This window comes from Streptomyces coeruleorubidus, from assembly GCF_008705135.1.
GTDB lineage: Bacteria > Actinomycetota > Actinomycetes > Streptomycetales > Streptomycetaceae > Streptomyces > Streptomyces coeruleofuscus.
This window is the reverse complement of sequence record NZ_CP023694.1, coordinates 338,034-453,376: the sequence shown is the minus strand read 5'-3', so window position 1 is coordinate 453,376 and position 115,343 is coordinate 338,034. Positions and strand designations below refer to the sequence as shown.

The window sequence follows — 115,343 nt, the reverse complement described above, 5'->3', positions numbered from 1 at the left end:
TGGTGTGTAGTTGCACATGCCGTAGCGGCATGTGGTGTCGTCGAGGGCACCACAGCACGAAAGGCCCTGTCTGCGATGTACCCCTCCGCCACGCCTCCCCGCGAGGTCAAGATCGGCGATGCCGCCGCCTTCGCCGGAACCACCCCGCGCGCCATTCGTCACTACCACCAGATCGGTCTGCTGCCGGAGCCCGAGCGAGGCGGAGACGGACGCCGCCGCTACGGCTACGACGACATGATCCGCCTGCTGTGGATCCGCAAGATGTCCGAGGCCGGCATCAGCCTGGACGACATGCGGGCCGCCTTCGACGAAGCCCGGGACGTTGAGGACGTCCTGGGCCGGCTGGAGGAGACCCTGGCCGCCCAGGAGGCCGACATCAAGCGTCAGCGCGCAGCAGTCCAGCGCCTGCGAGCCGTGGGCAGCCCACTGGGCCTGCTCTCCCCGTTGGTCACGGACCGGCTCAGCCACCTGCCTCCTGGCGCACTGCGCCCCTCCGACCTGGACGCCCTGCTGGTCACGGAACGGATCTTCGGGCCGCTGGGAGCCGCAATTCAGGCCAGTGTGTTCATCACCCTGGCGACCCATCCCGGCCTACGGGCCGAGGCAGACCGCCTCGACGCGGCCGACGCCGCCCTCGATGACACCGTCGACCCCCACGACCCGCAGGTCGAGGAACTCGCCGCGCAGCACTGCGCCCACCACAAGGCCCTGCTCCAGGCCATTGAAGCGGCCGGACTGGACGTGGCCGAGGAGAAGCTCTTCGAGATCTACGACGCCGACCTGACGGGCGACGAGGAGGACACCCAGATGAGCGCCTTCGAAGCGGTCACCAAAATGCCCTATGGCTTCTCCGCGGCCCGGACGCGGTGCATAGAACTCACGGCACGGCTCCTTCACGGGGACCTCTCCGAAGGCAGCTGATCGCTGGTGTGGCCGTGCGTGAGGATCCCGGATTGGCCACCGACACGAAGCCGGCGTCTCGACGTCTCGACACGGCCAACGCCGCGGCGGGAGTAGGGCCCTTCGGTCGTCTGCGGGGAGGTGCCCGTGGTGGGCTCGCGGCCCGCGTCGGCGTCGGCGAGGACATCCGTTGCCGGTCGGCCGTGGGCCGCCAGGATGGACTGCGGCGCAGCCACCTGCGCGTCGCCGGTCACGCGATTGCCTCCTTGACCTGCTGGCAGCGGGCGCAGTAGCGGGCCTGCGGCACGATCATCAGCCGTTGCCGGGCGACGGGGCGCCGGCACAGGTGGCAGATGCCGTAAGAGCCCTCGTTCATGCGGCTCAGGGCAGCTTCGACGTCGGCGAGGACCATGCGGGCGGAGGCGGCCAGCTTGATGCGGACCTCCATCTGCGCGGCGGTCTGGCGCTGGAGCCGGTCCTCGGAACGGGAGGTGGTGGGTCCGGCGAGCTGGCGCAGTTGCTCTCGGCGGAACAAGCGCTGCTCGTGCAGGTTCTCGCGCAGCGCGGCGAGGTCTTCGGCCGACAGGTGGGTCGTGCTCTCGCCGATGGTCTGGTCGGTCACCGCTTCACCCCTTTTGAGGCAGGGCGTAGGAGGTCGGTACGGGCGTCGGTCAGGCTGCGCGGCGCTGGCAGGCGACGCAGTAGCGGGTGTAGGGGAGGATCTCCAGGCGTTCAGGGGGGACGGGTTTGGCGCAGCCCAGGCAGGTCCCGTAGGTGCCGTCCTCGATGCGGGCGAAAGCTGCCTCGATCTCCTTGATGACCCGCTCCATCGCGGTCTTCTGGACGGCCGACAGGTGGTCGTCCGTACTGGGCCCGGACTCGTCGAGGGCCTGCAACTGAGCCAGCCGTGAGGTGCGGGCGTGCTCCAGGCGCTGACGCGCCTCGTGGAGACGGGCCTCGTGAAGGTGGGGCTCGGCCCGGGTGACATCGAGCGACATGGTCGGTCCCTTTCTCGGTCAGGGTGATCGGGTTTCTTCCACCCTGGCCGGGCAGGTGGCGGATACCTATCGGGCGCGGGGCCCATTTACGCCGGGGCGGGGGATCCATGCGGCCGTGCCGTGGGTGGTGCCCGCCCGGGGAAATGGGGGCTGGGCCCCATCGACGGGGTGCTCGGGACGGGGCAGGCTGGCCGCAGGGCTCAGTCGAGCACGCCCGGATCCTGACCGCGGTGGGGCTGCGCACGGCCGATGATGGAGGTGAACCGAGGTTTTCCAGAAGAGAGGCGGAGGGCCGGTGTCCCTGTTCTGGCGGATCTTCGCCCTCAACGCCGTGGTGCTGGGCACGGCCACGGCCCTGTTGCTGTGGGCGCCCGTGACCGTCTCCGTGCCGGTTCTGCTCACCGAGGCGATCATCCTCGTCGGGGGCCTGGTCGTCATGCTGGTCGCCAACGCCGCGCTGCTGCGGCTCGGCCTGGCCCCGCTGGGCCGGCTCACGAAGCTGATGACCACGGTGGACCTGCTGCGTCCCGGCCAGCGCCTGCCCGCTTCCGGCGGCGGCGAGATCACCGAAGTGATCCGTACGTTCAACGCCATGCTGGAGCGCCTGGAACACGAGAGGGCCACCAGCAGTGCCCGGGCTCTGCTGGCCCAGGAGGCCGAACGTCGCCGCATCGCGCAGGAGCTCCACGACGAGGTCGGCCAGAGCATGACCGCGATCCTGCTGGAACTCAAGCGCGCCTCGGACGAGGCACCGCCGGCGCTGCGCGAGCAGTTGCACGAGGTGCAGGAGATCACCCGGGAGAGCCTGGACGAGGTGCGTCGCCTGGCGCGCAGGCTGCGGCCCGGAGTGCTGGACGACCTGGGTCTGGTCAGCGCGCTGACCTCGCTCACCGAGGACTTCGCCACCCACACCGGATTGCAGGTCACCCGCCGTTTCGATGCCGACCTGCCGGTCCTGGAGCCGGAGACGGAACTGGTCCTCTACCGCGTAGCCCAGGAGTCGATGACCAACGTCGCCCGGCACGCGGACGCCACACAGGTCACCGTCGCCCTGCGTCACACCGACGACCAGGTGGTGCTGGCCGTCACCGACGACGGCTGCGGCGTCGAGGCCCCCAGGGAAGGCGCCGGCATCCGCGGCATGCGCGAGCGGGCCCTGCTCATCGGCGGCAGCCTCGACATCACCCCGGCACCCGACACCGGCACCCGGGTCCAGCTCACCGCGCCCGTATCCAGGAAGCAGCCCTGACCATGCCCGAAGCGACCACGACCGCCACGACGGGGACCAACACGATCCGCATCCTGCTCGCCGACGACCATGCGCTGGTGCGCCGCGGGGTGCGGCTCATCCTCGACCGGGAACCGGACCTGGAAGTGGTCGCCGAGGCCGGGGACGGCGCCGAGGCCATCGAGATGGCCCGCGCCCGCGAAGTCGACCTGGCCGTGCTGGACATCGCCATGCCGCGCCTGACCGGCCTTCAGGCCGCCCGTGAACTGGCCGCCCTCAAGCCGGGCCTGCGGATCATGATGCTCACGATGCACGACAACGAGCAGTACTTCTTCCAGGCCCTGAAGGCAGGCGCGAACGGGTACGTGCTGAAGTCCGTCGCCGACCGGGACCTGATCGCCGCCTGCCGGGCCGCGATGCGGGACGAGCCCTTCCTGTATCCGGGCGCGGTCACCGCCCTGATCCGCAATTACCTGGACCGGGCCCGCCACGGCGAGGAGACGCCCGACCAGATCCTCACCCCCCGCGAGGAGGAGGTCCTCAAGCTGGTGGCGGAGGGGCACTCGTCCAAGGAGATCGCCGACCTGCTGTTCATCAGCGTCAAGACCGTCCAGCGGCACCGCGCCAACCTGTTGCAGAAACTCGGCCTGCGTGACCGCCTGGAACTGACCCGGTACGCCATCCGCGCCGGCCTGATCGAAGCCTGAGCCGCCTTGAAGCCTGAGCCGCCTCGAGGCCTGAGGCGCCTCGAGGCCTGAGGCGCCTAGAAGCCCGGGGCGCCGGCCCGCATCGCGCACCACGATGAGCTGAGTCGCGCACCACGATGAGATGAGAGGGGGGACGGTGCATGCACCGCACTGCGCGCACCGTCCCCTGTACCGGCAGCGCCCGGTCCCGCGTCGCGGTGCTGGCGGCCGTCGTGCTGGTGTTGCTGGCCGCGCTCGGCATCGCCGGCCCGCCCCCCGGTGCGACGGTCGGAACGACGGGCTGGCCGGTGGCCGGCGTGGTGGCAGGGGCCGACCGGCACGGGGACACCCGGCCACGCGCCGCCGACGACGGGTGCGACACCGTCTGCGCCGTCCGCGCGGCAACCAGCCAGGAGTCGCACAGCGAGCATCCTGCCCCGCGCGGGCACCTCGCCACCTGTGTTCCCGGCACGCGCGTCACCCCGCCCGGCGCCGCGCGGCCGCTTCCGGCGCCGGCCGCGCACACCCCCTCCTCGTGTTCTCACGCACCCCATGACCGTGGGCGAGCGCCCCCGGCGACCTCCGGCATCTGACATCCCCTTTCCTTCTCCTCGACAGCACCCCGGCCGCGCCCGCGTGGCCGCCGTGCGCCTGCCGGAGGCCCCCCGTTGAACCGTTCCGTGCGCGTGAGGGCGCTGTTCGCCCTCGCCGTGATCGCCCTCTCCCTGTACATCGCCGTCACCGTGCCGGTCCGCCTCGGACTCGACCTGCGCGGCGGTACGCAACTCGTGCTGCAGACCCGCTCCACCCCGACCACCGACGCCGACAGTGAGGCCACCGACCGCGCCCTGGAGGTGCTGCGCGGCCGTATCGACGGGCTCGGCGTCGCCGAACCCACCCTCGTCCGCTCCGGCGAGAACCGGATCATCGTCGAACTGCCGGGTGTGCAGGACCCGAAGCGGGCGGCCGACGTCCTGGGCCGTACCGCGCAGCTCACCTTCCACCAGGTGCTCGGCACCGCCGACAGCTCCGGCGACGCCTCCCGGCCGCTGCCGAAGCGCCCCCGGGAACACGTCCTGCCCGACGAGTCCGGCACGCCGCTGCGCCTCGGGGCCGCGGCTCTGACCGGCGAGGACGTCAAGGAGGCCGCCGCCCGGTTCGACCAGCAGGGCGGCGCCGGATGGCACGTCACCGTCGGCTTCGAGGGTGACGGCCGGACCGGCTGGGCCCGGCTCACCGGCGAGGCCGCCTGTCACCCGGCGGGCGACCCGGCGCGGCGGGTGGCCATCGTCCTGGACGACAAGGTCATCTCCTCACCGCAGGTCGACCCGTCCGTGGCCTGCCGGACCGGCATCCGCGACGGCGCCACACAGATCACGGGCTCCTTCGGCCCGGAGGAGGCCCGCGAACTCTCCCTGCTCGTCAACGGCGGGGCCCTGCCCGTCCCCGTCGAGACCGTGGAACAGCGCACCGTCGGCCCGACCCTCGGCGCGCAGGCCATCACCGCCAGCGCCTGGGCGGCGGCAATCGGCACCGCGCTGACCTCGCTGTTCATCATCGGCGTCTACCGGCTGGTGGGTGTGCTGGCCGCTGTCGGCCTGGTTTGCTACGGCCTCGTCTCGTACGCCGCGCTGGCCGCGCTCGGCGCCACCCTGACCCTGCCGGGCCTGGCCGGTTTCGTCCTGGCGATCGGCATGGCCGTGGACGCCAACGTGCTGGTGTTCGAACGGGCCCGCGAGGAGTACACGGCCCGCCGCCGGCCCAGCACCCGCTCGGCGTTGACAGCCGGGTTCCGCAACGCCTTCAGCGCGATCGCCGACTCCAACATCACCACGCTGATCGCGGCCGCCCTGCTGTTCTTCCTCGCCTCCGGGCCGGTGCGGGGCTTCGGCGTCACGCTGGGCATCGGTGTGCTCGCCTCCATGTTCAGCGCCCTGGTGATCACCCGCGTGCTCGCCGAGGTCGCCGTGAGCCGTCCCGGGGTACGCCGCCGCCCCCGCCTCACCGGCATCGCCACCACGGGCGCGGTCCGCGCCCGCCTCACCCGCCGCAACCCCCGGCTGATGCGCAGGCCACGCCGCTGGCTGGCCGTGTCGGCCGCCGCGCTGGTCCTGGCGGGCTTGGGCATCGCGGTACGCGGTATCGACCTCGGTGTGGAGTTCACCGGTGGCCGGCTGATCGAGTACGCCACCACCAGCCCCCTCGATCCCGACCGGGTCCGCACCGCCCTCGCCGGCGCCGGATTCCCCCGGGCGGTCGTGCAGTCCTCCGGCGATACCGGCCTGACGGTGCGCACCGATCCGCTGACCAACGCCGAGGAGACCGAGGTCACCGGTACCGTGCGCGAACTCGCGGGGCGGGCGGACAAGGTACGCGACGAACTGATCGGACCCAGCCTGGGCGAGGGACTGCGCCGGGGCGCCCTGATCGCGCTCGCCGTGGCGCTCGGCGCCCAGTTCGTCTACCTCGCGGCACGCTTCCGGTGGGTGTTCGGCACGGCGGCGGTCGTCGCCCTCGCCCACGACGTGGTGATCCTCGTCGGCGTCTTCGCCTGGCTCGGCAGGCCCGTCGACGGGGTGTTCCTGGCGGCCCTGCTCACCGTCATCGGCTACTCGGTCAACGACTCCGTGGTCCTCTTCGACCGCGTCAGGGAAATCTCCCGCAAGTCGCCGGGGTCACCGCTGCCCGACATCACCGACCAGGCCATCGTCCAGACCCTGCCCCGGACCGTGAACACGGGCATGGGCGCCGCGTTCATCCTCACCGCCCTCGCCGTGCTCGGCGGGTCCTCGCTCACCGACTTCGCCCTGGCCCTGCTCATCGGCCTCGTGGTCGGTACGTACTCCTCCGTCCTCACCGCCGCCCCCGTGGCGATCCGGCTCCACCACCGCACGCCACACCGGCAGCCGTCCGGGCGTACCTGACCCGGCCGGGGACCGGGCGCGGGTGAGGCGGGTGAGCCCTCGTCCGGCTCACCCGCCTTCCCCCGCGCGCGCCGCCGTGTCAGTGCGGCCGGCGTTCGCCGTGGTAGCGCTGGGCGAGCCGGGCGAGGGCGACCGCGCCGAGCAGGAGGCCGAAGTCGCGCAGCGCGACGTCGTAGTACCCCGGCATGGTCAGCAGGTTGACGATGATGCCGGCCAGCCATCCGGCCACCAGCCAGCCCCCGAAGCGCGGGGCGAGAGCGACGGCGAGGCCGGCGACGATCTCGACGACACCCACGGCGTACATGGCCGCCTGGGCGCTGCCGGGCACCACGTCGTCGATCCACGGCGCGAGGTAGGTGGGCCAGTCCACGAGCAGGTTGGCGAACTTGTCCAGCCCGAACAGGATCGGCGCCACGGTGAACCCGACGCGCAGGATGGCGAACGCCTGATAGCCGGGGTCGCTGAGCACGGCCCGCCGGGGCGCGACGGACGGGGTGGTTTTGGTTGCGGACGTCATGACGCACCGTTCCTTCTATCGACAACTCTCACTATCGATAGAAGCTCGGAAGGGTTCTTAAGTCAATGGCTGTGGGTTTTACACTGGTGTTCGTGGACCACCCGAAAGAAGCACCCCGCCCCGATGTCTCCGCGGTCGCCGCCCTGGACGAGCCGACCCGCAGGCGGCTGTACGAGCACGTCGTGCGTCAGCCAGGACCGGTCAGCCGCGACGAAGCCGCCGCCGCTCTCGGTCTCGCGCGGCAGACCGCGGCCTTCCACCTGGACCGGCTGGCCGGCGAATCACTCCTCGACGTCGTCTACGAACGGCGCAGCGGCCGCACCGGCCCGGGAGCGGGCAGGCCGGCCAAGCTCTACAAGCGCTCCGCCAGGGAGGTCACCGTCAGCCTGCCCGAGCGGCACTACGAGCTGGCAGGACGGCTCCTCGCCCAGGCCATGGAGGAATCCGAGGCCACGGGCGAACCGGTCCGCGCCGTCCTGCACCGAAAGGCGCACCACCTCGGCGCCCAGCTCGCCGACCAGGGCGGCACAGGCGTGTTCGGCCTTCTGGAGCGGTACGGGTTCGAGCCCCGCCATGACGGTGACGCGATCGTGCTGGGCAACTGCCCCTTCCACGCTCTCGCCCGCGAACACACCCAGACGGTGTGCGGGATGAACCTCCACCTGCTCAGGGGCGTCCTCGAAGGGCTTCAGGACAGCAGTCGTCACGCCTGCCTGGCGCCCAGCCCCGGCCACTGCTGTGTCCGTCTGGAGCCGGCTTCCGCCCCGCCGGCGACCGCGAGTTCCTGACGCACCACTCGCCCGCCCGCCCAGCCTCTCTTCCACCTACTCGGCCTTGATGGCGTTCAGCATGTTGAGCTTCGCGGCACTGCGCGCCGGCCACATCGCGGCCAGGACGCCCACCAGCGCAGCCAGAACCAGGAAGACCCCGATCCGGTCCCACGGAACGACCAGCGCGTACAGCGGCAGCTCGTCCTTGATGGTCTGGCCGATCGCCCAGCCCAGGAACGAGCCGAGGGCGACGCCGACGACCGCGCCGAAGACGGAGATGACCACGGCCTCCAGACGGACCATCCGCTTGACCCGGGGGCGGTCCAGGCCGATCGCGCGCAGCATGCCGATCTCCTGCTGCCGCTCGAAGACCGACATGGCCAGGGTGTTGACCACCCCGAGCACCGCGATCAGCAGCGCCATCGCCAGCAGGCCGTACATGATGTTCAGCATCATGTTGATCTCGCCGCCGAACTCGTCGCGGATGTCCTTCTGGTCCATGACACTGATCGCCGGGTTCTTGCCGAGGGCGTTGATCAGTGCCTTCTCGTGCGCGTCGCTCGGGCCGCCGTCCGTCTTCACGTAGATCCGGGAGATGTACGGCCTCGCCTCGTGCGGGGTGATGACCTTCGTGTCCACCAGCACCGAGGAGAGGACCGCCCCTTCCTTGTAGACGGCGCCGACCTTCAGTGAGCCCTTCTTGCCGTCGTCGAACGTGACGGGCACGGTGACACCGACCTTCCAGCCCTGCTCGGTGGCCGTCTTCTCGTCGACCACCATCTGCCCCTTGCCGAGCGAGCTCAGCGAACCGTTCACCACATCGATGTCGAGGACCCGCTCGACATCGCCCGGAGTGACGCCTGTCGCCGACACATAGTCGTCCTTGACGCGGAAGTACGCGGACTGGTCCGGCGAGAGGGCCGAGACACCCGGGGCCCTGTCCAGCGCCGCCAGCGCGGACCGGTCCACGCCGCCGCCGGCGGCCGTCTCGATCATGTAGTCGGCCTTGATCTGGTCGGTGGTCGCCTTGTCCAGCGCCGCGCCCATCGAGACGCCCAGTACCGACAGGCCGGTGACCAGCGTCAGGCCGATGGCCAGCGCGGAGGCGGTGGCACCGGTACGGCGCGGGTTGCGGACCGCGTTCTGCCCGGCCAGCTTGCCGGCCACCCCGAAGGCACGGACCAGGAGCGGCCGTACGAGCGCGATGACCGGGCGCGACAACAGCGGGATCAGGATGATCACGCCGACCAGCGCGAAGAACGCACCGCCGCCGATGATCTCCCGCCCGCTCTCGCCGATCGCGGCACCCGCCGTGATCAGCGCGACGCCGAGCGCGGTGACAGCGGCCCCGATGGAGTTGCGCACGACCAGCGACTTGGTGGTCGGCACCGCGTGGACGCTGTTCATCGCCGCCACCGGCGGGATCCTCCCGGCGCGGCGGCCGGGCAGCCACGCCGCGAACATGGTGACGAGGATGCCGACGGCGAGCGCCGTGATCAGGGGTGTCGTACCGATGACGAGGGGGCCGGCCGGCACCTTCATGTCGAACGCGGCCATCCCCGAGCGCAACCCGGCGGCCAGGGCCACACCGAGTCCGAAACCGACCACGGAAGCGACCAGACCGACCAGAGCGGCCTCGGCCAGCACCGAGCGGGTGATCTGCTTGCGAGAGGCACCCACCGCGCGCATCAGCGCCAGATCCCTCGTGCGCTGGGCGACCAGCATGGTAAAGGTGTTGGCGATCAGGAACACGCCCACGAAGAGCGCGATGCCCGCGAAGCTCAGCAGCATCTGGTTGAGGCTGCTCATGTCCTGCTCGATCGTCCAGGCCTGGTCCTCGGCGAGCGCGGCGCCCGTCTTCGCCTCGGAGTTCTCGGGGATCAGCGGCTTGACCGCGTCGAGGATCCTCTCGTCGTCGGCGCCGGGCGCAGACGTGACGGTCGCGTCGTGGAAGTGGCCCGGCTTCAGGTAGAGGCGCTGGGCGAGGGAGGTGTCGAAGAGGACCAGGCTGCCGCCGGCACCGACGGCACCGTCGTCGGTGGTGAAGACACCGGTGAGCGTGAACTCCTCGACCGGGCCGTTCGTGGCGACGCGTACCTTGTCGCCGACCTCGTACCCGCCCTTGGCGGCGGTGTCCTCGTCGAGCGCGATCTGCCCGTCCCGCACCGGGCCGGAGCCGTCGGTGAAGTCGTAGGCGGGGTCCTCGCCGTCCTTGCCGGGGGCGAAGTTGGAGCCCGTGTTGGACCACTCGGCGCCGATGAGCCTGCCGTCGGGGTCGCCGACACCGGCGAAGCCGTTCACCCGCCCGGTGACGGAGGCGACCCCGTCCAGCTCGCCGATCCTGTCGAGCGTCCGCTGGGACAGGCCCGTCTCCTCTCCGTCGTCGATGTCGACGTACGAGGTGATGCCGACGGCGACGCCCTCGTAGCTCTTGGCCGACTGCTTGCGGAAGGCGTGGGAGAGGGTGTCGGTGAAGATCAGGGTGCCGGAGACGAAGGCCACGCCGAGCATCACGGCGAGCACGGTCATCAGCAGTCTGGCCTTGTGCGCGAGCACATTGCGCAGGGCGGTACGGAACATGGGATGCGGTCCTGGGGTGGGTGTCCGGTGATGGGCGGGAGCGGGGCGCTGCGCCCCGGGGAGGCTCAGCTGGTGCGGCCCCTGCCGTCGAACTCCTTCATGCGGTCGAGCACGCCGTCCGCCGTGGGACGCAGCATCTCGTCGACGATCCGGCCGTCCGCCAGGAAGATCACCCGGTCCGCGTAGGAGGCGGCCACCGGATCGTGGGTCACCATCACCACGGTCTGCCCCAACTCCCGTACCGAGTTGCGCAGGAAGCCCAGCACCTGGGCGCCGGAGCGCGAGTCGAGGTTTCCGGTCGGTTCGTCACCGAAGATGATCTCGGGGCGGGAGGCCAGCGCGCGGGCCACGGCGACGCGCTGCTGCTGGCCGCCGGAGAGCTGCGCGGGCCGGTGACCCAGCCGATCGGACAGGCCCACCATGTCGATGACCTTGCCCAGCCACTCCTTGTCGGGCTTGCGGCCCGCGATGTCCATCGGGAGGGTGATGTTCTCCAGGGCCGTCAGGGTCGGCAGCAGATTGAACGCCTGGAAGATGAAGCCGATCTTGTCCCGCCGCAGCCGCGTGAGCTGCTTGTCCTTGAGCGGGCCCAACTCGGTGTCACCGATGCGGACCGAGCCGCCGCTGAAGGTGTCGAGCCCGGCCACGCAGTGCATCAGCGTCGACTTGCCCGAGCCCGAGGGCCCCATGATCGCGGTGTACTCGCCCCGGTGGAAGTTCACGGTGACGTGGTCCAGGGCGATCACCCGGGTCTCGCCCTGTCCGTACACCTTGGACAGATCCTCGGCGCGTGCGGCCACCGCGGTGGCACGGTGAACGGTGGGTGTGGTGATCACGAGGGGGCTCCTGACGGGAACTGTGCTTCGGGGACCCGTCCATCGTCTGCGCCCGTGATCCGCCGGGCGTCCCTCCACATGCCCGTTTCCGGGGACGGCCGAAAGTGCGAGCGGGGGCCGGCCCGTCCCCCGGAAGTATGACGAGGCCCCTCCTCAAGAAGGGGCCTCGTCCTACGACGTTCTCCGGACGCTACTCGTCGGAGAGCGTGAGGTCGGGAACCCGCCAGGCCGCCAGCGCGAACGCGGCCAGGGACACCGCCGCGCCGGTGAGGAAGACGATGCGCATCGAGGTGACGTAGCCCTCCAGGAACGGCAGGGCCGCGCTCGGGTCGAGGGTGCGCAGGAAGGCGGAGTCCTCCAGGTTGACCCCGCCGCCGGGGCGGAGGACGCCCGTCAGGGCGTGCGCGTTGTCGGGCTGGGCCAGAAGACGGCGGTAGGCCGGGTCGTGGCGGGCCTCGGCCAGTCGCTCGGCGATGCTGCCGGCCGCCGTCGTGAACAGGATCGACAGGAACGCCGCGGTACCGACCGTGCCGCCGTTGGAGCGGAAGAAGTTGACGGACGCCGTCGCCGCGCCCATGTCCGTACGGGGCACTTCGCACTGCGCGAGCGTGGTGAGCGTCTGCATCGACGCACCGAGTCCCGCGCCCATCAGGGCCATGCCGAGCGCCGCGTGCCACAGCGGGCTGTCCACGCGCAGCGTGGCGAACACGAGCATCGCGGCGGTGAACGAGCCGACACCGGCGACGAGATGGACCTTGAACCGGCCGGTCCGGGCGATCATCCGGCCCGTCAGCAGCGTCACCGCGAGGTTCGCGGCGACCGTGGGCAAGGTGGCCAGTCCGGCCGCGATGGGACTCATGCCACGGACGAGCTGGAGATAGAGCGGCAGCGTCGTCATCGCGCCGAACATGCCGATACCGACGACGAAGTGCAGCCCGACCCCCAGCCGGAAGGTCCGGATGCGGAACAGGTCTGGCGGCAGCAGCGCGGCATCACCCGACCGCCGCTCCACCACGAGGAACACGGCCAGCCCCACCACGCCGATCGCGTACATCAACAGGGCCCGGGACGAGCCCCACCCCCAGACGCGGCCCTGCTCGGCGACCGTCAGCAGCGGCACCAGCCCCACGGCCAGGGCGAGCGCCCCGGCGTAGTCGATCCGGTGCCGCACCCGCCGGTGCGGGAAGCGCAGCACGCGCATGATCGCCACCGCGGCCGCGGCGGCGAGCGGCACGTTGATCAGGAAGATCCACCGCCAGCCCGCTATGCCGAGCAGGTCGGCCCGGTCCGCGAAGGCGCCGCCCACCAGCGGGCCGACGATGCTGGCGCCGCCGAACACGGCCATGAAGTAGCCCTGGTAACGGCCCCTTTCGCGCGGAGTGGTGATGTCGGCGACGATCGTCATCGACAGCGACATCAGCCCCCCGCCGCCGAGACCCTGCACGGCGCGGAACACCGCGAGTTCGTAGATCGACGTGGCGCATCCGCACAGCAGCGAGCCGACGGTGAACAGGGCGATCGCGGCGAGGTAGACGGGCCTGCGGCCGTGGATGTCGGAGAGCTTGCCGTACAGCGGCGTCGCGATGGTGGCGGTGATGAGATACGCGGTGGTCACCCATGCCTGGGCGGTCAGCCCGTGCAGGTCGTCGGCGATGGTCCGCAGCGCGGACGAGACCACCGTCTGGTCCAGCGCCCCCAGGAACATGCCGAGCACCAGCCCGGACATGACGGTGGTGATCTGCCGGTGACTGAGCCGCGGGGGCATGTCCCCGGCCGCGCCCTGTTCTTGGGTGTCGGAGAAGGTCACGTGTCGTCCTCGGGGGTGGGGGCGGGTACGGCGCGCGGGCGCGGGCCGCCCCGGGGCTCCGGAACGGCCCGCGCCGGGGGCAGGGGGCCCGCGCCGGGGGCAGGGGCGGCTAGCCGGCGATACCGGCCAGGTCGCCGACCGCCTGGCCGATCTCCGGCAGCGTCAGCATCGCCAGCCGGGCCGACCGGGCCCGCGCCCGGGGCCCGGGATCGGCGAGGAGTCTGCGGCACACGTCGGCGATGCCGGCCGCGCTGCGGTCCGCGATGTGACGGCCCAGGCCCAGCTTCTCCACCCGCTCCGCGTTGGCCGGCTGGTCCCCGAAGTGCGGCAGGACCGCCATCGGCGTGCCGGTGCGCATGGCCTCGCGGATGCTGTTGAAGCCGCCGTGGGTGACGAACAGGTCGACGGACTCCAGCAGCAGCGGCTGGGGCACCCGCTCGGTGACATGGACGTGCCCGGGCAGGCCCTCGGTGTCCACCGGCACCCCGGACGTCGACACGACCACCGTGCAGTCGTCCAGCTCGGCCGCCGCCCCCACGATCGCGCGCAGACTCTCGGTGCTGTCCGGCAGCTTCACCGGCAGAGGCGTGTGCCCGTCCGCCACGCGCTCACGCATCTGCGGCAGGGCGGTACCGATCGCGGCGTACACCAGCGGCCGGTCCGTGGGCAGTCCGGCGGCCCACTCCGGCAGCACCCCGCCGCGCTCGACGTCCACCGTCTGCCGGTAGGCCCACGTCCTGGGCAGGTGCCGGGCGAAGGAGAAGGCCGGCGGCACGTAGTCGACGCGGCCGTACGGTACGACGGACAGCGGGTCGTCCCCCACGGGCAGTCCCAGTTCCGTGCGCCGCTCGTTCAGCTGTGGCAGCACCTCGACGGGGTCCAGGACGTTGCTGAACCCGGAAGGCGTCGGCAATTGCGGCACGCCGAGCAGTTCGGCGGTGAGCACCGCGCCCATGTCCATACCGTCCCGCAGGATCAGATCGGGCCGGAAGCCCCGGGCGAGAGGAAGCAGGACGTCCAGGTGCGGCTTGACTCCCGGCCCGGCCACGTTGCGCATCAGCAGCCGGGTCAGCGCGTTCGTCGGCTCCGTCAGGTCGGGGGTGTCCTGGAGCTCCGCGAGATACGGGCCCATCGCGGCGAGCGGATCGAACTCCGGTAAAACGGGCCTCACTTGTACGTCGTCGTCACGGAAGACGGGGACGAGCGCCTCGGTGGTGACCACCAGCACCTGATGCCCGGCCTCGGCGAGGGCGCGCAGCAGGGGCAGCTGGGCACGCCCGTGGGAGGGACTGCCGAGCGTGGTGCACAGAACCCGCATGGGGTGAGCCTTTCTCTTGGATTCTTCTCCGGAGGGAGGAAGGGAGAGGGAGGAGCCGGGGACGGACCGGACCCGATGTCACGCCACCCGCGCCGGTGACTCCGCGCGCCCGATGCCCTGCCAGCTCAGCCCGGCCCGGGCGAGCCGGTCCGAGTCCAGCAGGTTGCGGAAGTCGTGGACCTCCCGGCCGGCCATGCGCGCGGCGATCGCCGCCCAGTCGAGGTCGCGCAGCTCCGGCCACTCGGTGAGGACGAGACAGGCGGCCGCACCCTCCGCCGCCCGCACCGGATCGTCGGCGAGGTCGACCAGATCACTCAGGTCGGGCCGCTGCTCACGCAACGCCGGGTCGTACGCGGTGAGTTCGGCGCCGCGCTCGCGCAGCAACCGGGCGACGGAGAGGGCGGGGGAGTCGCGCAGATCGGAGGTGCCGGCCTTGAAGGTCAGTCCGTACAGGCCGAGTCGTACGCCGTGCAGCGAGCCGTCCGCGCCGCGGCCGCAGGACGCGGCGACCCGATCGACGAGCTGCTGCTGGTGGGTGACGTTGGTCTCGATGGTGGCGCGCAGCAGGGGGAAGTCGACCCCGGCCAGTTCGCAGACGGTCAGCAGGGCGTGAGTGTCCTTGGGCAGACAGGAGCCGCCCCAGCCGGGTCCGGGCCGCAGGAACGCGGAGCCGACGCGCGGGTCCCGGCCGATGCCCTCGGTGACATCGTTGATGTCGGCGCCGAAGCGTTCGCAGACGGTGGCGAGGTTGTTGGCGAAGGACAGCTTCATCGCGAGGAAGAAGTTCGCCGCGTACTTGGTCAGTTCGGCGCTGGCGGGGTCCGTGAGCACCAGCGGCGCGTCCAGTCCGGCGTACAGGTCGGCCACGCGCCGGGAGGCGTCCCGGTCGGCGGCGCCGATGACGATCCGGTCGGGGTGCAGGAAGTCGTGGACGGCGTGGCCCTCGCGCAGGAACTCCGGGTTGCTCACCACGACCACGTCGTCCCGGCCGAGCAGCGCGGCGACGCGCTCGCACGTCCCGACGGGCACGGTCGACTTGTTGACGACGACACAGCCGGGCGGCAGTACCTCCCGGATCTGCGCGGCCACCGCCTCCACGGCGGCGAGGTCGGCCGCACCGCCCGCCCCCATGGGCGTGGGCAGGCACAGGAACACGACGTCGGCCTCGGCGACGGCGGCCCCGGTGTCGCCGGTGAAGTCGAGCCGGGCCGCGTCCAGGGCGTCCCGGACGGTCTCCTGCAAACCAGGCTCCAGGATGTCCACCCGGGCCTCGCGCAGCCGCTCGACCTTGTGCGGGTCGGCGTCCGCGCACACCACGGAGTGCCCAAGAGAGGCCAGGCAGGCGCCGGTTGTGAGTCCGACGTAGCCGGTTCCGATCACGGCGACGCGTCGAGCAGGCACAGAAGATCACCTTTTCCCGTCGGTGGGGGTGCCCGCGTCCGACGGTCGAGAGGCGCGCGAGGGCGCGCTCGATCACGTCGTGCGGGCGGACCTGGAAGGGCCGACTCCGTCGTACGGCCCGGGCGGAGCGAGGACTCAAGTCACCAATCGTTGACCTGAGTCAGGTATCGCATGCGGCGAGAACGCAAGTCAACGGTTGATGACATGGGTCGGTGACTTTGAGACAGTCACCGCACACTGGAACATGGGCGGATGGCGGAAGCGCCGTGGACCACGGAGGTGCGGTACGTGACCGGAGTACAGAACGGCGAGACGGCGAAGGCGGTGGCCGGCAGGCCCGCCCACAAACGCTCGGCCTCGGCGACGCGTACGGCGCTGCGGGCCGCCGCGGCCTTCCGCTTCGGCAAGTACGGATACGAAGGCACGAGCGTGCGCGACATCGCGGGCGACGTGGGCGTGGACGCTGCCCTCGTCTACCGCTACTTCGGCTCGAAAGAAGCGCTGTTCAACGACGTTTCGGGCAGCCGCAAGATATTCGAGCCGCTGCTGGACGAGCCGGTCGAGGCGATCCCCGACTGGTTCTGCGCGCTGCTCATGGGGCAGCCGAGGGAGGGCGGCTTCCCGCACCCGGTGCTCTCCGTGCTGCGGTCCTCCGGCCGGGACGAGGCGGTGGCGCGACTGCGAGCGGACTTCACGGAGGTGTTCTCCCACCGCCTGGCCGCCCGCATCGGCGGCCCTGACGCCGACCTGCGGGCGGAACTCCTCGCCGCCTGGATGCTCGGCACGAGCCTGATGCGCACCGAGATCCGCCCACCCGCCCTGGTCTCGACGCCCGACGCCACGCTGGAGCGGTACCTGCGCGCGGGCATCGAGGTCCTGCTGGGCCCGGGGCCGGCAGAGGACGACGGGACGGCCGGGGGCGGGGACGGGGAGCGCCCCGCCGGGGACGGCTGACGTTGCCGCGACCTGTCAGGCGGAGGGGCGGGCGACGACGTTGATGTTGAACGTATGAGAACCCAGTCCGCCCGCGATGCCCATGAACAGCAGGGCGAAATGCTCCTGTCCGCGTGCTGTGGTGATGCCGCCGATGTCGAGCTGGGACGACGGGGGCCAGCCGAGATCGGTGAGCAGCCGGCCGGTGGTCCGTTTGGCTTCGGCGTCGTCGCCGGAGAGGAAGACGGTGCTCGGGCCGTCCAGATCGCCCGGGGCGACCATCACCGTGGAGTCCATGGTGCACAGCGTCTTCACGACGGGGGTCAGGGGGAAGGCTTCCTGGATCTGTTCCCCCAGGCTGCTGTTGGGGTGCGAGAGCTCGGAGAAGTCGTCGGAGAGGCCGACCCCGACATCGATCAGCAGGGTGCCGGCCAGTGCGGCTGCCCCGATGGAGTGCAGGAGTTCCACGGAGACGGTTCCCGGGGTGGCGTTGACGAGGACCTCCGCGTGAGCGGCTGTGTCCTTCAGGCTCGCCACGGGGAGACCGAGGTCCGCCCGTTCCTCGGGTCGGCGTGAGCCGAGGAGCACGTCGTGCCCTGCGGCGCTCCAGCCGTGGGCCAGTGCTCGGGCGACGTTGCCGGTGCCAAGTAGTCCTAAGCGCATGAGTGGGACGCTAGTTGTTGTCATGGAGCGGCGGATCGGACCTCGGGCCGAGTGGACCGGGCACAAAAGACCTAGTCCGGTGGTCGCCGACCCTCGTGGGGTCGCACTGTCAGCCCCGGAAGATCCGCTCGGCCTTGTCGCGGTGTGTGGTGTGCAGGTCCCAGTAGAGGGGCGAGATCTGGTCTGCCGTGGCCGTCGGCCGACCGTAGAAGGAGGGCAGGTCGAGTACGTCCGCGGGGAACGCGGCGGCGGTGATCTCCTCGGTGGTGAGTTCGCCGACGAGGTCGTGGAGCTTGTCGCGGCTGCGGGAGATCAGGGCGACGTCGAAGCCGTGGGAGCCGAAGGTGCGGGCGACGGCCAGGCCCAGCCGGGGGCCGGCTCCGACGATGGCGATGCTGGGCACGGCGATCCTTTCGTAAGACCTTGGTCCGGAAGGCGGGCAGGGACCAGTTCGCAATGCGGATAGCCCTATCCGGTTGACGGGTCTACCGTAACACGCAACTGGATAAGGCAATCCGATTCACCTGCGCGGCCCGGAGCGTGCCGGGCCTCTTGACCTCGCTCAGGCCACTCTCTAGCGTCTGGCCGCACCCTTTGGGAAACGTTACCCAAAGGCGATTCCTGAATCGATGGGAAGCAGGCGTGAGGCATGAAGAGGGCAGTCCTCCCCGCGCGCACAGCACGTCGGTGCGTCGTCGGACCGTGCTCGCCGCGACGGCCGGTGCCGTGCCGGTAGGCGCCGGCGCCACGGGAGGCGGTACGAGCGCCGCGGCGGAGTCGTCCCGCGCTCCGGAAGGCGTTTCGCGTGCTCCGGAAGGCGGCGCGGTGTGGGGACTGACCGTCGAACACCGCACCGACCCGCTCGGCATGGACGCGAACAGGCCGCGCTTCGGGTGGCGCATGCGGTCGGCGACCCGCGGCCGGAGCCAGGGGTCGTACCGGATCCTCGTGGCCACCTCGTCCGACAAGCTCTCCACTACCCGCGCGGACGTCTGGGACAGCGGGCGGGTCCGGTCCTCCGATTCCGTCGCCGTCCGCTACGAGGGCGAGCCGCTCAGCGCCTCGACCCGCTACCACTGGACCGTCACCGTCTGGGACACCGAGGACCGCCCGGTCGGGGTCGCGTTCCCGTCCACCTTCGAGACCGGCCTGATGAGCACCGACGGCGTGTCCGGATGGGACGGCGCGCAATGGATCGGCATGAGGGGGAAAGCCCCCGGCTCGGCCGGCGCACCCATGCTGCGGAACGAGACACCCCTCAGGACCGGCGGCCGGCGACAGGTGCGCGAGGCGCGGCTGTACGTGTCGGCCCTCGGCGTCTACGACGCCCACGTCAACGGCCGGCACGTCACCGTTGCCCAGGACGACGGCGCCACGGTCGAACTGCTGCCCCCGGGCTGGACGAACTACGACGCGCGAGTCAACTACCTGACGTACGACGTCACGGGCCTCGTCACAGGACAGCGGACGGTCACCCTCGCCTTCGTCCTGGGCAACGGCTGGTACAACGGCCGGGTCTCCGAGGGCAGCACGTACTACTCGGAGGACGGCAACGCGCTGGCGGTGAAGGCGAAGCTGCTGATCCGGTACACCGACGGCACGTCACAGACCGTCGTCACCGAGCCGGACGGGAGCTGGAAGGCCACGGACACCGGCCCCTGCCGCGCCGACGACATCTACGACGGCCAGACCTACGACGCCCGCAGGGAGCTGCCCGGCTGGACGGCACCCGGATTCGACGACAGCGCGTGGACGGGCGTGGAACGCGTCCCCTTCGACGACAAGTACCCGGACGCGCGGCTCCTCGCCTACCCGGCCGAGACCGCACGCCTGATGCCGCGGTGGGACCGCCGGCCGCGGTCGGTCATCGTCGCCACCGGAGTGGCCGCCAGGACGGCAGCCCCAACGGCAGGGGACGCGTCGCCGTGGACCCCGCCCGGACGGTGACCGACCCGGAGCGGGCGGCCTCCGCCTCCGTCACGATCGGCAGCGGCGAGACGGCGATCTTCGACCTCGGCCAGAACATGGTCGGCGTCGCCCGCTACGGCCTGCGCGGACCGGCCGGAACCCGGGTCGAGTTCAGGTTCGGCGAGATGCTCAACGACGACAGCGCCGGGGCGGACGGCCCCGAGGGCTCCGTCTACCGGGCCAACCTCCGCAGTGCCAAGGCGACCAGCACATACATCCTCAAGGGCGACCGGCACGGCGAGACCCACCAGGACACCCTGACCTTCTACGGGTTCCGGTATGTGTCCGTCACCGCGACGGACACGGTCACGATCACCGGCCTGACCGGCAGGGTCGCCACATCCGCGATCCGCGAGACCGGCACCCTCACCACCGACGATCCCGACATCAACCGGCTGGTGAGCAATATCAGGTGGGGCCAGCGCGGCAACTACCTCTGGGTGCCGACCGACTGCCCGCAGCGCGACGAACGCCTCGGCTGGACCGGCGACACCCAGGTCTTCGCCACGACCGGCCTGTTCAACGCAGACGCCGGTACCTTCCTCGGCCACTTCCAGGACACCGTCGTCGACTCCCAGGCCATCTACGGCATGGACGGCGCACAGTTCACCGGAGTGGCTCCCGGCGGCCGGTACAACTTCCCCGGAGGCGGCAGCGGCTGGGCGGACTGCGGTGTCATCGTCCCGTGGACCGTGTGGCAGATGACGGGCGACGCGACCATCGTCGAGGACAACTGGCCCGCGATGACCCGCTATCTGGACTGGATCCGCGAGCAGACCGACGACACCTACGCCGGACAGGGCTCCCTCACCGGCGACTGGCTGGCACCGCAGAAGACCAGCGCCCAGCTCATGAGCGACGTCTACTACGCCTACTCCGCGCGGCTGATGGCGCGGATGGCCCGGGCGATCGGGCGGACGGCGGACGCGGAGGAGTACCAGCGCCTCTTCGGGCGCATCAGGCAGGCGTTCGTCACCAAGTACCTGAGCACCGAGAACGGCCGGGTCACGGTGAAGTCCAGCCTGGGCGAGGCCTCCCCGATCGAGCCGGGCGCCGACCCCGACGAGAAGACGGAGGACAACAGCCAGACAGCGCTGCTGTGGGTCCTCAAGCTCGGGTTCTACGAGACGGAGGCACAACGCCGCGCCCTGCTCGGGCACTTGACCGACAACATCGGCAACGACGCGGCCTACAAGGCGGCGCACCCGGACAGCAGCCGGGTCCGGTACGCCGAGAAGACACTGTCCGTCGGCTTCCTCGGCGTCAACGTCCTCGCCCCGGTCCTCACCGACGAGGGCCGCGCCGACCTGGCGTACGAACTGCTGCACCAGGACGCCCTGCCGTCCTGGCTGTACTCGGTGCGCAACGGCGCCACCACCGTCTGGGAGCGCTGGAACTCCTACTCCGACGACGCCGGCTTCGGCCCGGTCAGCATGAACTCCTTCAACCACTACGCCTACGGGGCGATCATGGAGTGGATGTACACGCACATGGCCGGCATCAGCCCCGATCCGGAAAGCCCCGGCTTCCGGCACTTCCTGCTCCGGCCCCACCTCGACCCCACGGGCGGGATCACGCGGGTGTCGGGCTCGTACGAGTCGCCGTACGGCGAGATCAGAAGTGGGTGGGAGGTCGTGGAGGAGGGCCGGACCCTGGTGTACGAGGCCGCCGTGCCGGCCAACAGCGAGGCGACCCTGAGCCTCCCGGCGACCTCCGCCGACACCGTCCGCGAGGGACGCACCCCGCTGGCCCGTGTGCCCGGGGTGCGATTCCTGGGACACGCCGACGGGGTCTGCACATACCGTCTGCCGTCCGGACGGTACCGGCTGACCGCCGCGTTGCGCTGATGTCCCCGGCGGGGCTGCTCACGCACCACGTGCCCCCGCCGACCGTCGTCACCGGGCGACGTAGCCTCCGTCGACGGGAAGGGCGACGCCGACGACGAAGCCCGCCCCGGGGCTGCACAGCCACAGGACGGCCTGGGCGATCTCGTCGGCGGTGCCGATGCGGTTGATGGGCTGGTTGGCTTCGGCCTCGGCGCGGTCGAGTTCACCCTTGGCGATCATGTCGCTGACCATGGGGGTGTCGATGGTGCCGGGGCAGACGGCGTTGACGCGGATGCCGCGTGGGGCGTATTCGAGGGCGGCGCTGGTGGTCAGGCCGATGACGCCGTGCTTGGAGGCGTGGTAGGAGGCGCGGCCGGGCAGGCCCACCAGGCCGCCCAGGGAGGAGCAGTTGACGATGGCGCCGCTGCCCTGGGCGCGCATGTGCCGCAGTTCGTGCTTCATACAGGCCCATATGCCGCGGAGGTTGATGGCGTTGACGCGGTCGAAGCGTTCGGCCGGTTCGTCGGCGGCGTCGCTGGGCGGGATCTGGATGCCGGCGTTGTTGTAGGCCATGTCCAGGCGGCCGAAGGTTTCCACGGTGCGGTCGACCGCAGCGGCGACCTGGTCCTCGTCGGTGACGTCGCAGGTGAGAGCCAGGACTTGGTGGCGGGCGTCGGTGAGTTCCTTCGCGGCCGCGTTCAGCGCTGCTTCGTCGACGTCGGTGAGGGCGACGGCGGCTCCCGACTCGGCGAAGGCGCGGGCGGTGGCAAGGCCCATTCCCGAGCCGGCACCCGTGACGAGGGCGACCTGGCCGCTGAAGTCGTAGGTGGGGTTCATGCGGTGTTCTCCCTAGGAGACGGCTTCGATCGTGACGTGGTCGGCGGTGGCGAAGCGTTCGGCGGCGCCGTCGGCGAGATGGCCGAGCACGACCAGGCCGGGGTCGCGGGAGCCGCCGTCCCGGTAGTAGACGGCCAGGTTGCCCCAGGGCGCGTAGTACGCCAGGTCCCCCGCCTTGCCTTCGGCCGCGTCCGGCGCCCCTGAGGTGTCCAGCCTGCGGGGCAGGTCGGCGACCCGTTTCCGTCCCGTGGAAGTCACTGAGGTCCAGGGTGAGGGGGAGCAGGGCGGCGAAGTCGCGGGCGGCGGCGCTGTCGTTCAGGGTGGCGTCGACGGCGTGGCCGTCGACGGTGAGCCGGATGGTCATGGCGGTGTTCCTGTAGGACGGTGCGGCGGGTGCCTGGGCCGTCGGCGTCTGCCGGGCCCCGGCGGCGGGGGAGGACGGCGAGGACGTGGAAGAGGGGGTGGCCGCAGGCGGGTCGTCAGTGCACGCGGTCACCGTCAGCAGCACCACGGCGACCGCTACCGTGCGGGCGCGGAGACGGAGGGCGGACGGAACCACGACGCCTGCCCGGAGTCACTCGGGCAGCGGCTCGGCGAAGTGCCGGAAGCCGTCGCGCGCGACGTGGATGTCGTACAGGCGCCGGGCCAGCACCACGGGGCTGCTGTGCTCGGCGTCGGGGCGGATGGCGCCCGGGATGATCAACTGGGCGGCGTGGATGTTCTCCGGGGCGAGCGCGTCGTGCAGCATGCGGGCGTAGGCGCTCTCGGCGGCGAAGGCGATCGAGGTGCCGGCCCGGTCGGGGTGGGGGCGTACGGCGGTGCCGCCGTTGACGAACAGCAGGGTGCCGCGGCCGAGGTCGCGCATCCCGGGCAGGACGGCGTTCACGCAGGTGACAGGACCCTTGACGGAGAAGGACAGCGGGGCGTCGAGGTCGTCGGCGCCGGTGTCGAGGACAGGCCTCATGAAGTCGGCGCGGGGCACGGGGCTGTACTGGAGGATCTCGACGGGCCCGAGGGCGTCGGCCGCCGTGCCCAGGGCCGTGGTGAGGGACGCGGGATCCAGGACGTCGGCCGTGAACCCGCGCGCCCGGATGCCGTCACCGGCGAGCTCGGCTGTCAGTTCCTCCAGGTGCCGGGCGTTGCGGGAGACGAGGGCGACGCTGTGGCCGGCGGTTCCGAAGCGGCGGGCGGTGGCGAGCCCGAGGCCCGGACCGGCGCCGACGAGGGCAAAGGTGGTCATGAGAGGTCCTTCGTGGGGCGTCCGGGGCCGGGCGGCGGAGGCCCGGCCCCGCGGTGGGGTGTCTGGGTCGGGGCGGCAGAGCCCGGCGAGGGGCTGTACGGGGCAGGCCGGCAGAGGCCCGGCCCGGCGACGGCTGTACGGGGTCAGGGCTTGAGCAGGGCCTTGATCGCCCGGCGCTCGTCCATCGCCTGGTAGCCCTCGGCGACCTTCTCCAGCGGCAGGGTGAGGTCGAAGACCTTGCCCGGGTTGATCCGCCCCGACAGTACGCGTTCGATCAGGTCGGGCAGGTAGCGGCGCACCGGGGCGGGGCCGCCGCGCAGGCCGACGTGGGAGAAGAACAGCTCCTCGCCGTCGAGGGCCACCTCGTGCGGGACACCGACGAAGCCGACGTTGCCGCCGGGCCGGGCGGAGTGCAGGGCCTGCCGCATGGCCTCGGCGGTGCCGACGCACTCCAGTACCGAATCCGCGCCGATGCCGTTCGTCAGCTCCTTGACGCGGGCGATGCCTTCTTCGCCGCGCTCGCTGATGACCTCCGTGGCGCCGAACTCCACGGCCAGCTCCTGCCGGGACGCATGACGGCTCATGGCGATGATCCGCTCGGCGCCGAGCTCCTTCGCGGCGATGACACCGCACAGGCCGACCGCGCCGTCACCGACGACGACGACCGTGGAGCCCGGCTCGACCTCGGCGGCGAGGGCGGCGTACCAGCCGGTGCCCATCACGTCGGAGACGGCGAGCAGGCTGGGCACGAACTCGCCGTCCGGGTGACCGTCGGTGGCGACGAGGGTGCCGTGGGCGTTGGGGATGCGGACGTACTCGGCCTGGCACGTGCTCATGAACTCGCGGCGCAGGCAACTGGACTGCCAGCCGGCCCGGCAGTTCGCACAGGTGTTGTCGGAGGTGGCGAAGGAACCGACCACGAACTGGCCCGGCTCGACCGAGGTGACTTCGCTGCCGACCTCCTCGACGACGCCGACGTACTCGTGTCCCATCGGGTGCGGGTCGCCTATGGGCTCCAGACCGCGGTAGGGCCACAGATCCGAGCCGCACACACAGGTGGCGACCGTGCGGATGACCGCGTCCGTCGGGTGGAGAATCCTCGGGTGGTCGAGTTCCTCGAGACGCACGTCGCCGGGGGCATGGATGACTGCTCCGCGCATGGGTGGGCCTTCCTTCACTGCGAGGATCTACGTACCGCAGCCGGGCTGGGGGCACGGCTGCTCCCGGTCGAGGCTCGCACTCGGGTCCAGGCGCGAAAAGCGGAGGAATCCATCCTGGGAAGGGAACATCCTGGGAGTAAATTCTCCCCCCTTCCCCAGGCGCGATCGATGTCATTCTGGGAAGCATGACCGGCAACGTTCCCCTCAATGAGCTGGGAGAATTCCTCAAGAAGCGCCGCTCGGAGCTGAGCCCGCGCACAGTCGGACTGCCCGACAGCGGCAGGCCCCGCCGCGTGGCCGGCCTGCGCCGCGAGGAAGTCGCCCACCTCGCCAGCATCAGCACCGACTACTACACCCGACTCGAGCAGGGCCGCATGCAGGCGTCGGCGCCGGTCCTGGACGTCCTCGCCCGGGTCCTCCACCTGGACGACGACGAGCGGGGCTACCTCTTCCAGCTCGCGGGCAAAACCACCACGCGCACCCGGCGCCGCGGCCGTCAGAAGGTCCAGCCTCAGCTCCAGCGGGTCCTGGACGACCTGACCGCCACCCCGGCCGTCGTGCAGGGCCGGCGCGGGGACATCCTGGCCTGGAACGCGCTGGCCGCGGCCCTGGTCACGGACTTCTCCCGCGTCCCGGAGAAGCACCGCAACTACCCGCGGATCATCTTCACGGACCCGGCCATGCGCACCCTGTACGCCGACTGGGAGTCCTCCGCCCGGATCTCCGTGGCCCAGCTGCGGATGGAGGCCGCGAAATACCCCGAGGATCCTCGTCTGATCGAGCTGGTCGGTGAACTGTCCACCCGCGACCAGCAGTTCGCCCGGTGGTGGGGCGACCACCACGTCGCCGCCCGCACCGTGGGCACCAAGACCCTCGCTCACCCGGTCGTCGGCGAACTCGTCCTGGACTGGGACACCCTCACGGCCAACACCGATCCCGACCAGCACCTGACCGTCTGGACGGCGGCGCCGGGATCGCCCACCCACGAGCGGCTGCGCATCCTGGCCTCCTGGGCCGCCGACCAGCACCTGTCCCCGTCACCGCCGCCCGGCTGAGAGCTCTGCCCCGGTCGCCGGTCAGCCGCCGGTGATCCGGGCGTTCACCCGCCGCATCCAGTCCCCGTCCGTGTGCCACATGGGGTGGTGCGGGGCCGCGTTGGATGTCAGGACGACACCGTGGAAACCCGCCGCGAGGCAGCGGTCGACGACGAACTCCGCGATGTCCTTGCCGACGGCGTCCTCCTCGAAGCGCGTCAGGAGCGGGGTGTAGCCCACCACGCCTTCGCCGAGGACGGCGGGGATGCCGCGGCGACGGGCGAAGCCGGCGACGGAGTCGACCCACCGGGTCAGTGTCTCCCGCATGGCCTGCCGGTGCTCGGCGTAGTTCTCGTAGAGCCACAGGTCCCAGCGGTCGGGGTCGACCCAGTCGTGCGCGTAGAAGAGTTCGCGCGGGATTCCGGTGGCCGCGAGTCGCCAGGGCTCGTCCGGCTGGTGGTCGGCGAAGGCGGGCGCGTCGGGGCGCAGCATGCCGGCCAGTTCGGGAGTGGGCCAGGTGGCCGTCCGGGGTGCCGGCTCGGTGCCGTGGCCGAGTCCCACCGCCTCGTAGAGCGCTCCGAGCACGCCGTAGACGTAGAAGTGAAAGTGCGCGATCTGCGCCTGATCCGGCAGGTCGTCGAGTTCGTCCGGCCAGGGTTCGCCGAGCGAGTAGGTGACGGGGACGGCGGGGTGGCGCGACCGCAGCAGCTTCACGGCACGGTCCAGGGGGCCGCGCAACCTGGCGTAGTGGGTGGCGCCGTTGTCCGGTACCAGGGAGCAGTTGTCGACCTCGTTGTGCACTTCGACGTAGGCGACGCGGTCGGCCAGCCCGCGCTCCGTGAGGAAGTCCAGCAGCCCGGCGAGGGCTTCGGCCACGGCCTCGGCCCGGTCGGGTCCGGGGACCGCGGCCAGGGCGCTGTGCCAGGCGTCGGTGTCGGCGAAGCTGGGGGACTGCTGGTACTCCCATGAGGAGACGATCACCCGGCAGTCGTGCCGGGCGGCCGCCTCGAACAGCTCGACGAGCCGTCGGCGGCCGTCCAGCGGATAACCGCCGCGCACGTTGTACCAGCGGGTGCGCTGTCCGAACTCGCCACCCAGTCCCTGGACTTGCAGCGACTCCGGGGCTTCGACACGTCCGGAGAACAGCAGGAAGGGCATGGCGCAGACGCGCACGGTGTTGAAGCCCCGCTCCACGGCCTCGGCGAAGGCGCGGTCGAGGTCGGCGAAGGGCTCGCCGGGTCCCGCCTGGGTGTACCAGCTGAAGTCCCACAGGGTGATGGCGAGTCGGCCCGTGGTCCCGCTCACGGCGGCCTGTTGCAGTGAGGTCATGAGGCCACGCTAGCTCAATTCATTATTTATGAATAATCCTTGACAGGGTTCGGGCGGCTCCCCAGGCTTCTGCCATGACCGAATCCCTCCCCTTGTCCCGGCGCACCGTCGTCACGGCACTCGGCGCGGCCGGCTTCGTAGCCCTTCCGGCCTGGCCGGAGAAGGCAAGAGCGGCGGACGGCCCGGCCTCAGCCGCGGACGGCCCGGTGCTCGACACCCACCCGGCCACCGAACCCTCCGGCACCCATGTGCGCGAGGTCGGTGGCACCCATGTCGTCTTCCAGTACGGCGCCGTGCTCCCCGCCTTCGACGGCTGGCGCACCCGGGAGCCCACCCGTGAGTACCTGTCCCTGGACAGGAAGTGGCGTTTCCGCTTCGACCCCGGCCGGCACGGCCTCGGCGAGGGCTGGCAGTCCCCGGACCTCGACGACCGGGCGTGGGACCTCATCGACGTGCCGTCGGCCTGGGACCTGCTGGACACGCCCGGATTCGGCTCGGAGACCACCCCCTTCGGCAAGGGCACGGCGTTCGCCGACGGCTACGCCTGGTACCGGACCGTCGTCGACGTCCCCGGATCCTGGCGGGCCCGGCATGTGCGCATCGCCTTCCTGGCCGCCGGCTACAGCGCCGAGGTCTGGCTCGACGGCGTGCACCTCGGCAAGCACGAAGGGGCCAACTCGCCCTTCGCGCTTCCGGTGGCGGGCGCGCTCCGGCCGGGCACGCGCCAGACGATCGCCGTGCGGGTCTTCCGCCGGGCGAGCTACACCGACTACACGGCCCCGGCTCCGCAGCCGGTCACCGACGACCACGAGATCCCGTACAAGCCCGTCGACTACTGGCCCTACGCGGGCCTGACCCGGTCGGTCTGGATCGAGGCGGTCCCGCGGGTCACCATCGCCAAACTGCTCGTGGCCGGCGCGAACGGGCGCCTCGAGGCACGAGCGGTCATCGAGAACCACGGTGCCTCCGACTTCGACGGCCGGCTCACACTGGATCCCGGCCGGGACAGCGGCGCCCGGCCCACCGTGGTCGAGGCCCGGATCGCGGCCCGATCCGCCGGCGTCGTGCGCGTCTCGGTTCCCGTGCCCCGCGCCCCGCGATGGAGCCCGGCCTCACCGCACACGCTCACCGCCCGCGCCACCCTGACCGCCGGGAAGCCCTCTGGCCCGCGAGTGGACACGCTGTCCACCGTCTACGGTGTGCGCGAACTGACCGTCGGCGACGCACGGTTGCGGTTGAACGACAAGCCCCTCTTCCTCAAGGGCCTCAACTGGCACGAGGAGACGGCCGCGCGCGGCAGGGCGATGACGCCCGCCGAGTACGACCGCGAACTGGGCCACATCACGGCACTGGGCGGCAACTTCATCCGCAACTGCGTCTACAACCGCCACCCGTACGTCTACGACTGGGCGGACGAGCACGGCGTGCTGGTGATGGACGACATCGACACCATGTGGCTCAACACCGCCCAGGAGGAGCTCCAGACCGAGCGCTACGGTCTGGCCCGGGCGCAGGCCCTGACCATGGCGTGGAACCAGCACAACCACCCGTCGGTGATCCTCTGGGGGCTCCAGAACGAGTCGGAGATCGACGCCGGCGGTGCTCCGGTCTACCGGGCCTGGCTCGCCGATCTCAAGGCGGCCGTGAAGGCGGTCGACCTCACCGCCCGCCCCGTGACCTGGGCCTCCAGCACCAGTAACGACCCCGCGTTCGACCTTGCCGACGTGATCGGGTTCAACGAGTACTTCGGCTACTTCTACGGCGAGGACTCCGACCTCGGCCCCACGCTGGACGCGGTGCACGCGAAGTATCCCGGCAAGCCGATCCTCATCACCGAGAACGGCACCTGGTCCCTCGCGGGCAACCACGGTCCCGACACCACGGAGGGCACGGAGGAGTGGCAGGCGGCCCGCTTCACCGCCCACTGGGCGCAGGTCGTCGATCGCAGCGAGTTCGTCGCCGGATTCACCTACTGGGTCCTCAAGGACTACAAGCAGCGGGCCGGGTACAACCAGGCCTACAACGGAATCTCCGTCATGGGCCTGCTCACCTGCGGCGAGGAGCGGCCCAAGCTCGTCTACGAGGCGTTCCGGAAGGCGGCCGGTCCGGGGGCCGGGTGACCTTCAGGAGAGGTCCTGGCCGGTTCGTGTGAGGCGGACCATGGCGCGGTAGAGGGCGGTGGACGCCGGCGCGTCGGGCAGCGGGGGGATCGGCGCGCCGGGGGCGGCGTAGGAGCGGAGCATGTGGCCGACGAGGCGGCGCCAGGTGTCGGGGGCGGCGTCGCCGGTGGCGGTGACGACGCCGGCGTTGGCGATGAGCAGGATGACGACGTCCTGGTGGGTGAAGTCGTCACGCAGGTGCCCGGTGTCCTTGGCGCGGACGATGAGTTCGAGCAGCCGGTCGTACGCCTCGGCGCGGCGGGCCTCCAGAGCCTTGGCGGCCGGAAAGGTCATGGTCAGGACGTCGGCGAAGCCGCGGTCGGCGGCCTGCATGCCGCAGATGGCGTGCACGTAGCCGATTAAGCCGTGCCAGGGGTCGGGGTCGTCCAGGGCGACGCTGACGGCGGTGGCGTAGGCGTCCATGCGCTCGGCGAAGACGGCGGCGACCAGCTCCTCCTTGGTGGCGAACCGGCGGGAGAGAGTGGCTTTGCCGACGCCGGCCTCGCGTGCGATGGAGGCCATGGACACGCCGAGGCCCTCGCGGGCGTAGAGGCGGCGGGCGGCGGCCAGGATGCGGCAGCGGTTGCGCTCGGCGTCGGCCCGCAGTCCCGTGCCGGGCTGCTGGTCCGGGGTGTCTCCGGGAGCTGCGGAAGAAGTCATGCCCTCACCCTACCTAACTGGAACATGTGGACCAGTTAGGTGCGGGGAGTCATGGCGGGGCCGGCGCCGACGACGCCGGGCCGGTCACCGGGGGAGGGGCGGCAGCCCCTCCCCTCAGCCCTTGACGCTGCCCTGGGTCAGGCCGGACCGCCAGTAGCGCTGGAGGACGAGCATCGCGGCGGCCAGCGGGAGGATCGAGAGGAACGCGCCGCCCACCGTGAGCTGGTTGAGCTCGGGAATGCGGTTGGCCGCCGCCTGCCAGGTCGTCAGGCCCAGGGTGATCGGGTACTTGCGTTCGTCCGAGAGCATCACCAGCGGCAGGAAGTAGTTGTTCCAGATGCCGACGAACTGGAAGAGGAAGACGGTCACCAGCGCGGGTGTCATGGTGCGCAGCACCAGGGTGCCGAAGATCCGCCACTCGCCCGCGCCGTCCACGCGGGCCGCCTCCAGCATCTCGGCCGGTACCGCGGCCTCCGCGTAGATCCGGCACAGATACACCCCGAACGGGCTGACGATGCTCGGAATCAGCACCGCCCAGTAGGTGTTGGCCAGGCCCACCTTGCTGAACAGCAGGTACAGCGGCAGCGCGAGCGCGGTACTCGGGAGCAGCACACCGGCGAGCACGACCTTGAAGACCGCCTCCCGGCCACGGAAGCGGTACACGGCGAGGGCGTAGCCGGCGGCGCCCGCGAGCAGGGTGGCCAGCGCACCGCCCACCCCCGCGTACAGGACGCTGTTGAAGGTCCAGCTCCAGAAGATGCCGTCGCCGTAGGAGAAGACCTTCGACGTGTTGTCCAGCCACCGCGGGTCGGAGAACCACAGTCCGAAGGTGCCGAAGAGGTCGGCGCTGCTCTTGGTGGAGGCCACCACCAGCCAGTAGACGGGCAGCAGGAAATAGAGCGCCGCGACGGTCAGCAGGGCGACCAGCAGGATCCGCGAGGGCTTCACGCGACGGCGCGGACCGCTGTCAGGGCCTCGCCCGGCCCCCTGTGGAACGTGAGCGGAGGCGGTTGTCGGTTCCTCGGTGTGGGGTGCGGACACGCTCACCGTGCATCCCTTCCTTCCCTGCGGTTCACCAGGCTGAGGAAGCCGAAGGACAGCACGCTCGCCACCAGGGCGAGGATCACCGACTCGGCCGCGGCGAGGTAGATGTTGTTGTTGGCGAACGCCTCGTTGTACGCGCTCAGGTTCGGTGTGTACGAGTTGGTGACCGCCGGGGTCAGTGGCTTGATGACCAGCGGTTCGGCGAACAACTGGAGTGTTCCGATGATGGAGAACACGCCGGTGAGCACCAGGGCCGGCCGGGCGAGCGGCAGCTTGATCCGCATCGCCGTCTGCCACGCACCGGCCCCGTCGATGCGGGCGGCCTCGTAGAGCTCCTGGGGGATCGCCTTGAGCTGGGCGACGATCACCAGCATGTTGTAGCCGGCGAACTCCCAGATCACGATGTTGGCGATGGACCACAGCGCGGTGTCGTAGCCGAGGAAGTCGGGCGCGAGCCCGATCCTGCCGAGCAGGTCGGTGATCGGGCTGACGCCCGGCACGTACAGGAAGCCCCACAGGATCGAGGCGATGACGCCGGGGACGCCGTACGGCAGGAAGTAGGCGGCACGCAGGATGCCCGCCCAGCGGTGGGAGAGCGTGTCGAGTGCCAGGGCCAGCGCGGTGGCCAGCAGCAGCATCACCGGGATCTGCACCAGGCCGAAGAGCAGTACCCGCGCGAAGCTCTCCAGGAAGGCCGACTGCTGAAGGGCGAGGGCGTAGTTGTCCAGTCCGGCGAAGCCGAGGGTGGCCGGGCCCAGGCCCAGAGCGCCGGAGCGCTGCGGTGTGAGCAGGCTCTGGTAGACCGCGTAGCCGAGCGGAAGGACGAAGGTGAACAGGAAGAGAGCGACGAAGGGGAGCAGGAACCCCCAGGCCGCCCGGTCGGGGCGAGCCGAACGCCGGCTGCCCGGCGGGGACTTCTTCGTCCGGCTGATCGTGGTACTCATCGCGCGCTCCTTGCCGTCAGGCCCTTCGCCTTCAGGTTGTCCACGGTGCTTTTCTGGGCGTCGGCCAGCGCACCGGTGAGGCTGCCTTCTCCGTCGATGGCCGCGCCGAAGGCGTCCTGGAGCTGGGCGAAGTCGGCGTCCGTGGTGGGCGACCACTTCCAGGAGGTGTCGATCGCCCGGTCGGACGCCGTGAACACGTCGTTGTAGCGCTGCCCGCCGAAGAACGGGTCGGGCTTGTCGAGCGCCGATCCGCGGAAGATGCCGGCGGCCGCGGGCCAGCCGTAGCCGACGGAGACGTTCAGGTCGACGGCCCGGCGGTCGGTGTTGATCCAGTGCGCGAACCGCAGGGCCTCGCGCGGGTGCCGGGTGCCCTGAAGGATCGCGGTGGACGATCCGCCCCAGTTGGCGGAGGCCTTCTGTCCTTCCTCCCACTGGGGCAGCAGGGCGACCCGCCACTCTCCCGCGGTGCCCGGCGCGTTGCCGCGCAGCAGGGCGTCGCCCCACTGCGGACCGATCCAGGCGGAGATCTGGCCGGTCTGGACATGCTTGTACCAGGCGTTGGACATGTCGGGTTCGACGAAGACGAGGTCGTCGCGGACCATCCTCTCCCAGTACTCCGCGACCTCGCGGGAGAGATCGTCGTCCATGTCGACGACCCAGGTGTCGCCCTCCGTGCGCACCCACCGTGCGCCGCGCTGCCAGCACATCGCGGCGAACCAGCTGGGCTGGTTGGGTGCGAACGCGCACAGCCTGGCCCCGTTGCCGCGGGCCTTGACCACGCGGGCGGCCGCCTCGAACTCGGCCCAGGTGGTGGGCGTTGCGATGCCCCACTTCGCGAAGAGGTCCCGGCGGTAGAAGAGGCCCATGGGGCCGGAGGCCTGAGGGACGGTGTAGACCTCGCCGTCGAAGACGCCCTGCTGCCACTGCCACGGCACATAGCTGTCGCGCAGTTCGTCGGCACCGTACTCGCTCAGGTTCGTCAGGCCGTTGACCAGCATGAAGCTGGGAAGCTCGTGGTACTCGACCTGGGCCAGGTCGGGAGGATTCCCGGCCGTCAGCGAGGCGTGCATCTTCTGGTAGCCGCCCGTCACGTTCTGCGGGATGGTCTGCATCTCGACTTGGATGTCCGGGTGCGTCCGGTTCCACAGGTCGACGGTCTTCTGCATCGGCACCCAGGTCCAGAAGACGAGCTTGACCTTCTGGCCGCGCCGCGTGGGTGCCTGTCTGGTGGCGCGGGCGGCTCCGACCGTCTGGCCGCACGCGGTGAGGGCCGGGAGTGCGGCCAGTGACCCGGCCGCCCCGGCACCCCACCGGAGCACAGACCTCCGCGAGGGTGGTGAGCTGTTCATGTACGTCCCTTTTTCTGGAGCTCGGTTCGTCTAGGGCTCGACCAGTACGGCCACTCCGGCCGCGGGCAGCGTGAGCCGGTCCGCGGGAGCCGCCCCCTGGGTCAAGGCATCGGTCATTGGCTCGGGCAACTGGATCTCGGCTTCCTCCCGACCGTGGTTCAGCAGGAAGACGAACCGTCCGCCGTCGCCCTCGCGCACGGTCGCCTGGACGTGCTCGGGAAGCCCGGGCAGCACCGGCCGGACGGACGCCGCACGGCACACGTCCTCCGTCAGTGCTCGCATGGCCCCCGGTGCGAGACGCGTCGCGACGTACCACGCGTCTCCCTCGCCGAAGGAGTGCCGGGTGACGGCCGGCCGCCCGGCCAGCGGCCCGGAACCGAAGTCCGCCACCGCCTGGGCGCCTTCGGGTACGACGACCTCCGACCACAGGTCGGCGCGGCCGGCCGTGCCGTCCGCGCGCCGGACGTCCACTGTCTCGTTCTCCGCGAGCGGCCAGAACTCCTCGACGCGCAGGCCCAGTACCTCGCGCAGGGGCGCCGGGTATCCGCCCAGGTGCACCCGGTCGCAGTCGTCGACGATGCCGGAGAAGAACGACACCAGCAGATGTCCGCCGCCGCGCACGAACTCGGTGAGGCGCTCGGAGTCCTGCTCCTTCAGCAGGTACAGGCTGGGTACGACGACGAGGCGGTAGCCGGACAGGTCGCGGTCGGGGGGTACGACGTCGCAGGCGATGCCGGCGTCGAAGAGCGGCCGGTAGTGGGCGAGCGCGATCTCCATCTGGTTCAGGGCGGTCGACGGGTGGGAGTCCAGCTCCAGCGCCCACCAGCTGTTCCAGTCCAGGACCAGGGCGGCATCGGCGGTGGACCGGGTGCCGGCGATCCGCGGCACAGCGGCCAACTCACGTCCCAGCTCGCTCACTTCGCGGAAGGTGCGGGTGTCGGTGCCGCCGTGCGGGAGCATCGCCGAGTGGTACTTCTCGGCGCCGCCCCGGGACTGCCGCCACTGGAAGTACAGCACCGCGTCCGCGCCCTGGGCGACCGCCTGCCAGCTCCACAGCCGCATCCGCCCGGGCGGCTTGGGCCCGTTGCGGTCACGCCAGTTGACCGCGCTCGGGGCCTGCTCCATCAGCATCCACGGCTGTCCGGCGCGGGCGGAGCGGGTGACGTCGAAGATGAACCCCGCCGAGACATGTGTGTTCTCGTCGTGCGGGTCCTGGTAGACGTCGACCGACACGACGTCCTCCTCGGCGGCCCAGCGGAAGGCGTCGACGGGCTTGTGCACGCCGATGAAGTTCGTCGTGACCGGCACGTCCGGGGTGATCCGCCGCAGGACCTCCTTCTCCGCCAGATAGCACTGGAGCAGCGCGTCGTCGGAGAACCGGGCGAAGTCGAGCTGCTGGGCGGGGTTCGGGAAGGTCGGCGCGAGCCGCGGTGGAAGCACCTCGTCGAAACTGTCGTAGCGCTGGGCCCAGAAGGCCGTCGACCAGGCGTCGTTGAGCGCCTCGACGTCGCCGTAGCGCTCGGCCAGCCAGCGCCGGAAGTCGGCGGCCGACTCGTCGCACCAGCACATCGGGGTGTGGCAGCCGTACTCGTTGCCGATGTGCCACATCTCCAGCGCGGGGTGGTCGGCGTACCGGGTGGCCAGCCGTTCGACCAGGCGCACGGCGTGCTCGCGGTAGACGGGGCTGGAGGGGCAGTAGTGCTGGCGCCCGCCGGGCCACATGCGCCGGCCGTCGGCGGTCTCGGGGAGGATCTCGGGGTGCAGCCGGGACAGCCACGGGGGCGGTGACGCCGTCATGGTGGCCAGGCACACGGCCACACCCGCCCCGGCGAGGTTGTCCATGACCCGGTCGAACCAGCCGAAGTCGTACTCGCCGGGCCTCGGCTCCACCTTCGCCCAGGAGAAGATGCCGGCCGTCACCAGGGAGACGCCCGCCTCCTTCATCAGCGTCACGTCCTCGGCCCACACCGCCTCGGGCCACTGCTCGGGGTTGTAGTCGCCGCCGAAGGCGATCCCGGCCGGGCGCAGGCGCCGCCGGGCGTCGATCGCTACTGAGTCTGCCTGTCGCATGGCCGTCAGTCTCGGAGCGACATCGCCACCCCGTCAAGATATATTCATTATTAATTGAAAGAGCTAGGATGGGTGCGGCAGCTTGAGTGCAGGCAGCGGAGGGGAGAGACGCGGGATGACGGAATGCCGCAGGATGGCGGGGCGCGTGGCGGTGATCACCGGCGCCGCGCACGGGATCGGCGCGGCCACGGCCCGCAGACTCGCGGACGAGGGCGCGACGGTCGTGGTCACGGACGTGGACGACGCGGCCGGCAAGACGGTCGCGGCGGACATCGAGGCCGGGGGAGGGCGCGCGGAGTACGTGCGCTGCGACGTGACCTCGGCCGCCGACTGGGAGAATCTGGCCCGCCATGTCGAGGAACGGCACGGCCGGCTGGACGTGCTGCACAGCAACGCCTTCGCCCAGCTCAACAAGCCCGCCCACGAAATGGGCGAGGCCGAGTGGGACGGCCAGATGGCCGTGCTGCTCAAGCCGGCCTGGCGGGCGATGAAGACCTTCGCGGCCATGCTGCGCGAGGCGCGGGGCTCCGTGGTCCTCACCTCCTCGGTGCACGCGGTCATCGGCCTGCCCGGCCATGCCGCCTACGCCGCGGCGAAGGGCGCGCTGTGCTCGCTGGGGCGGCAGCTGGCCGTCGAGTACGGGCCGGACATCCGGGTCAACACGGTGCTGCCCGGCCCCGTCCTCACCGCCGCGTGGGACGGGATCCCGGAGGCCGACCGGGCGCGCAGTGTGGCGGCCACGGCGGCCAAGCGGTTCGGACAGCCGGAGGAGGTCGCCGCCGCCGTCGCCTTCCTGGCATCGGAGGACGCCTCGTTCGTGACCGGAGCGAGCCTCGTGGTCGATGGAGGATGGAGCGTCATGAAGGAGTCCTCGTGAGCGGCACGCGGCGTGCGCGCCGGCAGCGAACGGGACCGGAGCGGAAACGGAGAACGTGGTGACCCATCCCGGTAAGGGGCTGCACGGCCAGGCCGTGGAGGAGCTGGGCCGGCGCATCATCCGCGGCGACTACCCCCCGGGGTCCGTGGTGGACCCGGTCAAGTTCGAGGCAGAACTCGGCGTCAGCAAGACCGTCGTCCGCGAGGCGATGCGCGTGCTGGCGTCCAAGGGCCTGCTCGAGTCGAAGCAGAAGCGCGGTACGACCATCCGGCCCCGGGCCGACTGGAACCTGCTCGACAGCGACCTGCTGCGCTGGCAGGGCAGCAGTGCTCCGACCGACGCCTTCCTGGAGGACCTCGCCGAGGTCCGCGCGATAGTCGAGCCCGCCGGAGCCCGGCTCGCCGCGGCCCGCCGCACCCCGTCCGACCTGGAGGCGATGCGGCAGGCGCTCGACGCCATGGCGGCGGCGGGCGCGGACGCGGAGGCCATGGTCGAGGCGGACCTGGCCTTCCACCGCGCCCTGCTGGACGCCGCCCACAACGAACTGCTCAGCCGCATGGAGGTCGTCATCGAGGCCGGTCTGCGCGTCCGCGACCGGATCGTGCACGGCGCCCAGCACCACTCCGACTCCATCCCCGTGCACCAGGAACTGCTGGACGCGGTCGAAGCGGGCGACCCGGACGCCGCCGTGGCCGCCGTCGAGTCCCTGCTGGCCCAGGCCTCCGACGACCTGGCGGCCGTCCGGGCGCGGGACGGCCAGGACGAAGCACACGACACGCAGCCGAAGGAAGCTCCTTGAAGATAACCGGACTTGAGACGTTCCTGGTGGCTCCGCGCTGGCTGTTCCTGCGCGTCGCCACCGACGAGGGCATCACCGGCTGGGGCGAACCCGTGATCGAGGGCCGTGCCGAGACCGTGCGCACCGCGGTCCACGAACTGGCCGACCACCTCGTCGGCCGGGACCCGCTGCGCATCGAGGACCACTGGCAGGTGCTCACCAAGGGCGGCTTCTACCGCGGCGGCCCCATCCTCTCCAGTGCCGTCGCCGGTATCGACCAGGCCCTGTGGGACATCGCCGGCAAGACCTACGGCGTCCCGGTGCACCGCCTCCTCGGCGGCCCGGTACGGGACCGCGTCCGGATGTACGCCTGGATCGGCGGCGACCGCCCGAGCGACGTGGCGGAGCTGGCCCGGGAGCAGGTGAAGGCGGGCTTCACCGCCGTGAAGATGAACGCCTCGGCCGAGCTCGCCCCGATCGACACCCCGGCCCGCACCGCCGAGGTCGTCGAACGCGTCGCGGCCGTCCGCGACGTGCTCGGCGACGAGCGGGACATCGCCGTCGACTTCCACGGCCGCGTCTCCACCGCCATGGCACGCCGCCTGCTGCCCCTGCTGGAACCACTGCACCCGCTGTTCGTCGAAGAACCCGTTCTGCCGGAACACTCGGGCAACCTGCGCAGCCTGGTGGAGTCCACGAGCATCCCGCTCGCCACCGGCGAACGCCTCTACTCCCGCTGGGACTTCCGCGAGGTCATGACCAGCGGCATCGCCGTCGCCCAGCCCGACCTGTCGCACGCGGGCGGCATCTCCGAGGTCCGCCGCATCGCGGCCATGGCCGAGACGTACGACGTCACCATGGCACCCCACTGCCCGCTCGGCCCGATCGCGCTGGCCGCCAGCCTCCAGATCGCCTTCTCCGTGCCGAACTTCCTCATCCAGGAACAGAGCATGGGCATCCACTACAACCAGCAGTGCGACCTGCTGGAGTACGTGATGGATCCCGAACCCTTCCGCTTCGACGGCGGGTACGCCGTCCGCGGGTCCCGTCCCGGCCTCGGTGTCGACATCGACGAGAAGGCCGTACGCCGCGCCGCCGAGACCGGACACCGCTGGCGCAACCCCGTATGGCGAGGAGCCGACGGGGCGTTCACCGAATGGTGAGCAGCGCCCGGCCCCCGCACCAGCCCACGCCCAAGGAGAGCCCGCTTCCCATGAACCTGGTGGAATCGCTCCGAGCCCACCGCCTGCTGGCGATCGTGCGCGGCAAGGATCCCGCCGCCGCACTGCGCACCGTACGCACCCTCGCCGAGGAGGGCATCACGGCCGTCGAGGTCTCACTGACCACCGCCGACGCCCTGACCGTCATCCGGCAGGCCCGCACCGAACTGGGCCCCGACGCGTTCCTCGGCGCCGGAACCGTCCGCTCCGCCGCGGACGCCGAGCGAGCCGTGGACGCCGGTGCCTCGTACCTCGTCACCCCGGCACTGGTCGACGGACTGGAGCCCTACGGCACACCCGTGCTGATGGGCGCCCTGACGCCCACCGAGATCGAACTCGCCCTCGCCCGGGGCGCCGCAGCGATCAAACTCTTCCCCGGTTCCCTCGGCGGCCCCGGCTATCTGGGCGCCCTGCGCGACCCGTTCCCCGAGGTGCCGTTCGTGCCCGTCGGGGGAGTGGACGCGCAGGCCGCCCGCGACTATCTGGACCGGGGCGCCATCGCCGTCGGCGTCGGCTCACCGCTCGTCGGGGACGCGGCCAACGGCGGCGACCTCGAGCAACTCCGCGCCCGCGCGGCAGCGTTCCGCAGGGTGGCCGTGGGGGAGACGCCGTGACGGCACCGGACCGCCAGGCCCCGCCCGACGTGGTGACCTTCGGCGAGACGATGGCGGCGCTCCGCGCCCGGGGCGCACTGCGGTTGGGCTGCAGTCTCGGCCTGTCCGTGGCGGGAGCCGAGTCCAACGTCGCCATCGGCCTGGCCCGGCTCGGACACCGGGTGCGCTGGGCCGGCCGCGTCGGGGCCGACGAACTCGGCGCGTTGGTACTGCGAACGCTCCGCGCCGAGGACATCGACACCGGCCACGCGGTAACCGACGGCACCGGCCGCCCCACGGGCCTGCTCCTGACCGAACCCCGCCTGGGCACGCTGACCCGCGTCAGCTACTACCGCGCGGGATCCGCCGGTTCGGCCGTCTCACCGGCCGACGTACTGCCCGCGCTGTCCCCCGGAACCCGCGTCCTGCATCTCACCGGCATCACCCCGGCGCTCGGTCCGTCGGCGGCCGAGGCCGCCCTGACCGCCGCCGCGACGGCTCACGAGTCCGGCATCACGGTATGCCTCGACGTCAACTACCGGTCCCGGCTGTGGTCCGCCGACCAGGCGCGCACGGCCCTGCGGCCGATGCTGGCCCATGTCGACCTGCTCATCGCCTCCGAGGACGAACTGCCGCTGGTGCTGGAACGGCCGGCGGCGGACGAGCCGGAGGCCGTGGACGGCATCGTGTCCGCAGGCGTGCGCGAGGTGGTCGTCAAGAGGGGCGCACGCGGCGCGACGAGCTTCACCGCCGACGGGGCGAGCGACTGCGCCGCCCGACAGGTCGACGCGGTGGATCTGGTCGGCGCGGGCGACGCGTTCGTCGCCGGATACCTGTCCGGACTCCTCGACGGCGCGGACATCCCCGCCCGTCTGCACCGAGCCGTCACCACCGCCGCCTTCGCCGTCGCCACCCGCGGCGACTGGGAGGGCCTCCCGACCCGGGACGAACTCGGCCTGTTCGACCAGCCGGACGGCACGACCATCCGCTGAGCCAGGAGACTGAACATGACATCAACGGCAGTGCCCGCGACGGTCGTCGTGGAGGGCGGGTACGAACTCGCCGAGGGCGGCCGCTGGGTCGACGGAAGGTACGTGTACGTCGACATCCTCAGCGGCCGGCTCTTCGAACTGCGTGATACCACCAGGCCGGTCCAACTCGCCGGGCTGGACGTGCCGTTGGGGGCTGTCGCGCCGGTGGGCGACCGGCCGGACACCTGGATCGCCGCCGCGGGCACCGGCATCGCGCTGCTCTCGCCCGACGGCACACCGGAATGGCTCGACCGCCCCGAGGACCGCACCCCGCTCCCCAGCCGGATGAACGACGGCGTCGCGGACCCCGCCGGCCGTTTCTGGGCCGGCAGCATGGCCTACGACGGCACCCACGGCGCCGGCTCGCTCTACCGGACGGACCCCGACGGCACGGTCGTACGCGTCCTCGACGGCCTGACCATCGCCAACGGCCCGGCCTTCACCGCCGACGGCACGACCCTGTATCTCGCCGACACGGCCGTCGGCACGATCCTCCGCTGCCGGGTCGATCCCGTCTGCGGCGAGCTCATCGGAGGCCCGGAGACCTTCGCCCGCCTGCGCGAGGACGAAGGAAGCCCCGACGGGATGACCGTCGACGAGGAGGGCTGCCTGTGGGTCGCGATGTGGGGCGCCGGTGCGGTCCGCCGCTACCACCCCGACGGCCGGCTGCTCCACACCCTGGCCGTGCCCGCCCCGCACCCCACGTCGGTCTGCCTGCACCCCGGCGAGAGGCGCCTCCTGGTCACCACGGCCCGGTACGGCGTGCAGAACCCGGACGCGACCTCCGGCGCGGTGCTCAGCGTCCCCGTACCGGTCAGGGGAACGGCGGCCTGCTCCTGGCGGGCCAGGGGCTGAACACGGCATCCGCCCCTACGCGGAGCCTGCCCCGGCATCCGTGAACTGGTTGGTGTCGAAGAGCCGGTTGATGTGGCCGCCGAGTTCGGACCAGTGCTGTCCGGAGAGCTCGGCCGCGGCGCGGGCGTCGCCTCCGGCGCAGACGTCGACGAGCCGGCCGTGGTGCTCGATGGTGTTCCGGCCGCCGAGGAGGGTGGAGAACTTCCGGTACAGGATGCGGTGGATCTGGGGGTGGAGCTGCTCGACGATCCGGCTCAGGACGGGATTGTCCGCTGCCGCGATGGGGACGGCGTGGAAGCGGTCGTCGGCGGCGAGGGCCGCGTCGGTGTCGTTGGCGGCGACGGCCCGTTCGAAGTCCCGGTTGGCCTGCCGCATGGCCTGAAGGTCCTGCTCGGTCATGACCGGCACGGCCGTCTCGACGGCGAGCTGGTCGAGGGAGCGCAGCACGGCGAGGGTCTTCTCGACGTCGCGGCGGTTGAGGGTGGTGATGCGCGTGTAGACGCCGGGCTTCGCCTCGACCAGGCCGCTGTCCGCGAGCCGGGCGAGCGCCTCGCGCACCGGGGTGCGGCTGAGCCCGAGGCGCTCGGCGAGCTCACTGTCCTTGACCTTCTCCCCGGGAGCGAGTTCCCCACGCACGATGGAGTCGCGCAGGCGGTGGAAGACCTCGTCGCTGAGGAGACGGCGGGAGACCGGGCTGTCGAGTGACATACTGCGTACAGTACATCGATCTAGGCCGCCTCTCCGGCTGTGCTCCCGCGTCCGGCCCGGCGCACGAGGGCCTGGGCCAGCACGAGCGCCGGGTCGACGAGGGGGACGTCCACGGTGTCGGCGGGCAGGCCCAGGGGAATCTCGGTGCAGCCCGCGATCACCGCCTGGGCGCCCTGTTCGGTCAGGTGCCGCGCGGCGCGTTCCAGGAGCGTGGTCGCGCCGTCCCGGTCACCGGCCTTCACCGCACGGATGCCGGCCATCACCTCCCGGTCCTGGCTGCCGGCGTCGGGCAGCACGAGGCGGATCCCGAAGCGGCCCAGCCAGTCCTGGTACAGGCCCGCGCGAAGGGTGCCGGTGGTGGCGAGCAGTCCGGCGGTGTGGATGCGGGGGCTCACGGTGCTGAGGTGCTGGGCCACCTCGCCGATCATGTGGACGATGGGCAGGCCGACGTGCTCGGCGATGCGCGGGACGAAGGCGTGCGCGGTGTTGCACGGAATGGCGATGACCGTGGCGCCGGCCTCGCGCAGGACGCGGCTGCCGTCGAGGAGCCAGGGCGTGGGATCGGGGCCGTCGCCCAGCAGGGCGTCGGTGCGGTCGGGGATGGTGGGGTCGGACCAGATGACCGTGCGGAGGTGGTCCTGGTCGCTGCTGCCCGGAGTCATCGACACCAGCTTGGCGTAGAAGTCGGCGGTGGCCGCCGGCCCCATCCCGCCCAGGATGCCGATGATCTCCGAGGTGGAGGTGGTCACTGCGCGGGTTCCTTCCGGAGGGCCGGGGCGTCGGCCTCGGCCGGGATGCCGGGGGTTTCACGCCCGCCGCGTTTCGCCTCACGCCGCTTCTCGGAGCTGTCGACCACGGCGGCGGCGAGCGAGTTGCCGATGACGTTCACGCCGGTGCGGGCCATGTCGACGATGAAGTCCACGCCCAGGAGCAGGGCGATGCCCTCGGCGGGAAGTCCGACGGAGTTGCCGGCGGCGATGAGGACGACGATGGAGGCGGAGGCGACACCGGCCATGCCCTTGGAGAGGATCACCAGCACGCCGACCATGAGGAGCAGGGCGGGCAGAGACGTGTCGGCGCCGTAGGCGTTGGCGAGGAAGACCAGCGCGGCGGCCTGGTAGAGGACGGAGCCGTCGGTGTTGAAGGAGTAGCCGAGAGGGACGACGAACGAGGTCGTCGACCGGCTGAGACCGAACGCCTCCAACTTGCCCATCAGCGGTGCCAGTACCGATTCGGAGCTGCGGGTGACGAAGGCGATCCCGGCCAGCCCGGCGATCGACTTCATCAACTCGACGTAGCGGATGCGGTAGATCGCGGCGATGAGCGGGAAGAGCACGCCGACGACGATGGCCAGGCCCGTGTAGACCACGGCGATGAACCCCAGCAGGCTGCGGAGGTTGCCGAAGCCGTAGTGGGCGACGTCGTAGGAGATGAAGCCGAGCACGCCCAGCGGGGCGACGCGGATGACGTAGCCGACGACCTTGAACATCACCGAGGCGACGGACTCCAGGACGGAGGCGAAGGGCTCGGACTTCTCCCCGATCGCGGCCATGGCGACGCCGACGAGGAGGGCGAAGACGATCGCGCCGAGCAGGTTGCCCTCGCTGAACGCGGCGAAGATGTTCTTCGGTACGGCGTGCAGGACCAGTTCGTGGAAGTCGATGCCCTGGCTCATGCCGTCCAGGTCCTTGGCGTCGGCCTCCTGGACGGGGGCGCCCTTGCCGATTCCCGTGAACTTGGCCAGTCCGACCGCGATCAGCAGGATGACGGTGGTGACGATCTCGAAGTAGAGGATGGCCTTGCCGGCGATCCGGCCGACCTTCTTGACCGACTCCATGCGGGCGATGCCCAGCACGATGAGCGGGAAGACCAGCGGCAGGACCACGACCTGCACCAGGTTCAGGAACACCTCCCCGAGGATCTTCATCTGCTCGCCGGCCGACGGGGCGAGAGTTCCGATCAGGGCTCCGAGCCCGACGGCGATGATCGACTGGACCCCGATCGGCATCTTCAGGCACCGCCGCAGCAGTCCCGCGGGCCGGGTTTTGGGGCCGTCTGTGCTGGTGGGAGTGGGTTGCGATGTGCTCATGGAAGCCTCCTACCGCTCCAATATATTGCGCTCTGCGTATTGGGCGGTAAGACTGGGCTCCGAAGCGGTGGCCTGTCAAGGGGCCGCACCGGCGGCGCCGACCTGAGTCGGCGCCCGACGAGGAGGCGCAGATGGCGCAGGGCACACGCGTGGAACACGACCTGGTGGGGGACAAGGAGGTCCCGGCCGACGCCTACTACGGCGTGCACACGGTGCGGGCGGTGGAGAACTTCGCGATCACCGGGTCGACCATCGCCCGGTTCCCCGAACTGATCACCGCGCTGGCAGCGGTCAAGCAGGCGGCCGCGCAGGCCAACCGCGACCTGGGCCTGCTGCCCCCGGACGTCGCCCGGGCGATCATCAGGGCCTGCGAGGAGGTCGCCGCCGGACAGCTGCACGACCAGTTCGTCGTCGACCCCGTCCAGGGCGGGGCCGGCACGTCGACGAACATGAACGCCAACGAGGTCATCGCCAACCGGGCCCTGGAGATCCTCGGCCACCCCCGCGGCTGCTACGACGCGATCCACCCGCTCGACCACGTCAACCTCGGCCAGAGCACCAACGACGTCTACCCCACCGCCGTCCGCCTGGCCCTGGTCGCCTCACTGCGCCGGCTCGGCGACTCCCTGCGGGCGCTGGCCACGGCCTTCGCCACCAAGGCGACGGAGTTCGGTGACGTCTTGAAGATGGGCCGCACCCAGCTCCAGGACGCCGTCCCCATGACCCTCGGTCAGGAGTTCACCACCTACGCCGTCATGATCGAGGAGGACCGGCAACGCCTCACCGAGGCCGCCGCCCTGCTGCTGGAGTCCAACCTCGGCGGCACCGCGATCGGCACCGGCATCAACGGCCACCCCCGCTACGCCGGACTCGCCTGCTCCTATCTCGCCGGCATCAGCGGCGAACCCGTCCGGCCGGCGGGCGACTTCATCGAAGCCACCCAGGACTGCGGCGCATTCGTGCAGCTCTCCGGTGTCCTCAAGCGCGTCGCGGTGAAACTCTCCAAGACGTGCAACGACCTGCGTCTGATGTCCTCCGGGCCCATCGCCGGGCTCGGCGAGATCAACCTGCCGCCGGTGCAGGCGGGCTCGTCGATCATGCCTGGCAAGGTCAACCCGGTGATCCCCGAAGTCGTCAACCAGGTCGCCTTCGAGGTCATCGGCAACGACCTGACGGTCACCATGGCCGCCGAAGCCGGGCAGCTCCAGCTCAACGCCTTCGAACCGGTCATCGCCTACAGCCTGTTGCGCTCCCTGGCCCATCTGCGCGCGGCCTGCGACACCCTCGCCACCCGCTGCGTCCCCGGCATCACCGCCAACCGCGAACACCTCCATGACACGGTCCACCGCTCCATCGGCCTGGTGACCGCACTCGCCCCGCACATCGGCTACGCCGCCTCCACCGCGCTGGCCCGCCGGGCCCTCGCCACGGGCCGCGGCATCAAGGACCTGGCCACGGAAGCGGGTCTGCTCACCGCCGAGCAACTGGACACGATCCTGCGCCCGGAGAACCTCACCGGTCAGGCACCTCTGCCGGAGGTTCTGACCACGACGTGACAGGGTAACTGGATAGGCTGATCCGATTGCTGGAGTGGCCGGTATGAGTCCTGGTGCCCAGCATTCCGACGGCCCCGCCGCCCAGCCGCTGCGCAAGGACGCCGAGCGGAACCGGGAGCGGATCATCGCCGCCGCGCGCAGGGTGTTCGCGCGCGACGGGCTGAGCGCCTCCCTGGCGTCCGTGGCCCGTGAGGCGGGGGTGGGGATCGCCACGATGTTCCGCCGCTTCCCGACGAAGGAGGAGCTGGTCGACGCCGTCTTCTCCGACCGCATGGACGCCTACGCCGACGCGGTCGCGGCCGCTCTGGACGACCCCGATCCCTGGCACGGTTTCGTCGGCTACATCGAGACCGCGTGCGCGATGCAGGCCGCCGACAGCGGCTTCGCCGACGTCCTGACCATGACCTTCCCCACCGCCAAGGCCCTGGAGCAGCGCCGCGACGAGGCGTACGAGGCCATGGTGCGGCTGATCGACCGCGCCAAGGCGGCAGGCCGGCTGCGTGAGGACTTGGACCCCTCGGACCTGGTCCTGATCCACATGGCCAACGCCGGTGTCGTCAATGCCACCGGCGACGCCGCCCCCGACGCCTGGCGGCGCGTCGTCGCCCTGATGATCCACTCGCTCAAGGCCCCGGCCCGCGGACCCCTGCCCGATCCGCCCGAGCACGACGCCCTCTACCGGGCGATGCTCCGCGCCGGCCCGGGAGGCCCCACCGCGCCGGCGCCCGGCAAGAGGAACTGACGCACCGGCCGGTCCGTCTACCGCCTGGTGGAGCCCGCTTCCTGAGTGGCGGCCCAGGTGGCGAGCAGGTTCAGGTTCTCCGCGGAGGGCGAACCGGGTTCGGCGGTGTAGATGGTGAGGGTGAGGCCTGGTTCGGCCGTGATGGCCAGGGCTTCCCAGGTGAGGGTGAGATCGCCGACGACGGGGTGGTGGAACTGCTTCGTGCCGGTGCCGTGGCGGGTGACGTTGTGGGCGCCCCAGCGGGTGCGGAACGCGTCGCTGCGGGTGGACAGTTCGCCGACGAGGTCGTGCAGCTCCTTGTCGTGGGGATTGCGGCCGGCCTCCGTGCGCAGGACGTCGACGGTCATGTCGGCGGCGAGTTCCCAGTTGGAGTAGAAGCGGTGGGCGCCTGGATCGAGGAACTGGTAGCGGGCGAGGTTCGGCGGCTGGGTGTGGTGGCCGCTGTAGATGTCGCCGAAGAAGGCGCGGGCGAGCTGGTTGGTGGCGAGCAGATCCAGACGGCCGTTGACGACGAACGCGGCCCCGGTGGTGATGGCGTCCAGGGTCCATTGCAGGCTCGTGTGCAGGCTGCGCTGCCTGCTGGAGCGGGGCCGGGGGCGGGCGAGGGCGTCGGAGCCCTCGGCGGCTTGGGCCAGATGGAGCAGGTGGGCGCGTTCCGCGTCGTCGAGCTGGAGGGCGCGGGCGACGGCTTCGAGCACGGCGGGTGAGACGCCGGCGAGGTTGCCGCGTTCGAGTTTGGCGTAGTACTCGACGCTGACGTCGGCCAGGGCCGCGACCTCGCTGCGGCGCAGTCCGGGGACGCGGCGCCGGGTGCCGGCCGGCAGCCCGGCCTGCGCGGGGGTGATCTTGGCTCGCCGCGAGGTGAGGAACTCGCGGACTTCGTCACGGTTGTCCACAAGACGACCGTACGGCCGCGTGCGGCGCCGTGGGGTGTACTGCGGGTACACCCCTCATCAGTAACTCGCTCCCCGCACCCTGGGCTGGTTCCCTGGACGTCGTGGTGCTTTCCGCCCCGCCGCCATCGGTGGCGCGGTCTGAGCAGAAGTGCCTCGGGCGGTGAGGCGACCCGCCCGGCAGGACTCGGCGCCACGGGCGCCGGCACACAGAAGGCAAGGAGACGCAGTCATGCGTGGAGTGGTCATGTACACAGCAGGTGACGTCCGGGTGGAGGAGCGCGCGGACCCCAAGCTCATCGAGCCCACCGACGCGATCGTCCGGCTGACCGCGACCTGTATATGCGGATCGGACCTGTGGCCCTACCGCGGGGTCGAGCCCGCCGACCACACGGACATGGGCCACGAGTACGTGGGTGTGGTCGAGGAAGTCGGCGACGACGTGCGCAACGTCAAGGTGGGCGACTTCGTCGTCGGGTCGTTCGTCATCTCCGACAACACCTGCGAGATCTGCCGTGCGGGCTACCAGTCCGGCTGTGTGCACCGGGAGTTCGTGGCTCAGACGGTCGGCACCCAGGCCGAGAAGGCCCGCATCCCCCACGCGGACGGCACTCTCGTCGCCACGCCGGGGCAGCCGGACGAGGACCTGATCCCGTCGCTGCTCGCCGCCTCCGACGTGCTCGGCACCGGCTGGTACGGGGCCGTCGCCGCGGAGGCCGGCCCGGGCAAGACGGTCGCGGTCGTCGGCGACGGCGCGGTCGGCCTGATGGCCGTCCTCGCCGCCAAGCAGCTCGGCGCGGAGCGCATCATCGCGATGTCCCGCCACCCCGAGCGGCAGGAGCTGGCCCGGTTCTACGGCGCGACCGACATCGTCGAGGAGCGCGGTGACGCGGGCGTGGCGAGGATCAAGGAGCTCACGGGCGGGCTCGGCGCGCACTCGGTGGTCGAGGCCGTCGGCACCCAGGAGTCGACGATGCAGGCCATCAACTCGACGCGCCCCGGCGGCCATCTGGGCTTCGTCGGCGTCAACTACGACGTCTCGATCCAGGGCATCGACCTGTTCTTCGCCGGCATCCACACCGAGGGCGGGCCCGCCCCGGTACGCCGGTTCCTGCCCGACCTGATCCAGCTCATCTGGGACCGGAAGATCGACCCCGGCAAGGTCTTCGACCTCACCCTGCCGCTGGAGGAGGCCGCGGAGGGCTACAAGGCGATGGACGAGCGGCGTGCCACCAAGGTCCTCCTCACCCTCTGACGCGCTCCCGCGCCTGGTCGTCCGCCCTGTTTCCCCAGAGCCGGGCGGACGACCCGGTGGGGGCCTCGACCATGGTGGGGACGACGACAGGAGAGGGGACTGACATGGCATTGGTTCTGGTGACCGGAGCGGCCGGCGGGCTCGGGCGCAACACGGCGGAGGCGCTGGCCGGCGAGGGGCACGACGTGGTCGTCCACGTCCGCAACCCGGCCCGGCTCACCGGCGCGGACGACACCGCCCGGTGGCAAGGCGTCATCACCGGGGACCTGGCCGAGCCGGCCGAAATCCGCGATGTCGCCCGGCAGGCCGCCGGGTTCGGCCGCTTCGACGCCGTCATCCACAACGCCGGCGTCATGAACCGCCCGGAAGACGTCACCGTCAACACGGTCGCGCCCTACGTGCTGACGGCCCTGATGGACAAGCCGGCCAGGCTCGTGTACCTCAGCAGCTCCATGCACCGAACGGGCTCCACCGACCTGCGACGGCTGGCCACGGGATCCGCCTCCTACGACGACACGAAGCTGTGGGTCACCACTCTCGCGCTCGCCTTCGCCTCCCGCTGGGAGGGAACCTCCAGCCACGCGGTCGACCCCGGGTGGGTCCCGACCCGTATGGGCGGTCGCGGCGCACCGGACGACCTGACCGCAGGCCACGAGACACAGGCGTGGCTCGCCACCCACCCGGACGTGACCCCGAGCACCGGCGGCTACTGGCACCACCGGCAGACCCGGACACCCCACCCCGCCTCGCGGGACGAACAGTTCCAGGCTCAGCTCGTCCAAGCCCTGGAGAGGCACACGGGTGTCACGCTGGACTGACCCTTGAGCCACGCGCCGCCCGACTGTGGTGACGCGGCGCGGGCACCGACGCGCGGGGCGAGGCGCCGACCGGGTATTCGGATCGGCGCCTCGCGTTCACCAGGGGCTACTTCGCCGCCATCGGCGTGACGGCGATCCGGTCGATCACCGGTGCGTACGGGGACCGCTGGTCGTACTGGTTGTACGTGTCGCCGTCGAAGTCCGGCAGTTCCTCCGCCGTGAAGGTGAGCCGGTTCGTGCCCTTCTCGAGGGTGACCGGGACGGTCAGGTCCCAGAAGTTGTTGAAGTGGAAGGTGGTCGGGAACAGCACCCGGCGCGCCGGTCCGCCGTTGAGGGAGAGGTCGGCGTGGCGGGCGATCGGGTCGGGGTTGTAGTGGGTGGCCGGTGCCTGTTCGGCGTTGGAGTAGCGGATGGTCAGCGCGTGCCGCCCGGCCCTGGTGGCCACCACGTCGACGGTGAGGGCGTTGGCCTTTCCGTCGCCGATGCCCGTGACGGCCTTGCCGTTCGTGGCGAAGGTGTAGGCGTCGGTGACCTTCGCCGCCCCGGTGAGGGTGCCGTTCTCCGCCTGCTGGACGGTGGGCACCAGGGTGCCCTTCGACGGGGCGACCCGCAGCCGGTCGAGGACGAGTTCGCGTGCCGTACCGGTCACGGTGATCTTGTTGATGCCGCCGGACAGGAACAGCCGGACCGTGTCCGTGCCCTTCTTGGCCCCGCCGGTCTTCGGCAGGTCGAGCTTCTCGCCGTTGAGTGCCAGGCTCGCGTGGCCGCCGCCCAAGTGGTCGACCGACACGGTCGATTCACCGTCGGTGGGGGAGTGGACCCAGAAGGTCGCGGAGGCACCCTTCGGCAGTGGAACCGCGCCCGGCCCCGAGGCGCCGCGGTGCGTGTAACGCGGCTCGGTACCGGCGAGGGTGGCGTACTCGGCCTCGTAGATCGCCGGAGCGGTCACCTTCTCGTCGCGCAGGGACAGGTCGATCTTGTCGATGATGGCGTCACCCTTGGTGACCCCGAGGTCGGGGTCCTGCGCGGCCAGGGTGATCCGGTGCTTGCCCGCCGTCAGCTTCACCGTCGTGTCGGTGTGGCCCCACACCACCCACTTGTAGCCCAGCGGCAGCCGCAGCTCCTGCGGGTCCTTGCCGTCGACGCGCAGGAAGACGTTGGTCGGGCCCTGCTCCTTCACCAGGTCGTACAGGTTGTAGGAGTTGGCGAAGACGCTCAGGTCGTACGTGCCGTCCTGCGGGACCTCGACGTCGAAGGCGAGGACCCCGTCGGAGCCGGTGCGCAGACCGCCCACGTTGTAGGCGCCCGACGTGGCGAACTTGCCGACGTCGGAGGGCGTGCCCTCGGGGCCGTTCCTGGAGTAGCCCTTGCCGGTGTAGGTGGCGTTCTCCGCCTCGTAGGTCTGGCGCCAGCTCACCGAAGGCGCGGCCGGCTCACCGCCGTTGCCGCCGGGGGAGAGGATGACCTGGTAGGCGGACATCTCGTTCATGCCGGTCATCGGCAGTGTGACCGAGCCGTCCGGCCCGACCGTCAGTTCCCGGTCCGCGAGCCGCAACGGCTGTGCCGAGTCGCCGACCTGTCCGGTCCAGGGGATCTCCTGGACGGTGGCGCGTACGGTCTTCCCGAACAGCTTCGGATCGACGTGGTCGAAGACGATGTCGGCGTCGCCGCTCTTGCCGCCGAAGAGGGCGCGGGACTGCTTCTTGTCCTCGTCGAGGGTGGCCACGCCCTGGAGCGTGTACTGCTGGTTGGGGCGCGGGGCGGTCACCTCGACCGTGTGACCCGACATCTGCCCGTAGGCGTTGAACAGCCACCACTGGCCGTTGCCCTTGTTGGCCTCCACGGCCGAGTCGTTGAGGTTGCCGTCGATGTTCCAGTACGCCAGGTCGGCGTCGATCTTGGACTCCTCGATGGCGGAGACCCACTGGACGACCTGGCCGGGCACGGACAGGTGGTAGTTGTGCCCGTACTCGTTCACGTTGATCGGCAGCGGGCCGACCCCGACGTCCTTCTCCATCTGCCGGTACTTCGCCACGTTCGTGCGGACCGCGGCGGGCGACGACAGCTCGTGCCAGGTCATCACGTCCGGCACCACGTCGTTGGCCTTGGCGTACTGGAGGAAGTCCTTGACCTGGCTGTAGAGGACGCTGGTGTTGGGGCCGGCGATGCGGGCGTCCGGGTCGAGGCCCTTGATGAGGTGGTAGACCTCCTTCCAGGCCGCGAAGTAGTGCTGGGGGTCCTTCAGCCAGGAGACCTTGTCGTAGCTCCACTCGCCGGTCCCGAACATGTTCCCTTCGGGCTCGTTGAAGGGCACGTAGACGACGTTGTCCTTGTACTCCCCCATGGTCAGGACCTGCTGGACCTGCTTCTTGATCTTCTGCTTGAAATCGGCGAGCCGCGCCGGGCCGTCCGCGCCCGGCCACTGGTACGGGAAGCCGCGGTAGATGTCGGTCATGTAGATGTAGACGTCCTTGCCGCCCGAGTCCACGAAGGGCGGCAGCATCTCCAGCGCGTCCGCTCCCGGGTGCTGCGGACCGTCCTGCGCCTTCGTCGACACCGTGCGCAGGTGCATGCCCTCGATGAGGTTGCGGCTCGGCACGCCGTCGCCGTACACGCCGTACAGCGAGCCGCTCGCGCCGCCGTGGAAGGCGCCGGTGTCGGTGGCGAGGTCGATGACGAGCCGTTCCCGCTCCTCGGCCCCGGCGGTTCCCGCGGAAGGGCCGACCAGGAGGGTGGCGAGGGCGGCCGTCACCGCGGCTGTGGCCACAGTCGTTCTACTTCGTCGCACTGAGGTCTCCGTGGTTTCCATACTGCTCGGACTGACTGCTCGGGCACTGAATCGGGCGCTGAAGAGGTCGAACCGGTTCGACTCGCCGCAGGAAAATGGGCTGCGACCCGCCCGGAGGCCGTTGCGGCGCGCAGAGACGGCCGCCCGTCGAACCGGTTCGCAGGAAGTTAGCACCGGCGAAATCCCCCAGCAATACCCCTGCCGCAGCACAAGAAGTGCTGCGCGGGGTGTTGACAGCTGCCCGGGCAGTTCCTAGCTTCACTTCACGCGAACCGGTTCGACAACCATCGGTTCGACAGCCCACGCAAGGAGTTCCCCGTGAACATCGGTGAGATCGCCCGGCGGGCCGGTGTCTCGCGGAGCACCGTGTCGTACGCGCTGAGCGGCAAACGTCCGGTGTCGGACGAGACACGCCGGAAGATCCAGGACGTCATCGACGAGCTGGGCTACCGGCCCAACGCCAGCGCACGCGCCCTGGCCAACGGCCGGACCAGCACGATCGGCCTGGTCTTCCCGCCCGCCGGGAACCACTACACCGGCATGCAGCTCGACTTCATCGGCAGTGTCGTCGAAGCCGCCGCCGCCCATGACTACGACGTGCTGCTGTCCCCGAGCGGCGTGGACAGCGACCGCTCGTTCCAGCGGCTGCTGGGGGAGCGGCGGGTCGACGGCGCGATCCTGATGGAGATCAGGCTGAAGGACGACCGGGTCGACCACTTGGCCGAGCTGGACTTCCCCGCCGTCGCCATCGGCCGCACCGCGCACCCGGAGAGCGGCTGGTGGGTCGGCCTGGACCACACCGCACTGGCGGCGGCGTGCGTCCACCATCTCGCCGACCTCGGTCACCGCCGGGTCGCCTTCGTCAACCGGCCGGAGCAGCTCCTGCGGGCGGGATACGAGTCCGCGCACCGGGGCCTGGAGGGGTTCACCAAGGCAGCGGCCGAGCGCGGGCTGACCGTGCGCACATACTGCTGCGGGGACGACGCCGCGTCCGGTCAGGCGTGCCTGGAGCGGATCCTGCACGACGACCCGGCGACCACGGGCCTGGTCACGCTGAACGAGGCCGCGCTGGGCGGCCTGTACCGAGGGCTCGCCCAGGCGGGCCGCCACGTACCGCGCGACTTCTCCGTCACCGGAGTCGTGGCCGGCCGGTGGGCGGAGACGGTGACCCCGCAGCTCACCGCGGCGGACGTACCGGCCGAGGAGATGGGCCGTCGCGCCGTCGACCTGCTCATCGAACGGCTCGACCACCCCGGCGCGCCGCCTCGGCACCACCTTCTCGCACCACCCATCTCCCTGCGGGCGAGTACCGGGCCCGCCGGCGGTACGCCCTCCGCCTGACCCCGAACGCCTGACCCTCGAACCCCCCGGACCCTTCTCACTTCACCAGGTACGCCACCGCCGTTCGGCGTACCCGCACACCCCTCGTCACCTCTCCCACGGCACCCGTATGCCGAGAACGAAGGACCCGCCATGCACAGCTCCTCGAGACGGCTCCTCGCCACCGTGGCCCTGTCGACCGTCGTCGCCGTCGTCGGCACCGCCTGCTCCTCCGGCGCGGGCAGCACCGACGCCAAGGACGCCGACAGCGGCACCTACACGGTCTGGGACCCGTACCCGCAGTTCGCCAAGGGCTCGGCCTGGACGAAGCTGCTGGACAAGTGCGGCACCCAGGCCGGCGTGAAGATCAAGCGGACCGGTTTCGACACCAGCGATCTGGCCAACAAGACGCTGCTCGCGGCCCAGCAGGGCAACTCCCCGGACGTCCTCATCGTCGACAACCCCGTCGTCTCGACCCTGGCCGAGGCGGGCGTGCTCACCACGACCGACGACAACAAGCTCGACACCTCCAAGGTCGACCCCAACCTGCTCGCGGCGGGCCAGTCGGGCGGCAAGACGTACGGCACGCCGATCGGCGCCAACACCCTCGCCCTCTACTACAACAAGGAGGTGCTGAAGGAGGCCGGGGTGGACATCGCCTCGGTCAAGGACTGGAAGTCGCTGACGGCGGCCCTCGCGAAGGTCGAGAAGGCCGGCAAGAAGGGCATCACGTTCTCCGCGATCGGTACGGAGGAGGGCAGCTTCCAGTTCCTGCCCTGGTTCTGGGGCTCCGGCGCCCAGCTCACCGAACTCGACTCGGACAAGGCCGTCTCCGCGCTGTCGCTGTGGCAGGACTGGCTGAAGAAGGGCTACGCCCCCAACTCGGTCATCAACAACACCCAGACGACCAGCTGGCAGGAGTTCGCCGGCGGGGACTACGCGTTCGCCGAGAACGGCACCTGGCAGCTCGCCAACGCCGAGAAGGCGGGCTTCGAGTACGGCGTCCTGCCGATCCCGGGCTCCGACGGGGGCAACGCCGCCGCCCCGACCGGCGGCGAGTTCGTCACCCTCCCGGTGCAGGACGACACCGGCCGCTACACCACCTCCCAGAAGCTGGCGACCTGCCTGACCAGCACCCAGAACCTGTACGACACCGACACCACCCTGTCCTACGTCGCTCCCACCACCGAGGTCCAGAACAAGCAGGTGGCGGCGAACGCCGACCTGAAGGCCTGGGTCGACGCGGTCAAGGCGGCCAGGGGACGCACCAGCGACGACCTGGGCACCAAGTACCCGAAGATCTCCGAGCAGTTGTGGAAGGCCGTCCAGTCCGCCCTCAGCGGGTCCAAATCGCCCGAGGACGCGCTGACGTCGGCGCAGGCCGCGGTCAAGTGACATGGGTCCGATGAAGCAGACGGCACATCCGCCGGACCACCGGACCGTGCGCACACCGACCGGGACGGCGGCGGCACCCGCCCCGCCCCCGGCCCGTGCCGCGACACGACGCCGGCCGGCCTCCCAGCAGTGGGCCGCCTGGGCCTTCCTCACCCCGGTGACCCTCTACCTCGTCCTCTTCTACGCCTATCCGCTCTACCGCAACATCGACCTCAGTCTGCGGAACTACACCGTCCGCTCCTTTGTCCAGGGTGACGCACCGTTCACGGGCCTGGAGAACTACGGGAAGATCCTCGACGACCCGACCTTCGCCCCGGCCCTGCTCCACACCGTGGTCTTCACCGCCGTGTGCCTGGTCTTCCAGTACGCCATCGGCTTGGCCCTGGCGGTCTTCTTCCACCAGCACTTCCGGCTCTCGGCGACCCTGCGGGCACTGTTCCTGGTGCCGTGGCTCCTGCCGCTGATCGTGTCGGCCTCCACCTGGTCGTGGATGCTCAACAGCGACTCCGGCATCGTCAACGCCCTGCTGAGCACCGTCGGCGTCGACCCGGTGAACTGGCTCACCTCACCGTCCTGGTCACTGACCTCGGTGATCATCGCCAACATCTGGATCGGCGTCCCCTTCAACCTGGTCGTGCTCCACAGCGGCCTCCAGTCCATCCCCGCCAGCCTGTACGAGGCCGCGGCACTGGACGGGGCGAACTCCTGGCAGCGGTTCTGGCGCATCACCTTCCCGCTGCTGCGCCCCGTATCCGCGATCACCCTGCTGCTGGGCCTCGTCTACACGCTCAAGGTCTTCGACATCATCTGGATCATGACCAAGGGCGGCCCCGCGGACTCGTCCACCACCTTCGCCACCTGGTCCTACCAGCTCGGCTTCGGCAACCTCCTGCCCGCCTTCGGCCCCGGAGCGGCCGTCGGCAACCTGCTCGTCGTCGCCGCCCTGGTGTTCGGCCTCGTCTACATCCGGGTCCAGCGAAAGCAGGCGCTGTCATGAACCGAAGCCCCAGCCGCACGTGGTGGAAGACGGCCACCGGTCTGCTGCTGACCGGAATCATGCTCTTCCCGGTCTACTGGATGCTGAATGTGTCCTTCACCCGCGACCAGGACATGCGCAAGTCGCCCCCGGACCTGTTCCCGGCCGACGCCACCCTGGAGGGCTACCGGGCCGTCCTCGACCAGCAGTTGCCCTACCTCGGCACCAGCCTCGTCATCGGCCTGGGCACCGTCGTCCTGACCGTGGCACTGGCCGCGCCCGCCGGCTATGCCCTGGCCAAACTCCGCCCGCGCGGCGGCGGTCTGCTCGGCTTCCTCTTCCTGGTCGCGCAGATGATCCCCGGCATCATCATGGCGATGGGCTTCTACGCCATCTACCTCCAGCTCGGCCTGCTCCAGTCCGTCCCCGGCCTGATCGTCGCCGACTCCACCCTGGCCGTCCCCTTCGCCGTCCTCATCTTCACCGCGTTCATGTCCGGCATCCCCGGCGAACTGCTCCAGGCCGCGAAGACCGACGGGGCCGGGGCCCTGCGCACCTTCCGGTCCATCGTGCTGCCGATGAGCCGCAACGCCGTCGTCACGGTGTCCCTGTTCGCGTTCCTGTGGTCCTGGTCCGACTTCGTCTTCGCCAGCACCCTCGCCAGCGGCGGCGCCCACCAGCCGATCACCCTCGGCATCTACCAGTACATCGGCAACAACAACCAGGAGTGGAACGCCATCATGGCCACCGCCGTCGTGGCCTCACTGCCCGCCGCGGTCATCCTCGTCCTCGCCCAGCGCTATGTCGCCGCCGGCGTGACCGCCGGAGCCGTCAAGGACTGACCTCCCGCGGACCTTCCCTTCTACCGACGGTCCCTGCATCCACCGACGATCCCTGCTCGAGAAACGAGTCACGCCTCCATGACCGCCGCCCCGTCGTCCGGACCCGCCTTCTCCGTCCACGACATCCCGTTCAGCACGTTCGGATCCTGGTTCGGCATCTCACCCGTGGTGGCGGAGAAGACGTACGCCGAGGACCTCCACCTCGTCTCGCACCAGAACGGCATGCACGCCGTCCTCCGCCTCGTCCCCCTGGACCCGGAGACCGGCGAGCGTGCCGGCGCCCGTGTCGAGGCGACACCGGGACTGCTCAGCTGGGTCGGCCCGGCCGGGCGCGTCGACCTCGCCTACGAGTCGCCGGACACCGTTCGCCTGCGGGGCAGCGGCCTGGACATCGGAGTCTTCGCGGGCGCGCAGGTCCTGACGCCGTTCAGCGGGACGTACTTCTTCCACGACCCGGCCGCGGACGCGCACGTGTTCACGTCGTACGAGACGGGGCGCCGCTACCGCGTCACCATCCTGTCCGGCCGGATCGCCCACACCGCCGGGGCCCAGGCCCTGGGCGGCGGTGACCGCGGCCTCGCCCTGACCGCGGCGGCGGACGGCGGGTGGGAGATCGCCGTAGAGGAGATCGACACCGCTCGCCCGCCGTACGCGCTCTCGGCCGCCTTCGGCGAGATCGTGGCGGCGGCACGCGGAGCCTTCGCGGAATTCGTCGACGCGGTGGCCCCCTGGCGGTCGTCCGCCACCCCGGCCGCCGAACTCGCCGCCTACGTCCTGTGGTCGGCGACCGTACGCCCGGCCGGACTCGTCTCCCGGCCTGCCGTCCTCATGTCCAAGCACTGGATGGACAAGGTCTGGAGCTGGGACCACTGTTTCAACGCCCTGGCCCTGGCCCCGGGCTGTCCCGGGCTGGCCATGGACCAGTTCGCCCTGCCCTTCGACCACCAGGACGACAGCGGGGCCCTGCCCGACTCCGTCACCCACTCCGAGGTCCTCCACAACTTCGTCAAACCGCCCATCCACGGCTGGGCGTCCGGCCGTCTGCGCCGCCGGCTGCCGACACCTCCCAGCCGGGCGGAACTCGCCGGGACATACGACCGGCTGGAACGCTGGACGCACTTCTGGCTCACCGCTCGGCGCGCACCCGGCGCCGCCCTGCCCCACTACCAGCACGGCAACGACAGCGGCTGGGACAACGCCACGACCTTCGACCCCGAGCGGGTGGTCGTCACCGCCGACCTGGCCGCCTTCCTCGCCCTCCAGTTGCATGAACTTGCCTATCTGGCCGCCGAGTTGGGCAAGCCGGACGAGGCGGGCCGGTGGACGCGCACGGCACACGAGATCCAGTCGGCGCTGCTGGACGAACTCTGGACCGGCGAACGGTTCGTCGCCCGGGGAGCCGCCACCGGAGACACCTGGAGCAGCTCCAGCCTCCTCGACCTGATGCCCATCGTGCTGGGCGAGCACCTGCCCGGCGAGGTCGGCAGCGCGCTCGCCGACCACATCAAGGCCCATCTGACCCCGTACGGCCTCGCCACCGAGCTGCCCACCTCACCGCACTACCTCTCCGACGGCTACTGGCGCGGCCCCGTCTGGGCCCCCGCCACCGTCCTCATCGAGGACGGCCTGCGCCGCGCCGGACACGACCGGCTCGCCGACGACATCAGCGCCCGCTTCCGCGCCCTGTGCGAGACCCACGGCTTCGCCGAGAACTTCGACGCCCTCACCGGCACGGGCCTGCGCGACCGCGCCTACACCTGGACCGCCGCGAGCTACCTCCTCCTCGCCGAAGCACACGCACACCGGGGCAGCCACTGACCGTGCGTCACCGCAGCGGATGCAGCGCCGTCAACTCGGCGGCCCCACGGCCCGTGACGACCGACTCCGCCAGCAACTTGCCGGTGAGGGGGCCGAGGGCGATGCCCCACATGCCGTGGCCGCCGCAGACGTGGACCCGGGGCGAGCGGGTCGGGCCGACCAGGGGCAGGCCGTCCGCGGTGCACGGGCGGGGGCCGACCCACTCGTCGGTGCGGTGGGTGAGGTCGGCGGAGGGCAGCAGATCACGGACCGAGTCGACGATCGCCTCGATACGGCGGGGGTCCGCGGGGCGGTCCGGTGCCGTGAACTCCATCATTCCCGCCACCCGCACCCGGTCCCCGAGGGGTGTGCAGACCACCCGACGCTCGGCGAAGTACGTGGGCCGGGTGGGCAGCCCGGCCGGGGGCAGGGAGAAGCTGTAGCCGCGTCCGGACTGCACCGGGGTGCGTACACCGAAGGGCGCGGCCAGGCGGCCGAGCCAGGCTCCCGGGGCGAGGACGGCCGCGTCGGCCCGCACGGACGTGCCGTCCCGGGCGAGGGCGACGACCCCGGTGCCCAGATCCCGTACCCGGGTGACCTCCAGGCCGGTGACGATCTTCCCGCCCCGGCCGCGGACCGCGTCGGCCAGCGCTGCGACGAACGCCCCGGGGTCGAGGTGACGCTGGCCGTGCAGTCGTACGGCCGCGTCGACGCGCGACGACAGCGCGGGCTCCGACTCGCGCGCCTCGGCACCCGTGAGCAGGTCGTAGTCGACCTCCTGCCCCGCCGCGCGCACCGCGTCCAGCTCCGCCACGAGCGGGGCCCGGCCGGCCGCGGAGGTGAAGGCGATCAGGCACGGCTCGCCCGTGCGCGTCGGCTCGGTGATCCCGCCCCGGGCCAGATCGTCGTAGGCGGAGAGCGCCCCGCGGTTCAGCGCGGCGAGTGCGGCCATCGCCACCTGCCAGCGCTGGTGGGTGCAGTTCCGGGTGAACGCCAGCAGGAAGCGGGCCAGCCGCGGATCCGGCCGGGGCGGTATGTAGAGCGGGGAGGCGGGGGAGAGCAGCGTGCGCAACCCCAGCTTCAGGGCGGCCGGTTCGGGCAGGGGAACGGTCAGCGCGGGGGACAGCCAGCCCGCGTTGCCCCACGACGCGCCGGCCGCTACGCCCCGCCGGTCGGCCACGGTGACCTCGACGCCGGCCTCCTGGAGGAACCAGGCCGTCGCCAGCCCGGCCATGCCCGCGCCCACCACCACGACACTGCGCGGGCTCATGACCGGCCGCCTTCCGCCATGCCCGTGCTCACCGCGACGTCCGGCCGCCGTTCCCCGAACCGTGTCGCCTGCTCGAACGCGTACCCCGCCCTCAGCACGGCCGCATCCCCCCGGTGCGGCCCGACCACCTGGAGCCCGACCGGCAGCCCGGCCGGCGTGAAGCCGGCCGGGACCGACAGCGCCGGGCAGCCGGTCATCGAGATCAGGCCGGCCGAGCGCATCCAGTCCAGATACGTCTCCATGGCGATGCCGTCCACCGAGGCCGGGTAAGGGAGGCGGACGTCGAAGGGTGCGACCTGACTCACCGGCAGCAGCAGGACGTCGTAGGTCCCGAAGAACTCGCGCACCCGGTGGAACAGCGCGGCCTGGAGGAGCTGGGCGCGGCCCAGGTCCGGGCCGGTGAGCTTGCGGCCCTCCTCGATGTTCCAGACGACGTCCGGGGCCATGCGGTGCCGGTGCTCGTCCAGCAGGGGCCCGTACGCGAGCTCCATCTGCCAGGCGCGCTGGACGAGGTACGCCTCGTCGGCGCCGGACAGGTCGGGGCAGGCCTCCTCGACCTCGCAGCCCAGCGCGGCGAACACCTCCACCGCGCCGCGCACCACGTCCCGGACCTCCGGGTCGACGGGCACGCTCCCGCCGAGGTCGGGCGACCAGGCGACCCGCCACCCGCGGACATCGCCGTCGAGCCGGCCGGCGAACAGGGAGCCCGGCGTCTCCAGGGCGAGCGGGCTGCGCGGATCCGGCCCGGCCAGCACCGACAGCGTCAGGGCGACGTCCTGCACGGTCCGCGCCATGGGGCCCTTGACCGAGAGCTGCCCCCACGGCGCCTTGTCGGGCCAGGAGGGGACCCGGCCGGGGGAGGGGCGCAGGCCCACCACGTTGTTGAAGGACGCCGGGTTGCGCAGCGAGCCGCCGGTGTCGCTGCCGTCGGCGATCGGCTGCATGCCACAGGCGAGCGCGGCCCCGGCCCCGCCGCTGCTGCCGCCGGCGCTGCGCGAGAGGTCGTAGGGGTTGCGGGTCGCGCCGAAGACGGGGTTGACGGTGTGCGAACCCATGCCGAGTTCGGGCACGTTGGTCTTGCCGAGCGTGATGGCCCCGGCCCGCTTGAGGCGCTCGACGACCAGGTGGTCCCGGGCCGGGACGTGGTCGGCGAGGACGGGGGAGCCGTAGGTCGTGCGGATGCCCGCGGTGTCGTGGAGGTCCTTGTGCGCGACGGGCAGCCCGTGCAGCGGCCCCAACTCGGCGTGTGAGACGGCCCGTTCGTCCGCGTCGGCCGCTGCCTCGAGCGCTCGGTCGGCGACCAGGGTGACGATCGCGTTCACCGACGGGTTCACCCGGTCGATCCGTTCGAGATGGGCGGTGACGACCTCGCGGGCGGAGATCTCACGGCGCCGCAGGGCCGCGGCGAGCTCGGTCGCGGTGCTGAAGCACACGTCGGCGGGGTTCACAGTCCTCCCAGGGTTTCCTTGAGCTGCACGACGGCGAGCACCCCGAACAGGGCGAAGGAGCCCGACAGCAGCACGTTCGAAAGGGTCTTGTTGCGGTACGGCGGCTGAAGGCCGCGCCGGTTGAGAAGGACCAGCAGAGCCCCGGACAGCAGCGGCAGGACGAGGGAGCCCACGGCCGCGTAGGTGAGCAGCAGAGGGACCGGCTTCCCGGCGAAGGTCACCGCCACGGACGTGGCCGCGCAGTAGACCACGAACAGGCGGAACGGAAGGCTGCGCTGGCCCATGTGCCGCTCGGCCTCGTCGTCCGGCACTGCGCGCAGGGTGCGCAGCGAGTCGGCCAGCAGATAGCACAGGGCGTTGAAACCGCCGACCAGGGCGCTCAGGGTCACGAGGAAGAAGGTGCCGAGGAACAGCACCCGGGCCGCCGACCCCATATCCGCGCCGAGCGGTTCGGCCAGTGCGGCGAGTCCGTCGTTGCCGGTGATCGTCCGGCCGCTGCCGTACAGCAGGCCGGTGCCCACGATCGAGGTGCACACCACGAACAGGAACGTCACCGTGTAGCTCATCGCCGTGTCGGCCCGCATGACGGGCAGCCAGCTCGCGTGCCGCCAGCGCTTCTCCCGCACCCAGTAGCTGTACGAGGCCACTCCGGCCGTGCCGCCCACCCCGCCGACCAGCGCCAGCACGGTGATCACGTCGCCCTCCGGCAGCCGCGGCCGCAGCGAGGACACCAGTCCGGACGGGTCGTCCATGGTCACCAGCGTGACCACGGCCAGCACGACCATGCCGACGAACTTGGCCAGCATGAACCCGCTCATCACCCGCTCGAACAGCGAGTACCGGCCCACGTACACGATCCCGGCCGACGCCAGCGCGATCACCAGGGCCATCGGTCTCACCGGCAGCGCGGGGAACAGCGTCGACAGCGCGAGCGACGCCACCGAGCCCAGGGCCGCCCCGTACAGCAGCCCGATGACCAGGACGAACGCGAAGAAGGCGTACGGGAGCCAGCGGGCGGCCGAGCGCAGGCTCGCGATCACCGTCAGCCCGGTCGCCAGATAGAGGCGTCCCACCGCTTCGGTCAGCGCGTACTTGAGCACGACGCCGATGAGGATCGCCCACAGCAGGGCCATGCCGTATCCGGCGGCGCCCGCCAGCGACGTCACCATGTCGCCGGCGCCCACGCTGGCGGCCGCCAGGACCAGCCCCGGCCCGAGGACGGACAGCCGCCCGCGCCGGGTGGCGGGGGCGGGGAAGGACTCGGGGGACGGAGCAGCCGCGGGCGGGTGAGGGGGACTTCCGGGTGTCGCGGTCACGTCGGCCACCTCCGGGGATAGGGAAAGCGTGGTCCGGCTTCCCGGTAGAGTCGGCCAGGCCGACGGATGGGAACAAGATTCCCTGTGAAATCGACGGAATCAGCCATACGCTCAGGCCGATGGACGCACCGCACACCGGCTTCGTGGCCGATTCGCTGGACCGGCGCATCATCAGCGCGCTTCAGATCGACGGCCGTGCCTCGTGGCACCGCATCGCGACGGCGCTCGGAGAACCGGAACGCACCGTCGTCCGGCGGGGCACCCGGCTGCTGGACTCCGGGCTGGTACGGATCGGCGCCATGGCGGTGCGCGGACGCAGCACCGTGATCGGAGTGCGCTGCGCGCCCGGCCAGGCCCGTGTGGTCGCCACCGCGCTGGCGCGTCGGCCCGACTGTGCCTTCGCCCATGTCCTGACCGGGACCTGGGACTGCGTCGCGGAGGTGCAGTGCCCGCGCGACCGTCTCGCAGGGCTCGTCATGGACGAACTCCCGGGGCTGCCGGGGGTCGTACGGACGCTGACACTCCCGGTGCTGCGGCACGTGCGGACGATTCGCGAGTGGCACGCGGGCCTGCTCACCGACGCCGAGATCGCCGCCCTCACCGACGGGACGGGTGCCGCCCCGGCGTCGGCGGACGTGTCACCCGCGTTCGACGGCGTCGGGGAACTCTCCCGCGCCGACCGGCTCCTGGTGCACGCCCTGGCCGAGGACGGGCGGTGCACGTTCGACGAACTGGCCCGGGTGTCCGGGGTGTCCGAGGCCACCGCCCGGCGCCGGCTGGGCGCCCTGCGCAGGGCGGGGCGGGTCCGCGTCCGTGCCGTGATCGAACCGGTGCTGCTCGGGCTGCCGGTGGAGGCGGTGCTGTGGGTGCGGGCCGTGCCGGCGCAGGTCGACGCGGTGACGGCGGCGCTCGCCGAGTCCCCGCACGTCCGGTACGTCAGCTTCCTCACCGGCGAACGCCAGCTGCTGGTTCTGACCGCGTTTCCGGACGAGGTGGCGCTCCACGACTTCGTCACGCGTTCCCCGTGGCTGCGCGAGGCGGTGTCGGTGGATGTGTCGATGGTCCTCGGCTCGCTGAAACGGGGCGGGATGCTCGCGCCGTGGCTGCGTGACTGACGTCCTGTTCAGGCCGGGCGAACGGGGCTGAGTCTCCTCGATACATCGGAGGCTTCATTCGCAGGGGCCCCGTTCACGTCATTGACAGGTGCATGAACGCTGCTTAGGTTCCCGGATACACCCGATGTATCGATGATCCGTCAGGTCTGGAGGACACGATGACCTCACAGCCGGAGCAACGTTCGAAGGTGGCCCGCAGAGCCGTACTCGGCACCGCCCTCTCAGGCGCCGCGGCGGCGGCCCTGCCCGGCACGGCCCGAGCCCAGGAACTCACCGGGCGGGTGCCGTCCGACGCCGGCGGCAGACGCCCCTGGAAGCTCCGCGACACGATGACCACCGACAGCGCCTGGTCGACGTTCCTGCGCGGCCAGGACCTGCTGTGGACCAAGCTGCCCACCCGCTGGTACGAGGGCCCGTTCCTCGGCGACGGGCTGCTCGGCAGCATGATCTACCGGGAGCCGGACGCCAACCAGGTCCGCTTCACCGTCCAGCACGGCCGAGTGCAGGACCACCGCCCCGAGTTCGGCAGCGGCTGGGGCACCTGCCGGCTTCCGGTGGGACACCTCACGCTCGAACCGGCCGGCACCATCACCGCCGTCGACTGGCGGCTGAGCCTGTGGAACGCCGAACTCACCGGCACCGTCACGACCACCGCCGGCAGGCTCACCCTCTCCGCCCTCATCCACGACGAGGTACTCGCCGTCCGGGTGCGGGCCACCGGCGGCGAGCGCGCCGTCTGGACCTTCCACCCCGAGGAGGCCATCAGCCCCCGGAAGATCCAGGAGACCCCGCCCGCCGACTACATCCCCAACCCGCCCTGGACCACGAAGACCGCCGCCGACGGCACCGAGCAGGTGCTCCAGCCCCTCACCGGCGCCCAGACCGCCACCGCCTACCGGCGCGACGGCGACGAACTGCTGCTCAGCGTCGGGCACAGCGCCCCCTCCACCACCGCGGCCGAGACCGACTCGCTGCGCAACCTGCGGCGCGCCGGGTCCTACGGCACCCTCCGGCGACGGCACATCCGCTGGTGGAACGCCTTCTACAAGAAGAGCTTCGTCTCGTTCCCCGACCAGCGGCTCCAGAGCTTCCACTGGATCCAGCTCTACAAGGTCGCCTCCGCCAGCCGGGCCGGCGGCCCGGTCATGGCCACCTCCGGCCCGTGGCTGGAGCCCACCCCATGGCCCGCGGTCTGGTGGAACCTCAACGTCCAGCTGGAGTACTGGCTCATTCACGGCTCCAACCACCTGGAACTCGACGCACTCGCCACCACCCTGCGCCAGAACCAGGAACAGCTCATCGCCAACGTGCCCACCGCCTACCGCGCCGACAGCTCGGGCGTCGGCCGCAGCTCCGACATGTTCGCCAACCGGGGAGTGGGCAGGCCCGGCAGCGGCACCGAGGTCGGCAACCTCGCCTGGGCGCTGCACAACGTGTGGCTGTCCTACCGGCACTCCATGGACAAGGCCCTCCTGCGCGACACGCTCTTCCCCGTCCTGCGCCGGGCCGTCAACTACTACCTGCACTTCCTCACCCCGGGCAGCGACGGCAAGCTCCACCTGCCGAGCACGCTCTCGCCCGAGTACCCCGTCGTACCCCCGCAGGACACCAACTACGACCTGGCCCTCATCCGCTGGGCCTGCCAGACGCTCATCGAGTCCGCCGAACTCCTCGGCATCGACGACGACCTGGCCCCGCGCTGGAGGGAGGTGCTGGCCAAGCTCACGCCCTATCCGGTCGACGACAACGGCTTCATGATCGGCGCCGACACGCCGTACGAGCGGTCCCACCGGCACTACTCGCACCTGCTGATGGTGTACCCGCTGTACCTCGTCAACTGGGACCAGCCCGAGAACCGCGACCTGATCACCAAGTCCGTGGAGCACTGGCACGCGCTGACCGGCGCCCACCGCGGCTACAGCTACACCGGCGCCGCCTCGATCTACGCGATGACCGGCGACGGTGACACGGCGATCGGCTACTTACGGAAGTTCTTCGACACCTCCACCCGTTACCCCTGCCAGGCCAACACCCACTACACCGAGGCCGGCCCGGTCATCGAGACGCCGCTGTCCGCCTCGCAGTCCCTGCACGACATGTTCTGCCAGAGCTGGGGCGGCGTGATCCGCGTCTTCCCGGCCGTCCCGACCGCATGGGCGGACGTCACCCTGCACGACTTCCGCACCCAGGGCGCCTTCCTGGTCAGCGCCGTCCGCAAGAAGGGGACCACCCGGTTCATCCGGATCAAGAGCCTGGCGGGCGAGCCGCTCAAGCTCCGGCACGGCCTCACCGGCACCCTCACCGTGCTGCTCGACGACAGCACCCCGGCCCGCACCCGCGACCTGGGCGGCGGCACCCTCGCCATCGACCTGCCCAAGGGCCGCGAGGTGCTCGTCCACTCCGGATCGCGCCCCGACCTCGTCATCGCGCCCGTCACCGTCGGCGAACCGGGTCCGGCCTGGGGACTGCCGTAATCACCGCACACCTCGGAGGTTCACATGGCTGTTCCGATCAGAACCGTGGTCGCCGCGCTGTGCACCGCACTGGCGGCCACCCTCCTCACCACCGCTCCCGCCGGGGCCGAGCAGCGGGAGCACGCCTGGACGGTGACCGTCGCCGCGAACGCACCCCGCGCACGGATAGCCCTGGACGACACCACCGGCACACTCAGCCTGTCGGTGACCCGTGGCGACCGTACGGTCATCGAGCCGTCGCCCGTCGGCATCGTCACCGAACGGGCCGACTTCTCCAAGGACCTGCGCTTCCTCCGCGGCAAGAACCGGACGGTCGAGGAGCGCTACCGCACCAGGTCGGGCAAGCGGCTGGACCGCCGGGTCCGCATGAACGAGACCCGCCTGTCCTTCGCCACCCCCGCCGGCGCCCGGCTCGACCTGCTGGTCCGCGCCGCCGCCGACGGCGTCGCCTACCGCTACGTCCTGCCCGCCGGACACGGCGACGTGCTCGGCGAGACCTCCGCCTTCAACCTGCCACCCGACGCCGGCGCGTGGCTGGGCACCTACCGGCCCGACAACGAGGGCCAGTTCACCGAGTACACCGCCGCCACGGCCCCCACCGGCGCGTACTCGCCCCAGGCGCTGTTCGCGACCGACGGCGGGTACACCCTGCTCGCCGAGTCCGACCTCACCGGCGCCTACTCCGGCGCCCGCCTCGCCCACGACAAGGGCACCGGCACCTACCGCGTCGAGCTGGCCGACGACCGGGTGAAGACCGACGGCCCCCTGGCCACCCCCTGGCGCGCCATGGTCACCGGCGACCTGGCCACCGTCACCCGGTCGACCTTCACCGACGACCTCGCTCCCGCCTCCAAGGTCGCCGACCCGTCCTGGATCAGGCCCGGGACCGTGCTGTGGACCTGGCTCGCCGGTGGCCGCCCGGCCGGGCAGAGCCTCGCCGCGCAGAAGGCCTACGTCGACTACGCCGCCGAGCGGAACTGGCCCTACGAGGCCGTCGACGCGGGCTGGTACTTCAAGGCCGACGAGTGGGACGTCACGGACCCGGACTGGCAGACCAACAGCTGGATGCCGGAGCTCGTCGACCACGCCCGCGCCAAGGGTGTCGGGATCATCGTCTGGATCCACCAGCGCGACCTCGACACACCCGAGGAACGCGCACAGTGGCTGCCCACGCTGGAGCGGTGGGGCGTCAAGGGAGTCAAGATCGACTTCATGGACTCCGAGGCGCAGACCACGCTCCAGTGGTACGACGCCGTCCTGAGGGAGACGGCCGCCCACCACCTCATGGTGAACTTCCACGGCTCGACCATCCCCAAGGGCATGCAGCGCACCTGGCCCCACGTCATGACCCTGGAGGGCGTCGCCGGCGAGGAGAAGCGGACCAACACCGCCGCCCACCTCACCACCCTGCCCTTCACCCGCAATGTCATCGGTTCCATGGACTTCACCCCCGGCGCGTTCCAGCGCGTCGGCCTGCGCCCCAACTCCGACGCGGCCGAGGTCGGGCTCACCGTCGCCTACGAGTCGGGTCTCCAGATGTTCGCGGGCACCCCCGAGTCGTACGACGCCCGGCCGCTCGCCCGGGACTACTTCGACCAGGTCCCCGCCGCGTGGGACGACACCCGGCTGCTCGCCGGCCGGCCGGGCGGCGAAGCCGTGCTCGCCCGCCGCAGCGGCGACCGCTGGTTCCTGGGAGGGGTGTACGCCGGGCCCGCCCGCAAGGCCGAGGTACCGCTGACCATCGGCTCGGGGAAGTGGCTGGTCGAAACGATCCAGGACGGTGCCGACGGGCTCGTCAGGAACCGACAGGTGCTGCGCGGCGGCGACACGTTCGCCGTGGACGTGATCGCGAACGGCGGCTTCGCCGGGATCGCCTGTCCCTGGCGTCCGGGTGTCACCACCTGCCACCGCTGAACCCGTTCACCTGCGTGAATACCGAGTTGGAGGGATCAGCATGAGTGTTTCCCGGCGTACCGTGCTGGCCACAGCGGCAGGCGCCGCAGCGATATGCGCTTCCGCGGCACCTGCCGCGGCCGCGGACACGACCGCCGGCCCCACCCCGGCACCCACCCTGCGCAAACTCCGCGCGGCGGTCGACTACGCCGTCGAGAAGGTCGCCGCCGTCGCACCGAACGTGACCGCCTTCCCCGTCGGCACCAAGTTCGAGAAGTGGGTCTACTCCCAGAACGGCGACTGGGTCGGCGGATTCTGGCCGGGCACGCTGTGGATGGCATGGCTCTACAGCGAGGAAGAGGCCTTCCGCACACAGGCCCTGGTCTCGGCACGGAAGCTGGCCCCTCGCCAGCACGACACCGGCACGCACGACCTCGGCTTCCTCTTCTACCCGTCCTGGGTCACCGCCTGGCGGCTGACCGGCGACGAAGCCTGGCGGACGGGCGCCCTGCGGGCGGCCGACTCCCTCATCCAGCGGTACAACCCGCGCGGGCGCTTCATCAGGGCGTGGGGCGCGCTGAACGATCCGAAGAACGCCGGCCGCGTCATCATCGACACGATGATGAACCTCGACCTGCTGGCGTTCGCGAGTCGGCAGACCGGGGACGACACGTACCTGGACATCGCCGTGGAACACGCGGAGACCACCCGGCGGGTCTTTCCCCGCCCGGACGGATCGACGCCGCACGTCTACGACTTCGACCCGGACAGCGGCGCGCCCCTCGGCCCGAACACCGTGCAGGGGTACAGCCCCACGTCCTGCTGGTCGCGCGGTCAGGCGTGGGGACTGTACGGCTTCACCACCATGTACCGGAGGACCGGGAACCGGGACTTCCTGAGCACCGCCCGCAGACTCGCGGACTACGCGGTCGGAGCACTGACCCCGGACCACGTCCCGGTGTGGGACTACCGCGCGCCGCAGCAGCCCCACGACATCAAGGACGCGTCGGCCGGAGCGATCACCGCCTGCGGGCTGCTCGACCTGTCCGCCGCCACCGGCAGACAGGCCTACCGAGACGTGGCGCTCCGGCTGCTCACCGCACTGGCCCAGACCTGCCTGACGAAGAACTCGGCCCGGGCGGAAGCGGTGGTGGCCCGCTGCACCCGCAACCGCCCGGCCGAGGACGGCATCGAGATCTCCCTCCCGTACGCCGACTACTACCTGCTGGAAGGCATCCTGCGGGTGCTTCGGCCGCAGGACGTGGACCGGGCGATCGACCTCTCCACGGTCTGACCGGCCGGAGCGCCGCTCAGCCCGCGATGGAGTCCAGTTGTTCCGCCGCCGGGCGCAGGACCCACAAGTCCCCGCCCGGCGGCTCCTCCAGCGACCGGACGGCCCGCTGCGCCCGCCTGTCCCCGGCATCGGCCGCCGCGTGCACGACGTCGGTCGCCGCGTACCGGCGGAACTGAAGCTCCGGATGCGGCCAGGCGGCGGCTCCCGTCGCGGCGGGCAGGAGGTAGCCGACCGCCTTGAACAGGCTCTCCCCCTCCGGCCCTTGGTGGGCCCATAGATCCACGCCGGCATTCCGGCCGATCGCCGCCAGCCGCGCATGGGCGACCAGCGTGAACGTCGAGTAGTGCCAGCTCCTGGTCCGGGTCAGCTCCTGGGGCTGGCTGCCGTCGGCCGCGATCTGCGGTGCGATGCGCTTGTGCCGGGCGTCGAGGACCGTTCGGCGGGCCAGTTCCCGGTCGCCGGTCGCGTAGGCGAGGCCGGCGACCAGCAGGTCGTAGAAGGTGCCGTGGTTGTTGGTGGCGGCGGCCTCCTGCTTGCCGAAGTCGCTGTTCCTGAGCCAGTCGAGGAAGGCGGTGTTCCAGTGGGCCATGCCCCTGCGGTCCTTCGCGGTCCAGCCCGGGGCGCCGCTCGCCAGGAGGGCGAGCGCGTCGAGGACGCTGGTGTAGGACTGAGAGAAGTCGATGATGCCGATGGCGCGACCGTCGTACTTGCACGGGATGAACTGCGCGTGGTTCAGGTTCGGGTTCATCCTCGTGGCCGGATCGAGGAACCAGGTGCGCAGCACCTGCCCGGCCTTCTCGGCGTACCGCGCGTCGCCGGTGTAGTACCAGGCGAGGGAGAGGTCGTAGGCGGAGTCGAAGGTCTTCTCGACGTCCTGCCGGTCGGTGCCGGAGTCGACCTCGGGATTGCGCTCGCCGTCGCGTTGCACGTACGGGCAGCCCCACGGATTGTCCGGAGCCGGGGTCTTGGTGGGCCACCAGTACGGAGCCTGACTGAGGTAGTCGTGGAGGTCTCCGCTGGGGGCGGCCCGGGGTTTGTCCACCACGGTCCACGGCCCCTGGTGCAGCCATCTGTCGGCACGTCCCCGCAACACCTCGACGGCGCGCCGGAGTCGGGGATCCCCGTGTTCCAGCCGGATCTTGGTCCGGTGCAGACGGGCGCCGTCCATGACGGCGGTGTGCGGGATGCGGTACGTGTGCTCGGCCTCAGCCCGGGCCGAGGCGGCGGGGACGGCTCCCGTGACGAGCGCGGCGAAAACCATCAGCAGAACGCCTAATCGAGATCTTGCCCTCATGATCCACTCCCTTGGAGTTCATGACTGTGAACAACGTTCAGGTGGTGGGTTACATGAGCATGTCACGCCGGCTTCACGCGGGGAAGAGGGCTCGCAGGCCTGGGTGGCTGTCACAGATCCGGGCCCAGCCCTGTCTCTCTGGTGAGTCAACCCCTCAGTGAAACGGAGACAGTGATGAAGATCGTGGTCGTCGGCGGTACCGGACTCATCGGCTCGCAGGTGGTCGCGCTGCTGCGCGACCAGGGGCACGACGCCGTGGCCGCCGCTCCCTCCACGGGGGTCGACACCCTCACCGGCGAGGGACTGACCGAAGCACTCAAGGGCGCTGACGTGGTCGTGGACGTGTCCAACTCGCCGTCCTTCGACACCGAGCCGGCGCTGGACTTCTTCACCCGCTCGGCACGGAACCTGTTCGCGGCCGAGAAGGAGGCGGGCGTCCGCCACCATGTCGCGCTCTCCATCGTCGGCGTCGACCAGGTGCCCGGCTACGGCTACTACGAGGCCAAGGTCGCCCAGGAGAACGCCGTGCGCGGCAGCGGCGTGCCCTACAGCATCGTGCGCGCCACCCAGTTCTTCGAGTTCGTCGCCCCGGTGATGAACATGTCCACCCAGGCCGGTGAGGTGCGGCTGCCGTCCACGCGGCTGCGGCCGATCGCCTCAGCCGATGTGGCGGCGGCCGTCGCCGAGGCCGCCCAGGGCGAACCGTCGAACGGCATCAGGAACATCGCGGGACCCGAAGTGCACCGGCTCGACCGGCTCGGTGAACTCACCCTCGCGGCGAAGCCGGACGGCCGCACCGTCGTCACCGACGAGACCGCCGGCCTGTTCGCCGGCATGCCCGACGTACTCACCGGCGACGGCACCGCGCACCTCGCGTCCACCCGCTACGAGGAGTGGGTCAAGCGGAACTGACCGCCGTCCGTCGTCCGCTACGGGCGGTCGGTGAGCCTGCGCGCCGACCGCTCGTACGCCCTCAGCTTGTCCGGCGCCAGGACCCAGTAGAGCCCGTCGATGCCGGCCGGTCCCACGGTGGCGCTCACCAGGGCGACGGCGGCCCCGTCCCGGGCGAGCAGCAGGCTGGGCCGTCCGTTGGCCTCGACGATGCCGTACTCGGCCCCGGGGAAGAACTTCCGGGCGAAGGCGGTGACCCTGGCCACGCGCTCGGGCCCCACGATCTCCAGCCGTGCCACGCCGCGCATGCCGTTGCCGTCCGCGTAGGCGACGACGTCGGCCGACAGCACGCTCTCCAACGCCGCGACATCACCGTGCCGTGCGGCGGCGACGAAGGCTTCCAGCAAGCGCCGGTGCTGTGCCGAGTCGACCGGTTCACGGCGCTCGGCGGACAGACGCTTGCGGGCCCGGCTGACGATCTGGCGCGTATTGGCCTGGCTCAACTGGAGCATGCCCGCGATCTCGTCGTACGCGTAGTCGAACGCCTCCCGCAGCACATAGGCAGCCCGCTCCACGGGGTTCAGCCGCTCCAGGACCAGCAGCACGGCCAGCTCCAGCGCCTCGCCCCGTTCCGCGCCGACCTGCGGATCCACACTGGTGTCCACCGGCTCCGGCAGCCAGGGCCCCACATACGCCTCGCGGCGGACCCGCGCCGACTGGGCCACGTTGATCGCCAGACGTGTGGTGATCTTCGCCAGGAACGCCCCGTGATCCAGCACGGCGCCACGGTCGGCGCCCTGCCAGCGCAGCCACACGTCCTGCACCACGTCCTCGGCCTCGGACACACTGCCCAGAACGCGGTAGGCGATACCGAACAGCCGGGGACGCAGGCGCTCGAAGGCGTCCGCCGCCGCGTTCAGCGCGCCGTCGGTGAGGGGCTGTCCCTGGTCCATGCTGCCGATGCCTCCGCGGGTCGACCGTCGTGCCTCAGACAGTACGACCCTCCGAGCCGGCGCACGTGGCGGTGCTCAGCCCTCGTAACGGGGTGTCCACTGCGCCTGCGCCACTGCCTTGCGCAGCTCCTCCTCCGTCGCCCGCGGAGCGACCCCGTCCTCGACGGCGGCGAGAGCCGCCGCCAGGGCGATCTCGCGAGCGGACTCGCGCATCCCGTTCAGGGGCGGCAGCAGCGGTACGGGGCCGTCGTCTCCGTGCGCCGCCCGTACCGCGCACTCGGCGACGGCCCGGGCGGCGGCCACCATCATGCGGTCGGTGACGCGCGTGGCCCGGCTCGCCGTCACCGCGAGCCCCATGGCCGGGAAGACGTACACGTTGTTCGACTGCGCCACCGGCACCTCGTGTCCGTCCACCGTGAGAGGAGGGAAGGGTGAGCCGGTGGCGATCAGCGCCCGGCCGTCGGTCCAGAGGGTGAGGTCCGCCGGATCGGCCTCGGAGTGGGAAGTGGGGTTGGAGAGCGGGAAGATGACGGGCCGTTCGCAGGTCGAGCCCATCTGCCGCACGATCTCCTCGGTGAACGCGCCATGAGCCGTCGACAGCCCGATGAGCGCCGTCGGCTCGACACGGCGCACCACCTCCGCGAGGCCGGTGCCGTCCCAGCCGTTCACCTCGCTGTCGTCGCGCGCGAACATCCGCTGCTGCGGCGTCAGTTCCGTGCGCGAGCGCACCAGCAGGCCGTCGACGTCGAGGATCCAGAACCGTGCCGTGGCCTCGTCCTCGGACAGGCCCTCCTCGATCATGGCCGTCCGGATCATGTCGGCGACACCGATGGCGGCCGACCCCGCGCCCAGGATCACCAGGCGCTGCTCGGACAGCGGAGTGCCGGACACGTTCGCGGCGGTGGACAGGGCGCCGAGCGTGACGGCCGCCGTGCCCTGGATGTCGTCGTTGAAGGTGAGCAGCCGGTCCCGGTAGCGGGCGAGGATCGGGTACGCGTGGGCGGTGGCGAAGTCCTCCCACTGGAGCAGCGTGCCGGGCAGCTCCGCCTCCACCGCCGAGACGAACGCCTCGATCATCTCGTCGTAATCGGCGCCGGTCAGCCTGCGGGCGCGCCGGCCGAGGTAGCGCGGGTTGCCGAGCAGGTCCTCGTTGTCCGTGCCGACGTCCAGCAGGATCGGCAGGGTGCGGGCGGGGTGGATGCCACCGATCGCCGTGTAGAGGCTGAGCTTGCCGATCGGGATGCCCATCCCGCCGACGCCCTGGTCGCCCAGGCCGAGGATGCGCTGCCCGTCGGTGACGACGATGACGTCCACGTCCTTGTCGCGGTGCGGGCGGTTGCGCAAGATGTCCCGGAAGCGGTGCCGGTCCTCCCACGTCAGGAACAGCCCGCGCGGCCGCCGGTAGATCTCGCTGAAACGCTGGCAGGCCTCACCCACCGTCGGCGTGTAGACGACGGGCAGCAGTTCCTCCAGGTACTCGGTGACCAGACGGTAGAAGAGCACCTCGTTGGTGTCCTGGAGCTGACGCAGGTAGATGTGCCGGTTGAGGGGCTTGTCGTAGCCGTGGAACGCCTCGTAGGCGCGGGCGACCTGCTCGTCCAGGGTCTCCACGGCGGGCGGCAGCAGCCCGTCGAGACCGAGCTCGGCGCGCTCCTGCCGACTGAAGGCGGTGCCCTTGTTGACGAGCGGGTCGGCCAGGGGTGTGAGGGCGGGACTGGTGGTCGTGCGGGGGTGCTGGGTCTGGTCCATGGGGTGACGCCTTCCCTGGACTCACCGGTTCGTGCAGGCGACTTGCGCTGTTCGGCCGACGGGCCGTGCCGGTTCCCGGCGCACCGATGAGTTCCGGCGCGGCGCCCGGTCTACCTCTCCGTAAGGCTTCCAAGCCCCAACAGCGAGCAGGAGAAGGCGACATGAGCGTGACGACCCCTCAGACGCAGAACCGGACCGACTCCCGGCACACCACCGGCTTCCTTTCCACGCGCCCCGTATGGCTGGTCGGCGTCCTGGCGACGCTCGCCGGTGCCGTCGTGACCGAGGCCTTCGCGCTCGTCGCCCGGGCCGCGGGCGTCCCCATGGAGGCGGCCGGCCCCGGGGCCGAGGAGGCCGCGGAGATCCCCGTCGGCGGCTTCGGCGGCGGCGTGGTGTTCTGGTCGGTCGCCGGGATCGTCCTCGCGGTGGTGCTCGCCCGCTGGGCCAAGCAGCCCGCCCGGACCTTCACCGTGACCACCGTCGTCCTCACCGCACTGTCCCTCGCCGGCCCGGCCGTCGCCCCGCACACGGCCACGTCCACCCAGATCGTCCTCGCCCTGTCGCACGTCGTGGCCGCCGCGGTGATCATCCCCCTGGTGGCACGGCGGCTGTCCCACGTGCGGAGGTGACGCCCTCGACTCCCTCGATTCCCACGATCCCGACACCGGCCCGTCGCGCTCACCGCTGACGGGCCGTCGTCGTGCACCCCCCCACACAGCCGAACAGGGAACATCGGATCAACCGCTCAACACATCAAAGAGGCACGCTCTGGCCTGCGCCTCGTCGGCATTCCTGCACGAATGCGGCGTTGTACGCTCGGGCGCCCGGTGAGCGTTCCGTTGACTGCCTGGAGCCGACGGCAAGGAGTGTGGCATGAGTGGGGTGCAGAAGCAGAGCAGGGACCCCGCCCCGGACCCCACATCCGAAATGATCCAGGTCGGCATCGGAAAGCGCTTGGATGACGTCGCCAAAATCCTCGCCGGCGCCCTCGTCGCCGTCACGGGAGTCATGACCGCACTCGGGCTGCGCAGCGAGTTCGTCTTCGTTGCTCTCAACAACGAGTCGTGGCCGATCTATGTGGCCTCGCTCTGCGCCATCGTCGCCATCGTGTGCAGCATCGTGGCCCTGCTCATTCACCCCACACGGCGGGGCAATCTGTGGGAGACCGCTGTGCTGGTTCTCGGTGTGGTCTTCTACATGGTGGCGCTGAGCGTGGCGGTCATCGGCGCGGCCAAGGCCGCCGGGGGCAACGGTCGGCCGAGCATCACGGATGTCAGGGTCGACGGTTCTCGGTCTTCGCTGCGACTGAGCTTCGACATTCGCGCCGACGGTGTCGAAACGTGGTCGAGCATCGGAGTTTACGTAGCCGCCGAGACGGCTGACGGCGAGCCGGTCGACGAAGGCGTCGACCTCTACTCGAGCTCCCTCAGGCCGAACGACGAGGGCGTGGTCGAGCAGCGGATCAGCGTTCCCCTCTCGCCCCCGCCACAGGCGGAGGCCATCCACATCATCGCCCTCAACGCCGGTGACGGGACCAACGACGAGTGTGAAACTCGCAGACAGCAGGGGCCGGCCTGTACGACCTACTTGCTCCCATAGCCAGCGTCTTCATCCGGGCGGAAGCGCATCTCTTCAGTCCTGGTGGTACGTGCGCCGGAGCCCGAAAAGGGGGCCCCGCGCCCTCGGCCGATCCAGAGGCGGTCCGACCAGCAAGACTCACCTGGCTTGTGACGTCTTCGGTCGCCCGCTCGCGCTGGTGTCACGGCGGCAACACCGACGACTGCACCCAAGGGCTACAGCTCGAGGGCGATTCTCACCTGGCTGCGTCGGCGGGGCATCAACACCATCCCGAGCGGGCCGACCAGATCCGCATCCGCCTCTGGTTGATGCGTCCTGATCGTTGCGACCACGCCTCGCCCACGAAGCCGTCGGCGACGGGGCGCGGCCTGTCGTTGGACGAGGCGGCGCAGCCGTGCGGTGCCATTGCGGGTCACCCGTTCATGCCACACCCCCGGCCGCGGCTGGCTGAGCTGCCACACCGACCAACCACCCGCACGGGGAATGAGCGCCTGACACTTCGAGGACAACTCTCAGCAGCTACGACGCCACGCGTTCAATCTCAGTAACAGCCCCGAACGGCCCAATCGCACTGCGCCGTAGGAGGCGACCGTGGATGAGCGGTGTGACCGTGGTGGAAGGGATGCGCGTGCACCCCTGGATGCGTGTGCACACCCGGACGAGGAGACGCGATGGCGGAGGGACTGGCCGAGGGCGGCACGGCGCGCGCTGCCACGAGAGGTGGCGAGGATCTGTCCCCGGACCGGATCCCGGACCCCTTCGAGCAGGTGAGCGCCGTCGCCGACGCCGTCCTCTACGAGGGCTACCTCCTCTACCCCTACCGCCGGTCCTCGGCCAAGAACCGTGTCAGATGGCAGTTCGGGGTCCTGTTCCCGAGGGACTGGGCGGAGGCGGACGGTCCCGTGGCCCTCGGAGTCTCCGGCAGCGCCGACTCCTGGTACCAGCAGACCGAGTGCCTGCTGCGGATCCGGCAGCCCGGCAGCGCGTCCGTACGTGTGCGGATCCGTCACCTCCAGATGCAGCGCAAGCAGGTGGAGGAGACCCGGGAGGGCCGTCATCACGCCGTCGAGTCGCTGCGCACCGCCGACGGCACGACGCATCTGACCTTCGACGAGGCCGTGCCGCGTGAACACGAGGTCGAGGTCCCGCTCGACGAACTCCTTCAGGGCGGGCACACCGTTCCCGTGGTCGCGCCGGCCGGTGTGGACGTCGAGCCGCTGCCCGGCCACGCCGGGCGGGTGGTGCGGCACCGCGACGAGGTACGGGCCGACACCACCGTCACCGCCGAGCGACTCTCGGACGACCTCTGCCGGCTCCGTGTGCGCACCACGAACACCGGGCCCGCACCGCAACCGCGGACCGCTCGCGACGACGCACTGCGCCGCGCCCTCATCGCCACCCACACCCTCATCGGCGGCGACGGCGTGGAATTCGTCTCGCTGACCGACCCGCCGACGGACCTGAGCGCACTCGCCCGCTCGTGCCGGAACGAGTTCACCTTCCCCGTCCTCGGCGGCGACGACGGCCACGTCCTGCTCTCCGCACCGATCATCCTGCCCGACCACCCCCAGGTGGCCCCCGAGAGCCCGGGCGACCTGCACGACGCCGCCGAGATCGACGAGATCCTCACGCTGCGCACGATGCTGCTGACCGACGAGGAGAAGCGCGAGGCGCGGGCCACCGACCCGCGGGCGGCCGCGATCCTCGACCGCGTCGACACGATGCCGCAGGAGGTATTCGAACGACTGCACGGCGCCGTCCGCTCCCTGGCCCCGGTCGCCGCGGTGTCCCCGACGCCCGCGCTTGCCGCGCCCGGGGTCTCGGCACCGAGGGATGCCGCGCCGACGCCCCCGGAGCTCGGGGCTGCAACGCCCGGGACCCTGGCACCCCGGGTTGCTGCGTCCGTGACCTCGGTGCCGGGGGCTGTCGCATCCGCACCCGCGGCACCTGCGCATGCTGCGCCCGGGGCTGCCGCGCCCGCGCCCCCGGCACCCGCGCTTGCCGAGCCCAGGGCTGCCGCGCCCGCGACCTCGCCGCCCGGGGCTGCCGCCCCGGCGCCCCCCGCCCCCGTCGACCGCCCCGCCTGGTGGCAGGAGGGCGCCGACGACGGCCTCTCCCCGGCGACTGACACCGTGCTCGTCGACGGCGTCCTGCTCGGCGGCGGCAGCCGTGTCCGGCTCCGGCCCCGGGGACGTGGTGCCGACGCCCAGGACATGTTCCTGGCCGGCCGCACCGCCGAAGTCGCCGCTGTCTTCCACGACGTGGACGGCAGCGTGCACCTCGCCGTCACCCTCGACGACGACCCCGCGTCCGAACTGCACACCTGGTACGGGCGCTTCCACTACTTCCGGCCCGACGAGCTCGAACCGATCGAGCCCGCCGGATCCCCGGACGAGCCGTCGGCACCGGCTCCCGCCGCAGCGAAGGCGCGGCACACGACCGACTCCGAGACCCCCGCAGCGGAGGCCGAGTGACATGACAACGCACAGCAGCACCACCGAAGTCAGCAAAGAGCCCAGCCGGGCAGAGGATCGACAGGGCATCGACGAGATCCACATCCTCTGGATCTCCGAAGGCATGAGCTGCGACGGGGACACCGTCTCCCTCACCGCCGCCGACCAGCCCTCCATCGAGGACCTGGTGCTCGGACTGATCCCGGGCCTGCCCAAGGTGAACCTCGTCAACAAGGTCCTTTCACCGAGCCTGGGCGGCGAGGACTTCCTCGCCCCCTACCGGGCGGCCGTACGCGGCGAACTCGCCCCGTTCATCCTCGTCATCGAGGGCTCGGTCCCCAACCAGAACATCATCGAGGGCGACGGCTACTGGACGTCCTTCGGCAACGACCCGGAGACCGGCGAGCCGCAGCCCCTGAACTGGTGGATCGATCAACTGGCCCCCAAGGCCTGGGCGGTGGTCGCCGCCGGCACCTGCGCCACCTTCGGCGGCATCCACGCCATGGCCGGCAACCCCACCGGCTGCATGGGCCTGGCCGACTACCTGGGCTGGGACTACACCTCCCAGGCCGGCCTGCCGATCGTCAACGTGCCGGGCTGCCCGATCCAGCCCGAGAACTTCATGGAGACCCTGATCTGGGTCCTCTACCACGCGGCCGGCTCCGCGCCCCCGCCCCCACTGGACCACATGCTGCGCCCCCAGTGGCTGTTCGGGAAGACCGTCCACGAGGGCTGCGACCGCGGCTCCTACTACGAGCAGGCCAGCTTCGCCAAGGACTACAACTCACCCAAGTGCCTCGTGAAGACGGGCTGCTGGGGTCCGGTCGTCAACTGCAACGTGCCCAAGCGCGGCTGGATGGGCGGCCTCGGCGGCTGCCCGAACGTCGGCGGCATCTGCATCGGATGCACCATGCCCGGCTTCCCCGACGCGTTCATGCCGTTCATGGACGAGCCCCCGGGCAGCACCCTGTCGTCCCTGGCGATCAAGCCGTACGGGGCCGTCATCCGCCGGCTGCGCGGCATGACCAACGAACTGGTCAACCACGAGCCCAAGTGGCGCCACAACAAGCGCAAGCTGACCAGCGGCTTCGACCCGCGCTGGCGGCCCTGATGCCGGGCGACACGCACCCCACCACCCACCCCCACACCACCGACAGCGAGGGGCAGAACCGCCGATGACCACCACCGAGGCCCGGCCCACCGAGCGCAAGCCACCAGAGCTCGTGGACATGTCCTGGGATCCGATCACCCGGATCATCGGGAACCTGGGCATCTACACGAAGATCGACTTCGCCAACCGGGAAGTCGTCGAATGCCACAGCACCTCGTCGCTGTTCCGCGGCTACTCGGTGTTCATGAAGGGCAAGGACCCGCGCGACGCGGGCTTCATCACGTCCCGGATCTGCGGCATCTGCGGCGACAACCACACCACCTGCTCCGACTACGCCCAGCAGATGGCCTACGGCGTCAAGCCACCCCCGCTGGCCGACTACATCGTCAACCTCGGTGAAGCGGCCGAGTACATGTTCGACCACACGATCTTCCAGGACAACCTGGTCTTCGTGGACTTCTGCGAGGCGATGGTCAAGGCCACCAACCCCGGTGTGCTGGCCCGCGCCGAACGCACCGAGGCACCCCGCGGCGACATCCACGGCTACCGCACGATCGCCGGCATCATGAAGGCCTTCAACCCCTTCGAGGGCGAGGTCTACAAGGAGGCCCTGAAGGTCAGCCGGATCACCCGCGAGATGTTCTGCCTCATGGAGGGGCGGCACGTCCACCCGTCCACGCTGTACCCGGGCGGCGTCGGCACGATGCCGCAGCCGAACACCTTCACCGACTACCTCAGCCGGCTCATGAAGGTCATCGACTTCGTGAAGAAGGCCGTCGCCATGAACGACGACGTCTTCGACTTCTTCTACGAGGCGCTGCCCGGCTACGAGGAGGTCGGCCGCCGCCGCGTGCTGCTGGGCTGCTGGGGCGCCTTCCAGGACCCGAAGACGGTCGACTACCGCTACGAGACGATGAACTCCTGGGGCAAGGACATGTACGTCACCCCGGGCATCATCGTCGACGGCGAACTGGTCACCAACAACCTCGTCGACATCAACCTCGGCCTGCGGATCATGCTCGGCAGCTCGTACTACGAGGACTGGGTCAACGAGGACCCCTTCGTCACCCACGACCCGCTCGGCAATCCCGTCGACATGCGCCACCCGTGGAACCAGACCACCGTCCCGGTGCCGCAGAAGCGTGACTTCGACGACAAGTACAGCTGGGTGATGAGCCCCCGCTGGTTCGACCAGCGCACCGGCGACCACCTCGCCCTCGACACCGGCGGCGGCCCGCTGGCCCGCCTGTGGTCGACCGCCCTCAGCGGACTGGTCGACACCCCGTACGTCAAGTCCACCGGCCACAGCGTGCGCATCTCCCTGCCCAAGGGCGAGTCCCTGCCGGAGACCACCCTGGAGTGGCGGATCCCGCGGTGGAGCAACACCATCGAACGCGACCGCGCCCGGCCCTACTTCATCGCCTACGCCGCCGCCATGGCCCTGCAGTTCCTCGAAGAGGCCATGGGATTGGTCCGCGCGGGCGAGACCAAGGTGTTCGAGAACTACGAGGTGCCCGACGAGGCGATCGGCTGCGGCTTCCACGAGGCGGTGCGCGGCGTCCTCTCCCACCACCTGGTGATCAAGGACAAGAAGATCGCCAACTACCACCCGTACCCGCCCACCCCGTGGAACGCCAGCCCCCGCGACATGTACGGCACCCCCGGCCCGTACGAGGACGCCGTCCAGGGCCAGCCCATCTTCGAGGAGAACGGGCCGGACGACTTCAAGGGCGTCGACATCATGCGCACGGTGCGCAGCTTCGACCCCTGTCTGCCGTGCGGAGTGCACATGTACGTCGGCAAGGGCAAGACGCTCACCACTCTGCACTCGCCGACGTACGGGGCGAACCATGGCTGAGGCCTCCGGCACCCGGCTGGCCGACCCGGAGGTCGAGGCCCGGCTCGCCCGGCTCGACGACCTGCTGGCAGGTCTCGAGTCCGTCCCCGGCCCCACCACCCGCTCTGCGACCGAGGCGGTGGCGCTGCTGACCGAGGTCTACGGCGAGGCGCTGGCCCGCGTCATGGACCACGCGGACGGTCAGCTGGCCGGGCACCTCGCCGACGACGAACTGCTGGGCCACCTCCTGGTCCTGCACGACATCCATCCCGAGCCCGCCGAGCGCCGGGCGGCCCGTGCGGTCGAGCTACTGCGACCCGCCGTACAGGAACGCGGCGGCGACCTGGAGTGGGCCGGTGTCGACGGGCAGGTGGCCCAGGTACGCCTGAAAGCGGGCGGCGGATGCGGATCCGGTTGCGGTGGCGGAGGTTCCGAGGTCACCGACGCCGTCCGTGAGGCGGTGCTCGCGGCGGCTCCCGAGCTGACGGCGGTGGAACCACTGCCGAGCACGCCGGCACCCGCGTTCGTACCGCTGACCACGCTGACGCACCGAGGCGCACGGTGACCACCGACGGAGCCCTGGCCCGACTCATCCGCTCCTCGGCCGACCGCACGGCGGCGGCCGGGGCGGAGGCGTGCGATCTGTGCGCCGCGCCGGTCGCCGACGACCACGCCCACCTGTACGACACCGGGCAGGACGAGGTGTGCTGCGCCTGCGGCCCCTGCTCGGTGCTGTTCGCCGAGGCGAGGGCGGGGGACGGCCACTACCGGCTCGTGCCCCGCCGCCGGGTCCGGCTGCCCAAGGTCGACACCGGTGTCCTCGGCGTCCCCGTCGGTCTGGTCTTCTTCGTGCCGCGGGCGGACGGCACCGTCACCGCGCAGGGCCCGAGCCCCGCGGGAGCCATGCGGTGGGAGGTGGACGCGGCGGGCTGGCAGGAACTGTCCCGTACGTGTCCGCAGCTCGCCACCGTGGAACCCGACGTGGAGGCGTTGCTGGTGAACACCGTCCACGGGCTCGACCACCACTGGATCGTGCCGATCGACGACTGCTTCCGGATGGTCGCCGTCGTACGCCGGGAGTGGCGCGGCCTGTCCGGCGGAGGCCGGATCTGGCCGGCCGTCGAGCGGTTCTTCGAGGACCTCACCGAGCGGTCATGAGCACGCCTCCGCACGTCGGAGGCGAGGAAGGAGAGCACCCCATGGGCAGCATCAGAGTGGGCCGGCCCCAGGCGAAGCCCGACACGCCCCGGCACGTCGCCGGCATGCACCAGGGCAACAGGGGACGGTACGAGAAGCAGATCGGGCACCACAAGGACGGCACCGCGGACGCGCGCCGCTCCACGGGGATCCACTGGAAGCGGCATGACGCCCTCGCGGACACCATGCCGAACATCTCGCCGGGATGAGGGCCGTGATGAGAGAGCAGAGAGCCGCCGCCATGAAGCTCCGACGAGCACGCAGACCCGTCGCGCGCGGACGAGGCGGGATGAGCGGACAGCGGGTGCTGAAGGCCGAGGCCGCCTTGGCGGGCGGTGTGGTCCTGGCATTCCTGTGCTGGGAGATTCCCAGTCTGAGGCGGGAGATGCGGCTGTGGCGGATGGCCGGCGGTTTCCGCGCCGGTCACCGCTACCCGTGAGCCGGCCGTGCACGAACTGTCGGTCGCGACCGCGATCATCGAGCGGGCCGGCGAGCTGGCCCGGGCAGACGGAACCGAGGCGGTCTCGGCGGTGACCGTCCGGGTCGGCGAACTGGCGGGCGTCGTCCCCGACGCCCTGGACTTCGCCTTCGAGGTGGCCCGCGACGGCACCGCGCTCGCCGGGGCCCGGCTCGTGGTCGAGCAGGTCCCCGCGCAGGCCTGGTGCGGCCCGTGCGCCGAGGAGTTCCCGGTGGGTATGCCCCCGTTCTTCTGGTGCCCGCGCTGCGACCAGCCCACCAGCGACCTGCGCAGCGGCCGGGAGCTGGAGATCACCGGGATCGAGCCGTCACCGGCCCCGGCATAGCGTGAGGGGGCCCCGCCGACGTGTTCGGCGGGGCCCCCTCACGTCCGGACCGGATCAGCAGATGCGTGGCAACTGCTCGCCGAGTGGCAGATCCACCACCCGCGTGCCGCCGAGGCTGGTGGCGGCCACGACCATGCCGGGATGATCGGCGACGCACTCACCGATCAGCGTGGCGCCGGAGCCCTGCGGGTGGTCGCGCATCGCGGCGAGAACCTCGTCCGCCGCCGACGGTGGCACGAAGGCGACGAGCCGGCCCTCGTTGGCGACGTAGAGGGGGTCGAGCCCGAGGAACCCACAGGCGTTCGCCACCGCGTCCGGCACCGGAATGGCGCGTTCCTGAAGCCGGACCCCGGTCCCCGAGGCACGGGCGATCTCGTTGAGGGACGCCGCGAGGCCGCCCCTGGTGGGGTCGCGCAGCACATGGATGTCGGAGGTGACGGCCAGCATCGCGGCCACCAGATCGGCGAGGGGCGCGGTGTCGCTGGCGACCTCGACCCCGAACTCCAGCCCCTCGCGCACGCTCATGATCGCCACCCCGTGCAGGCCGATCGGCCCGCTGACGATCACGGCGTCCCCCGGCCGCGCACGCTGCGGCCGGATGTCCACCCCGTCCGGGACGAGCCCGACACCGGCGGTGGTGACGTACACACCGTCGCCGTGCCCGGACTCCACCACCTTGGTGTCACCCGTGGCGATGGTGACCCCGGCCGCCTCGGCCGCAGCCCCCATGGAGCGCGCGATCCGTTCGACGACCGTCAGCTCCACGCCCTCCTCCAGGACGAACGCGGCGGACAGATACGCGGGCCGCGCACCGCTCATCGCGAGGTCGTTGACGGTGCCGTTGACCGCGAGGTCGCCCAGGCTGCCGCCGGGGAAGAACAGCGGCCGGACCACGTAGGAGTCGGTGGAGAAGGCCAGCCGCGCGCCGCCCAGTTCGAGGACGGCGGAGTCGGCGAGACCGGCGAGCGTGGCGTTGCCGTAGGCGGGGGTGAAGACCTGCTCCATCAGCTCCGCCGACAGTGCTCCGCCGCCGCCGTGGCCCATCACCACGACACCTTGGTCGCGCAGCGGGGCGGGGCAGGTCCAGGCGGCCGGGTCGACCACATCGGCGAGTCGCTCAGGCAACGGGAGTCACCCCTTCCTGCGTGGCCCGGCCGGCCTGCGGCGCCGGGGCGTTCATCCGGCGGTACAGGTAATAGGCCGCGCAGGCGCCCTCGCTGGACACCATGGTGGCGCCGAGCGGGGTGCGCGGGGTGCAGGTGGTGCCGAACGCGGCGCACTCGGTCGGCTTGATCAGCCCCTGGAGCACCTCACCGCTGCGGCACTCCGCCGGCTCCTCGGTACGGATCCCGGTGACGTCGAAGCGGTGCTCGGCGTCGTACGCGCGAAAGGCGTCGCGCAGCCGCCAGCCGCTGGCCGGGATCCGCCCGATACCGCGCCAGGACCGGTCGGTGACCTCGAACACCTCCTCGATCATGCGCACGGCAGCCGGATTGCCCTCCTCGCGCACGGCACGCGGATACGCGTTCTCGACCCGGTGCTCGCCGCGTTCCAGCTGGCGGACCGCCCGGCGGATGCCCTCCAGGATGTCCAGCGGCTCGAACCCGGTCACCACCATCGGCACCCCGAACCGCTCGGTCAGCTCCGGGTACTCCGCCGTGCCCATCACGCTGCACACGTGCCCGGCGGCCAGGAAGCCCTGCACCCGGCAGGCCGGAGCCGTCATGATCGCCTCGACGGCCGGGGGCACCCGCACATGCGACACCAGCAGGCTGAAGTTGTTCAGGCCCAGCCGCCGCGCCTGGTGCACGGCCATCGCGTTGGCCGGGGCCGTGGTCTCGAAGCCGATGGCGAAGAACACCACCTCCCGGTCGGGATGGCGGCGGGCCAGCTCCAGGGCGTCGAGCGGCGAGTAGACCACGCGTACGTCGCCGCCCTCGCCCTTGACCCGGAACAGGTCGCGGCCGGTGCCCGGCACCCGGAGCATGTCGCCGAAGGAACAGAAGATCACCCCGGGCCGCGAGGCGATCTCCAGGGCCTTGTCGATGACCTCCAGCGGTGTGACGCAGACGGGGCAGCCAGGGCCGTGGATCAACTCGACCTGCTCGGGAAGCAGTTGGTCGATGCCGTGCCGGATGATCGAGTGGGTCTGCCCGCCGCACACCTCCATCAGGGCCCACGGCCAGGTCGCGGTGGCCCGGATCTCGTCCAGCAGCCGCCGGGCCAGATCCGGGTCGTTGAACTCGTCGATGTACTTCACGCCGTTCCCGCCTCCTTCGCCGCCTGCTCCCAGGCGTCGCCGAACTCCTCCTCCAGCAGCCCCAGTTCCTCGAACAGCTTCAGCGAGGCCAGGGCCGACTCCTCGTCCAGGCGCTGGAGCGCGAAGCCGACGTGCACGATGACGTACTCGCCCACCCGCACGTCGGGCACGTACTCCAGACACGCCTGTTTCTGCACTCCGCCGAAGTCGATCAGCCCGGTGAGCGGATCCGCGCCGTCGTCGATGGCCACGACCTTGCCGGGCACTGCCAAACACATGGGTCACTCCTCCTGTCGTAGGTGCGCCGCGACCATGAGCTGGCCGAGGGCCAATCCGCCGTCGTTCGGGGGGACTTCGCCGTGGCGGAGCACGGCGAAGCCGTCGTCGGCCAGCAGCCGTGTGCACTCCTCCTCCAGCAGCGCGTTGGCGAAGACCCCGCCGCTGAGGGCGACGGTGGCCAGGCCGGTGTCCCGGCGCGCACGCCGGCAGATCTCCGCGACGGCCCGTGCCACCGCGCGGTGGAAGCGGGCGGCGAGCACGGGGGCCGGGGTGCCCCGCCGCAGATCGGCGACCAGTGCACTGAGCACGGGCGCCGGGTCGAGAGCGCCGGCGAAGGCGTACGCCGAGGTATCGGCGTCCCAGGCCGCAGCGGCCGCCGCCTCCAGTTCCAGGGCGGCCTGGGCCTCGTACTCCGCGCGATGGCACACGCCGGCGAGCGACGACACGGCGTCGAAGAGCCGCCCCATGCTGGAGGTCGCCACACAGGCCAGGCCACGCTCCAACTGCTGTCGAAGCAGCGTCGGTTCATCCGAGGCGCAGGCTTTCACGCAGGGCAGGTCCGCGTCCCACGGCAGGCCCGCCGCCCACAGCCGGGCCAGCGCCAGACGGCATGGGTTGGCCACGCCCGCGTCGCCGCCGGGCAGCGGGGCGGGGGCGAGGTGGGCGTAGCGCCGGAAGCCGCTGTAGTCGGCGAGCAGGATCTCGCCGCCCCAGACGGTGCCGTCGTCGCCGTAGCCGGTGCCGTCGAAGGCGACGCCGATCACGGGTGCGGTGCCGTCGAGGCCGTGCTCGGCCATCGCGGAGGCGACGTGCGCGTGGTGGTGCTGGACCAGCGCAGGGGCGTGCCCGGCCAGCCGGGCGGCCCACCTCGCCGAGTGGTATCCGGGGTGCCGGTCCGCGGCGACGACTTCGGGGGCGACACCGGTCAGGCACCGCAGGTGCGCCTCCGCCCGCCGGGCCGCCTCCAGAGTGGTCAGGTCGCCCATGTCGCCGATGTGCGGGCCGAACCAGGCCTGGTCGCCCTCGCCGAGACACAGGGCGTTCTTCAGATCGCCCCCCACGGCGAGCGCGGGCCGCACCGGGACCGGCAGCCGCAGCGGGCGGGGCACGAACCCCCGGGACCGGCGCAGCACCTGTTCGGTGCCGTCCGGGCGCACCCGCAGCAGGGAGTCGTCGCAGGGCGAGGCGATGGGCCGGTCGTGGGCGAGCCACGCGTCGGCCAGCCCGGCGAGCCGGGTCAGTGCCTCGTCGTCGTCCGTGACGATCGGTTCGCCGGAGCGGTTGCCGCTCGTCATGACCAGCACCCGCGGTCCCGGCGGATCTCCGGGCAGGCCGAACAGCAGGGTGTGCAGGGGCGTGTAGGGCAGCATGACGCCCAGGTGGGGGCTGCCGGGGCAGACGCCGGGCGCGAGGCCCGCCTGCCCGGCCCGTCGGCGGAGCAGGACGATGGGGCGCCGGGGGCTGGTGAGGACCGCCAGTTCGGGCGCGGAGAGCTCGGCGATCCGCCGTACGGCGTCCAGATCCGCGCACATCACCGCGAACGGCTTGCCGCCGCGCGCCTTGCGGGTGCGCAGCGTCTCGACGGCCCGCGCGTCGGTCGCGTCGCACGCCAGGTGGTAGCCGCCGAGGCCCTTGACGGCGACGATCCGCCCGGCGGCCAGCAGTGCCCGTGCCGCCGCCAGGGCGTCGGCGTCCCGCACCGGGCGGACGTCACTTCCCGGCGCCGGCAGCAGGCGCAGCCGGGGGCCGCAACCGGGGCAGGCCACGGGCTGGGCGTGGAAGCGCCGGTCGAGGGGATCGCCGTACTCCCGGGCGCAGTCGGCGCACATCGGGAAGTCGGCCATGGTGGTGACCGCCCGGTCGTACGGCATGCCCGTGGCGATGGTGAAGCGGGGCCCGCAGTGCGTGCAGGTGACGAACGGGTGCCGGTGCCGGCGGTCGGCCGGATCGGTCAGGTCCCGCAGACAGTCGGGGCAGGTCGCCGTGTCGGGCGGGAGCAGGGTGCGGCCGGGGGAGCGGTCGGTGGAGCGGATGGTGAAGGTGCCGTCGGCGCCGCTGACGGGCAGGTCTTCGAATCCGACGCCGGTGACGGCGGCCAGCGGCGGTGGCTGGGTGGCCAGCCGGTCGCAGAAGCCGGCGACACGGTCCGGCGGACCCTCCACCTCGATGAGGACTCCGTTCGCCGTGTTGCTCACGAAGCCCGCGAGGGCGAGATCGGTGGCCAGGCGGTGCACGAAGGGCCGGAAGCCCACGCCCTGCACGGTGCCGCGCACGGTGACGCGGCGGCGCACCGCCTGTGTGGCGGGCGCTGTCACGAGACGAGGCCGGCTTCGGCGTCCTCATGGGTGTGGGTGTGCGGGCGGGGCGCCAACGGCGGCCGGTGCACCGGCGCCCCGTCCCGTACGGCGAGGACGCGCTCCAGGAGCGCGTCGACCCCGGCGCCGGTGCGGGCGCAGGACCGCAGCACCTCCACCCCGGGGTTGACCCGCTGAACGTGCGCGTCGAAGGCGGTCTCGTCGAACCCGGCGGGTCCGGCCAGGTCCGTCTTGGTCAGTACCACCAGATGGGCGGACCCGAAGGCCGTCGGGTACTTCAGCGGCTTGTCCTCGCCCTCCGTCACCGCCATGAGCACGATCCGCAGGCTCTCGCCGAGGTCGTAGGACGCCGGGCAGACGAGGTTGCCGACGTTCTCCACGAACAGCAGCGAGGTGTCCTCGGGCAGCCAGCTCTCCACGTGGCCGCGTAGCTGCCGCGCCTCCAGATGGCACAGCCCGTCCGTGAGCAGCTGCTTCACCGGGGCTCCCGAACGGGCCAGCCGGTCGGCGTCGTTCTCGGTCGCCAGGTCGGCGGTGAGCGCGGCCACCGGAAGGCCCCGCTCGACCGCCCGGGCGAGCACCCGCCCGAGCAGTTCCGTCTTCCCGCTGCCCGGGCTGGACAGCAGATTGACCACGCTCACTCCGCGCCGGGCCAGCTCCTCGCGCAGGCCCGCGGCCAGACCGTCGTTCTTCGCCAGGACGGCTTGAGTGACCTCGTCCACGGAATCGCACATGGGCGCCGCTCCTCGCGGTCGGTGGGGAAATCGGTCCGCCACCGATCCTCGGCGCCGTCGCTCACGGTGCCCGGCAGCCAGGCGGGGACAGGGCGGGGGATTCGTCCGGGCGGCTCAACGGGGGCGTGGCAGCCGGGTCGGCCAGCAGCACCGGAACCATGGCGTGCAGGGCCGCGACGGCCCGCCCGACCGCTTCGCGCACCGTCGCGCTGACACCTGGGGCGATGTCCTCGTCGGCGGGTGCGCGCAACTCGGGCTCGCAGGCCAGGACGAGGACGCGCGGGAGCGGCTCGTCACCCAGGTGGGCGGCGAGGGCGAGGACCTTCGCCGGGTCCATGCCGTGCGCCTCGGGCGGGACGACGGCCGCGGCGCGGTCGGGCAGGTCCGGCTCGATCAGCGACAGGGTGCCCGGTTCGTGCCCCCGTACGGCGGCGTCGACCAGGACAGCGGTGTCGTAGCCGTCGAGCAGTGCGTACGCGAGGTCCATGCCGCGGATGCCGAAGTCCCCTACCCGCACCTCGGGCGGCAGCGGACGCTGGTCCAGGGCGCGGATCACCTCGGGGCCGAAGGCGTCGTCCGCGAGGAAGATGTTGCCGACGCCCGCCACGAGCAGCCGCGCACTCATCGCGCACCTTCGGTCGCGAGCGGCCGGGCGGAGCCGCTCGGGACCTTGCGGACGAAGGCGGACCGCAGCGCGTGGTAGGGGGCCTGCGGGTCGAAGAAGATGGCGCGCATCCGGGCGAGTTCCGTGCGCCGGTATTCGGCGAGGGGGCGCTGGAGCTCGTCCGCGTGACGTGCCGTGGCCTTCGCGGTGATCCGGCGGGCGATGTCCGGGTCGCCGGCCACATCGGCGGCCAGGCGCTCGACCTCTGCGGCGAACTCCTGGGGAGGAACAGGCACCAGACGGTCCACCAGCCCGATCCGCGCGGCCGTCGCGGCGCTCACCGGCAACGCCTCGCTCGTCAGCCGCTCGGCCGTCTCGGCTCCCACGCGGCGCGGCAGCGAGTACGTCCAGAACTCCGATCCGTACAGACCCATGTGCCGGTAGTGCGGGTTGAGGACGCTGCCCGAGCGGCACCACACCTCGTCGGCGGCCAGGGCCAGCATGACACCGCCAGCCGCCGCGTTGCCGCCGAGCGCCGCCACCACCAGCCGGTCGGTGGTGCGCAGCACGGCCTCGACCAGGTCGTTCATGGCGATGAGGTTGGACCAGGACTCGCCCGCCGGGTCGCTCGACGCCTCGATGACGTTGAGGTGGATGCCGTTGGAGAAGAAGTCGCGGGCGCCGCCGAGCACCAGCACCGAGGTGGAGCGGGTGAGCGCGTACCGGTAGGCGGCGAGCAGCCTGCGGCAGTGGTTGGTGCTCATCGCCCCGCCCGGGAACGAGAAGGACAGGAAGCCGATGCCGTCCCGCTGACGGTAGCGGATCTCGGCCCAGGTGGTGCGGTTCGGCGGCAGTTCGAGCGGGGCGGCGATCTCCGGCAGCCAGTACGGGCGGTCGTTCGAACCCGGCATGCCCGGGCCGCTGCCGGGCGGCGCCGGGAAGGAGGCGAGGACCGAGGCCGCCGGACGGCGGAACGGTGCCGGGTCGCCGGAGCTCTTGCGGGGGCGCAGCTCCGGGATCCACACCGCGCCGTCCCGGGTGGCCCGGCAGAGAGCGCCGGACCGGGTCGCGAGCAGTTCGCCCGGCCGGCCGCGCAGCCGGTCCTCGTAATGCCCGCCGTGCAGGAACACCTCCCGGCCGCAGAGTTCGTCCAGGACGCCCGGCTGCGAGTCGGCCCCGCGGAGCTTGCGCAGTACCGTCTGCGTGCTGTCGTTCTCCCAGTCGATCCGCCGCTGCTCCTGGCGGAAGAAGTCCCGCCACACCACACGGATCCCGGGATCGCTCTGCGGCCGTGGCTTGAACGATCCGTCGGCGAACCGTCCGACGGCCAGCAGCACCGCGTCCGCGGCGGCGTCGGACAGTTCGTTGCGGTACACGTCGCTCTTGCCGGCCGGCGGCACCTGGAAGGAGCCGTCCGCCCAGATGTCTCCCGCGTCCATCGCCGCCTCGGCCTGGAGCACCGTCACGCCCCACTCGGGTGCCTCCTCGGCGATCGCCCAGTCCAGCGACGACGGGCCACGGTCGCCGGGCGGTCCCGGATGCACGATCAGGCAGGTGTGCTCCTGCCACACGTCCTCCGGCAGGGCCGACTTCAGCATCGGCGCGACGATCAGTTCCGGGCGCACCTCCCGTACGGCGGCCCGGACCGCGTCGGCGCCGTGCGAGGCCAGGACGACGTCCACGTGGTGCCCTTGGTCCGACAGTTCCGCGTACACACGCTGGGACAGGCTGTTGAACGCGCTGACGACGAGCAAGATGTCCATGACATGGCATGCTCGCCGGTCGGGGGAGGCCCGAGAAGGACCGTGGCGGCGTTTCGCCGGTCTTCACGGCCTCCTTGCTCCATCCGGATACCTGCGCGGCCGCTACTCGCCCGAGGGCGCGGTCAGCGGAACGCCGAGGCCCACCGGGGTGCCGAAGTTCGGCGTGCCGTCGGCGTTCCAGGTGAACTTCTGTGCCCTGGTCGAGCGGTTCATGTCGCAGCCGCCGCTCGCCGAGCTGTTCGCGTGGTACACCATCCAGTCCTCCGTGCCGTCGGGCGACTTGAAGAAGCCGTTGTGACCGGGGCCGTACACGCCGTTGGCGTCGGACCGCTGGAAGACCGGGTTCGGTGACTTGGTCCAGGAGGAGGAACTGAGCGGGTCGCCGCCGTTGTACGTGAGCATGCCCAGCTTGTAGTCGGGCGTGGAGCAGTGGCTGGCGGAGTAGATGATGAACGTCTTCCCGTTCCGCTGGAGCACCTCGGCGCCCTCGTTGACCGCGCCGCCGACCGTCTCCCAGCCGTAGGTGGGGGTGGACAGGATCCGGCGGGTGCCGCTCGCGGTCCAGGGGTTCGACAGCGGCCGGATGAACATCGGCTGCGAGCCGTTGTAGAACGTGCCCAGCAGGTAGAGCTTGCCGTTGAGCTGGAGGATGCCCGGGTCCAGCTCCCAGGTGTTGTCCTGGGCCGGGTCGAGCAGGTCGGCCTTGAAGGTGTACGGCCCCATCGGGTCCGGGCCGGCGCTCTCCAGGACATGGATCCGCTGTGTGCCCAGGTCGAACGGCTCCCGCCCGGCGGTGTAGTAGAAGTACCACCGCTTGCCGTTCGGGCCGTCCAGCAGATGGAACTCGGGCGCCCACATCGTGCCCGCCCCGTTGGGCCGGGTCAGATTGAAGAGCACCTGCTCGGTGGCCGTGGCCAGCCCCGCCAGGGTGCGGGACTTGCGCATGGTGATCGTCGAGTTCCAGGTCGTGGTGGCGAGGTAGTAGTGGCCGTCGTGGTAGGTCATCCAGGGGTCGGGGCCGCGCTGGGCGATCGGATTGGTGAAGGTGTTCGGGTTCGTGCCGCCGGTGAAGCCGGGCAGCCGCCATACCCTGCCGTTCGCAGCGGAGCACGGCAGCTGCACCAGGCCGGTGTTCGATGCCGGGGAACCTCCACTGGGCGTGACGCACTTGCCCGAGCCGGCCGAGACCAGGTTGAAGGTCTTGTCCCCGCCGCTGACCGGCACCAGTCGCCACCTCTGGTTGGTGGCCCCGGCGGCGACCGTCACGGACCGGTCGAGGCCGCCCCGGCTCATCAGCCAGGGCCCGGCCGGGTCGTTGCCCGAGCGGGCGAGCAGGCGGTCCATCCAGAAGTCGGTCCCCGAACTCTCCGCGTCGTAGATCGCCCGCATCATGTCGCCCTGTGTGTGGGCGACGGGCGGGGCGGGGATCGTGGGGCCGCTGAAGGCGGGAAACCCGATGGTCTGCGCCGCCGCGGCCGGGCCGGCCGGGACGAGGGAACAGACGCCGAGCACCAGTGCGGCCAGCAGTACCTGCGGTCTTCTCATCGGATGCTCCCTGTCGGGACCGGGAAGAGCACGGAAACGACCTAAAAGGTTTTCGCAACGTAGGAGCGAGCTGATGAAGTGTCAAGAGAGCTACACATTATGGGAGTTGTACGGTCGGGTGATGAGGTGTGGTCGGAGAGTGAGCGAACGACGCGGTCGCGGCCCCGGAAAACCTTTCAGGGTGGCGTTGCTTGGTCTCCAGCTCACGCACCCCGCTCGGCGTCTTGACGCGGCCCGTTTCACTGCGTACGCATGACTGCGCAGTCCGGCATCCGGCAGTCCAGCAAGGTAAAGGGAGACATCCATGACGTCAGCGGGAGGACGGCCCGGCGGAGCCGCGCCGCGCAGCGTGGACGTGGCCCGGCTGGCCGGCGTCTCGCAGAAGACGGTGTCGAGGGTCCTCAACGGGGAGCGGTACGTCTCCGACGAGGTGCGCCGACGGGTACTGGACGCGGCCGGGGAACTCGGCTACCGGCTGAACAGCGCGGCCAGGGCACTGGCCTCCGGGCGGACCCGCTCCATCGGCGTCGTCACGCTCGGAACCGCCCTCTACGGGCCCGCGTCACTCCTGATCGGCGTCGAGCGGGCCGCGCGGGACGCGGGATACGCGCTCCGGGTGGTCAACACGCTCGAAGGCGACCCGGGAGGTGTCGTCGGCGCCGTGGAGTCGCTGCTGGAGCAGGGCGTGGACGGCATCGTCGTCTCCGAGCCCATCGACGAGGGAGCCGTCTCCCTCAGCGTCGACGTGCCGGTCCTCGTCCTCGGAGCGCCGGTGACCTTCGGCGGCACCCGGACCGTGGCCACCGGCGTCGGCGCCGAACTCCTCGCGCGCACGGCCACCGAACACCTGCTGGACCTCGGCCACACCACGGTCCACCACCTCGCGGGCCCCGAACGATGGTTTGCCGCCCGGGACCGCACGGAGGGCTGGCGCAGCGCACTCACCGCACGAGACCGGGAGCGTCCGGCCGTGCTCGTCGGCGACTGGTCGGCCGCGTCGGGCTACGAGGCGGGCCGCACACTCGCCGCCGACGGTGACGTCACCGCCGTGTTCGCCGCCAACGACGACATGGCCATCGGCGTGATCCGCGCCCTGACGGAAGCCGGACGGCGCGTACCGGACGACGTCAGCGTCGTCGGCTTCGACGACATCCCCGTCGCCGCGTATGTGACCCCACCGCTGACCACGGTGCGCCAGCCTTTCGACGCCGTGGCGCGCGAGGGACTCCGGCTCCTGGTGCGGGCCATCGAGAAGCCGGACGCGGAACCGGCACCGGCGAACGACCCTCCGGTCGAACTCGTGGTCCGCGCCTCGACCGCACCTCCGCCGTCCCGGTGATGCCGGCCTCTCCCGGGCCTTGCCCGCGCCGGACCGGTGGCGCACGCTGGTCCTATGGGTGCGCAAGAGGGCCCTACGCTCATCACCTCCGTCCAGCGGGCCATGCGGCTGCTGGAAGCGGTGAGTGCGCACCAGAACGGCGCGCCGGCGAAGCAGCTGGCCCGTGAGACCGGGCTGCCGCTGGCCACCGCCTATCACCTGCTGCGGACGCTGGTGCACGACGGATACGTGCGGAAACTGGACGACGGTGGATTCGTCCTCGGCGACAAGTTGCAGACGATTCGCACCACCGGCCGTGCGCAGGCGCTGCTCAGCCGCGTCCGGCCCACGCTCGCCGCGCTGCGGGACGAGCTCACGACCCCCGCCTACCTCACCTTCTACGAGGAGGGCGAGATCCGGGTCGCCGAGATCGTCGACGGTCCCGGGACGCCCCGCGTCGATCTCTGGGTGGGCTTCGAGGACGCGGGGCACGCGACCGCGCTGGGCAAGTCCGTGCTCAGGGAACTGGACGAGGAGGCCCGCAAGGACTACCTCTCGCGCCACCACCTCGCCGACCTCACGCCGCGGACGGTCACCAGCCTGCCGGAACTGCTCCGGCGGCTGGAGACCTCGCCCCTGGCCCCGGCCGTGACGGACCTGGAGGAGTACGCCCTCGGCACGGTCTGCGTCGCCGTCCCGGTCTACAGCGGGGACACACTCGGCTCCCTCGGCGTGTCCCTGCCGGCGAACCGGCTCTCCCGGTTGCCGGAGATCAGCGCGCGGCTGCTCCCGGCCGCGAGCCGCGTGACGCGGAGCCTCTCGCTCACTATCTGAAAATCCGCTCCTTGCCGGTGTCCCGGCTCACCCCCTTTTCTGGATGAAACAGGCATTTCAGGGGTGTGCCCCCAGCCCGGCGCCCCGCTCACAGGTGAGGACCACGGATACAGACATGAGCCACCCCCGAGACCTTGGTGACGACCACTGGGCCGTACGGCCGTTCAGGAACCGAGTGGCCGGTACCCGGGCCTCGGCCCGCAGACGCGCATTCGCGCAGCTGGCCGCCGGTACGCCCGTCCTGCCCGTACTGATCGTCACCGTCATCGCGCTCGTCGACCTCGCCGGCGGGGCCGGGATGATCTGGCTGCCCCTGCTCGCGGCCGGTCCCGCCCTCGCGGCCACGACCAACGGGCCGCGCGGCGTCCTCTCGGTCGGCTTCCTCGCCGTCGCACTCGGCGCGACGCTCGGCATCCGGGACGGCGTCCCGGGCCGCGAACTGGCCGCCGTACTGTCCGCTCTGGGGGCCGTCACCCTCGCGAGCGGCCTGGCCGGCGTCCTGCGGGGGCGCCGGGAACGGGTGCTCGCGGCGGTCCGCTCTGTCGCGGAGACCGCCCAGCACGCGCTGCTCAAGCCCGTGCCGTCGACCGTCGGACCCTTCCAGGTGGCCGTCCGCTACAGCGCCGCGGCGGCCGAGGCCCGTATCGGCGGAGACCTCTACGCCCTGATCCCCACCCCGCACGGGGTGCGGCTGATCGTCGGTGACGTGCGCGGCAAGGGGCTGCCCGCCGTGGGGACCGCCGCACTGGTGCTCGGCGTCTTCCGCGAGGCCGCCCACGACGAGCCCGACCTCCTCGCCGTGGTCGACAGGATCGAGCGGAGTCTGGCGCGCAACCTCGGTCACGACGACTTCGTCACCGCCGTGGTCGCCGGATATCCGCAGGCCGCGGGACATCTGGAGGTGGTGAACTGCGGGCACACGCCTCCGCTGCTGGTGCGCGCCTGCGGGAGCGTCACGCCGGTGGAGCCCGCGCACCCGTCCCCGCCTCTCGGGCTGCGCGCCCTCGCCGGTCACGCGCCCAGCCTCCACGCCCTGCCCTTCGCCGACGGTGACCAGCTGCTGCTCTACACCGACGGGGTCACCGAAGCCCGCGACCACGGGCGGGCCTTCTATCCGCTCGCCGAAGGACTGGAGCGCCACGTGTCCCACGAGCCGGCCCGCACCCTCGACGCCCTCCACGACGAGCTGCTGGCCCACGTGGGCGGCCGGCTGCACGACGACGCGGCGCTGCTGCTGATCCGCAAGCCGGCCGCGTCCGAAGCGGGGGCGCCCGCCGAGGTGACCGTGCCCGGTGCGGCTCCCGAGGCGCGCTGCTACCTGTGAGGGCGGTGTTACCGCTCCTCGCGCAGGTCCTTGACCCGGCGGAGCTTGCCGACGGAGCGCTCCAGGGTCTCCGGTTCGACGATCGTCACGTCGACGGTGACGCCGACTCCGTCCTTGACGTCCTTCGCGATCGCGCGCGCGGCGGCCTCGCGGCGCTCGACGGGCGTGCCGGGGCGGGTTTCGACGCGGACGGTCATGTGGTCCATGCGTCCGCGCCGGGTGAGCTGGATCTGGAAGTGGGGGGCGACGCCGGGCGTGCGCAGCACGATCTCCTCGATCTGGCTGGGGAAGACGTTCACCCCGCGCAGGATGATCATGTCGTCGCAGCGGCCGGTGATCTTCTGGATGCGGCGGAAGGCGGGCCGGGCCGTGCCGGGCAGCAGCCGGGTCAGGTCGCGGGTGCGGTAGCGGACGACCGGCAGGGCCTCCTTGGTGAGGGACGTGAAGACCAGCTCGCCCTCCGCGCCCTCGGGCAGTACCTCACCCGTGATCGGGTCGACGACCTCGGGGTAGAAGTGGTCCTCCCACACGTGCAGGCCGTCCTTGGTCTCCACGCACTCCTGGGCGACACCCGGGCCGATGACCTCGGAGAGGCCGTATATGTCGACCGCGTGGATGTCCATGCGCTCCTCGATCTCGCGGCGCATCTCCTCCGTCCACGGCTCGGCGCCGAAGACGCCCACGCGCAGGCTGCTGTCGCGCGGGTCGATGCCCTGGCGTTCGAACTCGTCGAGAAGCGTGAGCATGTAGGAGGGGGTGACCATGATGATCTCGGGCCGGAAGTCCTGGATGATCTGCACCTGGCGTGCGCTCATGCCTCCCGAGGCGGGGATGACGGTGCACCCGGCCCGCTCGGCGCCGTAGTGCGCGCCGAGGCCCCCGGTGAACAGCCCGTAGCCGTAGGAGATGTGCACCTTGTGCCCGGGGCGGCCGCCCGCGGCACGGATCGAGCGGGCGACCAAATCCGCCCACATCGACAGGTCGTTCTCCGTGTAGCCGACCACGGTGGGGCGGCCGGTGGTGCCGCTGGAGGCGTGGACGCGCCGGACCTGGTCCATGGGGACGGCGAACATGCCGAACGGGTAGGTGTCGCGCAGATCCGCCTTGGTCGTGAAGGGGAAGCGGGACAGGTCCTCCAATGAGCGGCAGTCGTCGGGTCCGACACCGGCGTCATCGAACTTCTTCCGGTACGTCTCGACGTTGTCGTAGGCGTGGCGCAGGCTCCGGCGCAGCCGGTCGAGCTGGAGCTCGCGCAGCTCCTCGCGCGTCAGGCGCTCGGCGTCGTCCAGCAGGGCGTGGGGGAGGGGCTCACCCCGCCGCTGCCCGGCCGCCGGAGGTGTCGTGGCCGTCGTCTCGCTGGTCATCCCCACTCCTTCGACGTCGTGCCCCGGATGCTGCGGCTGCGTCCCCGGAACTCCGCGATCACCTCGTCACCCCGCAGGACGGTCACGTCGTAGAGGCCGCTGCGGCCGTACCGCGTGCGCTCGTAGGCCCGCGCGACGAGGACGTCCCCCTTGTACGCCGGAGCCACGAAGGTGATGTCTGCCCCGGCCGCGACGGTCACCGGGCCGTGGCTGTTGCAGGCGCAGGCGAAGGCGCTGTCGGCGAGCAGGAAGACGTAGCCGCCGTGGGCGATGCCGTGGCCGTTGACCATCGCCGGGGTCACGGTCATCCGGAGGGCGGCGGTCCCCTCACCGTGCTCCAGCAGCTCGACGCCCAGGCCGCGGGAGGCCTCGTCCGCTGCGAACATCGCCTCCGCGGCCGGCGTCATGTCAGCCGTATCGGTCACTTCTCGCACCACCTCGTGGATCGATCGCATCATCTTGTGACCCGACCGAACATTCGGTTAGCTTCGGCGTTGCCAAGTAATCCAGTCGGCCCGAGGCCTGTCAAGGGCCGGGGGGTCTTACCAAGGTGCGCGGCGTCGTTCTATGATGGACCGAACGAATGGTCGGTTGGGAAGTGGGACGGATGGACACGACACACTCCAGCCCCCCGGGGGCGGACGGCGCCGAGCCGGTTCTCCAGCGGCATTTCGAGGCGACGATCGCGCGGGACCAGCGGATCGAGCCGCGTGACTGGATGCCGGAGGGCTACCGGAAGACACTCGTCCGGCAGATCGCGCAGCACGCGCACTCGGAGATCATCGGCATGCAGCCTGAGGGCGAGTGGATCACGCGCGCCCCGTCGCTGCGCCGCAAGGCCATTCTGTTCGCGAAGGTCCAGGACGAGGCCGGGCACGGGCTGTATCTGTACTCGGCGGCGGAGACGCTGGGCGCCGACCGCGCGGATCTGACCGAGCGGCTCATCGAGGGCCGCCAGAAGTACTCGTCGATCTTCAACTACCCCACGCTGAGCTTCGCGGACGTGGGGGTGATCGGCTGGTTCGTGGACGGAGCGGCGATCTGCAACCAGGTGCCGCTGTGCCGGTCGTCGTACGGGCCGTACGCGCGCGCGATGGTGCGGATCTGCAAGGAGGAGTCGTTCCACCAGCGGCAGGGCTACGAGCTGCTGATGACGATGATGCGGGGCACCGAGGAGCAGCGGGAGATGGTGCAGGGCGCGGTGGACCGCTGGTGGTGGCCGTCGCTGATGATGTTCGGACCGCCCGACGACGCCTCGCCCAACTCGGCCCGGTCGATGGCCTGGAAGATCAAGCGGCACAGCAACGACGAGCTGCGTCAGCGCTTCGTCGACATGACGGTCCCGCAGGCCGAGAAGCTCGGAGTGACGCTGCCCGACCCGGAGCTGCGCTGGAACGAGGAGCGCGGGCACCACGACTTCGGCACCCCGGACTGGGACGAGCTGATGCGGGTCATCAAGGGCGACGGCCCGTGCAACGCCCAGCGGGTGGAGCGGCGCCGGACGGCCCACGAGGAGGGCGCCTGGGTGCGTGAGGCGGCCACCGCACACGCGGCCAAGCAGGCCGCCCGCGCGGAGAAGGGAGCGGTGGCATGACCGACGGGAAGCAGAACTGGCCGCTGTACGAGGTGTTCGTGCGCGGCAAGCGCGGACTGAACCACGTCCACGTGGGCTCGCTGCACGCCGCCGACGACCGCATGGCGCTCACGCACGCCCGCGATCTGTACACGCGGCGCAACGAGGGCGTGAGCATCTGGGTGGTGCGCTCCGAGCACATCGCCGCCTCGACCCGCGACGAGAAGGACCCGTTCTTCGAGCCCAGCGCCGACAAGGTCTACCGGCACCCGACCTTCTACGACATCCCCGAAGACGTCCCGCACATCTAGTCCCACCGAGGCCATCGAGGAACAGGCATGAGTGACGACCACGTCTACATGACCCTCGCCGAGGGACACGAGGACGACACCCGCTGGGCCTACGGCACCGGCTTCGAGGACCCCCTGCACGGCGTGGACACCGCCGTCCCCGACGGCGTGGACGCCGGGGAACTGGCCGCCCTCTGCGTCACCCTGGCCGACGACGCCCTGGTCTCGGCCCAGCGGCTGGCCGAGTGGACCACCCGGGCGCCCGAGCTGGAGGAGGAGGTGGCGCTGGCCAACATCGGCCTCGACCTGCTCGGCCAGGCCCGCCTGCTGTACTCCCGCGCGGGCCAGGTCGACGGGACCGGGCGCGGCGAGGACGCCTACGCCTACTTCCGCGACGCCGGCGAGTTCCGCAACATACGCCTGGCCGAACTCCCCAACGGGGACTTCGCGTTCTCGATCGTGCGGTTGCTGGTGTTCGCCGCCTGGCGCCTCGCGCACTTCGAGCGGCTCACCGCCCACCGCGACCCGGTGCTCGCCGCGATCGCCGCCAAGGGCGTGAAGGAACTGGCCTACCACCGGCAGTACGCGGCCGAGTGGGCGGTACGGCTGGGCGACGGCACCGAGGAGTCGCACCGCCGGACGCGCAGGGCTTTTGAGCAGGTGGCGCCCTACCTGGGCGAGTTGTTCACGGCGTACGACGTACGGGACGAGGTCGTCGCCGTCCTGCGCCAGGTGACCGAGGCGGCCGGGCTGCCCATGCCCGTCTACCGGCCGCTGCCCGGCTCGGGCCGCACCGGGGAGCACACCGAGCATCTCGCCCCGCTGCTGGCCGAGTTGCAGGGCGTGGCCCGCGCACACCCGGAGGCGACATGGTGACGACGACCCTGGACGCGCGACGGGCCCGGCGCATCGCCGAGCAGGTGCCCGACCCCGAACTGCCCATGCTCACGCTGGCCGACCTCGGAGTGCTGCGCGAGGTGTCCCTGGACTCGGACGGGACGGTGGTCGCGAGCCTGACCCCGACCTATTCGGGCTGCCCTGCCATGGCCGAGATGCGCGCCGGGGTGGCCGCCCGGCTCAAGGACGCCGGCTACGCGTGCGTGGAGATCCGCACCGTCCTCGACCCGCCGTGGACCAGTGACTGGATCACCCCGCAAGGCCGCCGCAAGCTCGCCGAACACGGCATCGCCCCGCCTGGGGCCGCGCCCGCGCGCGCCGCCGGACCGGTCCCGCTCGTGCTGTCGCCGATCCGCCGCTCCGTGGCTTGCCCCCGCTGCGGCAGCGCGGACACCGAGGAGACCTCCCGCTTCGCCGCCACGTCCTGCAAGGCGCTGTGGCGCTGCCTCGCCTGCCGCGAGCCGTTCGAGTACGTCAAGGAGATCTGATGGAGGACCTGATGGAGCCGGCCCCCGCCCCGGCGCCGCGCGCGCGCGCCCGCCGACGTCCGGTCTTCCACCCCCTGCGGGTCGCCGCCGTGCAGCCGCTGTGCGAGGACGCGGTGGCCGTCGGCTTCGACATCCCGGCCGAGCTGGCCGAGGAGTTCGCCTTCGCGCCCGGCCAGTCGCTCACCCTGCGGCGCGAGGTCGACGGCCGGGACGAGCGCCGCTCGTACTCGATCTGCTCACCCGTCGGCACGGCACCGCGCATCGGCGTCCGGGTCGTGCCCGGCGGCCTGTTCTCCTCCTGGCTGGTGCGCGAGGTACGTCCCGGCGACACCGTCGAGGTGATGGCCCCCACCGGCGCCTTCACACCCGACCTCACCACCCCCGGCCACCACGTCCTGATCGCGGCCGGCTCCGGCATCACGCCCATGGTGTCCATCGCCGAGTCCGTCCTGGCCGCCGACTCCCGCTCGACGGTGACGCTCCTCTACGGCAACCGCCGCACCGGCACGGTGATGTTCGCCGACGAACTGGCCGACCTGAAGGACCTGTACCCGACGCGGTTCCAGCTCGCCCACGTCCTCTCCCGGGAGCCCCGCGAGGCCGAGGTGCTCTCCGGCCGCCTCGACGCCGAGCGGCTCTCGGCGCTCATCGACGCGCTGGTCGACGTGGAGTCCGCCGGCCACTGGTGGCTGTGCGGCCCGCACGGCATGGTCCGCGCCGCCCAAGAGGTCCTGGCCGGTCTCGGCGTGCCCGGCGACCGCGTCCACCAGGAGCTGTTCTACGCCGACGACGAACCCGTACGCGAGGTCCACCACGCCGAGGCCGGCCCCTCCGGCCCGGTCAGCCAGGTCACCGTCACCCTCGACGGCCGGTCCACCACCTCTGCCCTGCCCCGCGAGCGGACCATCCTGGAAGGCGCCCAGCAGACCCGTCCCGACCTGCCGTTCGCCTGCAAGGGCGGGGTCTGCGGCACCTGCCGCGCCCTGGTCACCGACGGCAAGGCCGACATGCGCCGCAATTTCGCCCTCGAACCGGCCGAGGTCGACGCGGGCTACGTCCTCACCTGCCAGTCGTTCCCGGTCTCCGACGCGCTGACGGTGGACTTCGACACCTGAGCCCGCGTCAGGGCTCGCCCATACCCAGGTCTTCGAGTTCCTCCGCGCACTCCTCCGGCACGGCCACGTCCCCGACGATGACCGACTGGTACCCCACGGTCGGCGACGGCCCGAACGCTTCCCGGTGCTCGTGCAGGGCCTCGGCCCGGGCCTGCTCGATCTGGTCGGCGATCTCCTGGCAGTCGACGGCGTACGTGCCGGTCGCCGTCGGCTCCCCGGCGGGGGAGCCCGAATCGCCCGTGGGTGACTCGGCGTTGAGCGCGTAGGTGCCGACGAAACCGGCCAGGCACACTCCTGCCCAGGCGGCGACGATGCGCCGGCGGGCACTCAAGGGCCGGCCTTTCCGCTGCACGCCCTTTTCATGGAAACCCCTCCCTCGACAGATGGTGCCGGAGTCTTGACTGCGGCGCGACACCGCCCACAGACTCCCCTCTGACTGCGCAGTCATGCGATGACGCCGAAGGTGGAGGGACCATGTACGGAGGAAGACCGGCCAAAGTGCTGGGCAGCTTCATCGCGGCGGCCGCGCTGCTGGCCATACCCCTGGCCACCGCGCAGGCGTACAACCCGACGGGCGGCATCGTGTACCGGCTCGGGGACGAGCCGTGCCTGAAGGGCCGGGGCAACTGCGCGGTCTACCCGAAATCGGCGCAACTGCCGGGCGGACGCCTTGTCGCGTCCTTCGAGAAGGCCACCGTCGTACCGCGGAGCGGCAGCGCCGACGGGGAGACGCTGCCGGTCTACAAGAGCGACGACCACGGCACGTCCTGGCAGCCGCTGTCGGAGGTCAGGGCTCCCGCGTACCTCTCCCGCGATCCCAAGTACGCGAAGTACACGAGCAACTGGACCAATCCGTACCTCTACGTGCTCCCCCAGGCGGTCGGGAAGCTGAAGAAGGGCACGCTGCTGCTCGCGAGCGTCGTGTCCGGCGACGACCAGTACTACCGGGAGCACAAGGCGGCCGACCCGGACTGGACGCCGTCCAACGACGGGGACCGCGAGGACCTGGCGATCGCGCTGTACTCCAGCACGGACGAGGGCAGGTCGTGGAAGGTCGTCAACGTCATCGCGACCGGCGGCTGGCAGGGCGGCAGCGCGGGCGCGGTCGGCAGGAACGTCGCCGCAGCGAACACGCACCGGCAGGTGGACCCGCTCTGGGAGCCGTATCTGATGGTCTACAAGGGCCGGCTCGTCTGCTACTACTCCGACGAGAACGACTACCTCGGCTTCGACCCCGTCACCGGCGTGCCCGTACCGGACCCCGCGAACGACACCGCGCCGGACTCGCACGGCCAGATCCTCGTGCACAAGACGTGGGACGGACGCGCCGCCGGGTGGAGCGAGCCCGTCGTGGACGTCGCGGGACACACCCAGGACATGGGCGGCGGCAAGACGGAGATCGGCGGCGGGCGCCCGGGCATGACGAACGTCGTGCGGACCGCGGACGGCAAGTGGCTGCTCACCTTCGAGTACTGGGGCGGCGGAGCCGACACCAGATACGTGCTCGCCGACGACCCGCTGGCGTTCCATCGCGGATCCCCCACGGGGGAGGGCGTCACCTCCCTGCCGGTCGACACCGGCTCCCGCCCCCTCGCCACCGGCGGCAGCCCGGTCGTCATCCGGCTCCCCGACGGGCGCCTGGTCTACAACGCGGCCGGCAGCGGCAACGTCTGGGTCAACGACAGCGGCCGCAGCGACGGGGCGTGGAGGGAGTACCAGACGACCTCGCGGGCCGGCTACAGCCGCAATCTCCAGTACGTCGCCGGCACCGGCCGCATCGTGATCCTCAACAACCAGGACACGTCGGTGATCGCCCACGCCGAGGTCGACCTCGGCCACTCGGACGGCGCTTACCACCGGCTCGTCAACCGCCGGACCGGCCAGGTCATCGGCACCGGCGGCAGGACCAACGACGCGAACATCGGCAACGGTGACGTCCCCGACGTCCGCCTGGAGGACGCCGGCTCGGCCGCGGACAAGGACACCCAGTACTGGCACGTGGTGACCCGGCCCCAGGGCGGTACGACCCTGCTGAACAAGTCGGGCGGCCGGGCGGCGGCGATCTGGACCGGGACCGCCTCCGCCGGGCAGCGCATCGGCCAGTGGGTCGACGACAACGCCACCGGCACCTGGAAGGTCATCAGAACCGACGACGGCCACTACAGGTTCCAGGCGGCGAAGAACCCGGACCTGTACCTGACCGGTGCGTCCCGAGGGGCGCCGCTGACCCTCCAGCACGAGGCCTCGGACGGCTCGCAGGAGTGGCGGCTGGTCCGGCAGGCGGGGCCTCGGCCCCACTGATGCTCAGCCGCCGCGCAGTACGCGCAACGCCGTGAGCGCCACGTGGAGTTCGGTGCGCCGTTCGCCCGATTCGAGGTCGGTGTCGAGGAGACGTTCGATGGTGCGCAGACGCTGGTACATGGTCTCCCGGGACAGGCCGCCGCGGCGGGCCGCGGTGGTCTTGTTGCCGGCGGCGTCCAGGTAGTGGCCGAGCGTCGTCATCAGGTCGGTGCCGTGCCGGGTGTCGTGGTCGATGAGCCGGCCGAGCCGCCGTTCGGTGTAGTCCTGGATCCGGGCGTCCTCGCGCAGGGCGTACAGCAGACGGCGCAGGTCGATGTCCGGCAACTCGTGGAAGGAGCGGTCCGGGGGAAGGGGCTGGCCGGGCGGGGTGGCCTCTATGACACGGGCCGCCTCCCGGAAGGAACGGGTGATGTCGGCGAGGTCCGCCACCTCCGAGCCGACACTCACGAGCGCCTCGGGGGACAGCTCCAGCGCGGTGCGGCTCAGGCGCTCGGCCACCGGACGCCAGGGCTGGGCGGCGCGCAGGGCCGGCAGGACACCGAGGCGGCCGGGGGAGATCTCCCCGACGAGCGCCGCGATCCCCGCCGACCTGAGCTCCCGGTGCAGTCGGGACTCCGGCTCGGTTCCCGACACACCAGGGCCCAGGTCGACGAGGAGCGCCACGTATCGGCTGTCCTCGGTGGGCAGGCCCAGCGCGGCGCAGCGGGCACGGGCGTCCGCGGGGGAGTGGTGGCGCTGTTCCGCCAGTTCCCGCAGGGCGTTGCGGTGGGCCGTGTGTTCCCACGGAGTGGCGTGGATGAGGCGGGCGACGGTCAGCGCCATCGCCGTCCTCTCCAGGACGGTGACGTGCTCCGGCCCGAAGACCGGTCCGTCGTCGGGAGCCCGGAGCATGGCCAGCCGGCCCCAGCGTTCGCCCTGGTAGGAGACCGGCGCGGTCAGCCAGGCCTCCGGACCGCCCACCTCCGTGTGGTCGCCCGGCTCGGTGGCCCGGGAGCGCTGCTCCCAGCCGGTGAGCGCCTCCTGCACGGTGCTCCCCGACGGCTCGCAGATCAGTGCCTGGTGCGCCAGGTTCTCCAGGACGACCGTGCGGCCGCTCATCTCCGCCGCCGCGCGCACCACGTCCTCCGGCCCCGCGCCGCGCAGCGTCAGCGCGGTGAACGCCTCGTGGATCCGCTGGGTCCGGCGCATCGCCTCTGCCTGGTTGCCGAGGATGAGCGCGTGGACGACCTGGGTGACCTCCAGGAAGTTGACGTCCCGGGCGAGGGTGACCAGCGGGAGCCCCCGGGCGCGGCAGGCCTGCACGAGGGCGTCGGGCGGGCGGTGGTAGCGCCGTACCAGCTCGATGACCAGGGCGGCCGCTCCCACCTCGGTGAGTTCGTCGACGTACCGGCGGACCCCCGCGGCGTCCTCGGGCAGGGGCATGCCCGTCGTCAGGACCAGCTCCCCGCCCTTGAGGAAGGACGCCGGATCCGTCAGCTCGGTGATGTGCACCCAGCGCACCGGCTGGTCCAGATACGGCAGCCCGGCGACGACCTGGGGCTGTCCGGCGGCCAGGACGGGCAGGGCCAGCACGTCGGCGACGGTCGGCGCGCGACCGGCCGGGGCCTTCGGGTCGTTCTCGTTCACGGTGACTCCCTGCTCGCCCGGTCACTCTGACAAGCGGCACTGACCTGCGCAAGGGCTGTCCACGGCAGGGGCTGGGGGGACCCGAGAGGTTCGGAGGTTGACACAACGTCCGAACAACGCGTTCCGGCTGGACAGATCACGCGTTGTCGCCCCTCGCGGGGGCTTGGATGCTCGGTTACCGGAGCTGAGCCAAGCAACCACCCCTCGACGTACGGCCGGGAGACACCATGACCGCACTGTCACCGCACCTTCGCCAGGCCACACCCGTGCTGGCGGCCCGGGGCGAGGGCGTCCACCTCTACGGTGAGGACGGCCGCCGCTACCTCGACTTCACCGCCGGCATCGGCGTCACCAGCACCGGGCACTGCCACCCCAAGGTCGTGGCGGCGGCGCAGGAGCAGGTGGGCACGCTGATCCACGGCCAGTACACCACCGTCATGCACGAGCCGCTGCGCCGTCTCGTCGACAAGCTGGGCGAGGTACTGCCGGCCGGCCTCGACAGCCTGTTCTTCACCAACTCCGGCAGCGAGGCCGTCGAGGCGGCACTGCGGCTGGCCCGCCAGGCCACCGGCCGCCCCAACGTCCTGGTCTGCCACGGCGGCTTCCACGGCCGTACCGTCGCCGCCGCCTCCATGACCACCTCCGGCATCCGCTTCCGGTCCGGTTTCTCCCCGCTGATGAGCGGCGTGGTCGTCACCCCGTTCCCGACGCCCTTCCGGTACGGCTGGGACGAGGAGACCGCCACCCGCTTCGCGCTCAAGGAGCTCGACTACACCCTCCAGACGATCTCGTCGCCCGCCGACACGGCCGCGATCATCGTCGAGCCGGTGCTCGGCGAGGGCGGCTACGTGCCCGCGAACCGCGCCTTCATCGAGGGGCTGCGCGAGCGGGCGGACCGGCACGGCTTCCTGCTGATCTTCGACGAGGTGCAGACCGGCGTCGGCCGCACCGGACGCTTCTGGGGACACGACCACTTCGGCGTCACCCCGGACATCCTCGTCACCGCCAAGGGCCTGGCCAGCGGCTTCCCCCTTTCCGGCATCGCCGCCTCCGAGGAACTGATGGCCAAGGCGTGGCCCGGCTCGCAGGGCGGCACGTACGGCGCCAACGCCGTCGCCTGCGCCGCGGCCTGCGCCACCCTCGACGTCGTGCGCGACGAGAAGCTCGTCGAGAACGCCGAGGCGATGGGCAAGCGGCTGCGCCACGGCCTGGAGGCGGTGGCCGACCGGACCCCGGGCATCGGCGACGTCCGCGGCCTCGGACTCATGCTCGCCACCGAGTTCGTCACCGAGGACGGCAGCCCCGACCCCGAGACCGCCGCCCGCGTGCAGCGCGCCGCCATCGACGAGGGCCTGCTCCTGCTGCTGTGCGGCGCCTGGAACCAGGTGGTCCGCATGATCCCGGCGCTCGTCATCGACGAGGCGGGCGTGGACGAGGGCCTCCAGGCCTGGGCGAACGCCGTCGAGGCCGGCACCTCGGGAGCGGCGGACCGATGACCACCGCCACCCGCGACCTGGCGGGTCTGACGGCCCGGATCGCCGAGATCGCGCCCGGTCTGCGGGTGGAGACCGGCCCGGGGGCGACGGGCCCCTACGCCTACGACGCCTCCAACTACCGTGTGCTGCCGCGGGCGGTGGCCTTCCCGCGCACCGCCGACGACGTGGTCGCGGTGTTGCGGGCCTGCCGGGAGACGGGTGTTCCGGTCACGGCCCGGGGCGGCGGTACCAGCATGGCCGGCAACGCCGTCGGGCTCGGAGTCGTTCTGGACTTCTCCCGGTACATGAACCGGATCCTCGACATCGACGTCGAGGCACGCACCGCGCGGGTGGAGGCCGGTGTCGTCCTGGATGCGCTGCGCAGTGCGACGGCGTTGCACGGGCTGGACTTCGGTCCGGACCCGTCCTCGCACAGCCGCTGCACGCTCGGCGGCATGATCGGCAACGACGCGTGCGGGAACCGGTCGGTGCGCGACGGGCGGACCAGCGGCCACGTCGAGGCCCTGGAGATCGTGACGGCCGACGGCGTGCGGGCCGTGGCCGACCACTCCGGGCTGCGTGCCGCCGAGCCGGGTGACGCGGAGGCTGTGCGGCGCGTCGCCCGGCTCGAATCCGACCTGAAGCGGCTGGTCGAGGACAATCTGGCGCTGATCCGGACCGAGCTGGGCCGGATCCCGCGTCAGGTCTCCGGCTTCCAGCTGCACCACCTGCTGCCGCAGAACGGGTTCGACCTGGTCCGTGCTCTGGTGGGCACCGAGGGCACCTGTGCGGTCGTCACCGCCGCGACGGTCCGCCTGGTGGCGACCGCACAGGCCTCCACGCTCCTGACGCTCGGCTACGAGGACGTGGTCGAGGCGGCCGAGGACGTGCCGGAGATCCTGCGCTGGTCGCCCAGCGCGGTGGAGGGCATGGACGAGGCGATCGTCGCCACCATGCGCGCCCGCCGCGGCCCGGACTCCGTCACCGGCCTGCCCGAGGGACGGGCCTGGCTGTACGTCGAGCTCGAAGGCGATGACCAGGCAGCGGTGAACGCCCGCGCCGCCGAGCTCCTCGACGCTCTCAAGGCCCGGGGGCGGATGACCGGCGGCCGGGTCGTGGAGAGCCCGGCCGAGCGGCGTTCGCTGTGGCGGGTGCGCGAGGACGGGGCCGGGCTGGCCGCCCGCCTCGTGGACGGCGGGGAGTCCTGGCCCGGCTGGGAAGACGCTGCCGTCGCCCCCGAGAACCTCGCCGCCTACCTGCGCGACTTCCGCAAACTGCTGGCCTCGCACGACCTGACGGGCGTGCTGTACGGGCACTTCGGCGCGGGCTGCGTCCACGTGCGCATCGACTTCGATCCGGCGACCGAGGCCGGCCGGACGGTCATGCGGCGCTTCCTCACCGAGGCGGCCGCGCTGGTGGTCGAGCACGGCGGCACGCTGTCGGGAGAGCACGGCGACGGACGCGCCCGTAGTGAGCTGCTGGAGGTCATGTACAGCCACCGCATGATCGCCGCGTTCGCCTCGTTCAAGAAGACCTTCGATCCCGAGGGTCTGCTGAACCCCGGCGTGATCGTCGATCCGGCCCCGCTGGATGCCGACCTCGCGCTGCGTGAACTCCCGCTGCTGGAGACGACGTTCGGCTTCCCGCATGACGAGGACGGTTTCGCGGGCGCGGTACGCCGCTGCGTCGGTGTGGGCCGCTGCCGCAGCGACTCCGGCGGCGTGATGTGCCCGAGCTACCGGGCCACCGGCGAGGAGAACGCCTCAACTCGCGGCCGGGCCCGCATGCTCCAGGAGATGGTCCGCGGCGAAGCGATCAAGGACGGCTGGCGCTCGACCGAGGTCAAGGACGCCCTCGATCTGTGCCTGTCCTGCAAGGCCTGCTCCAGTGACTGCCCGGTCGGCGTCGACATGGCCACCTACAAGGCGGAGTTCCTCCACCGGCACTACAAGGGCCGCCTGCGCCCCCGCTCCCACTACTCACTCGGCTGGCTGCCCAAGACCTCCGCCCTGGCCGGATACGCCGCCCGCCCGGTCAACGCGCTGCTGCGCGGACCGCTCGGCAAGCTCCTCGCCCGCCTCGGCGGCGTCACGACCAAGCGGAGGATCCCCGCCTTCGCCTCCCGCCGCACCCTGCGCAAGACACTGCGCGCGGCCGGAACCGCCGAGCAGGCGAAGGCCGTGCTCTTCGTCGACAGCTTCACCCGCGCCTTCCGTCCGGAAATCGCGGGAGCCGCGAGCCGTGTGCTCGCCGACGCCGGTATCTCCTGCGCGCCACAGGACGGACTGTGCTGCGGACTGACCTGGGTCAGCACCGGCCAGCTCTCCGTGGCCCGCAGGATCATGGCCCGCACGGTCGCAGCGCTCGACACCGGCGACGACCGGCCGATCATCGTGGCCGAGCCGAGCTGCGCCGCCGCGCTGAAACGAGACGTCCCCGAACTGCTCGGCACCGAGGCCGCCCAGCGCGTGGCGAGCCGTGTCCAGACCTTCACCGGGGCCCTCACCGACCTCGCCGACCAGGACTGGAGCCCACCGCCGCTGCCCGAGAGCGTCGTCCTCCAGACCCACTGCCACGAGTACGCCACCTTCAAGGGCCGCCGCCCCGCCGACCTCCTGCGCCGACTCGGCGTAGGCAGTGTCGACGAGGCCGAGGGCTGCTGCGGACTCGCGGGCAACTTCGGCTTCGAGGCAGAGCACTACGACACCTCCATGGCCGTCGCCGACCTCGCCCTCAAACCCCGCATCGACAACCTCGACGGACACACCGTCGTCGCCGACGGCTTCAGCTGCGCCACCCAGATCGACCACCTCGCCGGCGACCGGGACATCCGTGCCCTGCACCTCGCGGAACTCCTGGACCCCGCCGCCGATCGAACAGGAGAGACATCATGACCGAGGTACTGAACCAGTTGTTCATCGGTGGCGCCTGGGTGGACGCCGCGGACGGCGCCACCATGCCCGTCGACGATCCCGCCACCGGCGAGATCCTCTGCCACGTCGCCGACGCCGGTCCCAAGGACGCACGGCTCGCCGAGGAGGCCGCCGTCCAGGCCCAGGCCGATTGGGCACGTACCGCGCCCCGGGCCCGCAGCGAGATCCTGCGGCGCGCCCACGAGCTCATCCTCGAGCGCACGGACGAGCTCGCCCACCTGATGACGTCCGAGATGGGCAAGCCGCTCGCCGAGGCCAGGGGAGAGGTGGCGTACGCCGCCGAGTTCTTCCGCTGGTTCTCCGAGGAGGCCGTCCGCATCGACGGCGGCTACGGCACGCTGCCCGACGGACGCAACCGCATGCTGCTGTCCCGCCGCCCGGTGGGCCCCTGCCTGCTGATCACGCCATGGAACTTCCCGCTGGCCATGGGCACCCGCAAGATCGGCCCGGCCATCGCGGCGGGCTGCACGATGATCCTCAAGCCGGCCCCGCAGACCCCGCTCTCCAGCCTCGCCCTGGCCGGGATCCTCAAGGAGGCCGGGCTCCCGGACGGGGTGCTGAACATCGTGACCACCTCCCGCGCCGGCGAGGTCTGCGAACCCCTCCTGCGCGGTGGCCGGATCCGCAAGCTGTCCTTCACCGGCTCGACGGGCGTCGGCCGCATCCTGCTCGCCCAGTGCGCCGACACCGTCGTACGGACGTCGATGGAGCTGGGCGGCAACGCGCCGTTCATCGTCTTCGACGACGCCGATCTGGACGTGGCCGTGGACGGCGCGATGGTCGCCAAGATGCGCAACATGGGCGAGGCGTGCACCGCCGCGAACCGCTTCTTCGTGCACCGGTCGGTCGCGGAGGAGTTCGGCCGGCGGCTCGCCGAGCGGATGGGCGCGCTCGTCGTGGGCCCCGGTACCCGCGACGGAGTCGATGTCGGCCCGCTGATCGACAGGACCGGACGCGGCAAGGTCGAGGAACTCGTCACCGACGCGGTGGAGCGCGGCGCCCGGGTCCTCGTCGGCGGCCGTACGCCCGAAGGGCCGGGCTGCTTCTACCCGCCGACCGTGCTCACGGACGTCTCCCCCGAGAGCCGCCTGATGGACACGGAGATCTTCGGCCCCGTCGCGGCGATCCTCACCTTCGACGACGAGGACGAGGTACTGCGCCGCGCCAACGACACGCCCTGGGGTCTGGTCGGCTACGTCTTCACCCAGGGCCTGGACCGCGGGCTGCGCGTCAGCGAGGGTCTGGAGGTGGGCATGGTGGGCCTGAACACCGGCCTCGTCTCCAACCCGGCCGCGCCGTTCGGCGGGGTCAAGCAGTCCGGCCTCGGCCGCGAGGGCGGCCGGGTCGGGATCGAGGAGTTCCTGGAGTACCAGTACGTCGCGGTGCCTGTGCGTTGACGGTGTCGCGCCCCCTGGTGCCGATGGCACCAGGGGGCGCTGTGCCTACGGCGGCGATCCGATGACCCGTCAGTAGGTCATGGGTCACGGGCTCTTGACTCGTGGCGCGGCAGTGGCCATCCTCGTCGGACCCTTGGATGAGGTCATGACAACCCGGCCCTCGGTTCCGGGCCTTCGGGGCCCCGGGCGGCCGGTATGTCGACCCCGCCACCCCCCGACCGAGGACGTGGGCCGTGACCAGTGCAGGACGCCCGTACCGCCGACGCAAGAACGTCACCGTCGTGTCGCTCCTACTGTTCGTCCTGGCCGTCGCGCTGGGCCCGACGCCGAGTTCGGCGGCCGGAGACGACTGGTGGAACCCGACCGCACGGCCCGCGCCGGACTCGCAGGTCAACGTCACGGGCGAGCCCTTCACCGGCACCGACGCCAAGGGCGAAGTGCGCGGCTTCGTCGACGCCCATGACCACATTTTCTCCAACGAGGCCTTCGGCGGTCGTCTGATCTGCGGAAAGCCGTTCTCCGAGCAGGGCGTCGCCGACGCGCTCAAGGACTGTCCCGAGCACTACACGGACGGCTCGCTCGCGGTCTTCGACTTCATCACCAAGGGCGGCGACGGCAAACACGACCCGGTCGGCTGGCCCACCTTCAAGGACTGGCCGGCCCACGACTCGCTGACCCACCAGCAGAACTACTACGCCTGGGTGGAGCGGGCCTGGCGCGGCGGCCAGCGGGTGCTGGTCAACGACCTCGTCACCAACGGCGTCATCTGCTCCGTCTACTTCTTCAAGGACCGTGGCTGCGACGAGATGACGTCCATCCGGCTCCAGGCCAAGCTGACGTACGACATGCAGTCCTTCGTCGACAAGATGTACGGCGGGCCCGGCAAGGGCTGGTTCCGGATCGTCACCGACAGCGCGCAGGCCCGTGAGGTCATCGAGCAGGGCAAGCTGGCGGTCGTCCTCGGCGTCGAGACCTCCGAGCCCTTCGGCTGCAAGCAGATCCTGGACATCGCGCAGTGCAGCAGGGCCGACATCGACAAGGGCCTGGACGAGCTGTACGCGCTGGGCGTGCGCAGCATGTTCCTGTGCCACAAGTTCGACAACGCCCTGTGCGGTGTCCGCTTCGACTCGGGCGGGCTCGGAACGGCCATCAACGTCGGCCAGTTCCTGTCGACGGGCACCTTCTGGAAGACGGAGAAGTGCACCGGGCCCCAGCACGACAATCCCATCGGCAACGCCTCGGCGCCCGAAGCCGAGAAGAGGCTCCCGGCGGGCCAGGAGGTCCCCTCGTACAGCGCTGACGCGCAGTGCAACGTCCGAGGACTCACCGGACTCGGCGAGTACGCCGTCCGCGGCATGATGCAGCGCGGGATGATGCTCGAGATCGACCACATGAGCGTCAAGGCCACCGGCCGGGTGCTCGACATCTTCGAGGCCGAGTCCTACCCCGGCGTGCTCTCCTCGCACAGCTGGATGGACATGGACTGGACCGAGCGGGTCTACGGCCTCGGCGGCTTCATCGCCCAGTACATGCACGGCTCCGAGGGCTTCGTCTCGGAGGCGAGGCGCACGGACGCCCTGCGCGACAAGTACGGCGTGGGCTACGGCTACGGCACCGACATGAACGGCGTCGGCGGCTGGCCGGCCCCGCGCGGCGCGGACGCCCCCGACAAGGTCACGTACCCCTTCAAGAGCGTCGACGGCGGCTCCGTCATCGACCGGCAGACCACCGGCGAGCGCACCTGGGACCTGAACACCGACGGAGCCGCCCACTACGGCCTCGTCCCGGACTGGATCGAGGACATCCGCCGGGTCGGTGGCCAGGACGTGGTGGACGACCTCTTCCGCGGCGCCGAGTCCTACCTCGACACCTGGGGGGCCGCCGAGAACCATGAGGCCCCGGGCAATCTCGCGAACGGCTCCACCGCGTCGGCCAGTTCCTCGGAGTGGAGCCTGTTCACGAGCTACAAGCCGCAGTGGGCCGTCGACGGCGACGGCGGCACTCGCTGGGCGAGCGGCTGGAGCGACGACCAGTGGTACCAGCTCGACCTCGGGTCCACGCAGCTCGTCGAGCGGGTCACCCTCGACTGGGAGCGCGCGTACGCGAAGTCGTACCGTATCGAGCTCTCCACCGACGGAGTGAACTGGCGAACCGCCTCGTCCACGACAGCGGCCGACGGTGGTCTGGACACCGCGAGATTCGCCGGCACACCGGCCAGGTACGTACGCATCCAGGGGCTGGAACGCGGCACCGACTGGGGCTACTCCCTCTCCGAGGTCGGCGTGCACAGCGGCTGACGCCCATGCGCGGGGCTCCTGCGTCGATTCCGAGCAGGAGCCGTCGCGAATGAACATATGAATCAGTCTTCATCTGTTCCTGTACGGTGGGAAGGTACGCGCCCCCGCCTGAAGGACCCTCGATGACCTCCACGCTCACGCCGCAACCGGTCGAACGGGCCAAGCCCGCCCGTACCGGGGCCGCGCCCCGGCGGCGTACCCGTGTCCTGGCGCTCCCCGAGGCGCGCTGGGCCACCGCCGCCACCGTCTTCTTCCTGCTCGCGCTGCCCTTGCAGTTGACCGGCGCGCCCGCCTGGACCTGGGGCCCGCTCTACGCCCTGTCCTACGTCACGGGCGGCTGGGAACCGGGCTGGGAAGGGCTCAAGGCGCTGAAGGAGCGCACCCTCGACGTCGACCTGCTCATGGTCGTCGCCGCCCTGGGCGCGGCCTCGATCGGGCAGGTCATGGACGGCGCCCTGCTCATCGTCATCTTCGCCACCTCCGGCGCGCTGGAGGCGCTGGCCACCGCCCGCACCGCCGACTCCGTCCGCGGCCTGCTCGATCTCGCCCCCGCCACGGCCACCCGGCTGACCCCGGACGGCGGTGAACAGACCGTCCCCGTGGAGGAGCTGGCGGTCGGCGACACCGTCCTCGTCCGTCCCGGTGAGCGCGTCGGCGCCGACGGCCGGGTGCTGGACGGGGCGAGCGACGTGGATCAGGCGACCATCACCGGCGAGCCGCTCCCCGCGGCCAAGGAGCCGGGCGACGAGATCTTCGCGGGCACCCTGAACGGCACCGGCGCCCTGTGGGTCCGCGTCGAGCGCGACGCGTCCGACTCGGTGATCGCCCGGATCGTGCGGATGGTGGAGGAGGCGTCCGAGACCAAGGCGCCCACGCAACTGTTCATCGAAAAGGTCGAACAGCGTTACTCGCTGGGCATGGTGGCCGCGACCCTGGCCGTCTTCCTGGTGCCGCTCGCCTTCGGCGAACAGCTCGCCGACGGGCTGCTGCGCGCCATGACGTTCATGATCGTGGCCTCTCCGTGCGCGGTCGTGCTGGCCACCATGCCGCCCCTGCTGTCGGCCATCGCCAACGCCGGACGGCACGGCGTGCTGGTGAGTCGGCCGTGGTGATGGAGCGGCTCGGCCAGGTGGACGCGGTCGCGCTGGACAAGACGGGCACGCTGACCGAGGGCAGCCCGCGCGTCACCGATGTCCGGCCGCTGCCCGGGTCCGGCCTGGACGAGGCCGAGTTGCTGACGCTGGCGGCGACGGCCGAGCGGCCCAGTGAGCATCCGCTGGCCCGGGCGGTCGTGGACGCGGCCCGCGAGCGCGGTCTCGACCTGCCCGGCGCGGAGGACTTCACCTCCGCGCCCGGCGTGGGAGTGACCGCCGTCGTGGACGGCCGTGGGGTCGCCGTCGGTGCCCCGGCGCGCCTGCTGGACGGCACCGGCAGCACGGTCACCACCGTCTCCGAGGAACTGGAGGAATCCGGCCGTACCGCCGTCCTCGTCCTCGTCGACGGCGCCCCCGCCGGGCTGCTCGGCATCGCCGACCGGCTGCGCCCGGACGCCGCCGCCACCGTCGCCGCGCTCACCACGCTCACCGGCACCGCCCCGGTGCTCCTCACCGGCGACAACCCCCGGGCCGCCGCGCACCTCGCCGCCGAGGCCGGCATCGACGACGTCCGCGCCGGGCTGCTGCCGCAGGACAAGATGGCCGCCGTACAGGAGCTGGAGAGCACGGGCCGCAAGGTGCTGGTCGTCGGGGACGGCGTCAACGACGCACCCGCCCTGGCCGCCGCCCACACCGGCGTCGCCATGGGCCGTGCGGGCTCCGACCTCGCCCTGGAGACCGCCGACGCCGTGATCGTGCGCGACGAACTCGCGGCGGTCCCCACCACCGTCGCCCTGTCCCGGCGTGCGCGCAGGCTGGTCGTCCAGAACCTCGTCATCGCCGGGGTGTTCATCACCGGCCTCGTCGTCTGGGACCTGGCCGGAAACCTGCCGCTGCCGCTGGGCGTCGCGGGCCACGAGGGCTCCACGGTCCTCGTCGGCCTGAACGGCCTGCGGCTGCTGAGGGAGTCGGCCTGGCAGCGCGCCGCCGCCGAGGGGACCGGCTGAGTCCCCGTCAGCGGGCCGGCGCCGGACCGCTGCTGGCCCGCACCACGAGGTCCACGGGGACGAGCGTGTCGACCCGGGGCCGCTCCCCGGGACCGTCGATGCGGTCCAGGAGGAGCCGCA

General features: G+C 71.4%; 96 protein-coding genes and 4 pseudogenes (1 of these 100 only partly in view). 55 read left to right on the top strand and 45 right to left on the bottom strand.

Annotated elements, in window-relative coordinates:
• Window positions 1-75 precede the first annotated feature (75 nt).
• A complete protein-coding gene (locus CP976_RS02150; protein ID WP_150478742.1) occupies window positions 76-921 on the top strand; it encodes a MerR family transcriptional regulator in 846 nt (281 codons plus the stop codon).
• 229 nt (window positions 922-1,150) lie between these two features.
• Here the strand turns inward: CP976_RS02150 and CP976_RS02145 are convergent, their stop codons facing one another.
• Together CP976_RS02145 and CP976_RS02140 are read right to left on the bottom strand one after the other, a co-directional pair.
• Window positions 1,151-1,522, bottom strand: coding sequence for a TraR/DksA family transcriptional regulator (locus tag CP976_RS02145; RefSeq protein WP_150478741.1), 372 nt, complete (start codon window positions 1,520-1,522; stop codon window positions 1,151-1,153).
• Window positions 1,523-1,571: 49 nt separating this feature from the next.
• Window positions 1,572-1,898, bottom strand: coding sequence for a TraR/DksA family transcriptional regulator (locus CP976_RS02140; protein ID WP_150478740.1), 327 nt, complete (start codon window positions 1,896-1,898; stop codon window positions 1,572-1,574).
• Between the two features lie 295 nt (window positions 1,899-2,193).
• On the opposite strand from CP976_RS02140, the gene CP976_RS02135 reads away from it, so the two are divergent.
• The 4 genes from CP976_RS02135 to secD all read left to right on the top strand — a co-directional run bounded on the left by CP976_RS02135 (window position 2,194) and on the right by secD (window position 6,736).
• A complete protein-coding gene (locus tag CP976_RS02135; protein ID WP_150478739.1) occupies window positions 2,194-3,147 on the top strand; it encodes a HAMP domain-containing sensor histidine kinase in 954 nt (317 codons plus the stop codon).
• A 2-nt stretch (window positions 3,148-3,149) separates the two neighbouring features.
• Window positions 3,150-3,833, top strand: coding sequence for a response regulator (locus CP976_RS02130; RefSeq protein WP_150478738.1), 684 nt, complete (start codon window positions 3,150-3,152; stop codon window positions 3,831-3,833).
• A gap of 140 nt (window positions 3,834-3,973) precedes the next feature.
• The gene (locus CP976_RS02125; protein WP_150478737.1) at window positions 3,974-4,405 is read left to right on the top strand and encodes a hypothetical protein; all 432 of its coding nucleotides are present in this window, start codon (window positions 3,974-3,976) and stop codon (window positions 4,403-4,405) included.
• A gap of 75 nt (window positions 4,406-4,480) precedes the next feature.
• On the top strand, window positions 4,481-6,736 hold the full coding sequence (secD, locus tag CP976_RS02120; RefSeq protein ID WP_150478736.1) for a protein translocase subunit SecD: 2,256 nt from the start codon (window positions 4,481-4,483) through the stop codon (window positions 6,734-6,736).
• A gap of 79 nt (window positions 6,737-6,815) precedes the next feature.
• On the opposite strand, the gene CP976_RS02115 is transcribed toward secD, so the two are convergent.
• Window positions 6,816-7,253: a DoxX family membrane protein gene (locus CP976_RS02115; protein WP_150478735.1), complete on the bottom strand. Its 438-nt coding sequence runs from the start codon at window positions 7,251-7,253 to the stop codon at window positions 6,816-6,818.
• A gap of 86 nt (window positions 7,254-7,339) precedes the next feature.
• Here CP976_RS02115 and CP976_RS02110 point away from each other — a divergent pair, with 86 nt between their 5' ends.
• Complete coding sequence (locus CP976_RS02110; RefSeq protein ID WP_229875925.1) at window positions 7,340-8,041, top strand: helix-turn-helix transcriptional regulator; 702 nt, start codon at window positions 7,340-7,342, stop codon at window positions 8,039-8,041.
• A 36-nt stretch (window positions 8,042-8,077) separates the two neighbouring features.
• Here the strand turns inward: CP976_RS02110 and CP976_RS02105 are convergent, their stop codons facing one another.
• From CP976_RS02105 to CP976_RS02085, 5 genes are all read right to left on the bottom strand, one after another.
• Complete coding sequence (locus tag CP976_RS02105; protein WP_150478733.1) at window positions 8,078-10,603, bottom strand: ABC transporter permease; 2,526 nt, start codon at window positions 10,601-10,603, stop codon at window positions 8,078-8,080.
• A 65-nt stretch (window positions 10,604-10,668) separates the two neighbouring features.
• Window positions 10,669-11,439 carry an ABC transporter ATP-binding protein gene (locus CP976_RS02100; RefSeq protein ID WP_150478732.1) on the bottom strand — a complete coding sequence of 257 codons (771 nt, stop codon included), beginning with the start codon at window positions 11,437-11,439 and terminating at the stop codon, window positions 10,669-10,671.
• Window positions 11,440-11,629: 190 nt separating this feature from the next.
• A complete protein-coding gene (locus CP976_RS02095; protein WP_190146951.1) occupies window positions 11,630-13,246 on the bottom strand; it encodes an MDR family MFS transporter in 1,617 nt (538 codons plus the stop codon).
• 109 nt (window positions 13,247-13,355) lie between these two features.
• Window positions 13,356-14,564, bottom strand: a complete 1,209-nt coding sequence (locus CP976_RS02090) for a glycosyltransferase (RefSeq protein ID WP_150478731.1) — start codon at window positions 14,562-14,564, stop codon at window positions 13,356-13,358.
• 78 nt (window positions 14,565-14,642) lie between these two features.
• The gene (locus tag CP976_RS02085; RefSeq protein ID WP_167537257.1) at window positions 14,643-15,965 is read right to left on the bottom strand and encodes a UDP-glucose dehydrogenase family protein; all 1,323 of its coding nucleotides are present in this window, start codon (window positions 15,963-15,965) and stop codon (window positions 14,643-14,645) included.
• A gap of 252 nt (window positions 15,966-16,217) precedes the next feature.
• On the opposite strand from CP976_RS02085, the gene CP976_RS02080 reads away from it, so the two are divergent.
• Window positions 16,218-16,919, top strand: coding sequence for a TetR/AcrR family transcriptional regulator (locus CP976_RS02080; RefSeq protein ID WP_229875879.1), 702 nt, complete (start codon window positions 16,218-16,220; stop codon window positions 16,917-16,919).
• 15 nt (window positions 16,920-16,934) lie between these two features.
• Here the strand turns inward: CP976_RS02080 and CP976_RS02075 are convergent, their stop codons facing one another.
• Window positions 16,935-17,585, bottom strand: coding sequence for an NADPH-dependent F420 reductase (locus CP976_RS02075; RefSeq protein ID WP_167537256.1), 651 nt, complete (start codon window positions 17,583-17,585; stop codon window positions 16,935-16,937).
• Window positions 17,586-17,670: 85 nt separating this feature from the next.
• Window positions 17,671-17,964, bottom strand: a complete 294-nt coding sequence (locus CP976_RS02070; RefSeq protein ID WP_150478729.1) for an SDR family NAD(P)-dependent oxidoreductase — start codon at window positions 17,962-17,964, stop codon at window positions 17,671-17,673.
• A gap of 284 nt (window positions 17,965-18,248) precedes the next feature.
• Between CP976_RS02070 and CP976_RS02065 the strand changes: the two are divergent.
• A pseudogene (locus CP976_RS02065) lies at window positions 18,249-21,376 on the top strand (alpha-L-rhamnosidase).
• 48 nt (window positions 21,377-21,424) lie between these two features.
• Here the strand turns inward: CP976_RS02065 and CP976_RS02060 are convergent.
• The 5 genes and pseudogenes from CP976_RS02060 to CP976_RS02045 all read right to left on the bottom strand — a co-directional run bounded on the left by CP976_RS02060 (window position 21,425) and on the right by CP976_RS02045 (window position 24,592).
• On the bottom strand, window positions 21,425-22,192 hold the full coding sequence (locus tag CP976_RS02060) for an SDR family NAD(P)-dependent oxidoreductase (protein WP_150478728.1): 768 nt from the start codon (window positions 22,190-22,192) through the stop codon (window positions 21,425-21,427).
• Window positions 22,193-22,204: 12 nt separating this feature from the next.
• Window positions 22,205-22,450, bottom strand: a complete 246-nt coding sequence (locus CP976_RS44450; RefSeq protein WP_308430041.1) for a cyclophilin-like fold protein — start codon at window positions 22,448-22,450, stop codon at window positions 22,205-22,207.
• A 37-nt stretch (window positions 22,451-22,487) separates the two neighbouring features.
• Window positions 22,488-22,556 (bottom strand): annotated as a pseudogene (locus CP976_RS44445) (cyclophilin-like fold protein); the annotation flags it as partial.
• A gap of 210 nt (window positions 22,557-22,766) precedes the next feature.
• Window positions 22,767-23,432, bottom strand: coding sequence for an SDR family NAD(P)-dependent oxidoreductase (locus CP976_RS02050; protein ID WP_150478727.1), 666 nt, complete (start codon window positions 23,430-23,432; stop codon window positions 22,767-22,769).
• A gap of 143 nt (window positions 23,433-23,575) precedes the next feature.
• Window positions 23,576-24,592 carry a zinc-dependent alcohol dehydrogenase family protein gene (locus tag CP976_RS02045; RefSeq protein WP_150478726.1) on the bottom strand — a complete coding sequence of 339 codons (1,017 nt, stop codon included), beginning with the start codon at window positions 24,590-24,592 and terminating at the stop codon, window positions 23,576-23,578.
• A gap of 185 nt (window positions 24,593-24,777) precedes the next feature.
• On the opposite strand from CP976_RS02045, the gene CP976_RS02040 reads away from it, so the two are divergent.
• On the top strand, window positions 24,778-25,647 hold the full coding sequence (locus tag CP976_RS02040; RefSeq protein WP_150478725.1) for a helix-turn-helix domain-containing protein: 870 nt from the start codon (window positions 24,778-24,780) through the stop codon (window positions 25,645-25,647).
• A gap of 21 nt (window positions 25,648-25,668) precedes the next feature.
• On the opposite strand, the gene CP976_RS02035 is transcribed toward CP976_RS02040, so the two are convergent.
• Window positions 25,669-26,955 (bottom strand): cellulase-like family protein, encoded by a 1,287-nt coding sequence (locus tag CP976_RS02035; protein ID WP_150478724.1) that lies wholly within the window; start codon window positions 26,953-26,955, stop codon window positions 25,669-25,671.
• A gap of 74 nt (window positions 26,956-27,029) precedes the next feature.
• Here CP976_RS02035 and CP976_RS02030 point away from each other — a divergent pair, with 74 nt between their 5' ends.
• Window positions 27,030-29,075, top strand: coding sequence for a glycoside hydrolase family 2 protein (locus tag CP976_RS02030; protein WP_150478723.1), 2,046 nt, complete (start codon window positions 27,030-27,032; stop codon window positions 29,073-29,075).
• A 3-nt stretch (window positions 29,076-29,078) separates the two neighbouring features.
• Here CP976_RS02030 and CP976_RS02025 read toward each other — a convergent pair whose 3' ends face one another.
• The 5 genes from CP976_RS02025 to CP976_RS02005 all read right to left on the bottom strand — a co-directional run bounded on the left by CP976_RS02025 (window position 29,079) and on the right by CP976_RS02005 (window position 35,181).
• Window positions 29,079-29,774, bottom strand: a complete 696-nt coding sequence (locus tag CP976_RS02025; protein WP_150478722.1) for a TetR/AcrR family transcriptional regulator — start codon at window positions 29,772-29,774, stop codon at window positions 29,079-29,081.
• 114 nt (window positions 29,775-29,888) lie between these two features.
• Complete coding sequence (locus CP976_RS02020; RefSeq protein ID WP_229875882.1) at window positions 29,889-30,722, bottom strand: carbohydrate ABC transporter permease; 834 nt, start codon at window positions 30,720-30,722, stop codon at window positions 29,889-29,891.
• 95 nt (window positions 30,723-30,817) lie between these two features.
• Window positions 30,818-31,762 carry a carbohydrate ABC transporter permease gene (locus CP976_RS02015; RefSeq protein ID WP_150478721.1) on the bottom strand — a complete coding sequence of 315 codons (945 nt, stop codon included), beginning with the start codon at window positions 31,760-31,762 and terminating at the stop codon, window positions 30,818-30,820.
• Window positions 31,759-33,111 (bottom strand): ABC transporter substrate-binding protein, encoded by a 1,353-nt coding sequence (locus tag CP976_RS02010; protein ID WP_150478720.1) that lies wholly within the window; start codon window positions 33,109-33,111, stop codon window positions 31,759-31,761. Before CP976_RS02010 ends, CP976_RS02015 begins: the two co-directional genes overlap by 4 nt.
• Window positions 33,112-33,141: 30 nt before the next feature.
• Entirely contained in the window at window positions 33,142-35,181 is a 2,040-nt protein-coding gene (locus CP976_RS02005) for a beta-galactosidase (protein WP_150478719.1), read from the bottom strand.
• Between the two features lie 115 nt (window positions 35,182-35,296).
• Between CP976_RS02005 and CP976_RS02000 the strand changes: the two genes are divergently transcribed.
• Genes CP976_RS02000 through CP976_RS01975 form a run of 6 tightly spaced genes read left to right on the top strand, consistent with a single transcriptional unit; the run spans window position 35,297 to window position 40,535 of the window.
• Window positions 35,297-36,058, top strand: a complete 762-nt coding sequence (locus CP976_RS02000; protein ID WP_167537255.1) for an SDR family NAD(P)-dependent oxidoreductase — start codon at window positions 35,297-35,299, stop codon at window positions 36,056-36,058.
• A 55-nt stretch (window positions 36,059-36,113) separates the two neighbouring features.
• A complete protein-coding gene (locus CP976_RS01995; RefSeq protein WP_150478718.1) occupies window positions 36,114-36,857 on the top strand; it encodes a FadR/GntR family transcriptional regulator in 744 nt (247 codons plus the stop codon).
• The gene (gene dgoD, locus CP976_RS01990; protein WP_150478717.1) at window positions 36,854-37,999 is read left to right on the top strand and encodes a galactonate dehydratase; all 1,146 of its coding nucleotides are present in this window, start codon (window positions 36,854-36,856) and stop codon (window positions 37,997-37,999) included. Before CP976_RS01995 ends, dgoD begins: the two co-directional genes overlap by 4 nt.
• A gap of 50 nt (window positions 38,000-38,049) precedes the next feature.
• On the top strand, window positions 38,050-38,670 hold the full coding sequence (locus tag CP976_RS01985) for a bifunctional 4-hydroxy-2-oxoglutarate aldolase/2-dehydro-3-deoxy-phosphogluconate aldolase (RefSeq protein ID WP_150478716.1): 621 nt from the start codon (window positions 38,050-38,052) through the stop codon (window positions 38,668-38,670).
• A gap of 50 nt (window positions 38,671-38,720) precedes the next feature.
• The gene (locus CP976_RS01980; protein ID WP_373304887.1) at window positions 38,721-39,641 is read left to right on the top strand and encodes a sugar kinase; all 921 of its coding nucleotides are present in this window, start codon (window positions 38,721-38,723) and stop codon (window positions 39,639-39,641) included.
• A gap of 15 nt (window positions 39,642-39,656) precedes the next feature.
• On the top strand, window positions 39,657-40,535 hold the full coding sequence (locus CP976_RS01975) for an SMP-30/gluconolactonase/LRE family protein (protein ID WP_150478714.1): 879 nt from the start codon (window positions 39,657-39,659) through the stop codon (window positions 40,533-40,535).
• Window positions 40,536-40,550: 15 nt separating this feature from the next.
• Here CP976_RS01975 and CP976_RS01970 read toward each other — a convergent pair whose 3' ends face one another.
• Genes CP976_RS01970 through CP976_RS01960 form a run of 3 tightly spaced genes read right to left on the bottom strand, consistent with a single transcriptional unit; the run spans window position 40,551 to window position 43,332 of the window.
• Window positions 40,551-41,243 (bottom strand): GntR family transcriptional regulator, encoded by a 693-nt coding sequence (locus CP976_RS01970; RefSeq protein ID WP_086847423.1) that lies wholly within the window; start codon window positions 41,241-41,243, stop codon window positions 40,551-40,553.
• Between the two features lie 20 nt (window positions 41,244-41,263).
• Complete coding sequence (gene cuyB / locus CP976_RS01965; RefSeq protein WP_150478713.1) at window positions 41,264-41,992, bottom strand: cysteate racemase; 729 nt, start codon at window positions 41,990-41,992, stop codon at window positions 41,264-41,266.
• Window positions 41,989-43,332: a dicarboxylate/amino acid:cation symporter gene (locus tag CP976_RS01960; protein WP_229875885.1), complete on the bottom strand. Its 1,344-nt coding sequence runs from the start codon at window positions 43,330-43,332 to the stop codon at window positions 41,989-41,991. The genes cuyB and CP976_RS01960 overlap by 4 nt, the downstream gene beginning before the upstream one ends.
• 131 nt (window positions 43,333-43,463) lie before the next feature.
• On the opposite strand from CP976_RS01960, the gene aspA reads away from it, so the two are divergent.
• Together aspA and CP976_RS01950 are read left to right on the top strand one after the other, a co-directional pair.
• On the top strand, window positions 43,464-44,888 hold the full coding sequence (aspA, locus tag CP976_RS01955) for an aspartate ammonia-lyase (RefSeq protein WP_150478712.1): 1,425 nt from the start codon (window positions 43,464-43,466) through the stop codon (window positions 44,886-44,888).
• Between the two features lie 43 nt (window positions 44,889-44,931).
• Window positions 44,932-45,630 (top strand): TetR/AcrR family transcriptional regulator, encoded by a 699-nt coding sequence (locus CP976_RS01950; RefSeq protein WP_150478711.1) that lies wholly within the window; start codon window positions 44,932-44,934, stop codon window positions 45,628-45,630.
• 17 nt (window positions 45,631-45,647) lie between these two features.
• On the opposite strand, the gene CP976_RS01945 is transcribed toward CP976_RS01950, so the two are convergent.
• Entirely contained in the window at window positions 45,648-46,526 is an 879-nt protein-coding gene (locus tag CP976_RS01945; RefSeq protein ID WP_150478710.1) for a helix-turn-helix transcriptional regulator, read from the bottom strand.
• 244 nt (window positions 46,527-46,770) lie between these two features.
• Between CP976_RS01945 and CP976_RS01940 the strand changes: the two genes are divergently transcribed.
• Together CP976_RS01940 and CP976_RS01935 are read left to right on the top strand one after the other, a co-directional pair.
• On the top strand, window positions 46,771-47,778 hold the full coding sequence (locus CP976_RS01940) for a zinc-dependent alcohol dehydrogenase family protein (RefSeq protein WP_150478709.1): 1,008 nt from the start codon (window positions 46,771-46,773) through the stop codon (window positions 47,776-47,778).
• A gap of 104 nt (window positions 47,779-47,882) precedes the next feature.
• The gene (locus tag CP976_RS01935; protein ID WP_150478708.1) at window positions 47,883-48,596 is read left to right on the top strand and encodes an SDR family NAD(P)-dependent oxidoreductase; all 714 of its coding nucleotides are present in this window, start codon (window positions 47,883-47,885) and stop codon (window positions 48,594-48,596) included.
• A 106-nt stretch (window positions 48,597-48,702) separates the two neighbouring features.
• Here CP976_RS01935 and CP976_RS01930 read toward each other — a convergent pair whose 3' ends face one another.
• Entirely contained in the window at window positions 48,703-51,405 is a 2,703-nt protein-coding gene (locus CP976_RS01930; protein WP_229875889.1) for a carbohydrate-binding protein, read from the bottom strand.
• A gap of 297 nt (window positions 51,406-51,702) precedes the next feature.
• On the opposite strand from CP976_RS01930, the gene CP976_RS01925 reads away from it, so the two are divergent.
• From CP976_RS01925 to CP976_RS01905, 5 genes are all read left to right on the top strand, one after another.
• Window positions 51,703-52,725: a LacI family DNA-binding transcriptional regulator gene (locus CP976_RS01925; RefSeq protein ID WP_150478707.1), complete on the top strand. Its 1,023-nt coding sequence runs from the start codon at window positions 51,703-51,705 to the stop codon at window positions 52,723-52,725.
• 132 nt (window positions 52,726-52,857) lie between these two features.
• Window positions 52,858-54,099 carry a sugar ABC transporter substrate-binding protein gene (locus tag CP976_RS01920; RefSeq protein WP_150478706.1) on the top strand — a complete coding sequence of 414 codons (1,242 nt, stop codon included), beginning with the start codon at window positions 52,858-52,860 and terminating at the stop codon, window positions 54,097-54,099.
• Window positions 54,100-54,109: 10 nt separating this feature from the next.
• Window positions 54,110-55,096 carry a carbohydrate ABC transporter permease gene (locus tag CP976_RS01915; protein ID WP_150478705.1) on the top strand — a complete coding sequence of 329 codons (987 nt, stop codon included), beginning with the start codon at window positions 54,110-54,112 and terminating at the stop codon, window positions 55,094-55,096.
• Window positions 55,093-55,917: a carbohydrate ABC transporter permease gene (locus CP976_RS01910; RefSeq protein ID WP_150478704.1), complete on the top strand. Its 825-nt coding sequence runs from the start codon at window positions 55,093-55,095 to the stop codon at window positions 55,915-55,917. The genes CP976_RS01915 and CP976_RS01910 overlap by 4 nt, the downstream gene beginning before the upstream one ends.
• A gap of 78 nt (window positions 55,918-55,995) precedes the next feature.
• Window positions 55,996-57,735 carry an amylo-alpha-1,6-glucosidase gene (locus tag CP976_RS01905; RefSeq protein WP_150478703.1) on the top strand — a complete coding sequence of 580 codons (1,740 nt, stop codon included), beginning with the start codon at window positions 55,996-55,998 and terminating at the stop codon, window positions 57,733-57,735.
• Window positions 57,736-57,742: 7 nt separating this feature from the next.
• Here the strand turns inward: CP976_RS01905 and CP976_RS01900 are convergent, their stop codons facing one another.
• From CP976_RS01900 to CP976_RS01890, 3 genes are read right to left on the bottom strand one after another with little or no spacing between them, the layout of a single operon-like run.
• Window positions 57,743-58,984 carry an NAD(P)/FAD-dependent oxidoreductase gene (locus CP976_RS01900; RefSeq protein ID WP_150478702.1) on the bottom strand — a complete coding sequence of 414 codons (1,242 nt, stop codon included), beginning with the start codon at window positions 58,982-58,984 and terminating at the stop codon, window positions 57,743-57,745.
• The gene (locus CP976_RS01895) at window positions 58,981-60,432 is read right to left on the bottom strand and encodes an amidase (RefSeq protein WP_150478701.1); all 1,452 of its coding nucleotides are present in this window, start codon (window positions 60,430-60,432) and stop codon (window positions 58,981-58,983) included. The genes CP976_RS01900 and CP976_RS01895 overlap by 4 nt, the downstream gene beginning before the upstream one ends.
• Window positions 60,429-61,748 (bottom strand): Nramp family divalent metal transporter, encoded by a 1,320-nt coding sequence (locus CP976_RS01890; RefSeq protein WP_150478700.1) that lies wholly within the window; start codon window positions 61,746-61,748, stop codon window positions 60,429-60,431. The genes CP976_RS01895 and CP976_RS01890 overlap by 4 nt, the downstream gene beginning before the upstream one ends.
• Before the next feature lie 119 nt (window positions 61,749-61,867).
• On the opposite strand from CP976_RS01890, the gene CP976_RS01885 reads away from it, so the two are divergent.
• From CP976_RS01885 to CP976_RS01870, 4 genes are all read left to right on the top strand, one after another.
• Window positions 61,868-62,863, top strand: a complete 996-nt coding sequence (locus tag CP976_RS01885; protein WP_150478699.1) for an Lrp/AsnC family transcriptional regulator — start codon at window positions 61,868-61,870, stop codon at window positions 62,861-62,863.
• A gap of 158 nt (window positions 62,864-63,021) precedes the next feature.
• Entirely contained in the window at window positions 63,022-65,337 is a 2,316-nt protein-coding gene (locus tag CP976_RS01880) for a glycosyl hydrolase family 95 catalytic domain-containing protein (RefSeq protein ID WP_150478698.1), read from the top strand.
• A 24-nt stretch (window positions 65,338-65,361) separates the two neighbouring features.
• Window positions 65,362-67,251: a glycoside hydrolase family 97 protein gene (locus tag CP976_RS01875; RefSeq protein WP_190146952.1), complete on the top strand. Its 1,890-nt coding sequence runs from the start codon at window positions 65,362-65,364 to the stop codon at window positions 67,249-67,251.
• 40 nt (window positions 67,252-67,291) lie between these two features.
• A complete protein-coding gene (locus tag CP976_RS01870; protein WP_150478697.1) occupies window positions 67,292-68,524 on the top strand; it encodes a glycoside hydrolase family 88 protein in 1,233 nt (410 codons plus the stop codon).
• Window positions 68,525-68,540: 16 nt separating this feature from the next.
• Here CP976_RS01870 and CP976_RS01865 read toward each other — a convergent pair whose 3' ends face one another.
• Window positions 68,541-69,818 carry an alginate lyase family protein gene (locus CP976_RS01865; protein WP_150478696.1) on the bottom strand — a complete coding sequence of 426 codons (1,278 nt, stop codon included), beginning with the start codon at window positions 69,816-69,818 and terminating at the stop codon, window positions 68,541-68,543.
• Window positions 69,819-69,992: 174 nt separating this feature from the next.
• On the opposite strand from CP976_RS01865, the gene CP976_RS01860 reads away from it, so the two are divergent.
• A complete protein-coding gene (locus tag CP976_RS01860) occupies window positions 69,993-70,730 on the top strand; it encodes an SDR family oxidoreductase (RefSeq protein ID WP_150478695.1) in 738 nt (245 codons plus the stop codon).
• A 17-nt stretch (window positions 70,731-70,747) separates the two neighbouring features.
• On the opposite strand, the gene sigJ is transcribed toward CP976_RS01860, so the two are convergent.
• Both sigJ and CP976_RS01850 read right to left on the bottom strand, forming a co-directional pair.
• On the bottom strand, window positions 70,748-71,662 hold the full coding sequence (gene sigJ, locus CP976_RS01855; protein ID WP_150478694.1) for an RNA polymerase sigma factor SigJ: 915 nt from the start codon (window positions 71,660-71,662) through the stop codon (window positions 70,748-70,750).
• A 75-nt stretch (window positions 71,663-71,737) separates the two neighbouring features.
• The gene (locus tag CP976_RS01850; protein ID WP_150478693.1) at window positions 71,738-73,411 is read right to left on the bottom strand and encodes an NAD-dependent malic enzyme; all 1,674 of its coding nucleotides are present in this window, start codon (window positions 73,409-73,411) and stop codon (window positions 71,738-71,740) included.
• A gap of 161 nt (window positions 73,412-73,572) precedes the next feature.
• On the opposite strand from CP976_RS01850, the gene CP976_RS01845 reads away from it, so the two are divergent.
• From CP976_RS01845 to hypA, 11 genes and pseudogenes are all read left to right on the top strand, one after another.
• Window positions 73,573-74,040, top strand: a complete 468-nt coding sequence (locus CP976_RS01845) for a DUF6069 family protein (protein WP_150478692.1) — start codon at window positions 73,573-73,575, stop codon at window positions 74,038-74,040.
• 244 nt (window positions 74,041-74,284) lie between these two features.
• On the top strand, window positions 74,285-75,010 hold the full coding sequence (locus CP976_RS01840; protein WP_150478691.1) for a hypothetical protein: 726 nt from the start codon (window positions 74,285-74,287) through the stop codon (window positions 75,008-75,010).
• Between the two features lie 76 nt (window positions 75,011-75,086).
• Window positions 75,087-75,259 (top strand): annotated as a pseudogene (locus tag CP976_RS43485) (IS5/IS1182 family transposase); the annotation flags it as partial.
• A 401-nt stretch (window positions 75,260-75,660) separates the two neighbouring features.
• Complete coding sequence (locus CP976_RS01830) at window positions 75,661-77,463, top strand: hypothetical protein (protein ID WP_150478690.1); 1,803 nt, start codon at window positions 75,661-75,663, stop codon at window positions 77,461-77,463.
• A gap of 1 nt (window position 77,464) precedes the next feature.
• Window positions 77,465-78,553, top strand: a complete 1,089-nt coding sequence (locus CP976_RS01825) for an NADH-quinone oxidoreductase subunit B family protein (protein ID WP_150478689.1) — start codon at window positions 77,465-77,467, stop codon at window positions 78,551-78,553.
• 64 nt (window positions 78,554-78,617) lie between these two features.
• Window positions 78,618-80,411: a nickel-dependent hydrogenase large subunit gene (locus tag CP976_RS01820; protein WP_150478688.1), complete on the top strand. Its 1,794-nt coding sequence runs from the start codon at window positions 78,618-78,620 to the stop codon at window positions 80,409-80,411.
• Window positions 80,404-80,955, top strand: a complete 552-nt coding sequence (locus CP976_RS01815; protein ID WP_150478687.1) for a NifU family protein — start codon at window positions 80,404-80,406, stop codon at window positions 80,953-80,955. Before CP976_RS01820 ends, CP976_RS01815 begins: the two co-directional genes overlap by 8 nt.
• Entirely contained in the window at window positions 80,952-81,548 is a 597-nt protein-coding gene (locus CP976_RS01810; protein WP_150478686.1) for a DUF5947 family protein, read from the top strand. Before CP976_RS01815 ends, CP976_RS01810 begins: the two co-directional genes overlap by 4 nt.
• Window positions 81,549-81,589: 41 nt before the next feature.
• On the top strand, window positions 81,590-81,796 hold the full coding sequence (locus tag CP976_RS01805) for a hypothetical protein (RefSeq protein ID WP_150478685.1): 207 nt from the start codon (window positions 81,590-81,592) through the stop codon (window positions 81,794-81,796).
• An 80-nt stretch (window positions 81,797-81,876) separates the two neighbouring features.
• Window positions 81,877-82,026, top strand: a complete 150-nt coding sequence (locus tag CP976_RS01800) for a hypothetical protein (RefSeq protein ID WP_167537254.1) — start codon at window positions 81,877-81,879, stop codon at window positions 82,024-82,026.
• A gap of 7 nt (window positions 82,027-82,033) precedes the next feature.
• A complete protein-coding gene (hypA, locus tag CP976_RS01795; protein WP_150478683.1) occupies window positions 82,034-82,390 on the top strand; it encodes a hydrogenase maturation nickel metallochaperone HypA in 357 nt (118 codons plus the stop codon).
• Between the two features lie 54 nt (window positions 82,391-82,444).
• On the opposite strand, the gene hypE is transcribed toward hypA, so the two are convergent.
• The 8 genes from hypE to CP976_RS01755 all read right to left on the bottom strand — a co-directional run bounded on the left by hypE (window position 82,445) and on the right by CP976_RS01755 (window position 91,890).
• Window positions 82,445-83,515, bottom strand: a complete 1,071-nt coding sequence (gene hypE, locus CP976_RS01790) for a hydrogenase expression/formation protein HypE (protein ID WP_150478682.1) — start codon at window positions 83,513-83,515, stop codon at window positions 82,445-82,447.
• Window positions 83,508-84,650, bottom strand: coding sequence for a hydrogenase formation protein HypD (hypD, locus tag CP976_RS01785; protein ID WP_150478681.1), 1,143 nt, complete (start codon window positions 84,648-84,650; stop codon window positions 83,508-83,510). Before hypD ends, hypE begins: the two co-directional genes overlap by 8 nt.
• Window positions 84,647-84,928 (bottom strand): HypC/HybG/HupF family hydrogenase formation chaperone, encoded by a 282-nt coding sequence (locus tag CP976_RS01780; protein ID WP_086849068.1) that lies wholly within the window; start codon window positions 84,926-84,928, stop codon window positions 84,647-84,649. The genes hypD and CP976_RS01780 overlap by 4 nt, the downstream gene beginning before the upstream one ends.
• A gap of 3 nt (window positions 84,929-84,931) precedes the next feature.
• Entirely contained in the window at window positions 84,932-87,244 is a 2,313-nt protein-coding gene (hypF, locus tag CP976_RS01775; protein ID WP_150478680.1) for a carbamoyltransferase HypF, read from the bottom strand.
• Window positions 87,241-87,978 (bottom strand): hydrogenase nickel incorporation protein HypB, encoded by a 738-nt coding sequence (hypB, locus tag CP976_RS01770; protein WP_150478679.1) that lies wholly within the window; start codon window positions 87,976-87,978, stop codon window positions 87,241-87,243. Before hypB ends, hypF begins: the two co-directional genes overlap by 4 nt.
• A 61-nt stretch (window positions 87,979-88,039) precedes the next feature.
• Window positions 88,040-88,603, bottom strand: coding sequence for a hydrogenase maturation protease (locus CP976_RS01765; protein ID WP_150478678.1), 564 nt, complete (start codon window positions 88,601-88,603; stop codon window positions 88,040-88,042).
• Window positions 88,600-90,345, bottom strand: coding sequence for an enoyl-CoA hydratase-related protein (locus tag CP976_RS01760; protein WP_150478677.1), 1,746 nt, complete (start codon window positions 90,343-90,345; stop codon window positions 88,600-88,602). The genes CP976_RS01765 and CP976_RS01760 overlap by 4 nt, the downstream gene beginning before the upstream one ends.
• 102 nt (window positions 90,346-90,447) lie before the next feature.
• Window positions 90,448-91,890 carry a family 43 glycosylhydrolase gene (locus CP976_RS01755; protein WP_150478676.1) on the bottom strand — a complete coding sequence of 481 codons (1,443 nt, stop codon included), beginning with the start codon at window positions 91,888-91,890 and terminating at the stop codon, window positions 90,448-90,450.
• A 304-nt stretch (window positions 91,891-92,194) separates the two neighbouring features.
• Between CP976_RS01755 and CP976_RS01750 the strand changes: the two genes are divergently transcribed.
• The 3 genes from CP976_RS01750 (at window position 92,195) to CP976_RS01740 (ending at window position 95,366) form a co-directional block, all read left to right on the top strand.
• Window positions 92,195-93,229: a LacI family DNA-binding transcriptional regulator gene (locus CP976_RS01750; RefSeq protein WP_150478675.1), complete on the top strand. Its 1,035-nt coding sequence runs from the start codon at window positions 92,195-92,197 to the stop codon at window positions 93,227-93,229.
• Window positions 93,230-93,283: 54 nt separating this feature from the next.
• Window positions 93,284-94,042 carry an IclR family transcriptional regulator gene (locus tag CP976_RS01745; RefSeq protein WP_150478674.1) on the top strand — a complete coding sequence of 253 codons (759 nt, stop codon included), beginning with the start codon at window positions 93,284-93,286 and terminating at the stop codon, window positions 94,040-94,042.
• A gap of 115 nt (window positions 94,043-94,157) precedes the next feature.
• Window positions 94,158-95,366, top strand: coding sequence for a PP2C family protein-serine/threonine phosphatase (locus CP976_RS01740; protein WP_229875890.1), 1,209 nt, complete (start codon window positions 94,158-94,160; stop codon window positions 95,364-95,366).
• An 8-nt stretch (window positions 95,367-95,374) separates the two neighbouring features.
• On the opposite strand, the gene paaK is transcribed toward CP976_RS01740, so the two are convergent.
• Together paaK and paaI are read right to left on the bottom strand one after the other, a co-directional pair.
• Window positions 95,375-96,730 carry a phenylacetate--CoA ligase PaaK gene (paaK, locus tag CP976_RS01735; RefSeq protein ID WP_150478673.1) on the bottom strand — a complete coding sequence of 452 codons (1,356 nt, stop codon included), beginning with the start codon at window positions 96,728-96,730 and terminating at the stop codon, window positions 95,375-95,377.
• Window positions 96,727-97,137, bottom strand: coding sequence for a hydroxyphenylacetyl-CoA thioesterase PaaI (paaI, locus tag CP976_RS01730; RefSeq protein WP_150485169.1), 411 nt, complete (start codon window positions 97,135-97,137; stop codon window positions 96,727-96,729). Before paaI ends, paaK begins: the two co-directional genes overlap by 4 nt.
• 200 nt (window positions 97,138-97,337) lie before the next feature.
• On the opposite strand from paaI, the gene paaA reads away from it, so the two are divergent.
• The 5 genes from paaA to paaE are packed head-to-tail and all read left to right on the top strand — an operon-like array spanning window position 97,338 to window position 101,093.
• A complete protein-coding gene (paaA, locus tag CP976_RS01725; RefSeq protein WP_150478672.1) occupies window positions 97,338-98,324 on the top strand; it encodes a 1,2-phenylacetyl-CoA epoxidase subunit PaaA in 987 nt (328 codons plus the stop codon).
• Entirely contained in the window at window positions 98,321-98,614 is a 294-nt protein-coding gene (gene paaB / locus CP976_RS01720; RefSeq protein ID WP_086598780.1) for a 1,2-phenylacetyl-CoA epoxidase subunit PaaB, read from the top strand. The genes paaA and paaB overlap by 4 nt, the downstream gene beginning before the upstream one ends.
• Window positions 98,615-98,641: 27 nt before the next feature.
• Window positions 98,642-99,469, top strand: coding sequence for a 1,2-phenylacetyl-CoA epoxidase subunit PaaC (gene paaC, locus CP976_RS01715; RefSeq protein WP_150478671.1), 828 nt, complete (start codon window positions 98,642-98,644; stop codon window positions 99,467-99,469).
• Window positions 99,463-99,978 (top strand): 1,2-phenylacetyl-CoA epoxidase subunit PaaD, encoded by a 516-nt coding sequence (paaD, locus tag CP976_RS01710; protein ID WP_150478670.1) that lies wholly within the window; start codon window positions 99,463-99,465, stop codon window positions 99,976-99,978. The genes paaC and paaD overlap by 7 nt, the downstream gene beginning before the upstream one ends.
• The gene (gene paaE / locus CP976_RS01705; protein ID WP_229875900.1) at window positions 99,978-101,093 is read left to right on the top strand and encodes a 1,2-phenylacetyl-CoA epoxidase subunit PaaE; all 1,116 of its coding nucleotides are present in this window, start codon (window positions 99,978-99,980) and stop codon (window positions 101,091-101,093) included. The genes paaD and paaE overlap by 1 nt, the downstream gene beginning before the upstream one ends.
• 7 nt (window positions 101,094-101,100) lie before the next feature.
• Here the strand turns inward: paaE and CP976_RS01700 are convergent, their stop codons facing one another.
• Window positions 101,101-101,424, bottom strand: a complete 324-nt coding sequence (locus CP976_RS01700) for a hypothetical protein (RefSeq protein WP_150478669.1) — start codon at window positions 101,422-101,424, stop codon at window positions 101,101-101,103.
• Window positions 101,425-101,567: 143 nt separating this feature from the next.
• Between CP976_RS01700 and CP976_RS01695 the strand changes: the two genes are divergently transcribed.
• Window positions 101,568-103,394 (top strand): RICIN domain-containing protein, encoded by a 1,827-nt coding sequence (locus CP976_RS01695; RefSeq protein WP_150478668.1) that lies wholly within the window; start codon window positions 101,568-101,570, stop codon window positions 103,392-103,394.
• A 3-nt stretch (window positions 103,395-103,397) separates the two neighbouring features.
• Here CP976_RS01695 and CP976_RS01690 read toward each other — a convergent pair whose 3' ends face one another.
• Window positions 103,398-105,020, bottom strand: coding sequence for a PucR family transcriptional regulator (locus tag CP976_RS01690; RefSeq protein ID WP_150478667.1), 1,623 nt, complete (start codon window positions 105,018-105,020; stop codon window positions 103,398-103,400).
• 227 nt (window positions 105,021-105,247) lie between these two features.
• On the opposite strand from CP976_RS01690, the gene CP976_RS01685 reads away from it, so the two are divergent.
• The 5 genes and pseudogenes from CP976_RS01685 to CP976_RS01665 all read left to right on the top strand — a co-directional run bounded on the left by CP976_RS01685 (window position 105,248) and on the right by CP976_RS01665 (window position 115,223).
• Window positions 105,248-106,516: an aspartate aminotransferase family protein gene (locus CP976_RS01685; RefSeq protein ID WP_150478666.1), complete on the top strand. Its 1,269-nt coding sequence runs from the start codon at window positions 105,248-105,250 to the stop codon at window positions 106,514-106,516.
• Window positions 106,513-109,389 carry an FAD-binding and (Fe-S)-binding domain-containing protein gene (locus tag CP976_RS01680; protein ID WP_150478665.1) on the top strand — a complete coding sequence of 959 codons (2,877 nt, stop codon included), beginning with the start codon at window positions 106,513-106,515 and terminating at the stop codon, window positions 109,387-109,389. The genes CP976_RS01685 and CP976_RS01680 overlap by 4 nt, the downstream gene beginning before the upstream one ends.
• Window positions 109,386-110,825, top strand: a complete 1,440-nt coding sequence (locus CP976_RS01675) for an NAD-dependent succinate-semialdehyde dehydrogenase (protein ID WP_150478664.1) — start codon at window positions 109,386-109,388, stop codon at window positions 110,823-110,825. Before CP976_RS01680 ends, CP976_RS01675 begins: the two co-directional genes overlap by 4 nt.
• A 233-nt stretch (window positions 110,826-111,058) precedes the next feature.
• Window positions 111,059-113,122, top strand: a complete 2,064-nt coding sequence (locus CP976_RS01670; protein WP_150478663.1) for a discoidin domain-containing protein — start codon at window positions 111,059-111,061, stop codon at window positions 113,120-113,122.
• A gap of 122 nt (window positions 113,123-113,244) precedes the next feature.
• Window positions 113,245-115,223: pseudogene (locus CP976_RS01665) on the top strand (heavy metal translocating P-type ATPase).
• 7 nt (window positions 115,224-115,230) lie between these two features.
• Here the strand turns inward: CP976_RS01665 and CP976_RS01660 are convergent.
• Window positions 115,231-115,343: the end of a LacI family DNA-binding transcriptional regulator gene (locus tag CP976_RS01660; protein ID WP_150478662.1), read on the bottom strand. It continues 955 nt past the right edge of the window; 113 of the gene's 1,068 nt are visible here — the last part of the coding sequence; its start codon lies beyond the right edge, outside the window; the stop codon is at window positions 115,231-115,233.

Coding starts and splice junctions, on each gene's coding strand:
- CP976_RS02150 (WP_150478742.1), top strand. CDS start 76: ATGTACCCCTCCGCCACGCCTCCCCGCGAGGTCAAGATCGGCGATGCC.
- CP976_RS02140 (WP_150478740.1), bottom strand. CDS start 1,898: ATGTCGCTCGATGTCACCCGGGCCGAGCCCCACCTTCACGAGGCCCGT.
- CP976_RS02130 (WP_150478738.1), top strand. CDS start 3,150: ATGCCCGAAGCGACCACGACCGCCACGACGGGGACCAACACGATCCGC.
- CP976_RS02125 (WP_150478737.1), top strand. CDS start 3,974: ATGCACCGCACTGCGCGCACCGTCCCCTGTACCGGCAGCGCCCGGTCC.
- CP976_RS02115 (WP_150478735.1), bottom strand. CDS start 7,253: ATGACGTCCGCAACCAAAACCACCCCGTCCGTCGCGCCCCGGCGGGCC.
- CP976_RS02105 (WP_150478733.1), bottom strand. CDS start 10,603: ATGTTCCGTACCGCCCTGCGCAATGTGCTCGCGCACAAGGCCAGACTG.
- CP976_RS02090 (WP_150478731.1), bottom strand. CDS start 14,564: ATGCGGGTTCTGTGCACCACGCTCGGCAGTCCCTCCCACGGGCGTGCC.
- CP976_RS02080 (WP_229875879.1), top strand. CDS start 16,218: ATGGCGGAAGCGCCGTGGACCACGGAGGTGCGGTACGTGACCGGAGTA.
- CP976_RS02075 (WP_167537256.1), bottom strand. CDS start 17,585: ATGACAACAACTAGCGTCCCACTCATGCGCTTAGGACTACTTGGCACC.
- CP976_RS02060 (WP_150478728.1), bottom strand. CDS start 22,192: ATGAACCCCACCTACGACTTCAGCGGCCAGGTCGCCCTCGTCACGGGT.
- CP976_RS02050 (WP_150478727.1), bottom strand. CDS start 23,432: ATGACCACCTTTGCCCTCGTCGGCGCCGGTCCGGGCCTCGGGCTCGCC.
- CP976_RS02045 (WP_150478726.1), bottom strand. CDS start 24,592: ATGCGCGGAGCAGTCATCCATGCCCCCGGCGACGTGCGTCTCGAGGAA.
- CP976_RS02040 (WP_150478725.1), top strand. CDS start 24,778: ATGACCGGCAACGTTCCCCTCAATGAGCTGGGAGAATTCCTCAAGAAG.
- CP976_RS02035 (WP_150478724.1), bottom strand. CDS start 26,955: ATGACCTCACTGCAACAGGCCGCCGTGAGCGGGACCACGGGCCGACTC.
- CP976_RS02030 (WP_150478723.1), top strand. CDS start 27,030: ATGACCGAATCCCTCCCCTTGTCCCGGCGCACCGTCGTCACGGCACTC.
- CP976_RS02025 (WP_150478722.1), bottom strand. CDS start 29,774: ATGACTTCTTCCGCAGCTCCCGGAGACACCCCGGACCAGCAGCCCGGC.
- CP976_RS02015 (WP_150478721.1), bottom strand. CDS start 31,762: ATGAGTACCACGATCAGCCGGACGAAGAAGTCCCCGCCGGGCAGCCGG.
- CP976_RS02010 (WP_150478720.1), bottom strand. CDS start 33,111: ATGAACAGCTCACCACCCTCGCGGAGGTCTGTGCTCCGGTGGGGTGCC.
- CP976_RS02005 (WP_150478719.1), bottom strand. CDS start 35,181: ATGCGACAGGCAGACTCAGTAGCGATCGACGCCCGGCGGCGCCTGCGC.
- CP976_RS02000 (WP_167537255.1), top strand. CDS start 35,297: ATGACGGAATGCCGCAGGATGGCGGGGCGCGTGGCGGTGATCACCGGC.
- CP976_RS01985 (WP_150478716.1), top strand. CDS start 38,050: ATGAACCTGGTGGAATCGCTCCGAGCCCACCGCCTGCTGGCGATCGTG.
- CP976_RS01980 (WP_373304887.1), top strand. CDS start 38,721: ATGGCGGCGCTCCGCGCCCGGGGCGCACTGCGGTTGGGCTGCAGTCTC.
- CP976_RS01975 (WP_150478714.1), top strand. CDS start 39,657: ATGACATCAACGGCAGTGCCCGCGACGGTCGTCGTGGAGGGCGGGTAC.
- CP976_RS01970 (WP_086847423.1), bottom strand. CDS start 41,243: ATGTCACTCGACAGCCCGGTCTCCCGCCGTCTCCTCAGCGACGAGGTC.
- CP976_RS01960 (WP_229875885.1), bottom strand. CDS start 43,332: ATGAGCACATCGCAACCCACTCCCACCAGCACAGACGGCCCCAAAACC.
- aspA (WP_150478712.1), top strand. CDS start 43,464: ATGGCGCAGGGCACACGCGTGGAACACGACCTGGTGGGGGACAAGGAG.
- CP976_RS01950 (WP_150478711.1), top strand. CDS start 44,932: ATGAGTCCTGGTGCCCAGCATTCCGACGGCCCCGCCGCCCAGCCGCTG.
- CP976_RS01940 (WP_150478709.1), top strand. CDS start 46,771: ATGTACACAGCAGGTGACGTCCGGGTGGAGGAGCGCGCGGACCCCAAG.
- CP976_RS01935 (WP_150478708.1), top strand. CDS start 47,883: ATGGCATTGGTTCTGGTGACCGGAGCGGCCGGCGGGCTCGGGCGCAAC.
- CP976_RS01930 (WP_229875889.1), bottom strand. CDS start 51,405: ATGGAAACCACGGAGACCTCAGTGCGACGAAGTAGAACGACTGTGGCC.
- CP976_RS01920 (WP_150478706.1), top strand. CDS start 52,858: ATGCACAGCTCCTCGAGACGGCTCCTCGCCACCGTGGCCCTGTCGACC.
- CP976_RS01915 (WP_150478705.1), top strand. CDS start 54,110: ATGAAGCAGACGGCACATCCGCCGGACCACCGGACCGTGCGCACACCG.
- CP976_RS01910 (WP_150478704.1), top strand. CDS start 55,093: ATGAACCGAAGCCCCAGCCGCACGTGGTGGAAGACGGCCACCGGTCTG.
- CP976_RS01905 (WP_150478703.1), top strand. CDS start 55,996: ATGACCGCCGCCCCGTCGTCCGGACCCGCCTTCTCCGTCCACGACATC.
- CP976_RS01900 (WP_150478702.1), bottom strand. CDS start 58,984: ATGAGCCCGCGCAGTGTCGTGGTGGTGGGCGCGGGCATGGCCGGGCTG.
- CP976_RS01885 (WP_150478699.1), top strand. CDS start 61,868: ATGGACGCACCGCACACCGGCTTCGTGGCCGATTCGCTGGACCGGCGC.
- CP976_RS01880 (WP_150478698.1), top strand. CDS start 63,022: ATGACCTCACAGCCGGAGCAACGTTCGAAGGTGGCCCGCAGAGCCGTA.
- CP976_RS01875 (WP_190146952.1), top strand. CDS start 65,362: ATGGCTGTTCCGATCAGAACCGTGGTCGCCGCGCTGTGCACCGCACTG.
- CP976_RS01870 (WP_150478697.1), top strand. CDS start 67,292: ATGAGTGTTTCCCGGCGTACCGTGCTGGCCACAGCGGCAGGCGCCGCA.
- CP976_RS01865 (WP_150478696.1), bottom strand. CDS start 69,818: ATGAGGGCAAGATCTCGATTAGGCGTTCTGCTGATGGTTTTCGCCGCG.
- CP976_RS01860 (WP_150478695.1), top strand. CDS start 69,993: ATGAAGATCGTGGTCGTCGGCGGTACCGGACTCATCGGCTCGCAGGTG.
- sigJ (WP_150478694.1), bottom strand. CDS start 71,662: ATGGACCAGGGACAGCCCCTCACCGACGGCGCGCTGAACGCGGCGGCG.
- CP976_RS01850 (WP_150478693.1), bottom strand. CDS start 73,411: ATGGACCAGACCCAGCACCCCCGCACGACCACCAGTCCCGCCCTCACA.
- CP976_RS01845 (WP_150478692.1), top strand. CDS start 73,573: ATGAGCGTGACGACCCCTCAGACGCAGAACCGGACCGACTCCCGGCAC.
- CP976_RS01840 (WP_150478691.1), top strand. CDS start 74,285: ATGAGTGGGGTGCAGAAGCAGAGCAGGGACCCCGCCCCGGACCCCACA.
- CP976_RS01830 (WP_150478690.1), top strand. CDS start 75,661: ATGGCGGAGGGACTGGCCGAGGGCGGCACGGCGCGCGCTGCCACGAGA.
- CP976_RS01825 (WP_150478689.1), top strand. CDS start 77,465: ATGACAACGCACAGCAGCACCACCGAAGTCAGCAAAGAGCCCAGCCGG.
- CP976_RS01820 (WP_150478688.1), top strand. CDS start 78,618: ATGACCACCACCGAGGCCCGGCCCACCGAGCGCAAGCCACCAGAGCTC.
- CP976_RS01815 (WP_150478687.1), top strand. CDS start 80,404: ATGGCTGAGGCCTCCGGCACCCGGCTGGCCGACCCGGAGGTCGAGGCC.
- CP976_RS01805 (WP_150478685.1), top strand. CDS start 81,590: ATGGGCAGCATCAGAGTGGGCCGGCCCCAGGCGAAGCCCGACACGCCC.
- CP976_RS01800 (WP_167537254.1), top strand. CDS start 81,877: ATGAGCGGACAGCGGGTGCTGAAGGCCGAGGCCGCCTTGGCGGGCGGT.
- CP976_RS01780 (WP_086849068.1), bottom strand. CDS start 84,928: ATGTGTTTGGCAGTGCCCGGCAAGGTCGTGGCCATCGACGACGGCGCG.
- hypB (WP_150478679.1), bottom strand. CDS start 87,978: ATGTGCGATTCCGTGGACGAGGTCACTCAAGCCGTCCTGGCGAAGAAC.
- CP976_RS01765 (WP_150478678.1), bottom strand. CDS start 88,603: ATGAGTGCGCGGCTGCTCGTGGCGGGCGTCGGCAACATCTTCCTCGCG.
- CP976_RS01760 (WP_150478677.1), bottom strand. CDS start 90,345: ATGGACATCTTGCTCGTCGTCAGCGCGTTCAACAGCCTGTCCCAGCGT.
- CP976_RS01755 (WP_150478676.1), bottom strand. CDS start 91,890: ATGAGAAGACCGCAGGTACTGCTGGCCGCACTGGTGCTCGGCGTCTGT.
- CP976_RS01750 (WP_150478675.1), top strand. CDS start 92,195: ATGACGTCAGCGGGAGGACGGCCCGGCGGAGCCGCGCCGCGCAGCGTG.
- CP976_RS01745 (WP_150478674.1), top strand. CDS start 93,284: ATGGGTGCGCAAGAGGGCCCTACGCTCATCACCTCCGTCCAGCGGGCC.
- CP976_RS01740 (WP_229875890.1), top strand. CDS start 94,158: ATGAGCCACCCCCGAGACCTTGGTGACGACCACTGGGCCGTACGGCCG.
- paaK (WP_150478673.1), bottom strand. CDS start 96,730: ATGACCAGCGAGACGACGGCCACGACACCTCCGGCGGCCGGGCAGCGG.
- paaI (WP_150485169.1), bottom strand. CDS start 97,137: ATGACGCCGGCCGCGGAGGCGATGTTCGCAGCGGACGAGGCCTCCCGC.
- paaA (WP_150478672.1), top strand. CDS start 97,338: ATGGACACGACACACTCCAGCCCCCCGGGGGCGGACGGCGCCGAGCCG.
- paaB (WP_086598780.1), top strand. CDS start 98,321: ATGACCGACGGGAAGCAGAACTGGCCGCTGTACGAGGTGTTCGTGCGC.
- paaC (WP_150478671.1), top strand. CDS start 98,642: ATGAGTGACGACCACGTCTACATGACCCTCGCCGAGGGACACGAGGAC.
- paaD (WP_150478670.1), top strand. CDS start 99,463: ATGGTGACGACGACCCTGGACGCGCGACGGGCCCGGCGCATCGCCGAG.
- paaE (WP_229875900.1), top strand. CDS start 99,978: ATGGAGGACCTGATGGAGCCGGCCCCCGCCCCGGCGCCGCGCGCGCGC.
- CP976_RS01695 (WP_150478668.1), top strand. CDS start 101,568: ATGTACGGAGGAAGACCGGCCAAAGTGCTGGGCAGCTTCATCGCGGCG.
- CP976_RS01685 (WP_150478666.1), top strand. CDS start 105,248: ATGACCGCACTGTCACCGCACCTTCGCCAGGCCACACCCGTGCTGGCG.
- CP976_RS01680 (WP_150478665.1), top strand. CDS start 106,513: ATGACCACCGCCACCCGCGACCTGGCGGGTCTGACGGCCCGGATCGCC.
- CP976_RS01675 (WP_150478664.1), top strand. CDS start 109,386: ATGACCGAGGTACTGAACCAGTTGTTCATCGGTGGCGCCTGGGTGGAC.